This is a genomic window from Neorhizobium sp. USDA 3394, assembly GCF_056280385.1.
The window spans coordinates 1,523,173-1,633,080 of record NZ_JBWCDU010000001.1 but is presented as its reverse complement, the minus strand read 5'-3'; the positions used below and the strand labels follow the sequence as shown (position 1 = coordinate 1,633,080).

The window sequence follows — 109,908 nt, the reverse complement described above, 5'->3', positions numbered from 1 at the left end:
CCTGGCTCGCAAGCGACATGACGAGCAGAACTACCGCGACGCTGGAATGGGCTGCCCAGGTCAAAGCGGCCGCGAGCAGAAGGCTGAGGAGCGGCGTGGTCGAAATGGCTGAAAGAACCGCGGCGAAGGCCGGTGTATCGGCATATTCCCTCAGCACATCGAGCAGTTGATGCAGCGCGAGCAACATGAAGCCGAGCCCGATAAACACGCGACCGAGGTCATGGACCTGCGGATTTTGCGTACGGCGGAACATCAGGACGCCCAGCAATACGAGAGCCGGCGACGCGGCGGCCACGTCGAAGGACAGGACCTGCACGATGAGCGTGCTGCCGACATTGGCGCCCAGCATGACGGCAAGGGCCGGGACAAGATCGACCAGTCCGTCGGCCGCAAACCCCGATGCCATCAGCCCGGTCGCCGTACTGCTCTGAAGAATCGCCGTGACGCCCAATCCGGAAAAAAACGCCTTTATCCGATTGTTCAGCGCCCGGCCGAGAAAAGACCTGAGATTGGGGCCGAAAGCACGCTGGATGCCCGTCTGCACCATCCGCGTCCCCCAGAGAAGGAGAGCTATGTGTCCGGCAATGGTGACGATTGCAATAATGAAGGGCATCGCATTTCCGTGAATAATCAGCCGGGTGGAGAATCAAACTGGTGGCTCAGGATGTTAGCCAGCTAACATAGTTGCCGGGATCTGTTGCTTTTTCAAGGCTGAGGTCTGACCGGTAGGTATTGGGGGGCCACCATCCGGTCTTGTCCGGAAGACGGAAGATTTTTTTGAAACCGGACGAGAAGGTGTCGGATTGGCAAAATCCGGTTCGTCCTTAGAGTCGTCTATTCCACATCTTAAAAGGATCACGACCATGCCGAACACCATTCGCCTGCATCGCGTTCTCGCAACCAGCCCGGAAAAGGTCTATCGCGCGTTCATCGAGGCTGACGCGCTTGCCAAATGGCTTCCGCCCAACGGCTTCTTGTGCACTGTGCATCACCTGGAACCGAAAGTCGGCGGCAAGTTCAGAATGTCCTTCCGGAACTTCACGACCGGCAACAGCCATGCCTTCGGTGGGGAATTCGTTGAACTCGTCCCGGGGGAACTCGTGCGCTACACGGACAAATTCGATGATCCCAACCTGCCGGGCGAAATGGAAGTCACGGTGACGTTGAAAAAGGTTTCGGTCGGTACCGAGGTGAATATAACGCAGGCAGGGGTACCGGACGTCATCCCGCCTGAGGCCTGCTATCTCGGCTGGCAGGAATCGCTGCGGAACCTGGCAAGGGTCGTCGAGCCTGAGATCAACGAATAACGTATCCAGACGGTGCAGGCGACGGGAACGGATCGCGTTGCCGGCTTTCGCGATCCGGCAAGGGAAGCAGCTGCCTGCGTTTCGAACTCTGCCCCTCCGATCATCTAACCCCATGCAGCGCGCGGCGGCTTATGCGGCGGCCGTCAAGGCGGATGCGCAAAACTGGACAATGGGGTAAAGACCGGAGCCACGCCGCGGCCGTATTGTGTTACCATTCCGGCGGTTTCAAAGCGGAAAGTCGAATGCCCCTTCAGCGTGTCGGTTTTTATGTGCTTCTGGTCCTGGTGACCGTCGCGTTCGTCGCAGTCGTCCTGCCGTTTTATTCGGCGATATTCTGGGCAGTCGTCCTTGCTATCGTCTTCTTTCCTCTCCACGCCCGTATAGAGGCTTGGCTGGGCGGGCGCAGAAATATTGCCGCAGCGCTCTCCGTCCTGATCTGCCTCTGCGTCGTCATCATTCCGGGGCTGGTCGTCCTCAGCTCGCTCGTTCAGCAGGGCAACCTTCTCTATGTACGCATCGACAACGGCGAGATCGATGTCCGGAGGTTTTTCCAGGAACTGCAGGAGGGGCTGCCCGTATTCGTCCGCGGCTGGATCGAGCGGATCGAGCTGGAGGGCTTCGACACGCTTCGGGAACGCATCTCCACGGCGCTGATGCAGGGCGGCGGTTTCTTTGCCGGACGCGCCTTGAGCCTCGGCCAGAACACCGTGCAATTCTTCGTCACTTTCGGCGTGATGCTCTATCTGCTGTTCTTCATGTTCCGGGACGGGCAGGTGCTCGCCCGCACCATCCGAAAGGCACTGCCCCTCAGCGACGCGCATACCCGTCGCTTCGCCTCCAAATTCACGGCCGTCATCCACGCGACCGTTCGGGGCAATATCATCATCGCCATTATCCAGGGTTCGATCGGCGGCGTCGCATTCTGGGCGCTCGGGGTGGAGCCGGCCCTGCTGTGGGGCGTCCTGATGAGCGTCCTGTCGCTGCTGCCTGCGGTCGGTGCTGCATTGATCTGGATGCCCACGGCCGTTTACCTGGCGCTTGCCGGCTTTTGGGTGAAGGCCATCGTGCTGGTCGCGGTGGGCGCTCTTGTCATCGGTCTTGTCGATAATCTTCTGAGACCGCGCCTGGTCGGCAGGGAGACCAAGCTTCCCGACTATGTCGTCCTGATTTCCACCATCGGCGGCATTTCCCTGGTCGGCATCAACGGGTTCGTCATCGGACCGCTCGTCGCTGCCCTGTTCATTGCCGCATGGGGAATATTCGTCGAGGAGGAGGGTGTTGCTGATACCCGATGAGGGCAACGCCCGGCTTTGGCGGATGGCGAATGCATGCCGGACAGCTCCGAAATTGACCCCGACGGGGGCGATGGAGTAGGGAAAGCCGACGCGGCATCCCTGCACTGCAGGCCGGCAATGGTGCCGGGGCCGTCTGTTCGTTTGGTATATCGCAGCTCCGTTTGCCGGGCTGTACCCGGTCCAGACCCCGAAGCGGCTGATACGGGCGAAGGCAGACGTGAAAAAGACGGTGAAGAAAGTGACACAAGCGGCTCGAAAGGCTGGATATTTCAAGGCTCCGGTTTTCGCCGTCGCGCCGATGATCGACTGGACGGACAGGCATTGCCGTTTCCTGCACCGGCAGCTGTCGAAGTCCGCGCTGCTCTATACCGAGATGGTGGTGGCGGACGCGATCATTCATGGGCCGCGCGAGAGGCTCCTTTCCTTTTCGCCCGCCGAACATCCGGTTGCCTTGCAGTTGGGCGGTTCGGATCCGGCAAAGCTTGCCGAGGCGGTCAGGATCGCGGCCGATTACGGTTATGACGAGATTAACCTCAATGTCGGCTGCCCTTCGGACCGGGTGCAGTCGGGCACGTTCGGCGCCTGCCTGATGCGGGATCCGGCGCATGTGGCTGACCTCGTTTCGGCGATGAAGCGGGTGTCGAGCGTGCCGGTCACCGTGAAATGCCGGATCGGCGTCGACGACCAGGAGCCGACGGACGTGCTGCCGGATTTCCTCGCCCGGGTGATCGGCGCCGGCGCCGATGCGGTGTGGATCCATGCCCGCAAGGCCTGGCTGCAGGGGCTGTCGCCGAAGGAAAACCGCGAAATCCCGCCGCTCGACTACGACCTCGTCTATGCCATGAAGCGGGAAAACCCGGACGTATTCATGGGCATCAACGGCGGCATCGCCGACCTGGAGCAGGCGGCAAACCATCTCGCCCATATGGACGGGGTGATGCTCGGCCGCGCCGCCTATCACAATACCGGACTGCTGGCCGGGGTGGATGCGTTCTTGGCGGGTGCTAACCCTGCAGGTGTCGCTAACCCCGACATCGACTGGCTGGCGCTGCGCGATACGATGATGGATTACGCGGCGGAGTTGACGGCCCGGGGCGGGCGGCTGCATCACGTCACCCGGCATATGGTCGGGTTGTTCCAGGGTTTTGCCGGCGCAAGGCGGTTTCGCCAGATCCTTTCCACCGACGCCACCCGACCGGGTGCCGGACCGGAGGTCATCGCGGCCGCTTTCGCGGCGGTGGATATCGAGGGCGGCCCTCGGGTTCAACCCGAGGAAAAGAAGCTGGCGGGGTGAGGGCGGAGATTGTCGAGATCCCATCGGACACACTCCTCCCTTGGCGATCCTCGGTTTCTTTCGTCATCCTCGGGCGACCCTCGGGTTTAACCCGAGGGCGAGGATCGGACGGGGCGCTGAAAGTTGCCTCGTAAGGTAAGTAATAAGTGACACCTCTCAGCGCCCCGCCGAAAGCTGACCGACGGCTCAAAGCTGAGGCAGTTCAAGAGCGTCAACATCTGGTCTTGTAGCTACTCGACGATCTTCCAATAGGAATCTTTGCGGATCACCTGACCATTCCGAAACGTATAAAGATCGCAACCCTGGACTTCCGTCTTTGTCCCGTTGATCGACGTACCCATGAGGGTCCATCTCGATATCCCGGTTCCGGATGCTTCATCAACGAAGTGCTCAGCGTTGTTGTAGGTAACGTCAGGCAGGCCCTGAAAGCGCGACGCCAGAGCCTCTCGCACCTTGATCTTGCCTTCCAGGCGAGACCCCCATGGATCGCGCCCGCGTGGCATCTCCAATATGCAGTCTTCAGCGAAGTAGCTCATGATCAGATCGAGATCATGAGCGTTGAAGGCATCGCACAGATCCCTCAGCCGCCGAAGCAGGTCCATCACGGTCTCCATCAGTACGGAAAGCCAGTTCGCGATCCTACCATGTTTCCTCCCGTTCTGCAGGAGGTGCATTGCTGCGCTGGCAATTGTGAAGACCCAATTTGAAAAGATGCGACGGAACTGGTTCAGACACACCACCTCGATGCTGGCCCCAGCAGCATTTCGGACGAAGCGACTGTGCCTTGCCCAGATGCTTCGGCCAGAATTCGTGATGAACTTTGGCGGCTTCGTCTTCGAGGTTCGTCGGGCTCGGTGACCAATCGGACCGGCAGCTTTCAGGACATCGCAAGATCCGCTTGAATGACCATTACGGGCGAAAATCATTCACACCGGCGCCAGACTTCCGCCTAACGCCATCTCTGCCCAAAGCAGATGCCCCCTCAATCCCGCTTGATGCTCATCAACACATCCCACATGTCCGCCCCCGTCTCGAACGCAGCCGCGTTGGCCCTAAAGCCCTGGGCGGCGGTGAGGGCGTCGAGCATTTCGCTGGCCATGTCGACATTCGAGCTGTCGGGGAAGACGACGGAGGTGGAGGGGGTGACGGTTGTGGTGACGCCGCCGGGATCGGTCTGCGTCGAGACATGCGTGTCGAGGCGGTTGTAGCCGGGCGTACCGGCATTGGCGATGTTGTGCGCGGCGGTTGCGAGGCGTTTTGCCTGGGCTTGCATGCCCGAAACCGCAATGCTCATCACACTCGACAGACCCATCGCCACCGTCCCCGAAATCCCGATGGAACCGGTTTTACCGCAAGAGCTTCAAGGAAGACTGAACGGGAAGGGTAAGGGAAGCGTAGCGCGGCGTGGCACAGCTGTGCCGGAACGGGGCGCGGAGGCGATGCGTGGAGCTTCTCCCCCTGCGGGGGTCCGAAGGACGGGTTGAGACGAGTGGCTCAACCCAGGCAGGGTTGGGGAGGGGTCTTCACTTCACATCAAGACCCCTCCGGCCTGCCGGCCCCCCTCCCCACAAGGGGGAGGGTTAAGACTGCTGCACCGCCTCACTTCCCTTAGGCAATCGCTTTATCGCGAGGGAGATCGGAGGGCGGGATGACGATAGAGACGGCCTTACTCGGCCGCCTCCGCGTAAGCCTCCAGCGGGGGGCAGGTGCAGACGAGGTTGCGGTCGCCGTAGACGTTGTCGACGCGGTTGACCGGGGACCAGTATTTGTCGACGCGGAAGGCGCCCGGCGGATAGCAGGCCTGTTCGCGGGAATAGGGACGGTCCCATTCGCCGACCAGGTCTTCGACCGTGTGCGGGGCGTTCTTCAGCGGGTTGTTTTGCCTGTCCATGCGGCCTTCCTCGATAGCATGGGCTTCCTCGCGGATCGCCAGCATCGCATCGCAGAACCGGTCGAGCTCGGCCTTGGTCTCGCTTTCGGTCGGCTCGATCATCAGCGTGCCGGCGACCGGCCAGCTCATGGTCGGGGCGTGGAAACCGCAGTCGATCAGGCGTTTTGCGACGTCGTCGACGCTGACGCCGGCCGAGGCGTTGAGCGGGCGCGTGTCGATGATGCATTCATGCGCGACGCGGCCTGCCTCCGACTTGTAGAGCACGTCATAGGCGCCCTTCAGCCGTGCCGCGATATAGTTGGCGTTGAGGATCGCCACCTTGGTCGCCTGGGTGAGACCCTCGCCGCCCATCATCAGGCAGTAGGACCAGGAGATCGGCAGGATCGACGGCGAGCCGAAGGGGGCGGCCGAGACCGCGCCTTCGCGTCCATCCGTCGCCGGGTGGCCGGGGAGGTGCGGGGCGAGATGCGACTTGACGCCGATCGGGCCCATGCCGGGACCGCCGCCGCCATGCGGGATGCAGAAGGTCTTGTGGAGGTTGAGGTGGGAAACGTCGGAGCCGATGTCACCGGGGCGGGACAGGCCGACCATGGCGTTCATGTTGGCGCCGTCGAGATAGACCTGGCCGCCATGGGCGTGGGTGATCTCGCAAATCTCGCGCACCGTTTCCTCGAAGACGCCGTGGGTCGAGGGGTAGGTGATCATGCAGGCCGAGAGGTTTGCGGCATGCTGTTCGGCCTTGGCGCGGAAATCGTCGAGGTCGATGTCGCCGTTGTCGCGGACCTTCACGACGACCACTTTCATGCCGACCATCTGGGCAGACGCCGGGTTGGTGCCGTGCGCGGAGGTGGGGATGAGGCAGACGTCGCGGTGGGTGTCGCCCTTGGCGAGATGATAGTTGCGGATGGTGAGCAGGCCTGCATATTCGCCTTGCGCGCCGGAATTCGGCTGCATGGAGAAGGCGTCGTAACCGGTGATCTGGCAGAGTTTCTGCGACAGGTCGTCAATCATCTCCTTGTAGCCAAGCGCCTGGTCCGCGGGCACGAAGGGGTGGATGTCGGAAAATTCCGGCCAGGTGATCGGCAGCATTTCGGCCGTCGCATTGAGTTTCATGGTGCAGGAACCGAGCGGGATCATCGCCCGGTCGAGCGCCAGGTCCCGGTCCGAGAGTCGGCGGATATAGCGGGTCATCTCGCTTTCGGCGCGGTTCATGTGGAAGATCGGGTGGGTCATGTAGTCGGATTTGCGCAGGAGTGCGGTCGGCAGGCGCCACGTGGGCTCGAAATCCGAGACCTTGAAATTGCCGCCGAAGGCACGCCAGACGGCCTCAAGGGTGGCCGGCCTCGTGCGTTCGTCGAGCGACATGCCGATGCGGGTTTCGCCGACCTTCCTGAGGTTGACGCCCTCGGCGACGGCGGCGCGCATGATCAGGCCCTGCATGTGGCCGACTTCGACGGTGATCGTGTCGAAGAAGGTGTCAGGCTCAATCACGTAGCCCAGCTTTTCCAGGCCCTTGGCCATCAGCACGGCCTTGCGGTGGACCTGCTGGGCGATCGCCTTCAGGCCGTCCGGGCCGTGGAAGACGCCGTACATGGAGGCCATGACGGCAAGCAGCACCTGGGCGGTGCAGATGTTCGAGGTCGCCTTTTCGCGGCGGATATGCTGTTCGCGGGTCTGCAGCGACAGGCGATAGGCGCGGTTGCCGCGGCTGTCGACCGAGACGCCGACCAGGCGGCCGGGCATGGCGCGCTTGTGGGCATCCCTGACCGCCATATAGGCCGCATGCGGGCCGCCGTAACCGACCGGCACGCCGAAGCGCTGGGAGGAGCCGATGGCGATGTCGGCACCCATTTCGCCGGGGGATTTCAAGAGCGTCAGCGCCAAGGGGTCGGCGGCGACGGCAGCGACCGCGCCGGTCTGGTGCAGGCGGGAAATCAGACCGGTGAAATCGCGGACATGGCCGTTGGTGCCCGGATACTGGAAGATGGCGCCGAACACGTCGACGGGATCGAGATCGGTCATCGGGTCGCCGATGACGACGCTCCAGCCGAGCGGGGCGGCGCGGGTTTCGATGAGGGCAATGGTCTGCGGGTGGCAGGCGGCATCGACGAAGAAGGCTGTCGCCTTGGATTTCGCCTGGCGCTGGCAGAGCGCCATGGCTTCGGCGGCGGCGGTCGCCTCGTCGAGCAGCGAGGCGTTGGCAACGTCGAGGCCGGTCAGGTCGCAGATCATCGTCTGGAAATTGAGCAGCGCCTCGAGGCGGCCTTGCGAAATTTCCGGCTGGTAGGGCGTGTAGGCGGTATACCAGGCGGGGTTTTCAAGGATGTTGCGCTGGATGACCGGCGGCGTGATCGTGCCGTAATAACCCTGGCCGATCAGGGAGACGAGCGGCTTGTTGCGGTTGGCCGTGTCGCGCAGTTTGTCGAGCGCCTCGCGCTCGGTCAGCGCTGGACCCCAGGCAAGCGGCGCCGTCTGGCGGATCGAGGCGGGGACGGTGGCGTCGATCAGGGCGTCGAGGTTCTTGTAGCCGACGACCTTCAGCATCTCGGCCATTTCAGCCGGAGAGGGGCCGATATGGCGGCGGTTGGCGAAGTCGTAGGGCTGGTAGTCGGTGAAATGGAAATCGGTGCTGTCGGTGGTCATGCGATCAGGTCCTGGTAGGCGGCTTCGTCCATCAGCGCGTCGGCGTCGGCGGCGTTCTTGAGCTTCAGCTTGAAGAACCAGCCTGCTCCTTGAGGATCGGAATTGACGATCGAGGGGTCATCGACGATCGCCTGGTTGACCTCGGTCACTTCGCCATCCAGCGGACAATAGACGTCGGAGGCGGCCTTGACGCTTTCGACGGTCGCGGCATTGCCATCCTTGGTCAGTTCGGCGCCGACTTCCGGCAGTTCCACGAAAACGAGGTCGCCGAGCTGTTCGGCAGCGTGAGAGGTGATGCCGACGGTGGCAATACCGTCCTCGAGCTTCAGCCATTCGTGTTCGGCGGTGAATTTCAACATGGTTCTCTCCGGAGGATTATCGTTTGTAGGTGGGGGTGATGAAGGGAAGGGCGGCGACGGTGAGGGGCAGGTATTTGCCGCGCACCTCAGCAAAAATCTGGCAGCCGGGTTCGGCAAAGCGGGTCGGGACGTAGCCCATGGCGACGGGGCCTTCGACCGAGGGGCCGAAGGTGCCGGAGGTGACTTCGCCGAGCTCGGTCTGGCCTTCGGCATCCGCATAAAGCTTGGCATGGGCGCGGACGGGCGCCTTGCCTTCCGGCTTCAGGCCGATGCGGCGGCGGGAGGTGCCGTTCGCCAGTTCACCGAGGATGCGGTCGGCGCCCGGGAAACCACCGGCACGGGCGCCGCCCAGGCGGCGGGGTTTCTGGATCGCCCATTCCAGCGCTGCCTCGATCGGCGAGGTGGTTGTGTCGATGTCGTTGCCATAGAGGCAGAGGCCCGCTTCGAGGCGCAGCGAATCGCGGGCGCCGAGACCGATCGGCTGGCAGTGCAGGTCTTCGAGCAGCGCCTTGGCGATCTGTTCGGCCTGGTCTGCCGGCACCGAGATCTCGAACCCGTCCTCGCCGGAATAACCGGACCGGGAGACGATGCAGTCGACATCGTGCAGAGACGCGTCGCGGACGTCCATGAACGTCATGGAGGTGACATCCGGCCAGAGAGCAGCCAGGGCGCCCTCGGCGCGCGGACCCTGGAGGGCGATGAGCGCGCGGTCGTCGAGAAGTTCGACGTCGCAACCGGTCAGATGCGCCTGCATGTGGGCAAGGTCGGCCTCCTTGCACGACGCGTTGACGACGACGAAAAGGTGGTCGCCGCGGTTGGTGATCATCAGGTCGTCGAGAATGCCGCCATTGTCGTCGGTGAAGAAGCCGTAGCGCTGGCGGCCGGGCTTCAGGCCGAGGATATCGACCGGCACCAGGCTTTCGAGCGCGAGTGCTGCATCTTCATACGTTCCGGATTTCGCGCGGATGACGACCTGGCCCATATGGGAGACGTCGAACAGGCCGGCGGCGCTGCGGGTGTGCAGATGTTCCTTCAGCACGCCCGCCGGATATTGCACCGGCATGTCGTAACCCGCAAAGGGCACCATCCTGGCGCCGAGCGACAGATGGAGGGCGTGAAGCGGGGTGGTCTTGAGAACGGTTTGATCGTCCAAGGACGCCTCCAGGGTTGGCGCATTTCAAGCGCCGGCTCAGATTCAGGCGCAGTGACGCACCGGTTTATGAGCCCCCTCTGTCCTTGTCGCCTGAGATTGTTATCCCTTCGGCGAGCCCTCTTCGGGCTTCTCTCCAGAGTTCCTGTCGGTCGACTGCTGGTCCTTTTGCCTGAGAGTTTCCGGGGCGGTTGCTCCTTCGGCACCGCATTGAAGCGGCTTCTCCCAGCGAGTCTGGGCGGTATTATCGACCTCGATGACGGTTTGGCAAGCCCCTGATGTCGCTGGCACCAAGATTTTTGTCGCAGCGCAGCAAATGCGATTTGATCTAATGCAATGCGGGGCGACATGACTGAAAAAACCGCGGCAAAAAGGGCTTTTGCGCTTTGCCGCGATTTGGGTTATTCCGGCAGGCATTCGGACAGGCGAGACGATGACGGCACGGCTCAACACGGCGGCGAACTTAACGCGCGTTTTCTGCGCGATGCTGCTGCTTTTGCTGGGATTTGCCCATCAGCCGGTGCAGGCCTCAGCGCCGCTCGATTCCTACAGCGAAGATTATCGGCTCCCGGACGGCACGTTTGCCGACATCTGCTCGGAAGGCGACCACGGTCACCGGATGCCGGCGGCAAAACCGCTCTGCGAAGTCTGCCTGCTCTCCGCATCGGTCATCCTGCCCCCGCCGGACGAAGAGGCCTGGCTTGGCGGAGAGCATGCCTCGCTTGCCAATCCGCTCGGCCAGTTTCCCGAAGTGCTCGGCACGACCGCCGTTATCCAGCCGAAATCCCGCGCGCCCCCGATTTCCATCTGATCCGTCAACCTGCTCAGATCAATCGCGGTCGATCGGCACAGATCCCGTCACCGCATGGGGATATACCATGAAAACCTTCACCAAACTCGCCTTCCTCGGCATTTTCGCTGCGACCGGCATCGTCATTGCGGGCGCCACGGCCGCGCAAGATGCGCCCGCCAAGGTCGCCGACCTCGAAATCACCAGCGCCTTCACCAAGGCGATGCTGCCCGGCCAACCGGTTGGCGGCGGTTATCTCACCATCAGGAACACCGGCAAATCCGACGACATGCTGGTGTCGGTCTCGTCGCCGGCCTCGGGCACCGTGGAGTTGCACGAGATGGCGATGCAGGGCGAGGTGATGAAAATGCGCAAGCTCGATACCGGGATCGCCCTGCCGGCGGGCAAAACCGTCGAATTGACGCCCGGCGGACTGCATCTGATGTTCATCAAGGTCAAGGAACCCTTCAAGCAGGGCGGCAAGGTGCCGGTGACACTGACCTTCGAGAAGGCCGGCAAGGTTGATATCACACTGCCGGTCGAGGCGGCGGGGCCGGGCGGCCACGTACACAAGTGATTTCGATAGAGCCCGCTTCCCGGAGCGGGCTCTTCGTCTCTAGCGCAGCAGTTTGAGGCTGCCAGTCAGCGACTTTATCCATTTCGAAGGCCCGGCGAGGCCAAGGCCGTCAATCTCCTCTTCCGCGAGATCGCGATCGGGGAAAGCGATCTCGTAGTCGCGGTAATCGTGCAGGGACCTGGCGAAGGCTGGAAAAGGCACGATTGCGTGGTTCTGGAGCTGCTCCATGGCCTTCAGCATCAGTGATCTGATGATATCCGCCGGCGCCTGCAGGATCGGCACCGGCAGGGAAGAACTGATATCTATCGTGCGACCGCGGCGATCGGTCAGCCGGCGAGCCGCGAGCGCGGGCACGCGAGCGCCGAGGCCGATCGAGATGGCGCCAGCCGTGTTGGCAAGGAGGCCGAGCGGCAGGGTTGGGTTGACGATGATGGCGATGCGAGTGTCGTCGGTCATGGGCGATCAGGGTATCCATCAGTGGAAGAGGGTCTGCAGATTACTCGAGAGCGTCCGGTCGATCCTGCCTTTTACTTCTCGCTTCCAGCATTTCGAGGTAGGATCCGCCTCTTGAAATGGAGTTAGGGGTAGGATTTGATGGCAAACGACGTCGAGCCGGCGGATATACGAATTCTGGAAGCGTTGCAGGAGGACGGCCGGCTGACCAATCAGGCGCTCGCGGACAGGATCGGGCTTTCCACATCTCCGAGTTGGCGGCGCGTGCGGCATCTGGAGGAGACGGGCGTCATCCAAGGCTACAAGGCGGTGCTGGACCGAAAGGCGATCGGCCTCGGCGTGCTCGCCTTCATCCGAGTCAAGATCGACAGTCATAGCGAAGAAGAGGCGGAAGCGTTCGCTGCCGAGGTGATCGGGCTCGACGAGGTGGTCGCCTGCTACAGCATCGCGGGTGACGCGGATTTCCTGCTGCAGGTCGTCTCACCGGATCTCGACGCCTATGCGGATTTCGCCATGTCGACGTTGCGGCGGTTACCGCGCATCAAGGAAATGCAGACGACCTTCGTCCTCAAGGAAATCAAGGCCTTCGACGGTCTTCCACTGCGTTTTGCCGGCAAGCGGACCTAGCAGGCCGACGGGTTTCCGCCCAGGCGGTGCAACTGGCGGGGTTTTAGAAAATGCTTCGATACAACCTGATCGAGTTGTATCAATGAATCTTAACAGAAGTCCGCGATGAATAAGCCAAGACCTCTTATCAAAGGTTTCGGCAATGGAACTGCGACGTTCTCGGGTGATTGCGGCGGCCATTTTTCTCGGCCTGCTCGGCGCAGTCATTCCGATTGGCGCGATGGTTTATATTTCGTGGATCATCACGGTCGAGAAACAGCAGAACAATCTCGAACGGCTCGCCGAGCAGACGATCATGCGTGCGAGCAGGACGTTCGAGGATGCGCGGGCGGCACTCGATTCGCTCGCCTATCCGCGCCTGGTGCCTTGTTCGGACCAGCATATCGCCCGGATGCGGGTGATCGCTTTCAATACGCCTTCGGTCAAGGAAGTCGGTTACTTCGAGAACGGCCTGCTGAAATGCACCTCGTGGGGGATCGAGGAGCGCAAGGTCGACAGGCCGTGGATCGACTACATGACGCCGGACGGCGTGGAAGTGGCCACACGCGTGCAGCCGGCGGTCAGCATGGGCAATCCCATGATGGCGCTCCATTATGGCCCCTATAACGTGCTGGTCGATCCGGCCCGCTTTGTCGATATCCTGGTGGACGCCGACATCTCCCTGGCGCTCGCCAACCGGCAGGGCATGCTGATCAACGAACTCAACTCCCCGGAAAAGGACCTCGTCAACGCGCTGATCGACGAGCCGAAGAACGGCATGACATCCTCGGCGCTCTACGCGGTGGCGCACGATAAGGGGCTGATCGCGATCGCCATGGAGCCGCGCTCCAACCTGACCGGCAGGCTGCGGGAGGAACAGCTCCTGCTGTTGCCGGTCGGCGCCTTCGTCGCCATCTTCATCGTCGGCGTTGTGGTCTGGCTGTCCAAGAAAAGACTGTCGCCGCTCGGCGAGCTGGCGATCGCGGTGCGCAAGCGCGAATTCATCGTCCACTACCAGCCGATCATCGAGCTCAAGACCGGCATCTGCATCGGCGCCGAGGCACTGGTGCGCTGGCGGCGGCCGGATGGGTCGCTGGTGCGCCCGGACCTGTTCATTCCGCTCGCAGAGGAGAGCGGGCTCATTCTGCCGATCACCGACCAGGTCATCGAAGCGATTGTCGCCGATCTCGGAGGACTGCTCAGGGCTGAAGGTGCGCTGCATATCGCCGTCAACCTTTCCGCCGCCGATGTCAGCTCCGGGCGCATCCTCGATGTGCTCGACAAGAAACTCGCAAAGACCGGGATAGCGGCAGGGCAGATCTGGCTGGAGGCCACCGAACGCGGCTTCATCGACATCGAGGCGGCGCGGACGACATTGACAGAGGCCCGGCAAAGGGGCCACTCGGTGGCGATCGACGATTTCGGCACCGGATATTCCAGCCTGCAGTACCTGCAGGGGCTGCCCATGGATGCGCTGAAGATCGACAAGTCCTTCGTCGACACGATCGGCCGCAACAGCGCCACCAGCGCGGTCACCGGCCACATCATCGAAATGGCGAAGACGCTCGACCTGAAGATCGTCGCGGAAGGCGTGGAGACGGAGGAGCAGGCGGACTATCTGAGGGCCCACGACGTGGGTCTCGGCCAGGGCTGGCTGTTCTCGAAACCGCTGCCGGCCGCGGACTTCATCGATTACCACCGCAACGCAAAAGCCCGCTCGGAGAGCGGGCGGGAGAATATCCGATGCGTGGCGGCCTGAGGACCTGCCGAGTGACCTCAATCTTCCAGATCGCGATAGGCCGATTCGACCTGGCTGAACGTAACCTGCTGGCGTGGCTTCTGGTCGGCGGTGAGCATGTCGAGCGAAACGGTGGTGGCGGGGATCATGAATTCGGTATCGGTGGGGTCGCTAGCGTTTTCGGCGCGGCGCTGGTTGCGGTCCGCATCGGCCTTGATGTCCTTGACCTGATCCTTGGCCGAGATGCGCCGGCCGGGCTTCAGCGCCTCGATGGCGAGTGCGGCTGTGCTTGCCGATATGCTGACCAGTAGTGTCATCTCGCCTACCACCCTGTTTTCTCAGAATATGATAATTACGGCGGCCCTGATTTGTTCCCCTTTAAACAAAACGTCGGCATTTTATCGATTTGACGATTCTTGTTTCTGTTCTAGAGAAAGCTCCATGACCAACATGCTTCTCGTCGCCATCGGCGGGGCGATCGGCTCCGTCTGCCGCTATCTTGTCGGGCTCTGGGCGCTGCGCCTTTGGGGGCCGACCTTTCCCTGGGGGACGCTTGCGGTCAACGTCGCCGGCTCGTTCGCGATCGGCTTTCTCGCCGAACTCATCGTCCGGCGCTTCGATGCGTCGCCCGAGCTGCGGTTGCTGATCATTACCGGCTTTCTCGGCGGCTTCACGACGTTCTCGGCCTTTTCGCTGGATGTCGTGTCGCTCCTGGAGCGGGGCGCGACCATGGTGGGCGTCACCTATATCGTCGCGAGCGTCGCAATCTCGCTGGGCGCGGTTTTCGCCGGACTGGCGCTTGGGCGGGCAATGCTCTAAAGACCGGGCAAAGGGCCGCCGGTCCACACATAGATATGAAAGAGCTTTGATGGCAGGCATCGAGCATATCCGCGTCGAAGCGGACGAAGCGGGAATGCGTCTCGACCGCTGGTTCAAGATCCACTACCCGGGCCTCGGTTTCGGGCCGCTCCAGAAACTGCTGCGCTCCGGACAGGTTCGCGTCGACGGCGGACGGGTGAAATCCGACGCCCGCGTACAGCCGGGACAGACGGTGCGCATCCCGCCTCTGGACGTGGATGCCAAGAAGGCGGGGCCGATCGCCGGAAAGGATCTCAAGCATTCCAGCGATTTCGAACTTTTGTCGCGCATGGTGCTGCACGAGGACGAGAAGGTCATCGTGCTCAACAAGCCGGCGGGCTTGGCCGTCCAGGGCGGATCGGGCGTCGCGCGCCATATCGACCAGATGCTGGACAGCTGGGTGAGCCCGAAGGGGGAGAAACCGCGGCTCGTCCACCGGCTCGACCGCGACACATCGGGCGTGCTGGTGATCGCCCGCACCCGGGGCGCTGCGCAGAAGCTGACTGCCGCCTTCCGTGAACGGGATACCAAGAAGACCTATTGGGCGCTGGTCAAGGGCGTGCCGCGCAAGCACGAGGACAAGATCTCCACCTGGCTGGTGAAGGAACAGACGCCGGATGGCGACCGCATGCGGATCGCCAGGCATGGCGAGGAGGGGGCAGATCACGCGGTGTCCTATTACCGCGTCCTGGAAATGGCGGCGCAAACGCTCTGCTGGCTGGAGATGGAGCCCTATACCGGCCGCACCCACCAGCTGCGCGTCCATGCGCTGCATATCGGCCATCCGATCATCGGCGACCCGAAATATTTCGACGACGACCACAACTGGGATTTTCCGGGCGGCATCCAGAAGAAGCTGCATCTGCACGCGCGCCATATCGACATCCCGCATCCGAACGGCGGACGGCTGAAGGTCACGGCACCTTTGCCGCCGCATATGGTGCAGAGCTGGAACCTTCTCGGGTTCGACATGGAAAACGGGCGCAGGGACGACGACGAATGAAACTGGTTCTTTTCGATTGCGACGGCACGCTGGTCGACAGCGCGAGCCTGATCCACGAAACCATGCGCCGCACCTTCGCCCATTTCGACAAGCCGGAACCGAAGGTGGAAGACACCAAGGCGATCATCGGGCTGACGCTCGACATCGCGATCGCCCGCATGCAGGGCAAGCCGCATGCGGACGAGGAAGCCGTCGAGATGATGGCCTATTACAAGACGCTGTTTGCCGTCGTGCGCCAGGATCTCGGCTTCAAGGAGCCTTTGTTCGAAGGGATCCGCGACCTGATCTACACGATCGGTCCGCGCAAGGACCTGCTGATCGGCGCGGTTACCGGAAAATCACGACGCGGGCTGAATCTGGTCGTCGAGACGCACGGCTTCGACAAGTTTTTCATGGTGTCTCGCACCGCCGACGATTGTCCCTCGAAGCCGCATCCGGCGATGGTGACCGAATGCTGCGACGAGACCGGCATGAAACCTTCCGACACTCTTGTCATCGGTGATGCCATTTACGATATGCAGATGGCGAAGGCGGCCGGCGCCACGGCGATCGGCGTTGCCTGGGGTTATGCCTCGGTGGACGAGCTGAACAAGGCCGGCGCCGACGCGATCATCCATCATCCGAGTGAATTGCTGAGCCATATCGGCTGAGGTTTTATTTCCATGCGTGACATGTTTCCCGATCCCTCCGAAGCGCTGAGCCATCCCGACCCGACGCGGCGGGCGCAAATCCAGATGCACAAGCCGCTGCCGAAGCGCTTCTACAAGGAAGTATCGGTTGCCGAGGGCGAAGACGGCCATGCCATCCACCTCGATGGCCGGCCGGTCAGAACGCCTGCAAAGAACGGCCTCGTCGCCCCGACGGCACGGCTTGCCGAACTGATCCGCGACGAATGGGCCAATCAGGTGGACGTGATCGATCCAGGCACGATGCCGGTGACGCGGCTCGTCAACACCGCGATCGACGGCATCGCTACCGACCCGCAGGCGGTGTTCGAGGACATTCTCAGGTTCTCTTCGAGCGACCTGCTCTGCTACCGTGCCGAAGCGCCGGAAAACCTGGTGGCGCGCCAGAACGACCTTTGGGACCCGATCGTCGAGTGGGCCGCGAACGAACTCGGCGCCCGCTTCATCCTGGTCGAGGGCGTGATGCCGCAGGAGCAGCCGAAGGAGGCGACCGCCGCCTTTGCGGTGACGCTGAGGAGATACGACACGCCGATCGAACTCGCCGTGCTGCATACGGTGACGACGCTGACCGGTTCGGCGATCCTGGCGCTTGCCTTCGCGGAAGGTCGGCTCACCCCGGACGAGGCTTGGACGCTCGCCCATCTCGACGAGGACTGGACGAACGAACATTGGGGCGCGGACTCGGAAGCCGAGAACCGGCGCGCCAAGCGGCTAGAGGAAATGCGGGCGGCGGCGGAAACTTTTCTTGCCTTGAAGCCCTCGGCTTAATCGTTCTCTAACCGTGTTCGTTGGAACATCAGAAGGTGCCGTCTTGCGGGTTCCTTCATGTTCCGTCGTCTGTTTCGTTTCTGTCTCATCGCTTTGACGGCCCTGCCGCTGATGTCGTTCCGTCTGGAACAGGCAAACACGGCGCAGGAAAAGCTTTTCTATGACGTGCGCGGCGCCTTCGTGACCGCGCGGCCGGATGTGCCGAAGGGATTGGTAATCGCCACCGACATGCTGGTCGATGAGGCGATCCGCGCAACCGTCCGGTCGATCGCCCTGCCGCGGACGATCATCTCGGTGCGCATCGATGAGATGTCGCATCTGCCGATGCTGATCGGCGGCCGGCACGAGGCGAAGGTGACGGTGCAGGCCATCTCGGTGAATACCGGCGAACCGATCGCCAGGGGGACGTTCAAGACGTCGATCTTCCTTCTGGACGGGGATACCGCGGACCGGGACCTCGCCGAAAAGATCGCCGACCGCATCTCCAGTGAATTCCGCCTCGACGGCCAGCGCCGCCCGACCATGGCGACCGCGCTGTTTCCGTGAGGGTCAGCCCAACCGTTCCGCGTGCCAGCGCAGATGGTCGTCCATGAAGGTCGAGATGAAGTAGTAGGAATGGTCGTAGCGCTCGTGCATCCGCAGCGTCACGTCAATATCCGTTCCCCTGGCCGCCTCTTCGAACAACCAGGGGCGCAGGCCGTTTTCCAGAAAACCGTCGGCCTTGCCCTGGTCGATCAGGAATTCCGGGAAACGGGCGCCGTCTTCGACCAGTGCGCAGGCATCGTACTGCCGCCAGGCGGCGCGATCCGGCCCCAGATATTTCTCGAGGGCGGGGGATGACCAGTCGGCGGTCGAGGGCTCTACGATCGGCGCGAAGGCGGAGCAGCTCCTGAACCGTTCCGGGTTCTTCAGCGCGATCGTCATGGCGCCGTGGCCGCCCATCGAGTGGCCGAAAATGCCCTGGCGGTCCATGTCCATGCGAAAATGCTGGCTGACGAAATTCGGCAGTTCCTCGGTGATGTAAGTGTACATCCGGTAGTGCTCGGCCCACGGCTTTTCCGTGGCATCGAGATAGAAGCCGGCGCCCTTGCCCATCTGCCAGTTGGTGAGCTCGTCGGGCACGTCATTGCCGCGCGGGCTGGTGTCCGGGCAGACGATGATGAGGCCAAGTTCGGCCGCCATCCGCCGGTACTCGCCCTTTTCCATGACGTTCGCATGGGTGCAGGTGAGGCCCGAGAGATACCAGACAACCGGGCAGGGCTCCTTGATCGCCTGCGGGGGCACGAAGACGGCAAACGTCATCTCGCATTTGCAGGCTTCGGACGGGTGCATGAACACGCCCTGCATGCCGCCGAAGGCGGTGTTCTGGGAAAGGACCTTCATCGGTGCTCCTTGAATGGATATCAGTTGCCCATAGACACGACGGCGTTGACAGCCGCGGCGACAAGGACAGTGTTGAAAAAGAAGGACACGACCGCATGCAGGAGGTTGATGCGGCGCATTCCGGTCGAGGTGATCTGGACGTCCGACGTCTGGGCGGTCATGCCGATGACGAACGAGAAATAGAGAAAATCGTAGGCGCCGGGCTCGTCTGTTTCGGGAAAATCGAGACCGCCGCGCTTGGCGCTGTTCTCCTCCGCCTGTTCCCCCGGCCGCCAGAAGCGATGGGCATAATGCATGGCGAACATGGTGTGGATCGTCAGCCAGCCGAGCACGACCGATGCGAAGGCGAGGGAGACGGCGGCAAGGCTTGCAGGTTGCGAGCGGTTCAGCGCCTCGAACAGCGAAACGACGGCGGCGGCGACCGCAAGCAGGGTCACGCCCAAGATGACCGGGGCGGGCTCGTCGTCGTTCTGCCCTTTGTTTCTCAGCGTGGCGCCATCGAGCTTTGGAATGCGTACGGCCATCATGACGAGATAGATCAGGAAGAAGACAATCACCGCGATACCGGGGGCGAGTTCCGGCACGGAGAGGATCAGGAACGGCAGGCACGCCAGCGAGGCGATCGTGCCGGCGAAGAACGGTCCATGCCGGTGATGGTTCAATCTGTGCCAGGGGCTTGGCATCCGGGTTTTCCGATCGCTCACGAGGCTGATTTGGCGCGGCGGCAGAGCCTGTCCAGCGTTTCCAGGAATTTCGATCGGTCGCGTGGCGAAAAGGCGGCGTTATAGCCCTTGCTTTCGCCGGTCTCGCGCAGGTGCGCCCCGAGGTCGCGCATGGCGCTCGCCATGCCGATATTGGTCTCGTCGAAGACGCGGCCCGTGGGGCCGGTCACCAGCGCGCCGGCAGCAACACAACGCACGGCCAGCGGCACGTCGGCGGTGACCACGATGTCGGCGGGTCCGGCGCGTTCGGCGATCCAGTTGTCGGCGGCATCGAAACCGGCCGAGACGATAACGTTATGGACCATCGGATCGCGGGACGGGCGAAGCCCCGAATTGGCGACGAACGTCACTTCAAGGCCGTGGCGTTCCGCGACTTTCAGGATCTCCGGCTTGACCGGACAGGCATCGGCATCGACGTAGATCATGGGGGATACTCAGGCCCAATCCGGCGACCTCCCGCACAACGGGAGGCAGCGTAGCCCGCCCAGCGGGCTACGCGCACGATATGCTTCAGGCGACGCTGGTGGTCTGGTCGTCGACTGCTGCGCCGGGTACGTTTTTCTTGATCGATTCTATGGCCGAAACGGCGGAAGCCTTGGCCGAATAACCTTCGGAAGAGAACATGGACTGGCCGTTCGAAGCCTTGAAGCGAAAACGGTATTCCCCAGCTTTGTCCTGGTAGATTTCAAACTTGTACATCTTCTGCGTCCCTCACATTAACGGAGTTAAATCCTAGGTCTATTCGCAGTATCGGAGCGTGTTCCGCACGTTTTGGAACCGCGCTCAATAAATCACTACGCTGCGAATCGATTCGCCGCCATGCATCAGCTCGAAACCCTTGTTGATGTCCTCGAGCGGCATCGTGTGGGTGATCATCGGGTCGATCTCGATCTTGCCCTCCATGTACCAGTCCACGATCTTCGGCACGTCGGTGCGACCGCGGGCGCCGCCGAAGGCGGTGCCCATCCAGGTGCGGCCGGTGACGAGCTGGAACGGACGGGTGGAGATTTCCTGGCCGGCGCCGGCAACCCCGATGACGACCGACTTGCCCCAGCCGCGATGCGATGCTTCGAGCGCCTGGCGCATGACCTTGGTATTGCCGGTGCAGTCGAACGTGTAGTCGGCGCCGCCGATCTGGTCGGCGCCGCGCTTCGTCAGGTTGACGAGGTAAGGCACGATATCGCCGTCGACTTCCTTCGGGTTGACGAAATGGGTCATGCCGAAGCGTTCGCCCCAGGCCTTCTTGTCGTTGTTCAGGTCCACACCGATGATCATGTCGGCGCCGGCAAGCCGCAGGCCCTGGATGACGTTCAAGCCGATGCCGCCGAGGCCGAAGACGATGGCGGTAGCGCCGATCTCCACCTTGGCGGTGTTGATGACAGCGCCGATGCCGGTCGTCACGCCGCAGCCGATATAGCAGACCTTGTCGAAGGGGGCGTCCGGGTTGATCTTGGCGACCGCGATCTCCGGCAGGACGGTGTAGTTGGCGAAGGTCGAGCAGCCCATGTAATGGTGGATCTTGTCCTTGCCGATCGAGAAGCGCGAGGTGCCGTCCGGCATCAGGCCCTGGCCCTGGGTGGAGCGGATCGCGGTGCAGAGATTGGTCTTGCGCGACAGGCAGGACGGGCATTCGCGGCATTCCGGCGTATAGAGCGGAATGACGTGATCGCCCTTCTTGACCGAGGTAACGCCGGGGCCGACGTCTACGACGATGCCAGCACCCTCATGACCGAGGATCGCCGGGAAGAGGCCTTCCGGATCGGCGCCGGACAGGGTGAAATCATCGGTATGGCAGATGCCGGTCGCCTTCACCTCGATCAGCACTTCGCCGGCGCGGGGGCCTTCGAGCTGCACGGTCATGACTTCGAGCGGTTTGCCAGCCTGAACGGCGACGGCGGCGCGGACATCCATGATGTTCTCCCTTGAGGCTTTTTAGATTCGGCGCGACCTTGGCACAGGCGAGGGGGCCGGCTCAAGCCGGAACGAGCCGTTCGCGGTCGCATTTCGGTGAGCGGATCAGGGTCCGACCAGGGGCACGTGCGGCGAGGTCGTGCGTGGCGTCACGCCGGTCAGGCGCGGATCGTCGAGCACTTCGACCATCAGGGCGTAGGGCGTGAATCCCGACCGCTGGTAGAACTGCATGGCGGCCGGGTGGTCGAAGTGACAGGTATGCACCCAGAAACGGCGGATCGGATGCGCCCAGGCCTTCTCGATCGCCCAGTTCATCATGAAACGGCCGGCGCCCTTGCCGATGGCACCGCCGACGAGACCGAAATAGACGAGCTCGCATTCGCCCTCTTCCCGGAAATCGAGTTCCAGGAGGCCGATCCGGCGGCCGCCGTCGAGAAGGACGTAAATCTCGACCCGCGGATCATTCAGGACAGAGGCAAGTTCGTCGTCACTCATGACCAGCCGCGAGACCCACATCCAGTTCTCGCCGACTACGCGGAACAGCGCTCGATATTCGTCGATTGCAGGAGACTGCCAGCGTTCCAGGGTAAGCGTGTCCGGCGCCGTCGCGGTTTTCCTGCGCGGCTTCTCGAACATTTCGAGGCAGGTCACGACGGTGGCAATCTTGCCCGGAGGTACGGCGGAATAGCCGGACGGTAATGTGGGGTTTTCGCTTTTCATGTAACCTTTGGAGCCGCTTGGCCGGTTGATGTCAATGGGCGGAGACGTCGTTGGCAGATGATATCGAAAGGCGCGTGGTCAGCCGAAAAGGCGGTCGCAGGCGTATACGATACCGTAGGAATGGACGGCGACCGCGGCATAGAGACCGAGGCCCGCCATCAGCCGCTCGCCCGGATGCATGGGATCGAGACTTTCGCGCGGCTTGGCGGACGCAATGCCCATCAGGCTCATCAGCGTGAAGACGGCCAGTGCCGCGATCAGGGCTATCGACGAGAGCCCGATCCGGTAACCGACCCAGAGCATCAGAAGCGTGATTCCGAAACTGCCGGCCACGAGCAGGCTGCGCGTGGGGAAGATCTGCCTCAGCACCCGGCCGCCGTCGAACTGGGTCATAGGCAGGAGATTGAGGAGGTTGAAGGCCCCGAGGATCAGCAAGAAGACCAGAGCCGGCTCACGCAGGGACGAGGACAATAGGTGGGCCGTCGAAAGGTCGTGGACGGAAATCACCACCGGTACGAGGAAGGCGGACATGCCGGCCCCCATGAGCGCGCAGGTGGCGACTTCGAAGCGACTGTTGTAGGGCCGCCCGCCGATGGCGATGCCTCCGAGAAACGGCACGAAGATCATCCTGACCCGTTCATGCCCGAAGGCCCGATAGGCCGCCATGTGCCCCAGTTCATGCAGCACGATGACCAGCGTCAGGATTATGGAGATCGTCAGGCCCGCCGCAGTGAGCCCAAAGAAGGGCCAGAGCAGCAGCGTCGAGAGCAGCGCCAGGACTATCTGGATGACCGGATGTTCGATCAGGCCGCCCGTCTTCGGTCGGCCGTTTTTCAGCCAGGCGGTCAGCGACGAAAGCTCGCGGCGGATCATGAAATAGCGAAACAGGTAGACGGCGAGGCCACGATAGTCGTCTGTCTGGGCAAGGGTGATCGCGGAACCGCCGGGCACCGCCGACACGGCACGGTATTCCTCGAAATTGCGCCAGAAGGAAATATCGAGCGCGGTGTCGTCGACGACGCGTGCCCGGCTCTCGTAGCTGCGCTGCGTCCTGTCGACAGTTTCCTCCACCTTGAAGACCCGCCGGATCGGCGCGCCGTGGCGGTCGGGATGGCTGTAGGCGATCTCGATCCCGCCGCGGTTGTTTTCCGTCCCGGAGGAAAGGATCGAAGGGTTCCAGCTTGCCTCCTCGCCGCCGGGGTGAAAGGCGTGCCATAGACGTTCCGGAGCGATTTCGAGCGTCCGGCGCAGCGCGATGGTGCGGCGGCCGACAGGTGCAGCCATCAGCAGCCAGAGCAGGCCGAGATTGATCGTCAGCAGCAGGACGGCGGAAACAGTGGACGTCATATCGACCTCTAAGGCCTGTCGGCTCGCCATCGGCCGATCATCAGGGACACCATTAGGCCGATTGATTTTCCAGGCGGTTTAGCCAACCGCTAAAATGCGAACGAGCAGCCGCGCTACGCGTCGTTCCTCAGGCCGCCGCCTCTCGCGCCAGGCGATGACCGGCATCAGTCACCAGCCAGGGACCAGACCGCAGCACTTCCTTCGGCCTCTCATATACCGCCACCGCCGCGATGATCTCCCGCCAGGCGGGATGATGGGCTTCAGCATCGGCAAGTCGATCGATCTCGCGAAGGACCAGCGCTTCGACGGGCGACAGCATCAGCCGGCCACGTTCCGTCGCGCCCCGCAGCACCCGCCAGATATAGGTGAGGTCAAAGGCGGTAATGCCGGCAGAGGCGGGGCGGATGGCACGATAGGCGCCCCGCGCCCCGGGATCGAGGGCGAGGCGGATCTGGTCGAGCGCGAAGGCCGAGAGACTTTCCGGCACCTCCGACGCGAGTTCCATGACGTGCAGCAGCAGTTCGAGCTCCAGGGCCGAATTAACGGCGCCGTCGGCGGCGATCGTCCGCATCAGCCAGCCGGCATTCGCGTCGTCGATGCGTCCCAACGGCTCCGTGCCGTGCACGAGATATGCGCTCAGGCTCTCGACGAAATAGGTCGACCAATCAGAGCTTTGCTCGGGACAGGAATTATTCAGCGCAAACAAGACCAGCGCGTCTTCGGAGGAGCGAATGCCATCCGGGAACGCGTATTTGCGCAGCATCAAAATATCGTCGGCCACAATCCGACCCTTCCCGGCGATGACACATGCCGGAAAAGAAAAGCGGAACCCGCTCATCTTCTTTTCTCCGTTTCATCATGAAACTGAATGTGGGTGATAATTGAGATAAGTTGAGGGGCAGACAACAAGCGCGGTTAATCGACTGGAAACAACGCCGTCAGAGGCTCTCCACCTGCTTCGATTTGGAACGTTCCCGCCAGATGATGAACAGGCCGGAGGCGACGATGATGGCGATTCCCAGCCATTTGGAGGCTGTCGGGAAATCGCCGAACAGGGCGTAACCGAGCACAGTCGCAGAAATGATCTCGAAATACTGGAAAGGGGCAAGCAGCGACAGCGGCGCCAGCCGGAAGGCACGCACCACGAGAAGATGCATATAGCCGGAGATCGAGCCGAGCAGCATCAGCAGGACGAGGCCGAGCCAGGAGGCGGGGAGCGACGGCAGAAAATCCTCGGCGCCTGCACTATCCCCGATCACAAGGGCCGCGGCCATGAACAGCGTTCCTCCGACGCCCGCCATGGTCTGCATGACGAGCGGCGAATCGGCCTCGCCGATCGCGCGGTTGAGGAAGAGGTAGAGCGTGAAGAGAAAGGCGCAGGCGACCGGCAGCAGCGCCGTCCAGCCGAAGATCGCATAGCTCGGCTGGATGACGATCATGGCGCCGCCGAAACCGACGACGATCGCCAGCCACCGCCGCCAGCCCACCTTTTCGCGTAGAAAGATCGCCGACATCATGGTGAGCATGAAGGGTTCGACGAAATAGATGGCGAAGACATCGGCGAGCGGCATGTATTTGACCGCCGCGAAGAACATCAGGCTGGCCGCCGCATGCAGTCCGCCGCGCAGCAGGTTCATCCAGGGGCGTTTCGGCCGGAAGATGGCAGCACCGGTGAAGACGGCAAGCGGCAGGATGCAGACGAGCTGGAAAAAGAACCGGTAGAAGGTCACCTGGCCGGGCGACATCGCCTCGAAGGTCGCCATATATTTGGCGATGGCATCCATCACCGGCAGGATGACCATGCAGGTGGCCATGATGGCCATGCCCTTCAGCGGATTTTCAGGTGTGGAAGGGGGCATGCCGGGCACTTTCGAGGAACCGGGTTCTTCAACCACAGCGTTGTGCGATGTTCAAGCCGCGATCAGGCGGCGGCAGGGTCGGAGGCCGTGGCGCCGAAGATTTCCTCGAAGGCTTCGCGCAGACGCATGTCCACATCCGCCATCATCACCGGAAGGCCGAGATCGACGAGGCTGGTGACGCCATAGGCGCTGATGCCGCAGGGCACGATGCCGGTGAAATGCGAGAGGTCCGGATCGACATTGAGGGACAGTCCGTGGAAGCTCACCCAGCGCCGCAGGCGGATGCCGAGGGCGGCCACCTTGTCCTCCGCCATCGAGCCATCCGGCAGAAGAGGCTTTTCCGGCCGGCGCACCCAGACGCCGACGCGGTCCTCGCGCCGTTCGCCGCGCACGTTCATCATGTCGAGGGTGCGGATCACCAGTTCCTCGAGCGCTGCCACATAGGCGCGCACGTCCTGGCGCCGGCGTTTAAGGTCCAGCATCACGTAAGCCACCCGCTGGCCGGGTCCGTGATAGGTGTATTCGCCGCCGCGGCCTGTGGAAAACACCGGGAATCGGTCCGGCTCGATCAGGTCGGCGGCGTCGGCGCTGGTGCCGGCGGTATAAAGCGGCGGGTGTTCGAGCAGCCACACGAGCTCGTCGGCACGGCCATCGGCGATCGCCGCCACCTCACGCTCCATCTCGGCCACCGCTTCTTCATAAGGAACAAGGCCATCGGAGATTCGCCAGCGCACCGGCGGAGAGCCTGTTTGCGGCAGCATGGACAGATTGAGATCGGTGCGTGTGAGCATGGAAAATCTTCTGGCAAAAACAAAAGGGTGCGGCAAGAGGCCGATTTCGGCCCGGTTTATATAGGCATTCACACGTGGAATTTTTATCCTTCAAAAATCTGTCACGGCGCACTTGTGCACCCCAAATGCTTTTGCTACATGCAGCCCCGCCGGCGCAAGTCGGCATCTACCACGATGCGGTCGTGGCGGAATTGGTAGACGCGCAGCGTTGAGGTCGCTGTGTCGCAAGACGTGGAAGTTCGAGTCTTCTCGACCGCACCAAAACAGAAACCCGCTTCGGCGGGTTTTTTGTTGCCCGGATGAAAGGCATCCGAGAAGTTGGCGCCATCTGCCGCTCCGAAGTCAAAACATCGAGTCGTATGGCGCATTCCGGATGCGATCCTGAAATTCCTCGCCTATCTATTGGTTCGCTCCACGCTCGTATGTGCAAGGTAAGGACAAGACCATGGTCGAACTGAAAATCAAGACACGGCCAATCGGCGCGACCGCCGTCCTCGGACGCCTCGGTCACCCGCAGGTGACAAGCGAGACGGACGGACATGTGGAGGTGGTGACGGGCGCGTCCGAGCCGGGATTCAATCCGCTCGACCTGATGTTTTCATCGCTTGCCGCCTGCCTCGTGCTCAGCGGCCGGATCGCCGCGAGCAAGCTCGGCATTCTCGACAGGTTGTCCGAGGTGAGGGTGCATGTCACGGGCGAAAAGGCCCATGAAGGGCCCTCCAGAATCACCCGATTCATCGTGGATTTCCGCGTCGAAGGGGATTTCGACGACGAGCAGAGGCTGCAGATCGCCCATATGGCTGAGGAAATCTGCACCGTCAGCAATACGCTGAAAAGTTCGCCGGATATTTCTCTGACGATCGGTTAGTGGCCATCAGGCCCCTCAGTCGTCGTCAGGAATGTGGCTGTCGACGCCTTCGAGGCGCAGGTTGTTGACCAGTTCGCGGACGCCGGCGACGCGCTGGATCCGGCGGGCTATCTTGCGCGAGGTCGGCGCATCGTCGACGGCGCCTTCGAGCGTGACTGTGCCGTCCTCGACATGCACGTCGATCGACGCCATGTCGATCATATCGAGCTCCTCGATCGCGTCGGTCACCCGCTCTTCGAGATCGTCGGCCTCCTCGATCCCCTTCGTGCCGGGGCGAATGGTGTCGACCAGCCGCTCTTCCGATCCGTCGCTTTCAACGTTATCCACCTGATAGCCACGATTGCGGTCCGTATCGAAATTGGCCTTGGGATCGCCATAGGCGGCGTTGTCGACGGGGCGGGCGCCGGTTGCATCGTCATAGGGCCAGCCTTCGTCGATATTTCGGTCATCGTAATCGCGGAAATCTTCTTCGCGCGAAATATCGTCAGCTTTTTTCTTGCCCGGCACGAGCGCCTCCTGTCATTTCCAAATGGACCCGGCGCACCCCCAAGAAAAAGGGCCGGTGCGCCGGGTATTTCGCCTCAATGGGTCGTGGATGGACCATTCTTGCCCGTCAGGGTCAGATGGCTTTCGACATCATGTACGCCATCCACGGTTTCCGCGCTCAATACGGCCTTCCTGGCCGAGAACACGGTATCGACGGAACCCTCGAGGATAACCTTGGTTCCCTCGGCATGGGGTTCGATCATCGATGAATCGACGTCCGGCAGTGCGGCCAGACGCTCTGATACTTTTTGCTCAAGTTCGGCTGCGGTCTTGTCTGCTGTCGCATTCATGGTCGTAGCTCCTTGCTGGGCTTGCGACCTCACAACGGGCGAACGCTGATTTGGTTCGGTCCCGATTTTTTATTTTCCCTTGCCCCATTTGCGCAGCAGCCGATCCCGCTTCAGGCGGGACAGCCGCTTCAGCCAGAAGATGCCGTCGAGCTGGTCGACCTCGTGCTGCATGCAGATGGAATAGAAGCCCTCGGCTTCCTCTTCGTGGACGGCACCGTCGAGATCCTGATAGCGGAACCTGATGCTTTTCGGACGCTCGACCTCGTCGTTTGCGCCGGGCATGGAAACGCTGCCTTCCATATGCCGCATCAGCTCGTCCGAGGCGACCAGGATTTCCGGATTGGCGTAGAAGCGCGGACCGGTTTCCTTCCACAGTTCCAGTACCACGAGCCGGGTGAAGACGCCGATATGCGCAGCGGTGATGCCGGCGCCGGGCGCTGCCCGCATCGTATCGAGAAGATCATGGGCCAGCGCAGTCAGGCTCGCGTCGAAGACCGTGACCGGTTCGCAGGGTCTGGACAGGCCAGGATCCGGATATTTCAGGATGGTTCGGATGGCCACTTTTCGAACTCCTCTCGCCGCTTCTTAAGGTTCCGGTAGGCCGGGTTTAGTATCGTTCTGCAGCGCACTCTGGACCCGGAACGGCAATTGTTCTAGCAGGAAAACCGGTGGCATGAGCAATAGCGGCGGACGCGGCTATCCAGTTGTTGACAATATGTTTTTTGCCGCCATTCTCCTTTTGTCGAAGACCAGCAGCGAGGGCGGCAGATGAGCGATATCGGCGAAGATCACCGCCTGCGCACAAAAACCGACGATGCCGGTCACGACATCTATTCCGAGGACGGCTCGATCCGCGCCGACTTCCTGGCGATGGTCGGCGCAGCTATCGCCGATCGCGACACGCTTTTCTTGCGCAGCCATGTGGCGCGCCTGCACGAATCGGAACTCGGCGACCTGCTCGAAGCCATCATGCCCGACCAGCGCCACGCGCTTGTGCGGCTGCTCGACGACGATTTCGACCTGACTGCGCTGACAGAAGTCGACGAAAATATCCGCATGGAGATCGTCGACCAGATGTCGAACGCGCAGATCGCGGCGGCGATCGGCGAACTCGATTCGGACGACGCGGTCTACATTCTCGAAGACCTTGACCACGAGGACCGGGAAGAGATCCTGGCGCAGCTGCCGTTCACCGAGCGGGTGAGGCTGCGACGCGCGCTCGACTATCCGGAACAGTCGGCCGGCCGCCGCATGCAGACGGAATTCGTCGCCGTGCCGCCGTTCTGGACCGTCGGCCAGACGATCGACTACATGCGCGACGAGGAGGATCTGCCGGAGAGCTTCACCCAGATCTTCGTGATCGATCCGACCTTCAAGCTGCTCGGCGTGCTCGACCTCGACCGTATCCTGCGCGCCAAGCGGCAGGTGAAGATCGAGACGATCATGCGGGAGACGAACTACCCGATTCCTGCCGACATGGACCAGGAAGAAGCCGCCCAGCTGTTCGAGCAATACGACCTGCTCTCGGCCGCCGTCGTCGACGACAACGGCCGCCTTGTCGGGGTGCTCACCATCGACGACGTGGTCGACGTCATCCAGGAAGAGGCGGAAGAGGACATCATGCGCCTCTCCGGTGTCGGCGACGAGGAACTGTCCGACTCGGTCCGGGAAACCTCGCGGTCGCGGGTGCCGTGGCTGTTGGTCAATCTGTTCACCGCCTTCATTTCCGCCTCGGTGATCTCGCTGTTCGAGGCGACGATCGAACAGGTGGTGGCGCTGGCCATCCTGATGCCGATCGTTGCCGGCATGGGCGGCAATGCCGGCTCGCAGACGATGACGGTAACGGTACGGGCGCTCGCGACCCGCAATCTCGACATCCACAATGCCTGGCGCGTCGCGCGACGCGAGGCGGGCGTCGGCCTGATCAACGGCGTGGTGATCGGCTGTCTCGTCGGCATGGTGGCCGGCTTGTGGTTCCACGACGTCCATATCGGCGGGCTGATCGCCACCGCCATGCTGATCAACATGTTTGCGGCCGCCATGGCCGGCATCATGATCCCGCTGCTTCTCGACCGGGCCGGGGCCGACCCGGCGGTCTCGTCGGCAGTGTTCGTGACCGCGATTACCGACACGACCGGCTTCTTCTCGTTCCTCGGTCTGGCGACCTGGTGGTTCATGCTCCCCTGAGCCCAGAAAATTGACTGTTACGTAAAAGTCAATTAGTTTGGCTCACGAGTAGCAGGACATGATCGTGAACAAGTATTATAGCATTACGGAGCTGACGCGTGAATTCGGTGTATCGACCCGCACGCTGCGCTTCTACGAGGACGAGGGTCTTATCCACCCCGAACGCCGGGGTCGCACGCGGCTATTCCGGGCAACGGATCGGCGGCTGATCCAGGAAATCCTGCGCGGCCGCCGGATCGGCTTCACGATCGCCGAAATCCGCGAGATCATCCAGGTCTACAAGGAGCCGCCGGGCGAACTCGGGCAGCTCAAGCTGCTGATGACGCGCATCGACGAGAAGCGCAACGACCTGCGCCAGAAGCGCAAGGATATCGACGACACGCTGACGGAACTCGACAATGTCGAGGAAGCCTGCCTGACCCGGCTTGCCGAAATCGGCGTCGGCACCTGATCTTCAGTAACCGCTATTGCGCCTCGATCGAGCACTGTTCGGCGAGCGATTGCACCCGCTCGTCCTGCGGGGCGATGGTGCCGGATTGCAGCGGCGTCATCAGTGACTGGGCGATCAGCTTGTCGGCCGTGCAGCCGCAGAACTTCCGGCAAAGGCCGGCGTCGTTGCCCTGGCCCGTGCAGCCTGCCTCGCAGCTCCTGACATAGCCGACCCGCGGATCCGGCGGCGGGGCTGGATGCACCAGCGAGAAGAGATAGACGAGCGCGATCAGCACCGGCTGATGGACGAGATAGACGATCAGGCTGTGGCGGCCGGCTGTCGAGAGCAGGTTCGGCTGCGTCTGGACGGCGGCGAGCCTTGGCAGCCAGTTCCGCGCCAGCGCGACCCGCGCGACCGCCACCCCGGCCAGCAGGGCGGCGATCCAGGGAAACAGCGGCACATAGTCGTTCGAGCGGGGCGGGACTTCGGCAAAGCCGAGCCAGCTCAGGTAACGGGCGTCGAACAGGGCCGAATCCAGTGCGCCGGGCACAAGGCTGTAGTCGACGATCATTGCTGCAATGACCAGAACGACAATCGCGCCGGTCAGAAGCGGCGGCAAACGCAGGAAAGCCAGGCCGATCAGGCTCGACAGCGCGATATTGTGCAGGATGCCGAAATAGATCCATTCGCTCGGGAAGGCGATGAGCGTCGCGATGCTGATCGCGAGCGCAGCACCAGCCACCATGGCGAAACGCTTCCAGAAGGATTGCCAGCGGATCGCCGGGAAATGCGCGAGAACGAGGCTGACGCCCGCCAGGAACAGGAACGAACTGGCGATGGCGCGGGCATAGACCTTGAAGATGCCCTGGGTCGCCGTGCCGGGATCGACGTAACCGAAAAACTCGAGATCCCAGGTAAAGTGATAGGTCGCCATGGCAATGAGGGCGACGCCGCGCAGCGTATCGATCAACGGGATACGGGGTCTGCGCATGGTGGGATTTTCGGTTTCGGCAACGGTCACTGCTTGTCTTTCCGGATCAAATCTCAGGGCGTCCCGCGGTCCATGATCGCCAGCCGGGCCTCGGAAAAATACTGGCGGCGGGTGAGCACGACGATCACGACAACGGTCATCGCGATGAACATATAGGGCCCGATGAACCAACCGAGATAGCCGATCGACAAAAACAGCGCGCGCAGGCCGGAATTGAAGTGACCGGCCGCGATCGTGTTCATCCGCACCACCTGATCGGCCGCCCGTTCGGCAGCCGCCCGGTCGGCATGGGTGTCGTGCAGCATCGGCAGGGCGCCGAAGAGAATGGTGCAGTAATTGAACAGCCGGTAGGACCAGCCGAACTTGAAAAAGGAATAACCGAACAGGAAGGTGAGGCCGGCGACTTTCAGTTCAAAGGCGGTGCGGCCGCCATAAGCGACAAAGGGCAGGTCGCGGAAGACCGCTTCCACCTGTTCGGTGGCGCCCAGCAGCGCGAAACAGCCGCCGATCGCAAAGATCGACGTCGAGGCGAAGAAGGCGGTGCCGTTCTGCAGACCTGCCAGGATCTGGGTGTCGATCATCTTCAGGTCGCGGCGAAGCGAGTTGTAGATCCAGTCCTTCCGCCGTTCGGCCATCGCCCGGTTGAGGCTGGAGCGCGGAAACAGCCGCGAGCCAGAGCCAGCGGTCACCCAGGAATAAAGGGCCCAAAGCGCGGCAAACAGGGCAAGCGCAACATAATCAGCGTTCGTCATGGGCCTCACCGCAGGAATCGGTCTTGATCCGTCCCGTCATGCTTTGTTTCGGTTTCGGCGGCAAGCCTCCTGCATCGGCAAGGGAACTATTTGGGCTGGGCGGGCGTTGCGAACATGGCTCGTTTGGCCTTCCGCCATGTTTCCGCCATTTTTGGATTGCCGAGGCCGCCGGATTTTAATAGACCATTAGGCATGACGACCCGGAGCGGACGTTGATCAATGCGGCAAGAACCTGGAGACGACATGGAAGATACCGTTCAGAAGTCCTGCTGGGGCGTGACCTTCAAGGCGCTGGTAGGATTTGCAGGCGCTTTGGCCCTCGCGTATCTTTTCGGCGCTATCTGACCGTCTCAGCGAAATTCCGGAATTTCAGTTCTCGGCGTGGTATTCGTACCGCGCCGTTTCTATTTTAAGACCATGTCGCGGCCGGTTCACCGGATGTCGGGCAGCCGCCAAGGCACGGCGGCGCTCTGACATAGGCTTGGCCACCCTCGTATCACCCCATGGATTCTCATGTTTCTGTCCGTTTTCGACGTTTTCAAGATCGGCATCGGCCCGTCGAGTTCCCATACGATGGGACCGATGTCGGCCGCCAACCGCTTCCTGGATCTCATCCTGTCCAACGACTGGCCGCGGCCGACCGGCGCACATGTCGCGGCATTGAAGGTCAGCCTGCACGGATCCCTCGCGTTCACCGGCATCGGTCACGGGACGGGCAGGGCCGTGATACTCGGCCTGGTCGGCGAGGAGCCGCACTCCGTCGATCCCGACAGGATGGACGAAATCATCGGCCAAGTGGAGCGGACCGGCCGCGTCACGCCGCCCGGCCATCCGGCCTACGAATTCCAGCCGAAAACCGACCTGATCTTCGACAAGAAGCAGCCGTTGCCGGGCCATGCCAACGGCATGAGTTTTTCCGCCTTCGACCGCGACGGCCGGCTCCTCCTGAAGCGTATCTACTATTCGATCGGCGGCGGTTTCGTGGTGACCGATACCGAATTGGAGGCCATGCGGACGCCTAAGAAATCGGCCGGCGATGCGCGCATTCCCTATCCCTTCGCCTCCGCCAGGCAGATGCTCGACATGGCGCGCGGTTCAGGCCTGACGATCGCCCAGATGAAGCGCGCCAACGAAGAAACCAAAATGAGCGCCGCCGAACTCGATGCCGGTCTCGACCGGATCTGGGAGGCGATGTCGAGCTGTATCGACCGCGGCCTCAAGGTCGACGGGATAATGCCCGGCGGGCTGAAGGTGAAGCGCCGCGCGAAGTCGATCCACGACAAGCTGAACGAGGAATGGCGCAGCAACCGGCTGAACCCGCTGCTCGCCAACGACTGGCTGAGCGTCTACGCGATGGCCGTCAACGAGGAGAATGCCGGCGGCGGGCGTGTCGTTACCGCGCCGACCAATGGCGCGGCCGGGGTCATTCCGGCGACGGTGCGTTATTACCTGCATTTCCACGAGGACGCGACCCAGGCCGACGTCCATAACTTCCTGCTGACGGCGGCCGCAATCGGCGGCATCATCAAGCACAATGCCTCGATCTCGGGCGCCGAAGTCGGCTGTCAGGGCGAAGTGGGCTCGGCTGCGGCCATGGCTGCAGCGGGGCTTGCGGCCGTCATGGGCGGCTCGCCGGAGCAGATCGAAAACGCCGCCGAAATCGCGCTGGAACACCATCTCGGCATGACCTGCGATCCGATCGCCGGCCTCGTGCAGGTGCCCTGTATCGAGCGCAACGCGCTCGGCGCGGTTAAGGCGGTCACGGCCGCCTCGCTCGCCATCAAGGGCGACGGCACGCATTTCGTGCCGCTCGACGCTTGTATCGAGACGATGCGCCAGACCGGCAACGACATGAGCGAGAAATACAAGGAGACCTCCACGGGCGGCCTTGCGGTCAACGTCGTCGAGTGCTGAACCGTCCCCCTGTGGAGTGAACCGAGCAAACGCTTGACCTCACGCCCGGATGGGTCTTCAACCAGACCATGGCTCTACATCTCATCAAACTCTGCGTCGGCGCCGATTCGATCCAGGATCTCCAGGACTGGGTCGCCGAGCGGTCGCTCAATGCGATGGCTGCCGGCCTCGATCCGCACAGCATCCATACGACCCGCATGGCGCCGAAGCGCATGGAGGAGCTGCTCGACGACGGATCGCTCTACTGGGTGATCAAGGGGCAGGTGATGGCGCGGCAGAAGCTGCTCGACATCCGCACGGTGACCGGCGGCGACGGCATCCAGCGCTGCCAGCTGGTGCTCGGGCCGGAGGTCATCGAGACCGCGCCGCAGCCGAAGCGACCTTTCCAGGGATGGCGATATCTCAAAAACGAGGAAGCGCCGCGCGACCTCGGCAAACTGGGCGAGGACGTTGCGGCGCTTCCGGAAGATCTGCGGCGCGAACTCGCCGAGCTTGGACTTCTGTAGCTGCGGATCGCTCGATCAGCGAAGCCTGATACGAACTGGCGCACGACCGGCGCGGATGCCGATATGGAGGTGGACATTGGCTTCCGGCTGCGAATGCCGCCAGGCGCGGGCGCCGTGGCTGAGCAGCATAGCGACCAGATCGCGGGTCTTTTCCTTGGAGCGATTCAAGCCGAGACCGGCAAGCCGCATGGCCGCCTCGTGAAGCGGATTGAGGGCGACGCCCTTCGCTCTGGACTTTTGCGCCGGCTTGAAGGCCAGTTCCGCGCTGTTTTCATTCATTGCCATCGGAAACCCCGTCTACTCGTTACTTTCGAGATCCCTCCGCGCCGAAGGCCCGGCGCGGGTATTTCCTTGATCGCCGGCGGCGACGCTCACTGAAGCGACGCCCAGCAGCTGATACCCTTCTTCTTCAGCACGTTGCAGGCATCGATGGCCGTCTTCTGGTCATCGAAGCCGCCGAAGCGGGCACGGTAGATCTGTTCGCCATTGTTGCTGAAGGCGACAGTGAAGGGTTTGGCGGAACGCAATACCTTGCCGCCTTTATCCTGCGCATTCTGCAGGAGATCCTGAGCTTGTTTCTGGTTCGGCGAGGCGCCGATCTGAATGACCCAACCGTTCGACGCCATCGACGCCTCGGAGGAGGGCTTTGCGGGTGTCGCAGAGGCAGAGACCTTGGTGGAAGCGGTCGTCACGTCATCGACGGCCGGGCGGCCGGTCCGGTGCGCGACGGCCACCTCGGTCTTGGCCGGCATATATTCCGGAGCCGGCGTCGGTACGGCGGAGACGCCGGCCATTGCCGAGTTCATCGCCTGGGTGATGACTTTCTTCTGTTCCGGTTCTGCGGCATAGGCCGATGCGGCGGGCGCCATGGCCGCGGCCTGCTGCTCGGCATAACGGGCGCCCGGCAGCGGACCGCTCGGCGGCAGGTCGAGGGCAGCCATCCGGCGTGCGTCGGACTGGGACGCGGCAACCGGCGAAGCGGACCTGACCGGCACGGAGGGAGCGGGCGCAACCGGCGCGGCCGGGGCCGCCTGTGCGATCAGGTTGCTGTTGCCGCCGCGAGATGCCTCCGGCAGATATTCCGCGACCAGCTTGCGCATCGTTGCGTCACGGGCAGCACTGGAGCGGCCACCGAGCACGACGGCAACGATCGAACGTCCGTCGAGTTGGGCCGAGGTTGCGAGATTGCTGCCGGCAGCGCGAGTGTAGCCGGTCTTGATGCCGTCTACGCCCTTGACGTTGCCAACCAGGCGATTGTGGTTGCCGATCGTCTGCTTGCCGAAATTGAAGCTGCGGATCGCGAAGTAGCCGTAATACTGCGGGAAGTGCTGGCGCAGGGCCATGCCGAGACGCGCCTGATCGCGTGCCGTCGTCATCTGCGCGGTATTCGGCAGGCCGTTGGCGTTGCGATAGGTGGTGCGGGTCATGCCGAGCGCGCGCGCCTTGCCGGTCATCAATGACGCAAAGCGCTCTTCGGAGCCGCCGATGAATTCACCGAGAGCGGTGGCAATGTCGTTGGCGGAGCGGGTGACGAGTGCGCGGATGGCCTGATCGACCGAGACCGAGCCGCCGGCGCGAACGCCGAGCTTGGAGGGCGGCTCGGATGCGGCATGAGCGGAGACCGGCACCTGAGTGTCGAGGCTGATCCGGCCGGCTTCAAGCGCTTCGAAGGTCAGGTAGAGGGTCATCATCTTGGTGAGCGACGCGGGATAACGCAGACCATCCGGATCCTCGGAATAGAGAACCTTGCCGGTCTTGGCATCGACGACGATGCCGGCATATTTCGGACCTGCGGCAGCGGGCGTCGAAAACATCGAAATCGCCACAGCCAATGTGAAGAGAAACCCGAGGAAACGTCCCGGAACCGTCGCATCACCCTTCGAAGGGAATGCAGAGAACATTTTTTTCGACACTGCCGCACTCATCGCTTGCATCACATTAGTCACATCCGGACGCGCCCCCGCCACGACCGTTACCCTTCAATCTAGGGGATTAGCGTTACCAAGAGGTTTATGATGAACAGCAGCTTGCTTAGATATGCTGCATTTTAGACATCAACTTGGGGCTTGGACCCGACCGTCCGTAGCGGCTTATTTCGCCAACCGGTTTTGGACAAAGAGGCGAACTGCGGCATCAATATGTTGCCAGTCCTTCAAAAGCGCGCTGGAGAAGCGATAGAGCACCGTCAGGTCCTGTCCGATGTGGATATCCCGCTGGCAGTCGCCGCTGGTTGCCCTGTCGCCGGCAGCCGGCAGCACGCAGCGCACCACGTAGTCCGGTGCGCTGGCGACCCGCCCGGTCAGGACGATTTCACTGCCGTAGCCCGAATCGGCCCGCAACCGGTGAAGCGTCAATCCGAAGGCCGCTTGCTGCGGCGCGCCGTCGAACAGTTTGGAGTATATCGGCTCCAGCCGGCCGGACATGTCGCGAGACATGGTGCTCTGGGATAATTGCAGGAAAATCAATGAGGACGACTGGCCGACGTCATCGAAGCGCGACCGCAGGCCGGCACTGTAACCTTCGAGTTCCGGCCATGTGAGATAGAGGTCGACGCGCTCGGCAATACCGGCCCGGCGCTGGTCGCGGAAGCGAATCGCGTTGGCCGGAAGCTTGAGCTTGTCCTGGCCGATCCGGATGAGGAATTCTTCGGTACTGTCGGTATGGCCGGCAAGCGCGATACGCTGGCCGAACCAATGGCCACTGATGCTGATCGCCGCCGTCAACAGAGCAAGGACGGCGATGACGACAGTCAGGCGATAAACGAAGCGATTGGAGAGGAGCGGTGCTTCTTCTGCAGCCGAGAGGTTCCGGGCCGGACCTGCCATGACGTGCGCTCCATGTTCTCATTAGAGAGGGGATTCGCCAGCGCCGGAACGGGACAGGAATACGGGAAGAGGCAAGGCGATTTGGCCGCAGTCTGGATCGTTATGATTAACGCTTCGTAAAGCAAATCCAAACCGGGACAGCCCGGCAATCGCCTTGCAAGATTCAGCCCTGCACATTGACCGCGACTCGGGTCGCCGCGGTCCCCAGCCGATAGGAGGTGGATTACTGGCCGACCGAGCCGACGGCGGTGGCGCGACCGTCCTGCAGCTTGACCCAGCGGGCGGGATCGTCGTTCGCCTGGCGCTTCAGGAAGGTGTATTCGGTATCGGACCAGACCATGACCTTGTTGCGCATGTTGTCGAGCACGAAGTCGCCGCGATCGGTGCGGACCGTCAGGACCGCGTGACCTTCGCCATTCGGCTGCAGGACGACGGTAATCAGCAGGTCGGACGGCGAAAAGCCCTTGGCAATCAGCATTTTCCGCTTGAGAAGCACGAAGTCTTCGCAATCGCCGACGGTGCGGGGATAGGCCCAGCGCTCTTCGACACCGTAGATCTCCTGGTCGGTCATCGGCGTGATCGAGGAATTGACCGTGTAGTTGACGTCCAGAAGCGTGCGCCACTTGTCTTCGGTCAGCGCCAGCGGGCCGGCGTCCTTGTAGGTCGCGGCGCATTCGCTGACATAGGTCTTGCAGAATTCATAATGGCCGAGCGGCGGATTGGCCTGGCCGAGAACACGCACGCCGCCGGCCGGCATGCCGAACGAATTTCCGGCGGTAAAGATTGCGATGGCGGCGGTGATGGCGGCGAGGCCCAGTCCCTTGCTGTACTTCATTTTTATGTCTCCCCGTTGTGGGAAGAACACTGCCAGACAGGGTTTGATCGACCGGAAAATCTCGCAGTAAAATCAATATCTTATTTGAATTCAATTCGTCTAAAACATGGTTCAAATGCATCTCGAACTTTCATAAAATTCGAGGCAAATTTGCCGCTGTTTTTCATAAAACATGTTCTATCGGCGACCGCCTGCATTGCGGCTTTCCCGCTATCCAGCTGTAATTCCAGCACTTCTTAGGGACGGCAGGAGCAGCCGCCGGAGCGCCAGGAAAGCGGAGAGGGCGGCGGTTGGTTGTGTTCAAGCAGGAGAGGAAAGGGCAGAGTCAGGGTGCACCACGGTCGAATCGGGCTCGCCGAGGTCGATTCCCGACCTCAAAAAAAGTGCCGAAAGGAGACATTTTTTTGAAAGAAAGCCCGTTTCGGCACAACCCGCCGGCGTTTCCGGCCTGTCCAGCAACGAAACAGGACGGCTGGCGGAGGCTGACAAACAAAAAAGCGCCCCGAACGGGACGCTTGGCAGATCGCGGAGATAAGAACGCTTTTAGAGGAATTCGGTCAGCGTTTCGCGCGACTGGATCGAATTGAACTCGATCGCCACGCCTTCCATGAAGTGGCGCACGACACGGCCGCGCATGTTGCCGAGCCGGACCGGCGTGCCGAGGGCCGGGCGGATCTCGATATCGATCGCGGCGCCCGACAGCGAAAGGTCCACGATCCGGCAGGCATAACGCCGGCCGTCGTCGAGCGTGATCTCCGTGCGGGTCACACGCGGCGCCAGGCGATCGTGGCGGCGATCTTCCGGCAGGCCGAGTTCATGCTTGTTGGCGATCCAGGTCAGCTGTGCGGCCAGCTTCTCGCGCTTGCGGTCCGTCGCGTTGATCGACATCACGAAGCCGGTTTCCGACAGGCTGACGACCATGCCTTCCAGCCGGCCGATATGATCGAGATAGGCGATCACGCGTTCGCCGACGAGGGGACGACCAACGCAGGCAAAGCTGACGTCGCCCGGCGACATGTCCACGACGTTGCAGGGGAATTCCTCATGCGTCGCCAGCATCAGCCGTCCTGGAATGTTGACGGACACGCGCTGGAAGGAACGCTGTGCGGGAACACTGGGTGTCGATGAAGTATGAGCCGGCTGAAATGAATACATTTGAGAGAGCTTTTTCTCTTCTAAGTCTATCGTCACGAGTATTAACGCGCCGCGGTTAACAGAAGGTTTTGGAGCGCCGAGCGGCTGCCATCTGCCGCGACCGGCATTCGCTCTCATGAGGGAGGCCGGTCGGACGGAAGCCGACCTGCCATGCCGTGGAAACTCCCGCGATCGCCTGTCACCGGCACGCCGAAATGCGAACCGCTGCCGGTCAGGAACGTCCAGTTCTCGAGCGTCAGGAAAGCGGCCGGCGTTGCCGTTACGGGATAGGGAGAGAGCCGGGGCAGGAGGGCACCGAAGATCCGGTCGCTCGCCGCCGTCTCCACGGATCGAATTGGCAGAAGCAACATCTCATAGGCATGGCGGATGTGGCCATTCGAGGCGAGAACGTCCAGAAGCGCGGGCTGTTGCGAATGAATGACGTTATGGGCGATTTCCACCGGCTGCCGGTGGTCGGTCTCCGGCCAGAGATTCGCAAAGGCCTGGCCTCGGAATTCACGGTCGAACAGTTCGCAGATGCGGGTACCGGCCAGGCGGAATGCCAGCGTGCCGGCAGGGTCCAGGGCGGCCATGAAAAGATGGGGAAGAAGATGACGCAGGGCGGCCGGATCAATCTCGGTCTTGAGGGGAACTGCCCCGTCGTGCTTGAGATTGATCCAGTAGTCGAAGATCGCCCGGCTGGCCTGGTTGCGCATTCATCTTACCTGTTACATTTCGAGACAGATCGCGCTTCATGCGCGGCTGGTCCTTCTCGACCAGCGAAAACCGTGCCACCGCAAAGGCAGCGTGGTTAACGATCCATGACCTGCCGATTCCCTGGCGTGACTGTGATCCCGGTGCGCTTTCATTTGAACGGCCGCTCCTATATGGCTGTCGACCATTCCGCCGGGAAACGAGAAGACAGAAGGGGCTGGCATGAACGACGGGCCGGATATGGCAAACGAACAGCCCGAGGCGGATGACGGCGCCGAGCGCTCGCAGCCGATTTTCAATCTTCCGCGGAGCCTTGTCGTGACGCTGGCTCTGCTTGCGGTCATCTACATCGTGCGGGATTACGTGCTGGACGATGATACGCGCGCCTATATGGTCGTGAACCTGGCATTCACGCCGTTGCGTTACGTCTATCCGCTCGGCGAGCAGGGCTTTGCATGGGCGTGGACGCCGGTCACCTACTCGCTTCTTCACGGCGGCATCGAACACATCCTCTTCAACGCGCTTTGGCTGATGGCCTTCGGGGCGCCGGTGGTGCGACGGATCGGCACCCTGCGCTACGTGATCTTCTGGATCTTCTCGGCGGTGGCTGCCGCCTTCTTCCATGCCGCGCTCAACTGGGGCAACGAGACGCTGCTGATCGGTGCGTCCGGCGTCGTCTCGGCACTGATGGGGGCGGCCTGCCGTTTCGCCTTCCCGGAACGCCGGGGTTATGACCGAACCCACGGCCATCTCTATCCGCGACAGTCGATCCTCGGCTCCTTCCGCAACCGCACGGTGGTGATCTTCACTGCCATGTGGTTCGCCGGCAACCTGCTGATCGCCTTCGGGGTGACGCTGTTCGGCGCGGATATGGGACCGATCGCCTGGGATGCGCATATCGGCGGCTTCCTGTTCGGCTTCCTGCTGTTCGGTCTTTTCGATCCCTTGCCACGCCGCGTCATGCCGCTCGCGCGTCCTTGATCTCTTTCCCGCCTCGCTCTACACTTCAGCATACGTGCAGGGACGGTTCCTCCACCCGGGCGCTTTGCTTTTCGGGAACGGACGATGTCCAAGCCGAACTGGTTGCGAGGAGAGAGCCATGGCAATAATCGTCAAGAACATGCTGGATGCAAAGGGGCGTGACGTGGTGACCGTCGGTCCCGACAAAACGCTGCTCGAAGTCGCAGGAATCCTCAACGACAAGAAGATCGGCGCCGTCGTGGTGACCGGCATGGAAGGCCGCATCGCCGGCATCTTCACGGAACGCGATCTGGTGCGCGCCGTCGCCGGCAAGGGCGCCGCGGTGCTCGATCAACCGGTCAAGTCGGCAATGACCACGTCGGTGCAGCGTTGCAAGGACGAAACGACCGTCGATGAACTGATGGGAATGATGAGCTCCGGCCGGTTCCGCCACGTGCCTGTCGAGCAGGACGGAAAGCTCGCCGGCATCATCTCGATCGGCGACGTGGTGAAGTCCCGCATCCGCGAGATCGAACTGGAGGCCGAACAGATCAAGGCCTATATCGCCGGCTGATTTTGGGCCGAGCCTCGCCGAAAGGCGAGGCTCTACATGACTGGCGAGGCCAGCCGCCGCTCAGCGAGCGAAGACTTCCTGCATCCGCTTCAGCGCCGAAATCTGCGCCATGGTCTCGGTATAGCCGCGGTCGATCGCTTCGCCGGCGCGGTGGAACTCGGACAGTCCGATATCGGCAAGCCGCGGATGCAGCGCAAGATCCGGCGGATCGCCGGCAAGCCGCGCCCGCGAGATGCGTTCCTGGATGATATTGAAAGCCTGCACCATGGTGCCGGTCAGACCGACCCGGACGTCCTCGGGTTTCTTGCGGCCGTCATCGATCGGCTGGACGCTGGCATTGTGCTTGACGACAGCCGACCGTCCGAAAATCTCGTAGTTCAGGTTGACGGCGACCACGAGCGGCTGCTCATAGGCGCGGCACACCGAAGTCGGCACCGGATTGACGAGTGCGCCATCGACGAGCGTGCGGTTGTTGCATTTCACCGGTTCGAAAATGCCCGGCAGGGCGTAGGAAGCGCGAAGCCCGGTGATCAGCGAGCCGCTGGAGATCCACACCTCGTGGCCGGTGTGAAGTTCGGTCGCAACCGAAACGAACGGACGGTCGAGTTCCTCGATCGACAGGCCTTCGAGGTGTTCCTGCATCCGCTTGGTCAACCGCATGCCACCGAGAAGGCCGCCGCCGCCGATCGTCAGATCGAGCAGGCCGGCGATCCGGCGCATGGTCAGCGACCGGGCGAAGGTTTCGAGTTCGTCGAGCTTACCGGCAAGATAACATCCTCCGACCAGGGCGCCGATCGAGGTGCCGGCAATCATGCCGACCTCGATCCCGGCCTCGTCAAGCGCTCTCAGCACGCCGATATGCGCCCAGCCGCGCGCGGCACCGCCGCCGAGGGCGAGGGCAAGCTTTGCTTTTTTGGGGGATTCGAGGGTAGGAGGAGGGGTAGGTTCGAGGATTTTCGTTTCGCCGCCTTCGGCAGGTGCCGCAAGCGGATCGTGACGGTTCCAACTCCAGTTCAGCATCGACAAAGACCCTCCACAGCTGAACAAACCCCGGTCTGTCGATTAACGCACCGACAGGTTTCAAAATCGTTTATTCAGTCGAGACATGCCAAAAAACGGGGCAGATGCCTAAATGGTTCCTTGATCCGAATAGACGACGCCTGGGTCAAAATGACGCTGATCGTCGGTGATTTCAAGAACCGCCCGACCATCACTTTGGGTGACAACCCGATAGAAACAGGAGCGGCGTCCCGTGTGGCATGTGGCGTCGTGTCCCGCGACCGAGACCTTGAGCCAGACGGCGTCCTGGTCGCAGTCGGTGCGCAGTTCGTGAACGGTCTGGAGATTGCCGGAGGATTCGCCCTTCTTCCAGATCTTGGCACGCGAGCGGCTGTAATAGTGGGCGACGCCGGTCTCGACGGTCAGTGCCAGCGCCTGCGCATCCATATGCGCGACCATCAGCAACTCGCCGTCGCGAACATCGGTGACGACTGCGGTGACGAGACCGTTCTGATCGAAGCGGGGCGTGAAGGCGCCAGCGCCTTCGAGTTCCGTCTTGTCGGCGGAAGGCTGGTCGAAAGAAAGCGACATCGGGAAACTCCGCCCGGAAACCGCGCCTTAGCGGTTGCGGGCCAGCGTGAAGAAACGGGCCTGTTCGGCGGCGTTGGCCTTGAACTCGCCGGTAAACGTCGTTGTCATCGTATGCGAGCCCTGCTTCTGCACGCCGCGCATTTCCATGCACAGGTGCTCGGCCTCGATCATGATGGCGACGCCGCGCGGCTTTAAAGTTTCCTCGATCGCATTGGCGATCTGCGCCGTCAGGTTCTCCTGGGTCTGCAGCCGACGGCCGAAGATCTCGACGACGCGGGCGATCTTCGAGAGCCCGAGGACGCGGCCGTTCGGCAGGTAGGCAACATGCGCCTTGCCAATGATCGGCAGCATGTGGTGTTCGCAATGGGAGAAGAAAGGGATGTCGCGCACCAGAACGATGTCGTCATAACCCGAGACTTCCTCGAAAGTGCGGCCGAGCACGTCCTCCGGCGACTGTTCGTAACCGGCAAACAGTTCGCGATAGGCGGCGGCGACGCGCTTCGGGGTGTCGAGAAGGCCTTCGCGAGCCGGATCGTCACCTGCCCAGCGCAAAAGGACGCGCACGGCTTCTTCGGCTTCCTGCTGCGACGGGCGTACCTGCTTCTCTTTAGAAGCCGGGAAATTCTTCACAATGGCATCCATCTATCGTCTCCTGATGCGGTTCAAGGCCGCATCCGACTGGCGTTACTCACGGACTGACCAGCCGCTGAGCACCTGCGGCTGATTTTTGGGCAATCCGGCGATATCTGACCTTCGACGAACATTTTTACAAGATATCCTGTTCCGTTTTCGGTAGGATTTCGTGAAAACATCCTTTCTTGATGATCTCGCCCGGACATCACATATAATGGCAGGAACCCTTTTATGGTAGCCCGCCGGACGAGACGCAGTGTTCAACGCGCGACGGTGGTTTCAAAAGCGAGCCTTGATGGACGACATCTATAACAGCAAGATCCTCGAATTTGCCGCCAACATCACCCATGCGGGCGTGTTGCCCGATGCGGATGCGAGTTCCGAAAAACATTCGAAACTGTGCGGCTCGAAGGTCCGCGTGCATTTGAAGATGGACGGCGACCGGGTTACGGACTTCGCCCATGAGGTCCGCGCCTGCGCACTCGGCCAGGCCTCGTCCTCGATCATGGCGCGGCATGTGATCGGCGCAACGACTGCCGAGATCCGCAAGGCGCGCCAGGACATGCTCGCCATGCTGAAGGAAGGCGGCGAGGGGCCGGACGGCCGGTTCGAGGAGATGCGTTACCTGAAGCCGGTCAAGGACTACAGGGCCCGCCATGCCTCGACCATGCTGACCTTCGAAGCGGTCGTCGATGCGATCGACCAGATTGAGGCGAAGGAGCGGTCCGAAGCGGCCACTGTCTGATCCGATGTGCGGTGCTCCCGACTGCCAGCATTCCGAACCTCAACCGAAAACAGGCCGCTCGCGCAACTGGTCCGGTCCTTTCACCAAAACGCCAGGCCGGCTGTTCGGCATGGGGCTCATCCGCCTCTACCAGCTGACACTGTCCGGCTTCATCGGCAATTCCTGCCGGCATATCCCGACCTGTTCGGAATATGGATACGAGGCGGTCGCTCGGCATGGACTATGGCCAGGCGGCTGGATGACCCTGTTTCGGGTGGCGCGCTGCGGGCCGGGCGGCACAAGCGGTCTCGACCCGGTGCCGGAAGCGCTGGAAGGGCGGCAGCATTGGTGGACGCCATGGAGATACTGGCGCCGTCATGTCAAACCGGCATCGCCTTGAGGAACTGATGATCACCTATGTCGCGCTGCTTCACAGCATCGTTCTCGGCGGCGGCAAGCGGGTCGTGATGGCCGACCTTCGCGCCATGGCGGAGGATCTCGGCTACCGGAACTGCCGGACCCTAGTTTCGACCGGCAACCTCGTCTTCGAAACGGGCAGGTCGTCGATCGGCGATCTCGAGCAGAAACTGGAGACCGCGTTCGAGAAGCGGTTCGGCAAACATATCGATATCATCGCAAGAACCGGCGACGGTTGGCTGAAGCTCGCGGCCAGCAATCCCTTTCCATCGGGAGAGGGTTCCGAGGTCGGCGTGCGGGTGATGCGCAAGCCGCTCGACGAGAGCGTCCTCGACCTGCTCGCACGCCATCGCGGCGAGGAGAAGATTTCGATCGTCGACGGCGACCTCTGGGTGGATTTCGGCGGCAAGGCGAGCGAGACGCGGCTGCTGTCGGCGATGACCACCAGGAAGCTCGGCATCGGCACGATCCGCAACGCCAACACGGTCGCCGGGCTTGCCGAAATGATCGGCTGAGCGGCCGCTCGCCTTTACTAAAACGCGAAAAACATTTAACAGCCACGCCGGCTGCGCCCCAACGGCGACCGCCATTTATTCCAACACCACCCGCATTCGTTGGCGGGACTGGACAGGAGAAAGACATGTCCCAATCCGTTTCCCTTACATTTCCCGATGGCTCCGTCCGCGTTTTCGACGCCGGCACGACCGGCCGTGACGTTGCCGAGAGCATTTCCAAGTCGCTCGCCAAGAAGGCCGTCGCCGTCACCATCAACGGCACGCTGCAGGACCTTGCCGATCCCGTCACCGACGGTTCGATCGCGATCGTCACCCGCACCGATCCGCAGGCGCTGGAGATGATCCGGCACGACGCAGCACACGTGATGGCGGAGGCCGTTCAGGAACTGTGGCCCGGCACGCAGGTCACCATCGGCCCGGTGATCGAAAACGGCTTCTATTACGATTTTGCCAAGAACGAGCCCTTCACCCCCGACGACCTGCCGAAGATCGAAGCGCGGATGAAGGAGATCATCCAGCGCAACAAGCCGTTCACCAAGCAGGTCTGGTCGCGCGACAAGGCAAGGGAGGTTTTTGCCGCGAAGCGCGAAAACTACAAGGTCGAGCTCATCGATGCGATCCCGGCGGACCAGGATCTCAAGATCTATTATCAGGGCGACTGGTTCGACCTTTGCCGCGGCCCGCATATGGCCTCCACAGGCCAGATCGGTACCGCTTTCAAGCTGATGAAGGTGGCCGGAGCCTATTGGCGCGGCGACTCGAACAACGCCATGCTGACCCGCATCTACGGCACGGCCTGGGCGACGCAGGAAGAACTCGACCAGTACCTGCACGTGCTGGCCGAGGCGGAAAAGCGCGACCACCGCAGGCTCGGCCGCGAAATGGATCTTTTCCATTTCCAGGAGGAAGGTCCAGGCGTCGTGTTCTGGCACGGCAAGGGCTGGCGCATGTTCCAGACGCTGACCGCCTATATGCGTCGCCGGCTTGCCGGCACCTATGAAGAGGTCAACGCGCCGCAGGTGCTCGATGCCTCGCTCTGGGAAACTTCGGGCCATTGGGGCTGGTATCAGGAGAACATGTTCGCGGTGAAGTCTGCCTATGCCTTCACACATCCGGAAGACAAGGAAGCGGACAACCGTATCTTTGCGCTGAAGCCGATGAACTGCCCGGGTCACGTGCAGATCTTCAAGCATGGTCTGAAGTCTTATCGCGAACTTCCTATTCGGCTTGCAGAATTCGGCCTCGTGCACCGCTACGAAGCATCCGGCGCGCTGCACGGGCTGATGCGCGTTCGCGGCTTCACCCAGGACGACGCGCACGTCTTCTGCACCGACGAGCAGATGGCGGCCGAATGCCTGCGGATCAACGACCTGATCCTGTCGGTCTACGAGGACTTCGGTTTCAAGGAAGTCGTGGTCAAGCTCTCGACCCGGCCGGACAAGCGCGTCGGCACCGACGCGCTCTGGGATCGTGCCGAATCGGTCATGCTGGACGTGCTGAAGACGATCGAGGCGCAGTCGGAAGGCCGCATCAAGACCGGCATCCTGCCGGGCGAGGGCGCGTTCTACGGTCCGAAGTTCGAATATACGCTCAAGGACGCGATCGGCCGCGAATGGCAGTGCGGCACGACGCAGGTGGACTTCAACCTGCCGGAACGGTTCGGCGCCTTCTATATCGACCAGAACTCGGAAAAGACCCAGCCGGTGATGATCCATCGCGCCATCTGCGGTTCGATGGAGCGTTTCCTCGGCATCCTGATCGAGAACTTTGCCGGCCACATGCCGCTCTGGTTCGCGCCGATGCAGGTAGTGGTGGCGACGATCACTTCGGATGCGGACGATTACGGCCGCGAGGTCGCGGAAGCGCTTCGCGATGCGGGCATGGTCGTCGAGACCGATTTCCGCAACGAGAAGATCAACTACAAGATCCGCGAACACTCGGTCACCAAGGTGCCGGTCATCATCGTCTGCGGCAAGAAGGAAGCCGAGGAGCGTTCGGTCAACATCCGCCGCCTCGGCTCGCAGGCCCAGACCTCGATGACGCTGGACGAGGCGATCGCCTCGCTCAGCCTCGAGGCGACGCCGCCAGACGTGCTGCGCCGTCTCGAAGCCAGGAAGGCCGCGAAGGCGGCGGCCTGACCGAAGTCATGACGGCGCCTGTGAGTGCAGGCGCCGTCAAAAGCAATAGGCAGCGATAAGATGGGATGGTTTCGTCAGACCGGCTGAGGTTCGGAGACAACTGCGGAAACCCTGCTAGTTCCGGTCGTTGGCGACAGCGCCGGCGACCTGGGGCGTATCGCGCATCAGCACTTCGACCTCGGTGTTGCGGCCGGCTTTGACGGTGAACGAGCGCTGATAGATTTTGGTCTTGTTGCGGGCGACAGCAAGATATTCGCCCTCTGACAGCACCATTGTCGAGAAAGCGCTGACGCTTTCGTTGACGATGTCGCCGGCAGCGGTCAGTACCGACCAGGCCGTATCGGCAATCGCTTCCCCGCCCGGTTGGGAAACCAGCTTCAGGGTGATCTGGGCGGCACGGTGCTGCAGCACCGCCTGGGTCAACTTGCCGGCCTCCACCTGGATATCGGCCCGCACCACAGCATTCACGTCGCCATATTCCGAGACGACATGATAGGTGCCGGCATTCAGCCGCACGACCGTGTTCGGCTTGACGTCCGACATCACCAGCGCCCGATCGCCGTTGTCGCGCACTTCGGCGGAATAGACCGAAAAGCTCAGCTCCTTGGGCGGGATGCGCTGATCGGTACCGGCAACCGCATTCAGCACGAAACCGCCGGCATCGAGCACCAGCGTCTGTTTCGGCACGGTGCCATTTTCAGGGATTTTCAGTTTCTTGGTAACGCCGGCGCGGCCGAAGGCGCAATTGACGAAATAGTCGCCGGGGGGGAGCTGGAACGAGGCGGAGCCGCCTTCGGAACTGGCCACCAGTGGCAATTTTCCGTCTTCGCCGGCGATCGGGCTGAAGACGCGCCAAGTCAGGCCTTCCTGCATGGGCTGGCCGTCGGACGTCAGCTTGGCGTCGAACTGCACGTCCCTCGATAGGGCACCGAGCGGCCCGCCCGGCAGGGCCGAGAAGGCGTTGAGCTTGGGCATTTTCGCCGTGCTGTCCAGCGCGCGAAAATTCTTGAAGGCGTCTTCCTGGGCGAATGCGCTGAAAGCTGAGCCGAGAGCCATCGCTCCGGCGAGGAACCAGCGTGCCGAGAGGGAAGTGCCTGCCATCTGTCGTACCGGTTGACTCTTGTTTTCCGAGACGTCACTTGAAGACCAATGACAAGGCAATTTCAAGACCTTCCCACCGCGCCAGATCCAAATGGAAGCTTTGACCATGCAAAATGATATTAAACTCATCGATTTCCTGCGCGACAGGCATTCCACGCCGGTAGCCCAGATGAAGGAACCGGCCCCGTCGCAGGAAGAACTTGAGGCGATTCTCACCTTCGCAACCCGCATTCCGGATCATGGCAAGCTCGCCCCCTGGCGCGTGGTCGTCTATCGTGGCGAGGTGCGCAGGACGCTCGGCGAGCAGTTTCTTGCCCTGTCGCTCAAGAAGACGCCAGACATGACCGACGTCGCCCGGCAGGCGGAACTGACGCGCTTCACCCGCGCGCCGCTGGTCGTCGCCGTCGTCAGCACCGCGGCACCGCATCCGAAAATCCCCGAATGGGAACAGGTGCTTTCGGCCGGCGCCGTCTGCTTCAACATGCTGATGGCTGCGAGCGCGCATGGTTATGTCGCCAACTGGCGTACCGAATGGGTCGCCTATGACGACGAGGCACTGGCGCTCCTCGGCATGAGGCCGGGCGAAAAGGTCGCCGGTTTCATCCATATCGGTTCGAGCGATTTCCCGACGCCGGACCGCCCGCGGCCGGAACTGTCGCAGATCGTCACCTACGCCGGCGAATAGGGTTTTCGATGTTCTACACGACCGACACCAACCAGCATGGGCTGAAGCACGATCCGTTCAAGGCGATCGTCGCGCCGCGACCAATCGGCTGGATCGGCACGAAGGGGAGGGACGGTTCGATGAACCTCTCTCCCTATTCCTTCTTCAACGCCATATCCGACAGCCCCAAATTGGTGATGTTTTCCTCCAGCGGCCGGAAGCACAGCCTGAAGAACGCCGAGGAAACCGGTGTCTTCACTGCAAGCCTCGCAAGCCGTCACCTAGCCGAACAGATGAACGCCTCCTCGGAGCCGGTGCCCTACGGCGTCAGCGAATTCGAGGTGGCGGGACTGACCGCCAAGATGGCGGAACTCATCGATGCGCCTTACGTCGCGGAGGCCTATACGGTGCTGGAATGCCGCGTCACGCAGGTGATCCAGCCGATCGGATTGGACGGCGAGCCGGCGGAAGCCTACATGGTTTTCGGCCAGGTGGTCGGCATCCATATCAGCGAGGAGATCCTGCGGGGCGGGCGGATCGACATGGGGCTCGCCCGGCCGATCGCGCGCATGGGTTATCGCGATTACGCCGACGGCGGCGCGGACGTGTTCGAAATGACCCGGCCAACGGGCGCCGAGCCTAAACGCTGAAAATCCGATTGATGATCGGAATTTGATCGAGGCTGCGGCAGAGCTTGCCGGAGAAGCCGTTCGCTCTTGCTCTTTCGCAGTCGGACAGAAGGCCGGCCGCATCCCCCGCGGGCGAGACGGCGTCGATGGCCGCTATGCCTGTGGCGGCGGCGGTGAGTGCGATGGTTCCAGCCGCAAGACGCGCGGTATCGGAAGAGTGATCGTAGCTGCCTTCCCAGCCGAGGGCCACCAGACGATTGCTGCAGCGTTCGAAGCTGGGGGCGGCGAGGATGCCGGCCGCATCGGCGAGCGCGACGATCTGCGTCTCGCCCGGCGCCAGCCCTGCACGGATCTCCGCGACGCGCAAAGCCATGTCGAGCCTCTGGACGTCGGCCCCGTTGCGGGCCCCCCGGAGCACGACCGAGGCGGCGCCATGTCTGACGGCGAGATCAATGGTCTCCTCCGTGCGTGCCGCAGGGAAACCCGGCAGGAGAAACGACAGGTCCGCGGCCGGCGCCAAGTCGGCCCATGCCCGGCAGAATTCACCAACCGCATTCCGCGAATCAAGGGCATCCCCGAGGTCGAGCACGGTCACGTCCGCACCGGCCGAATGGACCGTTTCGGCGTTCGCAGAGGGTTCAACGACAAGCCAGGACCGTATTTTCAAGGACTTCGCCATGGTTAAGGAACGTGGTGAACCAATCTTAAACTTTTTGGCACTAGCGTGACTGATCAAGCCAGCCAGATCCGAACTGGCATGTGTAGTCGAGGCCGAGTGTGATCGTACAGGCATTTCTTCGTTGGGCAGAAACGGCAAGAACGGCTGAGAGGGCGAAGGCGGCCAATGCTCTCGGCCGGGCCTATCTCCGCTCGCCCATGGGCGGCGAGCAGCATCGCGCCGCGGCCCTTGCCATGACCTACCTGCTCGACGACCCGTCACCGCACGTGCGCCTGGCGCTCGCGGAGGCTCTGGCGGACTCCCCCAATGCGCCGCGGGCCGTCATCGTGTGCCTTGCCGAAGACCAGCCGGAGATCGCCTGCACGGTCATCGCCTGTTCGCCCGTACTGACCGAAAACGACCTCGTCGATCTTGCCGGGCGCAGCGACGGCCTCACCCGGGGAATGATCGCCGCAAGGCCGAATCTTTCGCGCGGGGTTGCCGCCGCGATCGCCGAGATTGGCGACGAATGCGAAGTCACCATCCTTCTCGAAAACGAGACCGCCTCGATCACCCGGGTTTCGCTCAGGCGGATCGCCGAGCGGTTCGGGCATTGCTGCGAAATCCGCAACCTTCTGCTGGAGCGCGACGCGCTGCCCGCGGACGCCCGCCATATGCTCGTGAACCACATTACCGCAGCGCTCGCCGGCTCCGGACTGGTGCGGACCAGCATGGCGCCGGCGCGGATCGAGCACATGACCCGCGAGGCAGGAGAGGCTGCGGCCGTCGCCATCGCCGGCACCGTGTTGCAGGACGAAATCCCCGGCCTGGTCGAACATTTGCGCACCGCCGGACGGCTGACGCCCGCCTTTCTCATCCATGCGCTCTGCAGCGGCAAGGTCGATTTTTTTGCGGGCGCGATGGTTTCGCTTTCCGGGCTCGACGACCGTCGCGTAAGGGCGATCCTTGCGACCGGCCGTATGCATGCGGTGCGGGCGCTCTTCGAAGCCTCGGGCCTCGGACGGGATATCGCCGCCGTCTTCGTCGAAGCGGTTTTCCTCTGGCGCAAGGCGGCGTCGACCGGCACGCTCGACAATATCGCCGGCCTGCTGCTCGAAAAGTTCCAGCGGTCGGACATGCAGCTTTCGCCGGTCTCCGACCTCCTCGACATGATCGAGAAGCTGCATCGTCTGGAAGTCCGGCTCAGCGCGCGGTCCTACGCGAACGGAGTGTCGCTGGCGGCGTAAGCCCATTCAGCGCTGGAATTTCTTGGCGACCCAGGAATAGCCGTTCTCGACCAGCCGCACCGGACTGGTCATCAGCGTCTTCACGCCTTCGGTCGTCGGCAGCACGGTCTTGACCCGCTGTATGGCGCGGCCCGCAAGCGTTTCCTTCTCCTGCTGCGTCACCGGTTCCTGGTCGATCACGGGCGCTGGTTGCGCGGATGGCGCGGGCTGCGGCGTCTCGGGCCGCGACTGCGGGATTGGCGCTTTGGCGATCTCGGTGGTTTCCGGCTTCTGGCAGACGGCGATGAGCATCGGATAGGGCTGGTTGGCATAACCGGACAACTGCTGCTCCGACACCGCGTTGCAGAGTTCGATGCTGGGCCAACGATTTTCGGCAGTGGCAATATAGTGGCAGTCCGTTCCGGCGTCGTTGCAGCCGAGAATGGTCATGACAATCAGTGCGGAATTCATGTCGTCCCCTGGAATGTGGTGGATGATTTAGATCGGACAATCTTGACCCGACCAAGGCAGGTTTCGCACACATGCCGCATCCGCTAAGCCCTGCTCGTACCAAAGCTCCCGGAGGCAGAAATGACCGTCACGATAGCGATCGAACCGCCGCGCCAGGCGGGCGTGCTGAAGCTTCTTGAACTCTCCGACGCCTATGTGGCCTCGCTTTATCCCGCCGAGAGCAATCATATGGTGGACGTCGCGACACTCGAGGGTCCCGGCGTTTCCTTCTTCGTGGCGCGCGACGGAGACACGATTTTGGGCTGCGGCGCATTGGTCGAGGCGGGCGACGGTACCGGTGAGATCAAACGGATGTTCGTCGACGAGATGGCGCGGGGGCTGAAACTCGGCAAGCGACTGATGGATGCGATCCTGGAACGCGGCCGCGAGCTTCACCTCTCGGCGATCCGGCTGGAGACTGGCATCCATCAACCGCAGGCGATCGGGCTTTATCGCGCCTACGGCTTTTCAGAAATCGGGCCGTTTTCGAACTACCGGCCCGATCCGCTGAGCGTCTTCATGGAGAAGAGACTTTCCTGACCACCGGAAGATCGGGAGGAAGGTCCGGAGATGTCGCCGGCCCCTTGGCCAAATCGGCCGATTCGATCTCGGTCACATCGGCCATCTTCACTTCCCGGATCCATTCGCGCCAGATCGAGACGAGCAGCGCCATCAGGACCGGGCCGATGAACAGGCCGAGGAAGCCCATGGTGCTGACGCCGCCGACGAGGCCGAAGAAGGTCGGCAGGAACGGAAGCTTGATCGGGCCGCCGACCAGGCGGGGGCGAAGCGTCTTGTCGACGATGAAGAGTTCGACCGTACCCCAGACGAAAAGAGCGCCACCGGCGACATAGGCGCCGTTGGCGACCAGGTAGAACGAGATCAGCGAGAAAGACAGCGGTGCCCCCCCGGGGATCAGCGCCATCAGGCCGGTCAATACGCCGAGCGTGACGGGCGAGGGGACGCCGGCGATCCAGTAGGCTATGCCGAGGACGATGCCTTCGCCGATCGCAATCAGTGTCTGACCGGTCACGGTGGAGCTGATCGTCCTCGGGACGACACGCGAGATCCGCTCCCACCGGGTCGGCAGGATACGCTCGCCGAGAAGGTCGATCTGCTCGCTGAAGGAGCCGCCGTCGCGATAGACGAAGAACAGCGCGATCAGCATGAAGAGCAGCGTCAGCACCAGATGGAAGGCGCCGTCGCCTGCCGCCACGATGGCGCGGTAGATATTGCCGATATTAGCGCCCGAGACGATCTGGATGAGTTCGCCGACAGCGCCAGGCGAGCCTACATGCTGGACCCACTGGATGCCGAGCCATTCCCCGACCCAGGGAAGGCCGGTGATCCATGCGGGAGGCGGCGCTCCGAAACGGTTCACTTCGGCGGCCCACATGATCCACTGGCGCACTTCGCCGATCGTATAGGAGATGGCGATGCCGATCGGCACGATCAGGAAGGTCAGGATGAAGATGATGGCGAGCGAGGCACCGATGGTCGTGTTGCCGCCGATCCGGCGCAGCAGTTCCCGATAAAGGGGCCAGCTTGCAAAGCCGATGACAAGGGCGGCAAGAACCGGAACCAGGAATCCGTGGAAGAAATAGATGCCGGCAGCGGCGACAAGCACGAGAAGCCAGCGAGCAGCGGAGATCGGCGGGATGAGCGCGACCCTGCTCGGTGCGACTGGCCCAAGCCAGCGCGGCTCTTTCGGGCCCTTGCGATCGTTATTTCCGCTCACCGAATTTCCTTTTTTCATTTTCACCATCATATGGCTTATGAGGTTCACGGGTACAAGACTAATGCGTCATCCATTAAAAGGAAGCTTACTCCTTGCCCTAGACGGCAGATGCGATAGAAATATGAAATCACCTTCCGGCAGAGCCGGAAGTATGCTGCAAACCTTCTTGATGAAGTTTTCCTAACCTCAAGGATGCCGAAGCGTCTGCTGTCCCCATTGTATTGGTCGGACTGTCTTCAGGGACTTGTAATATGCCTCACAGGGATGCGGTCGACCTTAGCAATTGCGACCGAGAGCCGATCCATATCCCAGGCAGCATTCAACCGCATGGATGCCTCATCGCTTGCGACGCCGCCGGCGCGGAAATCGTACAACATTCCGCCAATGTGGCGGACATGCTTTCGATCACGGGAAACATCAACGGCCGGCGACTGGAGGAGATCGTTGGCGGGGAGGCGGCGCACACATTGCGCAATGCGCTCGCCACGTCAGACAACCCGGCGAGGCCGGCGCTTCGGCATGGCCTCAGGTTTGCCTCGGGAGCCGCTTTCGACGTCGCGATCCATCGTTTCGAATCAAAGGTGATCCTGGAGTTCGAGCCGGCATCGACCGATTCCGACCAGCCGCTCGAAGTGGCGCGCATGCTGATCAGCCGCATCCGCAACGTCGCCAGCCTCGACCGGCTGATCGAAAGCTCGGCGCGACTGATCTATGCCATGCTCGGCTACGACCGGGTGATGATCTACCGTTTCGAGGAGGACGGCGCCGGAAAAGTCGTCAGCGAATACAAGAGGCGCGACCTCGAAAGCTTCAAGGGCCAGTATTTCCCGGCAGGCGACATCCCGAAACAGGCCCGCGCGCTTTACGTCAAGAACACCGTCCGGGTGATTTCCGACGCCAGCAACCCGCGCATCGCGATCGTGCCGGAAACCGACGAGACAGGCGAGGCGCTCGATCTGTCCTTCGCGCACCTGCGCAGCGTTTCGCCCGTCCATTGCGAATATCTGCGCAACATGGGCGTCGCCGCTTCGATGTCGATCTCGGTCGTGGTGGACGACGAACTCTGGGGCCTGATCGCCTGCCACCATTATTCTCCGAAAGTGCTCTCGATGCCGCAACGGGTGGCGGCGGAAACCTTCGGTGAGTTTTTCTCGCTGCATCTGAGCGCATTGAAACAGCGGCAGCTCATGGAGACCGCGGGGCAGGCGCGACGGTCGCTCGACCGCTTCCTGCAGGCCGCCTCCCATCACGCCGACATCACCGGCCTGCTGCGCAGTTCGCTTGGAGAATTCAGCCAGATGCTGACCTGCGACGGCGTCGGCCTGTTGCTCGACGGCGTATGGACAGGCGACGGAGCCGTGCCGCCGCAGGACCTGATAGCAGAGCTTGCCGAACTGGTCGGCGGTGTCGCGGGCGGCAGGATCTGGTCCAGTTTCCAGCTCTCGGTGGATCTGCCGGAGTTGCGCATTTCTCCGGACACGATCTGCGGCGTGCTGGCCATTCCGCTTTCGCAGAGACCGCGCGACTACCTGTTCTTCTTCCGCCGGGAAATGGTGCAGACGCTCGAATGGGCGGGCAACCCTGAAAAATCCTACGCGACCGGGCCGCTCGGAGACCGACTGACGCCCCGCAAGAGTTTCGCCATCTGGAAGGAGATGGTGCATCAGCAGGCCCAGCCCTGGACCGATGCGGACCGCGAGATCGCCGATGCGATCCGCGCCGTGCTTGTCGAGGTTGTCCTCCATCACAACGAACTGCTGGCCGACGAACGCGGCAAGGCGGACGTGCGCCAGCGGATGCTGAACGAGGAGCTCAACCACCGGGTCAAGAACATTCTTGCGGTGATCAAGGCGCTGGTCGGACATTCGGTCGATGCCGAGGTCAGCCTCAAGGATTATGTCGGCTCGCTGAAGGGACGCATCCAGGCGCTTGCCTTCGCCCATGACCAGGTCGTGCGCGGCGGCGACGGCGGCGTGCTGTCGGATCTTCTGGAAGCGGAGCTGAAGCCCTATAGGGAGGGAACCCGCAGCGTCACGCTCAAGGGCCCGCGCATATGGCTCGACAGCCGCGCCTTTTCGGTGATGGCGCTGGTATTGCACGAGATGTCGACCAATGCGGCCAAATACGGTTCGCTCTCCGTCAACGGCGGACGGCTGGACGTCGAGTGGCGACGGCTGCCAAACTACGATTGCGAACTCGTCTGGACCGAAAATGGCGGGCCGCCGGTAAAACTGCCGTCACGAGCCGGTTTCGGCAGCGTCCTTATCACCCGCAGCGTGCCTTATGAGCTGGAGGGAGAGGCGAAGATCGAGTATCCGCCCGAAGGGGTGACGGCGCGCTTCCTGGTGCCGTCGAAACACATCCACGGCGATGAGGAGCTGGCGGAGGTCGAAGCCGAGGAGAGCGACAGCGCCGTTGGCCACGACATGGCTATGCCGCGGCTGCAGGACCTCGAATTCCTGTTGGTGGAGGACCAGATGCTGATCGCCGCGGACGTGGAAGTAATGCTTGCCGAGCATGGCATCGACAAGGTGACGACGACGCCCTCTGTCGCCGACGCGTTCCGCAAGCTCAAGGAGTTCAGGTTCGACGTCGCAATCCTCGACGTCAATCTCGGCTCCGGTACATCGCTGCCGATCGCCGAGGAGCTGATCCGCCGTGACATTCCGTTCGTTTTCGCGACCGGCTACAGCGACAAGTCGATCATCCCGGCAAGCTTTTCGGCGCCTGTCGTCCTCAAGCCTTATGAGGCGACCGCATTGATCGGCGCCGTTACCAAGGTGCTCGGCGAACGAAACCCACTTTCATGAATCAAACCGGAAGTATCCGAGCCGGAAGTCCGGCTCAGATATCGAGGTTTTCGGCAAACGCCGCGCGTTCCTGGATGAAGCGGAAGCGGGCATCCGCCTTGGTGCCCATCAAATTGTCGACGGCTTCCCGCGTGCCTTCGAAATCCACGTCGTCGATCGAGATGCGCAGCAGTGTGCGATGGGCGGGATCCATCGTGGTTTCCTTGAGCTGTGCCGCCATCATTTCGCCGAGGCCTTTGAAGCGGCCGATCTCGACCTTCTTACCCTTAAACACCGTTTCCATCAGCTCCGCCCGGTGGGCGTCGTCGCGGGCGTACACGGTCTTGCCGCCCTGGCGCAGGACGTAGAGCGGCGGCACGGCCAGATAGAGATGGTTGCCGCGGATGAGTTCCGGCATTTCCTGATAGAAGAAGGTGATCAGCAGCGAGGCAATATGGGCGCCGTCGACGTCCGCATCGGTCATGATGATGATGCGCTCGTAACGGAGGTCTTCCTCGCGGTATTTCGTCCGGGTGCCGCAGCCGAGCGCCTGGATGAGATCGGCGATCTGCTGGTTGGCGGACAGCTTTTCGCGGCTGGCGCTGCCGACGTTGAGGATTTTTCCACGCAAGGGCAGGATGGCCTGGTTGGCGCGGTTGCGGCCCTGCTTGGCGGAGCCACCTGCCGAGTCACCTTCGACGATGAAGAGTTCCGCACCCTCCGCGGTGTTCTGCGAGCAGTCGGCGAGCTTGCCGGGCAGGCGCAGCTTGCGCACCGCCGTCTTGCGGTTGACTTCCTTTTCCTTGCGGCGGCGCATGCGCTCTTCGGAGCGTTCGATCACCCATTCGAGAAGCTTTGCAGCCTCGGCGGGATTGCCCGCGAGGTAATGGTCAAAGGGATCGCGCAGGATGTTTTCGACGATGCGCTGGGCTTCGACGGTCGCGAGCTTGTCCTTGGTCTGGCCGACGAATTCCGGCTCGCGGATGAAGACCGACAGCATGCCGACCGCCGAGATCATCACGTCATCGGTGGTGATGTCCTTCGCACGCTTGTTCTGGGTCAGGTCCGCATAGTTCTTGAGGCCCTTGGTGAGCGCGATGCGCAGGCCCGCCTCATGGGTGCCGCCTTCAGGCGTCGGGATGGTGTTGCAATAGGAATGCAGTTCCGGATCGCCGCCATACCATGTGATCGCCCATTCCATCGCGCCGTGGCCGCCGGTCTTTTCGGTGCGGCCGGCGAAGATTTCGCGGGTGACCGTGAAATCCTTGCCGAGCGTGGCGGAGAGATAATCCTTCAAGCCGCCCGGGAAGTGGAAGACCGCCTTTTCCGGGATGTCGCCGCCGGGGGCCACCATGCCCGGATCGCAGCTCCAGCGGATTTCGACGCCGCCGAACAGATAGGCCTTGGAGCGCGCCATGCGGAAGATGCGGCCGGCATCGAATTTCGCGTGGTCGCCGAAAATCTGCGGGTCGGGATGGAAGCGCACCCTGGTGCCACGGCGATTGTGGACGTCGCCCAGTTCCTCCAGGCCGCCTTGCGGCACGCCGCGCGAAAAGCGCTGGCGGTAGAGTTTGCGATTGCGGGCGACTTCCACCTCGAGAAGATCGGACAGCGCGTTGACGACGGAAACCCCGACGCCGTGGAGACCGCCTGAGGTCTCGTAGGCCTTGCCGTCGAACTTACCGCCCGCATGCAGCTTGGTCATGATGACTTCGAGCGTCGACTTGCCGGGCACCTGGGGGTGATTCTCGACGGGGATGCCGCGGCCGTTGTCGGTGACGGTCAGGAAACCCTCGGCATCGAGATGGACGTCGATGAAGTCCGCATGGCCGGCAACCGCTTCGTCCATCGAATTGTCGATGACTTCGGCGAAGAGGTGGTGCATCGCCTTTTCGTCGGTGCCGCCGATATACATGCCGGGGCGCATGCGGACCGGCTCCAGGCCCTCGAGCACGCGGATCGAGGAGGCGCCGTAGTCGTCGCCGGACAATGTCGTCGGTGCTGGGCGCGGTGTCGAAGGTTCCGCCTTGAGGGCGGGCGCGGGTTCAACGGCGACCGCCTTGGCTGTCACCGGCAAATCGGCAAAAAGGTCGTTATTGTCATCCATTGGCTGCGTCGGTACTACCTGTCGGGGTGCGGAAGAGGAAGCCATACCCATCTCGTGCTGTTTCGAATCACTCGCGATTCTGCCAGAAACCCGGCTTTTTCGCGATGCCGCATGGAAACGGTCGTTTTTCACCAATGCTGCGCCGACCGGGCCATGGCAAGCTTGCGAGGCTGAAGGAACCGGATGAAACAAAGCATGTCCACAGTTCATTTCGTTTTCGGCACGGTTATTGCTCTTCTGTCAACTCTTGTCACTGTGCGGGCAGAAGCGCAGGAAGGGCCGATAAAGCCTTTCAAGGATGAGCTTTTTTCCCAGATGACGGTGCAGAAGTCCCTGGACGGCGGCGCCTACGAGGTGATCGACTACCAGGAAATGCGCGATATCAACGGCCGCGATCGCGAGCCGGAACGGCGCGTCAAGGACGAGTACGTTTCCCTGGGCGTCAGGCGCTATCAGCAGAACGAGACGCTGGACCTTTCCGGGCGGCGGCTCGATGTCACCAGGGTGGGACAGGCGGACGGCGCCGCCTTCACGGTGATCTTCATCCACGGTCGCGGCGGCGACCGCCGGCTCGGCGTCAACGACTATACGTTCGGCGGCAATTTCAACCGGCTGAAAAACCTCACTGTCGGCAATGGCGGCACCTATTATTCGCCGAGCGTCACCTCGTTCGACGACAAGGGGGTAGCCGATATCGCGGCGCTGATCCGCTATGCGTTCGACCGGTCTTCCGGGCGGCCGGTCATCCTCGCCTGCGCTTCGATGGGCGGGTTCATATGCCAGGGCATCAGCCGCGACGAACAGGCCGTCCGGCATCTGAAGGGCATGGCGCAACTCGGCGGGCCGCCCGACCCGGATCTGGCGAAATCGCCCCTGGCAAAGCACCGGTTGCCAATCTATTTCGCGCATGGCGGCAGCGACAGCGTCTACAAGTCGCAGGATCAGGAAGCGGTCTATCGCAAGCTGAAGGCAGCGCGCTACCCAACCCGGTTCACGCTGTTTGCGACGGGCAGCCACGGCACGCCGATCCGGATGGTCGATTGGAGGAAGGTCCTGAATTTTCTGCTGACCAGCCCCTGAAAGGCCGTTCGTTAACCAAGGTCCTGAACCAAAACCTGTCTTTTGCATACCAATTCGCGCAGGATATGTCTAAAACCAGTTTCCCGAATAGACGGAGGCCTCGGTTTTGCTCGTCGGAACCGAACGGAGAGGAAATATTTGCCGATGACGCCTGATGTGCGCCCGCTCGTTGCCGGAAACTGGAAGATGAACGGCACCCGCGAGTCCCTGACCGAAATCAAGACGATTGCCGATGGCGTGATGGGATCGTTGTCGGAAAAGGTCGATACGCTGATCTGCCCGCCGGCGACGCTGCTCTATGTCGCAACCGCCCTGGCGACCGACAGCCCGCTGGAGATCGGCGGCCAGGATTGCCACCAGAACCTCAGCGGCGCCCATACCGGCGATATTTCCGCGGAGATGATCGCCGACTGTTTCGGCACCTATGTGATCGTCGGACATTCCGAACGCCGCGCCGACCATGCCGAAACCGATCATCTTGTCCGCGCCAAGGCGGAAGCAGCCTATGCGGCCGGCCTGACCGCGATCGTCTGCATCGGCGAAACCGGTGACGAACGCGACGCCTACCAGACCCTCGACATCCTGAAACGCCAGATTTTCAGCTCGCTGCCCCTGTCGGCAAACGCCGCCAACACCGTCGTCGCTTATGAACCGATCTGGGCGATCGGCACCGGATTGACACCGACCGTCAAGGATATCGAAATCGCCCATGCATTCATGCGGGCAGAACTCGCCCAGCGGTTCGGCGACGAGGGCAGGGTGATGCGCATCCTCTATGGCGGTTCGGTCAAGCCGGGCAATGCCAGGGAGCTGATGGGTGTCGAGAATGTCGATGGCGCACTGATCGGCGGCGCGAGCTTGAAAGCCGAGGACTTTCTCGCCATCTATCGGGTCTATGAGGGACTGACGGCCTAAAGCTTTTTGATAAGGGCTTGGAATGCACGCGAGCCTCATGTAAAGAGCCGCCAATCTTCTTCTATTGCCTCGTCGAGGGGCAGGGATTTTTAATTCATGCAGACCGTTCTGATCGTTATTCATCTCATGATCGTGCTGGCGCTCGTCGGCGTGGTGCTGATCCAGCGCTCCGAAGGCGGCGGGCTCGGCATCGGCGGCGGCTCCGGCTTCATGTCGGCGCGCGGCACCGCCAATGCGCTGACCCGCACCACCGCCATCCTCGCGACGCTGTTCTTCATCACCTCGCTGGCACTTGGCATCCTCGCCCGGTACGAATCCCGTCCGAGCGACATCCTGAACCGCATCCCGCAGAGCCAGCAGGGCACCGGCGGCGGCATTCTCGATCAGCTCGGCCCGGCACCTGCGCCCGCTCCGGCAGGCAACGGCGTTCCCTCTGGTTCCGGCGCATCCGCTCCGGCCCAGGCAACGCCTGCGACCGGTGCAACCCCGGCTCCTGCAGCCCCCGCGACCGGTTCGGCGCCTGCCGCTCCGGCTGCACCGACGGGTGTTCCGACCGGTCAATAAGGCGCGGTCGATGTTTCAAGCTCCGGCAGGCCAAAAGCCTGCCGGTTTTATTTTGTGAAGATTCCACAGCCGTTTTTATAAAGCAGACGATTTGGGCTGGCGGAATCACCAATGAAAAGGTATCCGGTGAATCCCATGGCGCGATATGTATTCATAACTGGCGGCGTGGTTTCTTCCCTCGGAAAAGGAATTGCGGCCGCGGCACTCGGAGCTTTGTTACAAGCACGAGGTTACCGGGTTCGGCTGAGGAAGCTCGATCCTTATCTCAACGTCGACCCGGGCACGATGAGCCCGACGCAGCACGGCGAGGTTTTTGTCACCGACGACGGGGCGGAAACCGACCTCGATCTCGGTCACTACGAACGCTTCACGGGGCGTTCGGCGACCAAGACCGACAACATCACCACGGGTCGCATCTACAAGAACATCATCGACAAGGAACGCCGCGGCGACTATCTCGGCGCGACCGTCCAGGTGATCCCGCACGTCACCAACGAGATCAAGGATTTCGTCACCGAGGGCAATGACGACTACGATTTCGTCATCTGCGAGATCGGCGGTACTGTGGGCGACATCGAGGCGATGCCGTTCATGGAAGCGATCCGCCAGCTCGGCAACGACCTGCCGCGCGGCACCGCGATTTACGTCCACCTGACGCTGATGCCGTTCATTCCGGCGGCCGGCGAACTCAAGACCAAGCCGACCCAGCATTCCGTCAAGGAACTGCAGGCAATGGGGATCGCACCGGATATTCTGCTGGTGCGCGCCGACCGCGAAATTCCCGAGGCCGAACGCCGCAAGCTTTCGCTGTTCTGCAACGTGCGGGCTTCCGCCGTTATCCAGGCGCTCGACGTCGCCAATATCTACGACGTGCCGATGGCCTATCACAAGGAAGGCCTCGACAACGAGGTCCTGGCCGCCTTCGGCATCGAGCCGGCTCCGAAGCCGCGTCTGGAAGCCTGGGAAGAGGTCTGCAACCGCATCCGCACGCCGGAAGGCGAAGTGACGATCGCAATCGTCGGCAAATATACGGGCCTCAAGGACGCCTACAAGTCACTGATCGAGGCACTGCACCACGGCGGTATCGCCAACCACGTCAAGGTCAATCTCGAGTGGATCGAATCGGAGATCTTCGAGAAGGAGGATCCGGCGCCGTGGCTCGAGAAGGTTCACGGTATCCTGGTACCTGGCGGTTTCGGCGAGCGCGGCTCGCAGGGCAAGATCAATGCGGCCCGTTTCGCGCGCGAACGCAAGGTGCCGTATTTCGGCATCTGCTTCGGCATGCAGATGGCCGTCATCGAGGCTGCCCGCAATCTCGCCGGCATCGAGAAGGCGTCTTCCACCGAATTCGGCCCCTCCAAGGAGCCGGTGGTCGGCCTGATGACCGAATGGGTGAAGGGCAACGAGCTCGAAATCCGCTCGGCGGCCGGCGACCTCGGCGGCACGATGCGGCTTGGCGCCTACAAGGCGGCGCTCAAGAAGGACACCAAGATCGCCGAGATCTACGGTTCGACCGATATTTCCGAGCGTCACCGTCACCGTTACGAGGTGAATATCGACTACAAGGACCGGCTGGAAAACTGCGGCCTGGTCTTCTCGGGCATGTCGCCGGACGGCGTATTGCCGGAGACGATCGAATATCCCGACCATCCGTGGTTCATCGGCGTCCAGTACCATCCGGAGCTGAAGAGCCGGCCGCTCGATCCGCATCCGCTGTTTGCGAGCTTCGTCGAAGCGGCGCTGGAACAAAGCCGCCTCGTTTGAAGAAATCCGAAAAGGCAGGATCCCGCATCCTGCCTTTTTGCCATCAGCCGCAGACATCCTCCTTTTCGCTCTGGCGGCAGTGCTGCGACATCCCCTATGCTCACCGGAAATGCTCTTTTCATTTCAGCGGTGCGGTATGGCCATTTTCGACAGATTTTCTCTCAATGGACGCGTAGCGCTCGTCACCGGCAGCGGCCGGGGGCTTGGCCTGCAGATGGCAAAGGCTCTGGCAGAGGCCGGCGCGCATGTCGTGCTCAGCGGCCGCTCCGGCGGCATGCTGGAACAGGCCGTGACTTCCATCGCCGGCGCGGGCGGCAAGGCGAGCGCGGCCGCCTTCGACGTCGCGGATCTTGATGCCGGGCGCGAGGCGATCGCGAAACTCCACGCAGACCATGGCCGGCTGGATATCCTGATCAACAATGTCGGTGCCCGCGACCGGCGTCCGTTTGCCGCGTTCAGCGATGCCGAAATCCTGAACCTGATCCAGACCGACCTGCTCTCGGCAATCGCGCTGTCCCGCAATGCCGCTGAGATCATGAAGGCTCAGGGCCATGGCCGTCTTATCTCGGTCACGTCGATCATCGGCAATATGGCCCGTTCGGGCGATGCCATCTATCCCGTCGCCAAACAGGGCCTGACGGGCCTGGTGCGAAGCCTTGCGTCCGAATACGGCCCGTTCGGCGTCACCAGCAATGCGATTGCGCCTGGCATGTTCGCCACCGAGACCAATGCGGGGATTTCCGCGGACCCCGACATGATCGCATTCATGCGCCAGCGCGTGCCGCTGCAGCGGTGGGGCCGGCCCGAGGAGATCGCCGGCGCCGCGCTGTTCCTGGCAAGCGACGCCGGCTCTTTCGTCAACGGCCATGTGCTGACCGTCGACGGCGGCATGTCCATCCAGATGTGATCGCCAGTCACGCCGCCTGGGGCAGGGGGCCGACATAGACCGAGCGGGGCCGGATCAGTCGGCCTTCCAGCGCCTGCTCGCGTGCATGGGCGATCCAGCCGACCGTGCGGCCGATCGCAAAGACGCCGGTGAAGGCTTCTCGTGGGAATTTCAGCGCGTCGAGCAAAAGGGCGGTGTAGAATTCCACGTTGACGTCGAGCGGCCGATCGGGCTTGCGCTCCTTGAGGATGGCAAGCGCTGCCAGCTCGACGGCTTCGGCGAGGCGGATACGGTCGAGATCCACCTGACCAGTGTCGACCAACGGTTTCAGTGCACCCTTCAACGCATCGGCGCGGGGATCGCGGACGCGGTAGATACGGTGGCCGAACCCCATCAGCCGTTCCCGGCGATCGAGCGCCTGACCGAGCCAGGCCCTGGCATTGTCCTCGCTGCCGATCGCATCCAGCATGTCGAGCACCGGTCCCGGCGCACCGCCATGCAACGGCCCCTTGAGCGCGCTGATGGCAGCCAACACCGATGACGTGAGGCCGGCGCCGGTCGAGGCGACGACGCGCGAGGCGAAGGTCGAGGCGTTGAGACCGTGATCCGCGATCGTCACCAGATAGGCGTCGAGCGCGGCGATCTGTTCACGCGTCGGCAGTCTGGCATTCAGCATGGCGAGGATATCGGCGGACTGGGAAAGCGACGGGCTGGGCGCCACCGGCGTCTCTCCCTTCTGGAGCCTCAGCACGGCCGGCAGGAAGACGGCGGGAGCGGCGAGCAGCCGAAGCGTCGTTTCGAAATCCTCGCTGTCCGGCAGCCGCGCGATCAGGGCGCGCATGGCATCGACTGGCGGCAGGTTCAAAAGCGCGGCATCTGCCGCGGACACATGCGCAAAAACGTCGGCGCGGGCCTGGCCGAGGCGGGCCTTGAGATCGGCCGCGGTGACGGGATGTTGCAGAAAGCCATCCAGCAGCAATGCGGCAGCGTCTTCATAGGTCGCGCGCTCGACAAGCAGGTCGAGAGATACGCCGCGAATGACGAGGCGTCCAGCTTCACCGTCCACGTCCGAAAGCCGGGTCTCGGCGGCGATGACATCTTCAAGTCCGTTGTTTTTCATGAGTGTTTCTCCTTTACGAGCCTGATGATCCGACCTACTCTTATTGACGTCAATCTTGATGCAATCGATCAATATGAACATGCTCTGGATCACCGCCGAAGAAGCGCTCTCCCGCCTCGGGACCAAACCGCAGACGCTTTACGCCAATGTCAGCCGCGGCCGTATCCGCGCCAAGCCGGATCCTGCCGATCCGCGCCGCAGCCTCTATCAGGCCGACGACGTCAGGCGCCTCTCGGAACGGCATGCGGGGCGGCGACAATCGGCGGCGGTGGCAGCGGACGCGATCCGCTGGGGCGATCCGGTCCTGCCGACGACAATCTCGACGATTGCCAACGAGCGGCTTTTCTATCGCGGGCGCGATGCCGTCGAATTGTACGAACATGCGACGCTGGAAGAGGTCGCATCGCTTCTCTGGGATACCGAAGACGTTCAGGTCACGGCGGGCAGGGCAGGACAGAGCGGCTCCAGCCGCATGGCTACCGCCTTTGCCGGCCTCGCGGCCCGCGTGATGAGCGACCTGCCGGCGCTGCGGCGGAAACCCTTCATCCTGCGCGCCGAAGCGGCGGACGTGCTCTCGACCGTCGCCATGGCGCTTGCGCCTTGGCCGGAACCGCGGCCCTTGCATGAGCGGCTGGCACTCGGCTGGCAGCGTCCCGAGGCGGCCCAGGCGATCCGCAGGGCACTGGTGCTGGCGGCCGAACATGAACTCAACGTTTCCGCCTTTGCGGCGCGCGTGACGGCGTCGTCGGGCGCGGCACTCTCCGCTGCGGCGCTTTCCGGTCTTGCCACGCTCACAGGTCCGCGGCATGGCGGCGCCTGGACCAGCGTCCCGGTGCTCGCGGAAAAGGCGGCGTCGGTTGGCGTGCGCGAGGCGATCCGTAGCATGCTGTCCTCGGAAGGCGCGGTCAGGCCCTTCGGCCACAGGCTCTATCCGCATGGCGATCCACGGGCGCGGGCGTTGATGGCGAGTTTCGAAGCCCCGCCGCTCTATGTCTCGCTTGCCGAAGCGGGGGAGGAACTGCTCGGCGAGCCGATCAACATCGATTTCGCACTGGCATCGCTTGCCGCGACTTTCGAGCTTCCCGAAGACGCACCGCTTGTCATCTTCGCGCTTTCGCGCACCACGGGCTGGCTGGCGCATGCCATGGAGCAGGTCGAGAGCGGGCACCTGATCCGCCCACGGGCGCGTTATGCCGGCCCCGGTAGCGAATCCGGTGCATAGTGTCCTTTAAAGAACGGCGGCCTCCAAGGTTGACATGACACCACCACAATAACTCCTTTATCCTGCAAGGGAATCACGGGTGAGCATGGACGATGTTGGGTAGCGATTTCAGCTTGAGTTTGAGCCTGTTCGTGGCACAGGGGCGCGAACGCGACACGGCCGAGTTCTACAAGAACGTCTTCGGCGCCACGGAAACGAACTCGTATGAAATGTTGCGGCTGACGATGATCGAGCTGCAACTCGGACCGATCGGCATCGTCGTCTGCGGATCCGATCCGGAAAGGGAAGCCGCTCCTTCCTATCAAGGACCTTACCATCCGAAAAACGACGGCGCCGTCAGCACGATCTTTCAACTGACGGTGCCGGATGTCGAAAGCGTTGTCGATGCGGCGTTCGAATTCGGCGGCATGATGCGCGACCGGATCCAGACGGACATGAACGGCCGGCAGGTGGCCTCGATCTTCGATCCCGCGGGCCATGTCTGGGTATTGATCGAACGCGGACAGGACGAGGAATAGTTTCGTCCTAGCCGCTCGGACTCGATCAGCGGATGTCGCGATAGGCAGAAAGTGCCCGGTCGCGGGCAAAAGCGTGATCGACGATCGGCTTCGGATAGGTCTTTCCGAGCTCTATGCCCGCCTTTTCCAGGACATGCTCTGGCGCTTCGAAAGGCTTGTGGACGTATTTGCGATCCAGCCTTGCCAATTCCGGTACATGTTCCCGGACATAATCGCCATCCGGATCGAATTTCTCGCCCTGCAGGACGGGGTTGAAGATCCGGAAGAACGGCGAGGCGTCGGCGCCGGAGCCTGCGACCCATTGCCAGTTGGCGGAATTGTTGGCCGGATCCGCATCGACCAGCGTGTCACGAAACCATCTTTCGCCGCGGCGCCAGTCGATCATCAGGTCCTTGATCAGGAAGGACGCGGTAATCATGCGAACGCGGTTATGCATGAAGCCTGTGCGCCAGAGTTGGCGCATGCCTGCATCGACGATGGGATAGCCCGTCAGGCCCGCCGTCCAGGCGCTGAACTCCCAGGCGTCGTATTCCCATTTGAAGCCGTCGAACCTGTCGTCCCAGTTCCTGTCGTGAAGTTCGGGGAATTCAGCCAGCAGATTGTAGCAGAAGTCCCGCCAGGCGAGTTCGCGGCGGAAATGGGCAACATCCTCAGAAGCCTTGGGGGGCAGGCCCCGGACGGCGTGCCAGATGCGGGCGGCCGAGACCTCGCCATGCGCCAGGTGCGGTGAGAGCAGGGAGGTGGCATCGACTGACGGCAGATCCCGGCCGCGCCTGTAGTCGTGCAGTTCGCGATCGACGACGTCGGCAAGTTTTTCCTGCGCGCCCGCTTCGCCCGGCGCCCAGATTTTTCCGAAATCCGCAGCCCAATCCGGTTTCTTCGGTAACAGAGCCCAGTGATCGAGGTTCTCGGAAGGTGGAAAATGCTCGGGCGAGGGGATTTTCGTCGGCGCGTCCATGGGTTCGTGCGGTTCGCCCACCTTCTGTAGCGCGTTCCAAAATGGCGTAAACACCCTGAAGGCGCCGCCGGCACCGGTGCGGATGGATTTCGGCTCGCGCAGGAGCTGGCCATGGAAGGCGCGGATAGCGATATCGCGCTTTTTCAATTCAATGGCGATGCCCCGGTCGAACAGCGTCCGCTCATAGGCGCGGTTGACGAAGACGGTTGTTGCATTGGTCTTGCGGGCGAGATCGGCGAGCACGTCCTCGGCCTTGCCGGAGGCAAGGATGAGGTCACTGTTCAGAGACTTCAGCGATGCCTTGAGTGCTGCGAGCGAGTGATGCAGCCACCAGGCTTGCGCGGCACCGAGCGGTCCGATGTTCAGGTGTGCCGGCTCGCGGATATAGACCGGGATGACCGGGATGACCGGGCCGCCGGCCTCGATCGCAGCGTGCAGTGCCGGGTTGTCGTCTAGGCGCAGATCCTTGCGGAACCAGAGGATGGCGGGGGCCGGCTTTTCAAGAGACACGGTCTTCTCCGTTCAGGGCATTGCTGCCCCAAGGTACGGATTTCGCAGCGGATCGGATCACCGTCAGGGGCGGATCAGCAGGATCGGGCAGGGGGCACCGGCCGGCAGTTCCGGAGCATGCGCGGGGCGGATGATGAGGCCGTCGGAATGGGCGAAGATCTTCATCATCGAGGAGTCCTGCTTCCCGAACGCCTCGGCGACCAGATTGCCGTCGCGGTCCCGCGTCAGCCTGGCGCGCAGATAATCCTGGCGCTGGTCGTTGGCGCCAAGCCTGTGTGCCGTGATGCCCTGCACCTCCCGACGCCTTTCCGGCAGGTGCGCGAGCTTGCGGATCAGGGGTTCGAGGAAGAGCAGGCTGGTGACAAGGCTTGCGACCGGATTGCCCGGCAGGCCGAGGACGTGCATATCGCCGAGCGCGCCGACCATCAGCGGCTTGCCGGGCCGCATGGCGATGCGCCAGAAATCCAGTTCCATGCCGGCGGCTTTCAGCGTCGACTGCACCAGGTCGTGATCGCCGACCGAGGCGCCGCCGAGGGTCACCAATACGTCGGCCTTGGCCGCGCGGGCCTTGTCGATGGCTGCTGTGATATCCTCGGGCCGGTCGCGGACGATGCCGAGATCGAGGACCTCGCCGCCATTGTCTCGCACCAGGGCCGAAACGCCGAACGTGTTGGAGGCGATGATCTGCGCCGTTCCGGGTGTGGCGCCGGGCGGAACAAGCTCGTCGCCGGTTGCGAGGACTGCCACGCGCGGACGACGGTAGACGGGGAGCGCGCCATGGTTCATGGCGGCGGCGACCGTCAGATGCGAGAAGTCGAGCACCGTGCCAGACGGCAAGACCGCTTCGCCCTCGGCGAAATCCTGGCCGCGGGGGCGGACATGCCGGCCCTTCACGACTTCGAACTTAGTGCGAATCCGGTCGCCTTCGAGCTTTTCGGCATCTTCCTGGATGAGGATGGAATCGGCGCCTTCCGGTACCGGGGCACCGGTGAAGATGCGGACGGACTCGCCCTTGTTCAGCGTGCCTTCGAAGGCGTGGCCGGCGGCTGCGGTGCCGATCACGGTCAGTTCGGCCCCGATCGCCGGTGCGTCGGAAGCCTTGAGCGCATAGCCATCCATGGCAGACGCGTCGAAGGGAGGCTGGGTGAGGCGGGCAACGAGGTCCGCCGCAAGGACCCGGCCGTCTGCGTCACCGAGAGCGATGGTGTCCACCGCTTCGATTGGGGTCGCATGGGCGAGCAGCCGGTTCTTCGCTTCGGAAACGGGCAGCAGCGCCATGTCTCAATCCTCCGCGCGGTAGGTTCCGGATTTGCCGCCGGTCTTTTCGAGAAGGCGGATGCCGCCGATCTCCATGGCCCGGTCGACCGCCTTGGCCATGTCGTAGATCGTCAGGCAGGCCACCGAGGCGGCCGTCAGCGCTTCCATCTCGACGCCGGTCTTGCCGGTCAGCTTGGCGGTTGCGGTCACCCGAAGACCCGGAAGCTGCTCGTCCTCGGTGATATCCACGACCACTTTGGTGAGCATCAGCGGATGGCAGAGCGGGATGAGATCCGAGGTCTTCTTGGCGGCCATGATGCCGGCGAGCCGCGCCGTGCCGATCACGTCGCCCTTTTTGGCATTGCCCTCGCGGATCAGCGCGAGCGTCTCCGGCAACATGCGGACGTAACCTTGCGCGGTCGCCGAACGGGTGGTTTCGGCCTTGTCGCCGACATCGACCATATGCGCCTCGCCGGAGGCACCGATATGGGTGAGGCCCGCCATTACTCCGCCGCCTGGGCAGCAGCCTCGCCGGTCAGGAGAAGCCGGGTTGCGGCGGCTACGTCGTCCTTGCGCATCAGGCTTTCGCCGACGAGGAAGGTGTTGATGCCGACCTTTTTCAGGCGCTGGCAGTCCTCGTGGGTGAAAATGCCGCTTTCGCCGACGAGCAGACGGTCGGCCGGCACCATCGGGGCCAGCCGCTCGCTCGTTTCAAGGCTGAGCTCGAAGGTACGCAGATTGCGGTTGTTGATGCCGATCAGGGCTGAGGGGAGCTTTAGCGCCCGCTCGGTCTCTTCCTCGTCATGGACCTCGATCAGCGCATCCATGCCGAGTTCAGCCGTGACGTCGTAAAGCTCGCGCGCCTCGTCGTCGGAAAGCGAAGCCATGATCAGCAGGATGCAATCGGCGCCCCAGGCGCGGGCCTCATGGATCTGGTAGGTCTCGAACATGAAATCCTTGCGCAGCGCCGGCAACGAGCAGGCGTTGCGGGCAGCGGTGAGGAATTCCGGCGCGCCCTGGAAGCTCGGCGCATCGGTGAGAACCGAAAGGCAAGTGGCGCCACCGGCTTCGTAGGCGGCGGCAAGCGACGGCGGATCAAAGTCCGGGCGGATCAGGCCCTTGGACGGGCTTGCCTTCTTGATCTCGGCGATCAGCCCGAAGGCACCGGCATCCTGCCTGGCCTTCAGTGCGCGATGAAAACCGCGCGGGGAGGGCTGGTCTGCGGCGCGGGCCTTCAGGTCGGCAAGCGGCACGCTCGCCTTGGCAGCGGCTATTTCCTCGCGCTTGTAGGCTTCGATCTTCTTGAGGATATCCGTCATGGCCTCAATCCTTTTCGTTCGAGACGGCAACCAGACGGTCGAGAGCTGCCGCCGCTTCGCCGCCATCCAGCGAACGGGTGGCAAGCCTCATCCCGTCGGCGATCGTCTCCGCCTTGCCGGCGACGACCAGCCCGGCAGCCGCATTGCAGAGCGAAATATCGCGATAGGCATTCTTGGCACCGCCGAGCACCGCGCGCAATGCGGCCGCGTTGTGCACGCCATCACCGCCCTTGAGTTCGTCGAGCGTTGCAGGCTGCACGCCGAAATCCGTCGGGGTCAGCTCGAAGGAGCGAATCTTGCCATCCTCCAGCGCGGTCACCTGGGTAACACCCGTGGTGGTGATCTCGTCCATGCCGCCGCCGTGGACGACCCAGACCGTCTCCGAACCGAGATCGCGCAGGACTTCGGCGATCGGGCCAATCCATTTCGGCGCAAAGACGCCGAGAAGTTGGCGTTTGGCGCCGGCCGGGTTGGAAAGCGGGCCGAGCAGATTGAAGATCGTACGCGTGCCGAGCTCGACGCGGCTCGGACCCACATGGCGCATGGCCGCATGGTGCATGGAGGCGAACATGAAGCCGATGCTGGCCTGCGTGATACAGCGGGAGATCTGCTCGGGGCCGATCTCCAGGTTGACGCCCAGAACGCCAAGCGTATCGGCCGTGCCGGATTTCGAGCTCAGCGCCCGGTTCCCGTGCTTGGCGACAGGGACGCCGCAGCCGGCCACGATCAGGGAGGCGAGGGTGGAGATGTTATAGGTGCCGAGACCATCGCCGCCCGTGCCGACGATGTCGATGGCGTCGGCCGGGCCGGAGACGGGCAACATCTTCGACCGCATGGTTTCGACCGCGCCGGTGATCTCGGCAACCGTCTCGCCGCGTACGCGCAGCGCCATCAGGAAGCCGCCGATCTGAGACGGCGTCGCCTCGCCGGACATCAGGATCTCGAAAGCGCCGCGCGCCTCTTCGTGACTGAGGCTCTCGCCATTGGCAACCTTGGCAAGCAGGGGTTTCAGCTCAGGCATGGTCGGCCGTCCCTCTGGTTTACTGGAGCATGGCCTGGTCGACCACGCTCTGGTTGACGGACACGCCGTAGCTGGTCTTCAGACTGTTGACCATCTGATCGAGCATGTCGTCGCCGGCCGCGTTCGCCATCTGCTGCAGCTGCTGGTCGCCGGAAACAGCGTCCGTCGTCGCCTGGTCTACGGCGGTAACCTTCATCAGAAGGCGGCTTTCACCGTCGGAACCGATCGCGGTGGCTGTCGTATTGACCGGGCCGGAAAAGGCCGCCGAAATCGCCTCGTTGCCGAAAATCGCATCCTCGGCGCCGCGGCGCAGGCCCTGCTTGTTTTCGACCGCTACGCCAAGTTCGGTGGCGATGGCGGCAAGCGTCTCGCCCTTGTCGAGGCGGCCCTTCAGTTCGGTCGCGCGGGCGGTGAGCGCCTGGCGCTGCTGTTCTGCGGTCCAGTCGGCAACGGCCTTTTCGCGCACATCGGCGAGCGGGCGGTCGCGCTCGGGCACGATGTTGCGCACCTCGAACCAGACATAACCGTCATTGCCGAGGTTGACCGGAATGGTGTCGGCGCCCGGCTCGGTACGGAAAACATCGCCGAGCAGCGCGGTGGAAGCCGGCAGTTCGGTGATGCGCTGCTCCTTCTCGTCGCGGCCGGAGGCATCGGATGTCACGGTGACGGCCTTGAGGTTGAGCGCCTTGGCAGTGTCCTCGAGCGGGGTGCCGCCGCTGCGCATGTCCTCGAAACGGTCGTGAACGCTCAGCACTTCCTGCGACGCGGAAGAGACGGCAAGCCGCTTGCGGATATCTTCCTTGACCTCGTCGAACGAACGCGTCGTCTCCGGGCGGATATTGGTGACGCGCAGGATGACCGGGCCGAAAGTGCCGTCGATGACCGGCGTCGTCCCGCCGCTGGCAGCGACCTTGAATGCCGGATCGGCAAAGGCCGGATCGGGCACGTTGTCCCTGGTGAAATCGCCGAGCAGAACGTCCGTCGCGGTCTTGCCCTGATCCTTGATGATCTGGTCGAAGGTGGCGGTACCGTCCTTCAGCTGCGTTGCGGCGGCCTGCGCCATTTCCTTGTTGGGGAAGGGGAGCTGCTCGATCGTGCGCGTTTCGTGGGTCTTGAAGCTGTCCTTGCGCTTGTCATATTCGGCGCGCGCCGCTTCGTCGGTGATCGAAGATGCGTCGGCGATATCGCCCGGCTGCAGCTTCACATAGGTGAAGGTGCGGTATTCGGGTGCGCGGTAACGGGTCTTCACGCCCTCGAACCATGCCGCGAGTACATCGTTTGCCGGCGCCTTCACCGGATCGATATTGGCGTTGGACAGCAGGACGTAGTCGATCGAGCGGGTTTCGTCGCGATAGCTCTTCAAGGCATCGACCAGCACTTTCGGCGGCTGGAAGCCGTCCGAAACCGCCTCGACGATCTGGCTGCGGACCGCGACCTTGCTGCGCTCCTTGATGTAATCGTCTTCGCGAATGCCAGCATTGCGCAGGCGCGAGGTGAAGAGGTTGCGATCGAACTGGCCATTGACGCCCTTGAAGGCCGGGTCTTCGGCGATCAGGTTGGCGAGACGGTCTTCCGACAGGCCAAGGTTCATGTCGTCAGAAAGCTGATCGAGCGCGGCCCCGGCTGCGAGCTGGGTGAAGACCTCGTTCTGGATGCCGAAGGCGCGGGCCTGCTCGGCCGTCAGCTGTGTCCCGAACTGGCGGCTGAGATTGGCGATCTGCCGCTGATAGGCGAGGCGGAATTCCTCGCTCGAAATCTGCTGGTCCCCGACGGTCATCACCGTGTTGCCGCCGGTCGTCACCAGCGACTGAGAAGCACCCCAGACGGCAAACGAGGCAACCAGAAGCAGGAGAAGCGACTTGGCAACCCAGGAGCGGGCGGCGTTTCTGAGGGAATCAAGCATCGATCAACTTACCTTGCGAACAGTCCTACCGCCCGGAAAAGGCGGATTGAAGGACTGTCTCTAAATCAAACCGAGATAGAAATGAAGGCGTGCCGACGGAAAAGCGAAAACGATCCGGACAATGCCGACCAAGCGGCCTCTCCGCAACTATCCTTACCCTTGCGGGCGGTCTACTTGGTGAAGATGAAGAAGGCTCCGAGCGCGATGAAACCGAAGCCGACGATCTGCTTCCAGTGAATCGGTTCGCCGAGATAAAGCACGGAGAAAATGACGAAGACCGAGAGCGTGATGATCTCCTGAATGGTCTTCAGCTGCGCTGCATTGAAGTAACCGTAGCCGATACGGTTTGCCGGCACCTGGGCGCAATATTCGAAGAAAGCGATGCCCCAGCTTACCATGATGACGAGATAAAGCGGCTTGCTCTCGAATTTCAGATGCCCGTACCAGGCAAACGTCATGAAGACGTTCGACAGAATCAGAAGGCCGATGGTGAGGAAGGGCGTGGCGCTTGCGAACATGATGGGAGAATCCGTGAGGGCTGCTAATGCCGTACGGCAATCATGTTCGCACGCAAAAGACAAGCATGTTCCAGCCCCCGAGCAGCGCGGACGATCTAGTGAAACGTTTCCGGACGGACTTCGTCCTCGAGAATGCGGAAGGCTTCGTAGAGCGCCTCGACCAAAATATCGGTCAGCTTGTCCGCGTCGTTGTCCTGAAGAAACAGCGCGAGCGACTGTTCGGACGGCTGGTGGCCATTGGCTTCGTTCGACATATCATTGTCCTCAATCTAAACCGGAATCATTCCGGGTGAGGCTGACGTTAGGGACGCTTGCTTGCGCCGAGCTTGACGAAGAGACCAACGGTCGAAAGCCTCAACGAGAGAGGGAACGGGCATCCGTCGCCGACGTTCCCGTGTGAATTCATGCTGAACCGCGACTTGCGGGGCTGCCCAAGCTAACCGGCGTGTCTCATCTGAGCGAGCAGTTTTTTGCGAAAGACTTCGGCTGGCGTTCGATAGCCAAGACATTTGCGCGGTGTCGCATTGAGCCGATTGCAGATCTCGATCAGATCGGCGTCTGTGACCGACAGTGGATCGACCTCTCTCGAAAGCCATTTCCTTACCCTGCCGTTGGTGTTCTCGACCGTGCCCTTCTGCCAGGGTGATTGTGGATCGCAGAACCACGTTTGGGTGCCGATGCTGGCCTGGAGATACGGCCAGTCGGTGAACTCCGTGCCGCGGTCGAAGGTGATCGAACGGCGGGCAAGATGGGGTAGGGCCTTGAGGGCGTGTATGAGGCCGTCCATAACAGGCCGGGACTGCCGATCATTGTTGCGCAGAAAGATCGCAAAGCGGCTGACCCGCTCGACAAGCGACGTCACATTGGCCTTTCCGAACTTCTTGCGGAACTGGATCAGATCGCATTCCCAATGGCCGAACTGCTTGCGATCGGCAACGACGCCTGGGCGGCGCAGGATGTTCAAGTCCGGGCTAAACCTTTGGCCGTGCTTGCGTCTGGCGTGTCGTGGTCTGCGCCTGGCACGATGCTCCGGCAAATGCCGCCACAGCTTGATGGCATGGCCGTCGGCCGAATAGGCGAACTTGTAGATCGTCTCATGGCTCACCGAGATCGGATGACGTTCCAGCCGCATTCGGCCGGCGATCTGCTGCGGTGACCAGCCGTGAACGATCCGCTCGATCACCGATTGTCGAACGTGTGAGAAGCATGCAAGCTTCCGCAGCTTCGCACGACGTTCGCAAGCCATCTCATGCGCCGTCACGCAATAATAGTCGCTGAGATCAGGTATCTGCTTGTCGACGAACATATTGCGTCTAACTTCACGAAAGATCGTCGAACGATGTCGTCCGAGCTTCTCGGCGATGACCGCGACACTGAGGCCAGCCGTCCTCCAGCGAGCAATCTTACGGCGTTCGTCCAATCCAATCTGGGAGTAGGTGCGGTTCATTGCATCTTCCTTGCGAGTGATAACCCATTGGCATCATTCGCAAGTCGCACTTCATCCTTGAACCCACCCCGAATTGATACAAATATCGCATAAGATAGATTATGGAACCAACCGATATATCCAAAAGCCCTGGAAACCAAGGATTTGCGGCCATTCCGTCGACCCGGCAAGAGATCAGAGATCGAAGGCAACCTCGAACGCGAGACCGTCATAGGCCGGTTCGACATGCTGCGGCGTTTCGGCCATCACCGTGTCGTAGTCGAGCGGAAGATGCATATGCGTCAGGATCGCGCGTTTCGGCGCAAATTTCGCAATCCATTCGAGCGCCTGTTCGAGCGACAAATGGCTCGGATGGTATCTGTACTGCAGCGTATCGATGATCAGCACGTCGAGCCCGCCGAGCCTCGAGACGCTCTCAGGCGGAAAATCGCTGACATCGCTGCAATAGGCCACGTCGCCGATCCTGAAACCCAGCGAATGGATGTCGCCATGGACCTGCAGATGCGGCAGGAAACCGATCGGTCCGCCCGGCCCGTCCACGACGATCGGCTCGTCCATCGTCTCGATCAGGAACGGCCGGACGATCGGCGGATAGTTGCCGCCGGGCGGCGTTTCCAGGCAATAACCGAACCCCTGGCGGATCCGGCCCATGGTGACCGGGTCGGCGTAGATCGGGATGCGATGGTGCTGCAGGATGAAATAACCGCGCAGGTCGTCGATGCCATGCAGATGGTCAGCGTGCGCATGGGTATAGAGAACCGCATCGACCCGCTGGACCTTGGCCGCGATCATCTGTTCGCGAAAGTCCGGACCGGTATCGATGACGACAACGGTGCTGCCGCCATCGGGCGCGATCTGCTCGACCATGAAGGCGGCACGCGTGCGGCGGTTCCTCGGGTTACTCGGATCGCAGGCGCCCCAGTCGCCATTCAGCCGCGGCACGCCCGGCGACGACGAGCAGCCCAGAATGGTGAAGCGCCGCCGATACCTCGCCACAGGTCAAAGCCTCGGCATCTTGGAAAAGACGCGGAACGCGTTCTCCGTGGTGATCCGGGCCATCTCGTCGTAGGTGACGCCCATGCATTCGGCCAGCACCTCGGCCGTGTTGACCACATAGGACGGCTCGTTGCGCTTGCCGCGCCAGCGTTTTGGCGCAAGATACGGCGCGTCGGTCTCGACCAGCAGCCGGTCGAGCGGCACGGCTCTGGCAATCGTCCTCAGGTCTTCCGACTTAGGAAATGTCAGGATTCCTGAGAAAGAGACATATCCGCCGAGCTCGACGCCGATGCGGGCAAGGTCAGCGCCGGACGAGAAACAGTGCAGGATGAAAGGGAAGGCCCCCTTCCCGCTTTCCGCCGTCAGTATCTCGGCCATGTCCTCGTCGGCGCTGCGGCTATGGATGATGAGCGGCAACCCGGTCTCGCGGGCGGCCGCGATATGGCGGATCAGCCCGGTCTTCTGGTCGGCCGGCGTCTGCGTGTCGTAGAAATAGTCGAGCCCGGCCTCACCGATCGCGACGATCTTCTCATGCGCATTGGCGAGCCGCACCAGGTCTTCGGTCTGGATGTCCAGTTCCTCGCCGGCATTGTTCGGATGCGTGCCGACCGAGCAGAAGACGGACGGATATTGCTCGGTGATGGCCAGCAGTCCGTCCAGTTTTCGAACCCGTGTCGAGATCGTCACCATCTGGCCGACGCCGGCCTCGTGGGCGCGCGACACGATCGCGTCACGCTCCTCGGCGAAATCGGCAAAATCCAGGTGACAATGGGTATCGATCAGCATGGATAAGGCCTTATGCGCTCGCTTCCGGAGCCACATAACGCGGGAAAACCGGCGTCGGGGCTTCGAGCGGCGTGCCGGGCTTCAGGCGACCGGCTTCGCCAAGCGCCGCAAAATCCCGTTTCTCGGCCGGAGAAGCCACGAGGTCGAGCAGCTTGGCAGACGAGTCCGGCATGAACGGCTGCAACAGGATGGCGATCTGGCGTACGACTTCCGCCGTCACGTAGAGCACCGTGCCCATGCGGGCCGGATCCGTCTTCTTCAGCACCCACGGCGCCTGCGCCGCGAAATAGCGGTCCGTCTCGGAAACGATACCGATGATGGCCGCAAGAGCGCGGTTGATGAGCTGCTTGTCCATTTCCTCGCGGCAGACGGCGATCAGCCCGTCGGCAGCCGCAAGCAGTTCCTTGTCGGCATCGGTGAGTTCGCCCGGTTCCGGAACATGGCCGTCGCAATTCTTGACGATCATCGACAGCGAGCGGCTGGCAAGGTTGCCGATGCCATTGGCCAGATCCGCATTGACGCGGGTCGCGATCAGCTGGTCGTTGCAATTGCCGTCCTGGCCGAAGGAAATCTCGCGGCAGAGGTAATAGCGCACGTAATCAAGCCCGAACTTCTCCAGAAGCTCGAACGGATCGACGACATTGCCGACCGACTTCGACATTTTCTCGCCGGCGTTGAGCACGAAGCCGTGTGCGAAGACGCGCTTCGGCAGCGGCAGCTTGGCAGACATCAGGAAGGCCGGCCAGTAGACCGCGTGGAAGCGGATGATGTCCTTGCCGATGATATGCACGTCCGCCGGCCAGTATTTGGCGCGCGGGCCGTTCGGGTCTTCCATATAGCCGGTGGCGGTGATGTAGTTGGTCAGCGCGTCGACCCAGACATACATGACATGCGCCGGATCGTTCGGTACCTGGATACCCCAATCGAACGTGGTGCGCGACACCGACAGGTCCCGCAGGCCGGATTTCACGAAGGAGATCACCTCGTTGCGGCGCTCGTTGGGGCCGATGAAATCCGGGTTTTCCTCGTAATGCTTCAGCAGCCTGTCGCCATATTCGGAGAGCTTGAAGAAGTAGCTGGACTCCTCAACCCACTCCACCGGCGTTCCCTGCGGCCCGTAGCGGACGCCATCGCGGACCGACGTTTCGTCCTCGGCATAGAACGCTTCGTCGCGCACCGAATACCAGCCGGCATAGGTATCCTTGTAGATGTCGCCATTGTCGGCCATCCGGTTCCAGATATTCTTGGAGGCCTCGTGGTGGCGCGGCTCGGTGGTGCGGATGAAATCGTCGTTGGACGCATTCAGCAGCTTGCCCATCGCCAGGAACTCACCGGAGTTGCGTTCGGCAAGGGCCTCCGGCGCGATGCCTTCGGCGCGCGCCGTCTGCTGCATCTTCTGGCCATGCTCGTCCGTGCCGGTCAGGAAGAAAACATCCTTGCCGTCCAGGCGCTGGAAGCGCGCCATGGCATCCGTCGCGATCAACTCGTAGGCATGACCGATATGCGGCTTGCCGTTCGGGTAGGAAATCGCGGTGGTGATGTAATAGGGCGTCTTGTCGGACATCAGGGGCACTCGGACACTTGGATTTGGATCATGCCGCTCTTAGCGCATGTTTCGCGGATGCGAAACACAAAGTTCCTTATGAGGTTCCCGCCCCTGCCCTCGGTTCAGCGCCGCGCAGCATCGAGGATCGACAGGATCGTCTGCTTGCGGTCCAGATTATAGGCCTGGGCGATGGTGATCTTCTCGGTCATGTCGCTGACGAGTTTCGCCTGCCTGTCGGCCGTCGGAAGATCGCCCGCAAGGGCCGCGTTGCGCGCTTTGTCGATCAGGTGATCGCTCAAGTGCTCTAGGAAAAAGCCGAAGATCACTTCGCTGTCCTTGCCGGACAGCACGTCCGCCAGCCGGTGCATCGCCTTGCGGGCCGTCGGACCGTCGGCCGCGATCACCTCGTCGAAGGCGGAAATGATCTCTGTGCCGCCGTAGTTCAGGAGTTTCAGCGCCTGGGAAACGCTGCCCTTGGACATGCCGAGCACCATCTCTTGCGTCTTGCCGCCGTCGAGCGGCATGCCAAGGCCTGCAAGCGCCTTCGAAAGGTCCTGGTCACCGAGTGGAGACAGCCGCAGCGACTGGCACCGTGAACGGATCGTCGGCAGCAGTTTTCCGGGCGCGTGGGAGAGGACCAGGAAGAGTGCCCGCCGGGGCGGCTCCTCGAGGATTTTCAGGATGGCGTTTGCCGCATTGCGGTTGAGGTCGTCGGCCGGATCGATGATGACGATCCGCCAATTGCCGGTGCCGGAAGTCTGCGAGAAGAAATGCCCGGCCCTGCGCACCTCGTCGACCGTGATCGCGGTTTTCGTCTTGCCGGTCTTTTCGTCCACCGGGCGCGCCAGATGCAGCAGGTTGTGCGAGGCGCCGGAAGCGATCTGCCGGCTGACGGATGAATTGAGGTCGGGATCGGCGAGGCGGTCCGGCGCAGTCGCCGGATCCGGATGCGACAGAACATGATTGGCGAAACGGAAGGCGAGCGTCGCCTTTCCGATGCCTTCCGGACCCTCGATCAGGATCGCGTGATGGCCCTTGCCCGACTGGTAGCTGCGGGCAAGAAATTCCTCGGCGGCCTGATGTCCATAGAGATGCGGATTGCGCGCCGGCGGCACGGCGCCTTCCAGAATGCCGGCGGTTTCCTCGCTCATCCGACGGATTCCGCGCTGCTCTTCTGGGTAAAGCTCAGTTCTCGCACCAGCGGCTCGACGATCGCGAAAATCTCCTCGGCGATCTCGTCTTCCGAGCGCTCGGCGTCGACCACGTGGCAGCGTTCCGGTTCCGCCTCGGCGATTTCGAGATAGGCCTCTCGGCGTTTTTCGTGGGTTTCGATCTCTTCGCGCTCAAAACGATCGGGCGCGCTGTCGGCGCCGCGCTTGCGGGCGCGTTTCAGCCCCACTTCGGCGGGCAGGTCGAGGATCAGCGTGCAATCCGGCACGACACCGTTGATCGCCACCCGCTGCAGCGCCTCGATGTAATCGGGCTCCAGATTGCCGGTGACACCCTGGTAGACTCGCGAGGAATCGATGAACCGGTCGCATAACACGATGGCGCCGCTTTCGAGCGCCGGCCGGATCACTTCCTCCACATGGTCGTTGCGGGCCGCGGCAAACAGGATCGCCTCCATCCGCACGCCGAACTCTTCCGCAGCCCCCGAGAGCAGAACATGGCGCACGGCCTCCGCCCCCGGCGAGCCGCCAGGCTCGCGGGTCATCAGCACATCATGGCCGCGGCGGCGCAGCTGATCCGCCAGCCGGCGAATCTGGGTGGACTTGCCAGCTCCCTCGCCGCCTTCGAAAGTTACGAACAATCCGAAATGTTCTGCCACGCGTCTTTCCGCACTCATTTTATGCTTCATCTTATAACGCATATGGGTGCGTTGCGAAACATCGTGTTGTCAAAGCCAGAAGAACATCAGTTCCAGCAGCGCGTCCGTCGCCTGGCTGACGAGGCTGCCCGTTCCGACCGATTTCGCGGTCACCAGCGGCACTTCCCGCACCACCCGGTCGCCTGCGGAAATCCTGAGCACGCCCACATCCTGGCCTTCGGTCACCGGAGCCCTGAGCGGCCAGCGATAGACGATTCGGCCTGAGAGCCGGTCGGGATTGTTGGCCGGCAGATAGATATCGACCGGCTCCCGGGCGACGAGATCCACATGGCTCGACGTGCCGCCATAGACACTCGCCTGGCCGATCACCTCGCCCTGCTTGAACAGGACCTTGGTCTCGAACGAGGAAAGCCCCCATTCGAGCACTCGCCTCGCCTCCTCCAGCCGCTCCTTGTCGCTCGCGAGCCCACCCATGGCAAGGAAAAGCCGAGTGCCGTTGCGTGCCACAGACGCCACCAGCGCATAACCCGAACCTTCGGCAAAACCGGCCCCAAGCCCGTCGACACCGATATTGAGCGAGAAAAGCGGGTTCTTGTTGCGCTGGAAGATCTTGTTCCAGGTGAAATCCGGCTGCGCATAGATCGGATAGAATTCCGGATATTCGCGAAAGATATGACGAGAGAGTTCGACGAGATCGCGGGCGGTCGTGCGGCTCTCCGTATCCGGCAGGCCGGTGGAATTGCCGAAGACGGAACGGCCGAGCCCGAGATCCTTGGCGCGCGCAGTCATTCGGGCTGCAAATTCGGCTTCGGAACGGGAGATGCCTTCCGCCAGCACGATGCAGGCATCATTGCCGTTCTGGACGACGACGCCCCTGATGAGGTCGTCGACACGGATCTGGGATTTCAGCGCCGCGAACATGGTCGTGGTGCCCGAGGGCGCGCCGCCGGTGCGCCAGGCAAACTCAGAGACGGGAAAGATGGTCTCGCGGCTGATCTCGCCCCGCTTCAGCGCACTGAAAACGAGTTCCATGGTCATCAGCTTGGCGAGCGAGGCCGGCGGGAAGCCCTGGTTTTCGCCTGAGGCGAGCAGCACCGTGCCGGTCTTTGCCTCGACCATGTAAACCTGCTTCGCCTTGGTCACGAAGGCGGGCGGCGGTTCCTGCGCGTTGGCGGCTCCCGAGAGCGCGCCCGTTTGCAGGAATACTTGCAGCAATACCAGGCAAAGCAGAATCAACAGGCGCCGCATGATCACCCCACGAACGGTCTCACCTATGCGTAGCAGTGGCGATTGCACCCCGCAATCGCCCATGAATTAGCGCACGGGCTTTTGAGCGGCCTTGGGACCTTCCAGCACCATGTTACCGAACACGACCTGCGGAGTTTTTGCCTGCGGCGTGGATGAATAGGCGGCTTCCAGGCCCCGCCCCTGCGGTGGCCGCGCCTGAGCTTCGACGGGATAGGATGAAGCAACCTGCCGGTTCTGCGCGGGGGCACCCCCGGCAACCGGCCGCTCGACCGGATGCGGACCGACCTGCGGCAATGTCGAGAAATTCTCGAAGGCCTCGAAGGCCTGGGGCGCGGAAGCGGCCGGCGCCAGGCCGCTCGGGGTTCGGCCTGAAAGCGCGATCGGACGCGGCATGGCCGAGCCGTAGCTCTGAAGCTGGTCGCCCAGCGTCTGGTTCGACGCGACCATCACGCCGGTTGCGATCTGGCCTTCCGGCCGGATCGACGGCAGGCGGTCGCCCTTGCGGATGTAGGATGCCATCAGGAACGGCATGTCCTTCCCATCCATGCGGGCGCGGCCGACATATTGCACGTTGACGCGAGCCGTGCCGATCCGCTTCATGTCGAGCATCTCGGCGGTCTTGTCGGAAACGTCGATGATGCGGCCTGGATGATAAGGGCCGCGGTCGTTGACCCGGACGATGACGGAGGTGCCGTTGTCGATATTGGTCACGCGCGCATAGCTCGGCAGCGGAAAGGTCGGATGCGCGGCCGACAGGTGGTCGCTGTCATAGACTTCGCCATTGGCGGTCAAGCGGCCATGGAAGGCCGAACCGTACCAGGAGGCAAGGCCGCTTCTGTTGTAATTGGGATCTTCTTTGGGAACATAGGTCTGGCCTTTCACCTCATAAGGTTGCCCGACCATGAAGCGCCCGCCCCCCTTCGGCACGGGCCGGCCGTCGCCGACCACGCGCGGGCTCGCCTTGACCCCATATTCCTTTTCGGAAAAATACTCTTTGCTTCTGGGCTTATTAGGCTTCGGTGCCTCGGTCGTGGCACAGGACGCCATCCCCGCGCACACCATCGTCATCCCGAGCCATTTCGCACCCAGCGAAAGCTTGCCGCCACTCACACCCAAACTCATCCGTCCCATGCCGCCTTCACTGCAACAGACTGCAACCGGCCCTCGCGACCGCACAGCCTTCCACAGCCATTGAACCAGTCCGGGACATACCCCTATGCCGCCGGACACAATGGAAGCGAACTTTTGCTAGCATCGCGGCAAAAATGCGAATGAAAACGGGGGGAAAGATAAAATTCTATTTGATATGGTTAATCATTCACTAACAACGGCCGCCACGGGCCAAGCTTAGCTCCACCGGAGTCCAGATACTGCACAGTCAAAGTTCCGGATCATCATGCCATCGTGTCTGGAAAGACAGGTGACCGGTAAATACCGCCTGCCCATATTCGTTACGCACCTCGATGGAGATCGACCCCTTCCCCCGGCCCGGGAACTCCTCGCGGGCGATGTCCGCCAATATCCGGCTGACCTCGCGGCTGATCTCCTCGCGGGTCGATATTTCCTGACCGTCATTGTCACGCACAGGCCCGTCGCCATTGATCAAATCGAAGAAATATCGCGCCATGCCTTGCTCACTGCTTTGAGTATTTATCGACCGAATTTCCTTTGGCGGCATTTGTTCCCGCCCGATGTCAGCGTTTCGGAGGGATCTATATAGCTTGCTCATCCGTTCTTGCCTTGGATACTGATAGCCGCAGAGGAAAACCGTGATCGACTCCTTGCTTCTCAACCTGGAACAGCATGACCTTCTCACCGATGAAGAGCGCGACATCCTCAGGCGTATCACGGGTCGTGAAAGACGTTTCTTGGCGGGAGAAGACTTGGTGGTCGAGGGGTCGCGGCCCGGCTACAGCAGCCTGCTCGTGGACGGCTTCGCGGCCCGTTACAAGCTCACGGCAGAAGGCACCCGGCAGATCACCGCGATCCACGTCGCCGGCGACTTCGTCGACCTGCACGCCTTCCTGCTGAAAACCATGGATCACGGCGTCGTTGCGCTTTCTCCATGCCATGTCAGCCTTTGCGACCATGCCGACCTGAAGCAGGTGACGGAACAACAGCCGCACCTGACCCGGATGTTGTGGCTCGATACGCTGATCCACGGCTCGATCCATCGCGCCTGGATCGTCGCCATGGGGCGGCGCTCCAAGACCTCCCATCTCGCCCATATTCTTTGCGAGCTCTACGTCCGGCTGGGAGTGGTCCGCCGCACCAACGGCTGGACGTTTCATCTTCCGCTCTCGCAGGGTGAGATGGCTGATGTGCTTGGATTGTCGCTCGTTCACATGAACCGCGTCATCCAAACGCTCAGGCGAGAACGCCTGATCTCCTGGTCCAACCAGACGATCACCACTCTCGACTGGGAACGGTTGCAGGAGGTGGCCGAGTTCGACCCCACCTATCTCAGCCTGTCCGTGGAGCCGCGGTGACGACGCGTAAGGGGAAAATCATGGCGCGGTATCATGATACGCCAACAATGGCGGAAGACCGGTCACCTGCTGAACCTGATGTATGGCAAGCCTCTACCCAACCGGCCTTCTGCGATCACCCCACCACCCCAGACACATAGGCGGGGTCAAACTTCGCGCAATGCTAGTTGAGCCTCGACACGCTGCGGAAGTTCGTCATAATCCCGTCAGTTATTCCGGGGGATTTTATGAAGTACTTTTTACTTGCTGTTTCAGCGTTTGCCTTGACTGCCTGCCAGACCCAAACGCCAGACGAATGGAAGATACATAGATCAATCAGAAATTCAGCTGAACGTAGCTGTCACGACAAGCAGGGGACGGACCTCTATTCGAAATGCGTTGAAGACGGGGTACAAGCAGGAACCAAATTCGTGAAAAGCATCCTGCCTCGCTATCGCGAGCCAGCGAGGCGTTGATTGCCGGGCGCAATTGTTGCTCAAAGAGAACCCCGCTGACTAGGCGGGGTTTTGAATTGCGGCCGACCGATTGGGGTGTTGAGGCATCCGGACGGCGCCGCAGCCACACGCCCGGTGGCCGCTCCATGGCTTATCTGCATGCTCTTCGCACACCCAGCCTGTAGCCCCGCCATCGCCACGTGTTTCCATGCCCACATTTTCGCACCTCGATGCCCGCATTTATGCCCGCAAACATGTGGGCATTGGTGCGAATGGATGCGAAAGCATGCACATAACTGGCACGCAAATGGCCGATGTTACAAGGGGCAAAGCGAGGCTATGCGAGCATATGCGAGGCAGGGCTGGCGGGCCGTGCCCGACGAAGATGAGCACTACGTCTGCGCTATAGCGCTCTAGTGCCGCTTTTGATCACGGCTTGGGGCCGAGCATCGATTCTCGACTGCAGCAAGGATGGTCGCACAGCATAGGCTATTGCTGCGCGCCCACGATTGCTTCGGTCAGCCGGGTTCCCATTCTGACGCGCTTCGGGGCGATCTGATCACACGGAAAAACCGTCGTACTCAGTGATGAGCGCGACGACGAAATCCATCACAGCGCGGACGGAAGGCGTCTTGCGCAAATCGCGATGGACGAGAAGCCAGATGTCCCGGGAGAACGACGGAATGTCTTCCCCAATCCGCACGAGGTCCGGGTCGGCGTCTCCTAAAAAGTTGGGCAGTCCGGCGACGCCGGCGCCCGCCCGCGCCGCAATGTGATGCCCGCTGATGTCGTTCAACTCACACGCGACCGGCCGTGCGCCAGCAATGCCGAGCAACCATTTCTGCTGCGGCATGTCGGCAAAGCTCTCGTCGTATGCGATAAATTGCCATCGATCCGGCACATCGCGATGCGCATAGTCGCGGCGCGCGTAGAGGCCGAATGGCATCACCCCAAGTTTTCGCGCGAAACTGCCGGTCTCCTCGGGGCGCACCAGCCGGAGAGCCACATCCGCCTCCCGGCGGCTGAGCGATACCTGCTGCGCCTGCGCGGCGAGAGAAAGACGAATATCCGGATAGCGGGACCGGAAGTGCGCGAGATGCGGTGCCAGCAGATGCGCCGCCAGCACCGGCGGAGCGGTGAGCGTGACCTTGCCAATGAGAGGCGTATGCGCAGCCCGCGCAATCCGGGCAACGCCATCCGCTGAACTTTCCATCGCGAGGGCCTGATCGAAGACTTGGCTGCCAATCGCCGTCAAGCGACAGGATCGCGGCAGGCGGTCGATCAACGCCACATCCAGTTCGGCTTCAAGCGCGGCCAGCCGACGGCTGACCGTGGCGTGGTCCACCTTCAAGGCGCGAGCCGCACCGGACAGGGTGCCACTGCGCGCCACTGCCAGGAAATGACGAAGATTTTCCCAATCGGCCATCTGTGCGATTTCTCAAGGTTCACTGGCATATATACTGAATTTTCGCACAGAAATCCTCGGCGTAATTTCGAGACAGATTATTTTCTTAAGGTTGTCTCGATGTCTGTCTCTTTTCCCCTACACCCACGCATTACGCTTGCCGCCGCTGCGCTTGGCTTCGTGGTCGTCCTTCTCGACGTCAGCGTCGTCAACGTCGCACTTGATGCCTTGCGCACGAGCTTCTCAACCGACGTCGCAGGCCTCCAATGGGTCGTCAATGCCTACACGCTCGTCTTCGCCGCCCTGCTGCTCATGGCCGGAGCACTGGGCGACCGCTTTGGCGCGCGGGCCATCTTCATCACCGGCTTCGTTCTCTTCACATTCGCATCGCTTGGGTGCGGGCTGGCGCCGACGCTTGCGACGCTGGTCACGGCGCGCCTCGCGCAAGGCGTCGGCGCCGCGCTGCTGGTCCCGAACTCGTTGTCGTTGCTCCAGCAGGCTTTTCCCGACAAGGAACAGCGGAACCGCGCGGTCGGCTGGTGGGGGGCCGCAGGCGGCATTGCGCTGGCGACCGGCCCGGTAGTCGGCGGCTTTCTGGTGACGCATTTCGGCTGGCGCAGCGTCTTCCTGATCAATATTCCGGTCGGGCTCGTCGGTCTGGCCCTGATCCTGCGCTATTCTGCGCCAAGTCCCAGGAACGAGGGCCGCTCGCTCGATCTGCCTGGTCAGGCCGCCGCCATCATTGCACTCGCATCGCTGGCAACAGCGCTGACGGATGCGGCGCAACTTGGCTGGACGCATCCACGGATTCTCGTGACCCTTATCGTAGCCATCCTCGCCGCAACAGGCTTCCTCCTGATCGAAGCGCGCAGCCGCGCGCCGATGCTGCCGCTGGCATTCTTTTCCAGTTCTGCCTTCTCGATTGCCTCGATCACCGGCGTCGTCGTCAACTTCGCCTACTATGGCCTGATCTTCGTCTTCAGCTTGTTCTTCCAATTGGAGCAGCATCTTTCGCCGCAGGAAACCGGCATGGCCTTTCTGCCGATGACCGTCGTCCTGATGGTCATGAACATCATCGCAGGCCGGTTGATCACACGCCTGGGCGCGCGCCGGCTCATGGTGTTCGGCCTTCTTCTGGCAGCGACCGGATATCTTCTGCTGATCCCGGTCAGTGTCGGCGGCTCCTATTGGCAGCTGGCCATGCCCATGCTGATGGCGGCGAGCGGCATCGCGCTGATGGTGCCGACGATGACGAATGTGACCCTCTCCTCGGTCGATCCATCACGGGCGGGCATCGCGTCGGGGGTTCTCAACACGGCGCGGCAAGTGGGCGGCATGCTCGGCGTCGCCACGTGCGGCTATTTCGTGCGGGATACAGCGACGGCCCCGTTTATGCACGGCATGCATCTCTCACTTATCGTCGCTGTGGTGCTGCTGTGTTTCGGCGCTGCGCTTTCGTTCTTCTGCCTCGACCGGGAGGTCTGAAACGAACGACAGCATTGCTCATGAATCGGCGGCAGTGACCGCCGATAAGCGCCGGGCGCTCATTGACTTTGTAGCGCGAAACCGAAGTTTAGAGGACGGTCTGTTACCTATGTCTCCGGGTCGGACACAGCAGGGCTGGCGGAAGAGGTGGGATTCGAACCCACGGTACGGTTTCCCGCACGCCGGTTTTCAAGACCGGTTCCTTAAACCACTCGGACACTCTTCCATCTGACTGATAAGGTTGAGAAATCCACTCCTGCGAAATTCTCGAAAGCGGCAATTGCTGCCGATTTGCTACCCAATCACTCAATGGCTGGCTTTTTAGCAGCTTTGACCGCAGCGTCAACTTGCTCCGCAGCATGCCCGAGAACTGGGGCGGCTCGCGCGGCTATGGCGAGACGGTCCTCGAATACGATGAGGACGGTGACGAACGAGGCAGCGGCCTATGACACCAGAAGGGTGGCGGAATCTGCTTCGCGTTCAATGCGTTCTTGCAGCGCATCAGCGACGGCCTTCAGGAATTCCTTGCGGCGGTGGTCTAATGTCACCTCAGCATCAAGCTTCAAGGGCCCGCGAATCTTTTCCATGAACCCGGAGTGATCGAAGCGATCGGACGCCACGTTCACTTCGACCTCATCCATGAAATGAGCAAGAAGAGGCGCCAGGTCGATGGCAGGATCCTTCTGATATTGGATTGCCATCTGCTGAGCGAGTTTGCGCATCTGTATGTATGGGCCGAATTCGGCAGTCATCCAAGTCTCCTGTGATCTGACGTGAAGGCTTTAGATAGGTACGCCCTCCTCTCGCGACGAGCTACCCGAAACGTTAGCACGATCGGAAAAGCGACAGCACGATAAGGTATCAGGCCAAACCGTTGCCTTCGGCAAAGCCCTTCAGCCTCTCGCCCGAAAGCCGGTAGCGTATCCACTCGGTCATCGGCTCGGCGCCGATCGCCTCGTAGACCCGGATCGCCGGTTCGTTCCAGTCGAGCACGCTCCATTCGAACCGGCCGCAACTGTTCTCGACGGCGATCTGCGCAAGCCGTTTCAGCATCGCCTTGCCGGCGCCGAGCCCGCGCGCTGCCGGCGTCACATACAGGTCTTCGAGATAAAGCCCATTTCTCGCCTGCCAGGTCGAATAGCTGAAGAACCAGATCGCCATGCCGACAGGTACACCATCCTCTTCGCAGACCAGCGCCCGGGTCACGGACGTCTCGCCGAAAATGGAGCTTTCGACCGTCTCGACGGTGGCCACGACCTCGTGCTCGGCCTTTTCGTAGATCGCCAGTTCGCGGATGAAACCGAGCAGCGCCGCAGCGTCCCCGCGGACGGCCTCACGTATGGTCAACGCCATCGAAAACCCTTTGAGTTGAATGGGCTGAAGCTATGTCTTGAAGCTGATTTCGGTGTCAAGGGATGTGCCGTGGCCCTCATTCGGCCGCGGTCTTGATTTCGATCACCTCGACCTCGTAGGAATACCCGTCAAGCATGCCATATGCCTGCTCGATATTCTCGATCTCGGTCTCTGCCCTGCCGATCGCGTCGTCGATCGCTTGACACCGGGATTTCAGCATGCGGCCCAGCACGTCCGTTTCGGGCTTGCGACCGATGCGGTCGATATGGTTGCGGATGCGGGCGCGGTGGCGCTCCATCTCCAGAATATGGAAGCGGGCATTGACGATCTTGTCGGTCAGTTTGCGCCTTATGGCGGCGACGGGATCGAAGCTTCCCGGCTCGCGCTCGTCGAGAATGATCTCGTTGACCAGCGTTTCGAGAATCACCAGCCCCTGCAGATCTTTCGTGTCGGCGAGTTCCGGGTCGTAACCCGTATCGTCGTAGACTTTTCGGCGTACCGGATCGGAGAGCAATTCATAGGACACGGTCAGTTTTCCGAATGCATCGACGTCGCCGCCGGCATCCGGATGAACCGTTTTCGCGCGTTTGCGATAGGCAGACTTGATGGCTACGCCATCCGCCTCGCGCGAAACACCAAGCATCTCATAAGGGTCGATCACAGTGTCACCTGTTTTCGGCAAATCCGGTTTCATTGTCTAACGGCTAAGGCCAGCGGTCTCAACCCCTCACCGACTCTTGTGGCCAATTATGGGCAGGGTCATGCCCCTGCCTGTCTTTCCCACAGACTAGTTCTCTTGATCTATCCGCCGTGGCCCAGCGATGCCGCGCGGCCAGGTCAGGCGTCTGCCTTCGGCGACCGGTGCCATCAGGAAGCTGACCAGCACGCAGGGCAGAAGCACGAGGAAGGTCGCAACCAGGCTTATATGTTCGGCGATGAAGCCGAGCAGCGGAGGGACGCCGATCGTCGACAGCATCAGCGTCAGGGACAGCGCCGCAAGGTTTTCCGACGGCTTGCCCTTGCCGAGTGCGATCGTCGTCGAGACAGCCAGCGGAAAAGCAAGCGCCACGCCACAGCCGATCAGGAAAAGTGCCGCACCCGCAAGCGTCAGGTCCGGCGTCGCTACCAGAAGCGCAATCCCGGCTGCAACCGAAACGGCCGAGGCACGCACCAGAACCCTCGGGCCAAAACTATCCCGCAGCATGTCGCCTAAGAGCCGGGTCAACCCCATGCCGATGGTGAAGGCGGCGTAGAGCACGCCGGCAATCGCCGGATCGGCCTGCAACTGTTCGCGCAGGAAAAAAATGCCCCAGTCGTAAATCGCGCCCTCGACGATGCAAAGGCCGAACACCATGACGCAGATCAACAGTATCGTCCGCTCTGGAAGCACGTAAACCGAACCCTTGCGGTCGGGCGGCGTCTGGGATGCCTGTTCCTTCGACGTAATGCAGAAGACCAGCAGGCAGGCGACGATGACGAAACCGGCAGCGAGCGTCTGCTGAACGAAGGGCGTCACCGCCTTCTCGGCCAGGAAGCCGGAACACAAGGATCCAACCAGCAGGCCGACAGACCAGAAACCATGGCTGCGCGACAGCACCTTCCGGCCGGTGCGCTGCTCGATGCCGGCGGAAATCATGTTGGCGGCAACATCGAAAATCGTGCGGAAAAAACCGAACAAAAAGAAGCAGATCACAAACCCGGCGACCGGAAGGGCCGTGAGCGCCGGGCTGAGCAGGGCGCAGATCGGCAAGGTCACGAGCGCCGTCAGCCGCGGGGTCAGACGGTCGTTGATGCGGCCAGCCAGCGGCAGGGCGAGAAATGTGCCGACAGGAGCACTCAGCAGGGCCAGACCGAGCTCGGCCTTGTCGATCCCCATCGAGCCCTGAATGGCCGGCAAACGGGTAAACAGCGAAATGAACAGGATCGCATTGCTGAAATAGAGCAGAGCAGGCGGTAAAAGGCTTTTCATCGAAATGGCATGTCCGGGGCGAATCAAACTCCCCCCGGATTTCTGACAGCGTCCTTATTCCTCGACAAGCGGCGATACCGGGACCCTGCCCTGCGCCACCAGCGGGCGAAACATCACGAAAATGTGCGGATAACGGCCACCTCCACTTTGAGGCGTCATCATTCTGTAATCATTCGGATTCGTTTGCCTTGAAGAAAGGCGTTGCACGAAAAATTTGCATGCGCCATCTTCTCCTTGCGCGCAAAGGCGCTAGCCTTCTGGTGCTCGCCCCTGGAGAAAACCCGATGCTGGTTCGATATCTTGCAGTCGTTCTGAGTTTCGCTCTCTGTTCCTTTACCGCCGTCAAAGCCGAGGACCCCGTCGCCAACGCCCAGGCGGTGATTTCCAGCCAGATCGCCGCACTCATGAAGGATGACGCGGAAAAGGCCTATTCCTTCGCCTCGCCCGGGATTCGCAGCCTCTATCCGAACAAGGACCGGTTCCTGGACATGGTGCGGAAAACCTATGAACCCGTCTATCACGCAGGCAACTATGCCTTCGGCCGCTCGAAGATGATCGGCGGCGGCGAAGTGGTGCTGCAGGAAGTGATGATCAGCGCCAAGGAAGGCAAGGATTGGACGGCGATCTACGAGATGCGGCTGATGGACGACGGGTCCTACAAGGTCAACGGTGTGCGGATGATCCGCAACACCGCCAGCCAGGGCATCTGACAGCCTCTAGTCAAACCGGATCGATATCGCCCTTCGCCCACATTTCCTGGGTCTCGGCGTAGAAATCGGCGAACCGGCCTTCGGCGATCGCCTGGCGGATGCCCTTCATCAGATCCTGATAATAGTTCAGGTTGTTCCAAGAGAGCAGCATGCCGCCGAGAGCTTCGTCGGCGCGGACGAGATGGTGTAGGTAGGCGCGGGAATAGTCACGCGCGGCCGGGCAGCTCGATTCTTCATCCAGAGGCCGCATATCCTCCGCATGGCGGGCATTGCGGATATTGACCTTGCCGCGGCGGGTGAAGGCAAGCCCATGGCGGCCCGAACGGGTCGGCATGACGCAGTCGAACATGTCGATGCCGCGCGCGACCGATTTCAGCATGTCGTCCGGCGTGCCGACGCCCATCAGGTAACGCGGCTTTTCGAACGGCAGGACCGGAAGCGTCGTCTCCAGCATTTTCAGCATGACGTCCTGCGGCTCGCCGACCGCAAGCCCACCGACCGCATACCCCTTGAGATCGAGCTGTTTCAGGCCTTCAGCGGAACGGATACGAAGCTCCGGCTGGTCGCCGCCCTGGACGATGCCGAACATCGCCTTGCCGGGCTGATCGCCGAACGCGACGCGGCAGCGCTCGGCCCAGCGCAGGGAGAGTTCCATCGCCCGCTCGATCTCCTTCGGTTCGGCCGGCAGCGCCACGCATTCGTCGAGCTGCATCTGGATGTCGGAGCCGAGCAGGCCCTGGATCTCGATCGAGCGCTCCGGCGACATGTGGTGCAGGCTGCCGTCCACATGGCTCTTGAAGGTGACGCCCTTTTCGTCGAGCTTTCGCAAGCCCGAAAGCGACATGACCTGGAAGCCGCCGCTATCGGTGAGGATCGGATGTTTCCAGCGGATCAGTTCATGCAGGCCGCCCAGCCGGGCGACGCGCTCCGCGCCGGGGCGGAGCATCAGGTGGTAGGTATTGCCGAGAATGATATCCGCGCCGGTATCGCGTACCTGATCGAGATACATGGCCTTGACCGTGCCGACCGTGCCGACCGGCATGAAGGCGGGCGTGCGGATCGTGCCCCGCGGCATGGTGATTTCGCCCAGCCGGGCGCCGCCATCGGTGGCCTTGAGATTGAACTGGAAGGTCTCGGTCATCGGTTGTCCCGGAAAAGAAGGCTGGAATCGCCATAGGAATAGAAGCGGTAGCCGGTTTCGATCGCATGGGCGTAGGCCGCGCGCATCGTCTCCAGCCCGCAGAAGGCCGAGACCAGCATGAACAGCGTCGATCGCGGCAAATGGAAATTGGTCATCAGCATATCGACCGCCTTGAACCGGTAACCGGGCGTGATGAAGATGCCGGTCGCGCCGCTCCAGGGGTTTATCGTGCCGTCGTCGGCAGTGGCGCTCTCGATCAGACGCAGCGATGTGGTTCCGACGCAGACGATTCGCCCGCCGGCGTGCTTCACCGCATTGAGCCGCGCCGCGGTCTCGGCGCTGACATGGCCGATCTCCTGGTGCATCTTGTGCTCGGCCGTGTCGTCCGCCTTGACCGGCAGGAAAGTCCCTGCCCCGACATGCAGCGTCACGAAATGCCGTTCGACACCGGCGGCTTCGAGGCTCGAGAAAAGCTCCGACGTGAAATGCAGGCCGGCGGTCGGAGCCGCGACGGCACCCTCCTCGCGGGCGTAGATGGTCTGATAGTCCTTTTGGTCCTGCGCATCTTCCGGGCGCTTGGCCGCGATATAAGGCGGCAGCGGAATGTGCCCGACCGACATGATCGCCTCATCGAGCGCCGGACCCGAAAGGTCGAAGCGCAGGGTGACTTCGCCGCCCTCGCCCTTGTCTTCGACGGTTGCCGCGAGCGAACCGATCAGGCAGGCATTCCCACCATGGCCGAATTCGATCCGGTCGCCGATCTTGATGCGTTTTCCAGGCTTGGCGAAGGCCTTCCAGCGATCGGGTGCGACGCGCATGTGCAGCGTCGCGGAAACCTGCTGGCCGCCTGCTCCTTCGCGGTGGCGGATGCCTTCGAGCTGCGCCGGTATGACCTTGGTGTCGTTGAAGACCAGCGCGTCACCCGGCTTCAGGAAACCCGGCAGGTCCGACACGCGGTGATCGGCAAGCACCGGCTCGCCTTCCGGCCTGACGACGAGCAGCCGGGCGCTGTCACGCGGGCTCGCGGGCCTCAGCGCTATATTTTCTTCCGGGAGATCGAAGTCGAAGAGATCGACGCGCATTGATTTTCCAAAAAGCGAAGCCCGCCCCGCCAGCAGACGGAGCGGGCCATTCATTCTGTCGAGATCAGACGTCGGCGGCGACGCGCACCGAAACGATCGAATCCGGATCCTTGACCGGCTCGCCCTTCTTGATCTGGTCGATGAAGTCCATGCCTTCGATGACCTGGCCCCACACGGTGTACTGCTTGTTCAGCCAGGGCGCGTCGGTGAAGCAGATGAAGAACTGCGAGTTGGCGGAGTTCGGGCTCTGCGAACGGGCCATGGAGCAGGTTCCGCGCACATGCGGAACGGCGGAGAATTCGGCCTTGAGGTCCGGCTTCTCGGAACCGCCCATGCCGGCGCGGGCCGGGTTGAAGTCCGCACCACCCTGCTTGCCGAACTTCACGTCGCCGGTCTGGGCCATGAAATCGGGAATGACGCGGTGGAAAACGACGCCGTCATAAGCCTTCTCGCGGGCAAGCTCCTTGATGCGGGCGACATGGCCCGGCGCCAGGTCGGGCAGAAGCGAGATGACGACCTTGCCCTTGGTGGTTTCCATGATGAGGGTGTTTTCCGGATCCTTGATCTCGGCCATATGCTTTCTCCTTAATTCGGCACCCGATTGTCGTCTGCGACAGGGGCGCCCTTCGTTAAATTCCTGCGGCCTACTTCTTGCCGACGGTGACCTTGATCATCTTGTCGGGATCTGTGACTTCGCCATTGCCACCCTGGCCGCGCTTGATCTTGTCGACCAGTTCCATGCCGGACACGACCTTGCCGACGGCGGTGTACTGGCCGTCGAGGCTCGGATATTTGGTGAACATGATGAAGAATTGCGAGTTTGCGGAATTCGGGTCCTGAGACCGCGCCATGCCGACGATACCGCGTTCGAACGGTACCTTCGAAAATTCCGCCGGGATATCCGGCATTTCCGAGCCGCCCATGCCGGCACGGGCCGGGTTGAAGCTCTTGCCCCCCTGCTTGCCGAACTGCACGTCGCCCGTCTGCGCCATGAAGCCGTTGATGACGCGATGGAAGACGACATTGTCGTATTCGCCCTTGGCGGCGAGCGCCTTGATCTGCGCCACATGTTTCGGGGCGACTTCCGGCATCAGCTGGATCACCACCGGGCCATCCTTCAGCTGGATGGTGAGGAAATCATCCGGGCCGGCAAGAGCCGGCAGGACCATGGATGCGAGGGCGACAGCGCCGGCGACGGCAAGACGAAGCAGTTTCATGGAAAGATCTCCGGGGTTCGGAAACGATCAGCGTTTCAGCTTGTTGTTCAGGGCCTTCAGGACCGCGGCAGGCACGAAGGCGCTGACGTCGCCGCCCATCGCCGCGATCTGCCGGACCAATGTGGCCGTAATGGGCCGCGACGCGGTGCCCGCGGGCAGGAAGACAGTCTGGATATCCGGCGCCATCTGCCGGTTCATGCCTGCCATCTGCATTTCGTAGTCGAGATCGGTGCCGTCCCGCAGGCCGCGGATCAACAGGCTTGCGCCGTTGGCGCGCGCGGCATCAACCACCAGCTTGTCGAAGGAAACGACGGAAACGTGGCCGGCCCTGCCCGGCAGCGCTTCGGCAAGCGAGGCGCTGATGAGTTCCGCCCGTTCCTCGAAGGTGAACATCGGCACCTTGCCCGGATGAATGCCGATCGCGACGATCACCTTGTCCGCGACATTCAGCGCCTGGACGAGCACGTCCAGATGGCCATGGGTCATCGGATCGAAAGAACCGGGATAAAAAGCGGTGGTCATGCCGAGGTCCGGACCTGTTTCAGCGAAATTCCACGCCTTTTGTCATGGAAGCCGCCCAACCGCAAGCATCTCCCAATTATGAACGAAAGATGAATTGTCCGTTCAAGGGCGTTTCAGCGGCGCTGTGGTCTTATGACGATCGTGGCGGGCCAAAGACCCGTGCGTATCTCGGGAGAAACGACGACAAATGCTGGCTTTGATGGTGTTGGGAGCCGTGGTTCTCGCTTTTGCATTGGAGGCCTTCGTAGTCGCCTTCGGACCGGAATAAGCCTGAAAAAGACTCTGAATTCTGAACGCCAGATGAACAGAGCATTCAAGGACGCTTCAGAGCCACACGGTTAAGTAACTCTCAAAATGCGGTGGAACCTGTTTGCGCGATGCGCGTTCAGGCTAACAAGAAGGACAGATGGCGATGATCGCGAGAAGGAAAACGATCATGCTGGACAAGATCACCATGATCAACCTGGTCTGGACGGCCATGATTGCGGTGATGCTGACGGCAACGGTAACCCTTTATCAAGATAAATCCCAATTGGCAGATCTGAATTATCCGCAGGTAACGGGCCGTTATAGCGATCTCTCGTACTACTGAGGCGGATACACGGACGAGAAAGGAACCCCATGTTCGTGACGTTGACAGTACTTGCAGGTTTGATCAGCATCATGTTCGTGGCTTCCGTGGCCTCAACGATTTCCGAACTCCGGCGCGAACGCGCCGACATGAAGGATTTCAGGGATTTCTCGCGCCGCCACAGCGTGTTCTGACCGATTGCCCGATTTGACGATTTGACGGTAGCGAACCGCGTTCCCGCAGACTTTCCCGTCGCAAGCGGTTCAAACAAAAGCCGGAGGATTTCATCCTCCGGCTTTTTATTTTGCCAGGCTTTTGATTGAGGTGCGGCTTATTCCGCCGCACCCTCGTCCGTCGGGTCAGCTTCCGGGGCGGCTGCGCCCAGATCACCGGTCTCGCTGGTGATTTCCTCCGGCAGGCCGTTGCCGTTTTCCTCTTCGCCTTCCGGCTCGCTGATACGCTCGACCGAGACAACCTTTTCGTCCTTGGCAGTCGAGAAGATCGTGACGCCCTTCGTGGCGCGGCTGGCGATGCGGATGCCGTTGACCGGCACGCGGATCAGCACGCCGCCGTCGGAGACGAGCATGATCTGGTCGTTGTCCTCGATCGGGAAGGCGGCGACGAGTTCGCCGATCTCCGCTGTCTTGGACGTATCGGTGGCGCGGATGCCCTTGCCGCCGCGGCCCGAGGTGCGGAAGTCGTAGGAAGACGACCGCTTGCCGAAGCCCTTTTCGGAAACCGTCAGCACGAACTGCTCGCGGGCCTTAAGTTCCTCGTAACGGTCGTCGGAGAGCTGTCCCTCCTCGGTGACTTCCTCACCTACAAGAGCGATATCCTCCTCGTCGACGCCGGCGGCGCGACGTTCGGCCGCCGAACGCTTGAGATAGGCCGCGCGCTCCCAGGGCTCTGCGTCCACATGGCCGACAATGGTCATGGAGATGATCCGGTCGCTGTCGCCGAGCGTGATTCCGCGTACGCCGATCGAATTGCGGCCGGCAAAGACGCGCACGTCACCGACGGGGAAGCGAATGCACTGGCCGAGCGCGGTGGTCAGCAGCACGTCGTCCTGATCGGTGCAGGTCTCGACGGAGAGGATTTCGTCGCCCTCTTCCTCCAGCTTCATCGCGATCTTGCCGTTGCGGTTGACCTGGACGAAGTCCGACAGCTTGTTGCGGCGAACGGTGCCGCGGGTCGTCGAGAACATCACGTCCAGGTTTTCCCAGGTCGTTTCGTCCTCGGGCAGCGGCATGATCGTGGTGATGCGTTCGCCCGGCTCCAGCGGCAGCATGTTGATCAGCGCCTTGCCGCGGGACTGCGGCGTGCCGATCGGCAGGCGCCAGACCTTTTCCTTATAGACGATGCCGCGCGAGGAGAAGAACAGAACCGGCGTGTGGGTGTTGGCCACGAACAGGCGCGTGACGAAATCCTCGTCGCGCGTCGCCATGCCGGAACGGCCCTTGCCGCCGCGACGCTGGGCGCGATAGGTGCCGAGCGTGACGCGCTTGATGTAACCGAGATGCGAAACGGTGACGACCATGTCCTCGCGGGCGATGAGATCCTCATCGTCCATTTCCAGGCCGGCATCGAGAATCTGCGTGCGGCGCGGCGTGCCGAATTCGTCGCGCACGGCAGCGAGCTCTTCCTTGACGATCGTCTGGATGCGCAGGCGCGACGACAGGATGTCGAGATAGTCGCTGATTTCGGCGCCGATCTTGTTGAGTTCGTCGCCGATTTCGTCACGGCCAAGTGCCGTCAGGCGGGCGAGACGGAGCTCGAGGATGGCGCGCGCCTGTTCCTCGGAGAGATTGTAGGTGCCGTCTTCATTGATCCTGTGGCGCGGATCGTCGATAAGGCGGATCAGCGCATCGACGTCCTGAGCCGGCCAACGACGGGTCATCAACTGCTCGCGCGCCGTCTGCGGATCCGGCGCGCGGCGGATCAGGAGAATGATCTCGTCGATATTGGCGACCGCGATCGCCAGGCCCACCAGGACGTGGGCGCGTTCGCGAGCCTTGCGCAGCAGGTATTTCGTGCGCCGGCTAACCACTTCCTCGCGGAAGGACACGAAGGCGCGCAGCATGTCGAGCAGCGCGAGCTGTTCCGGCTTGCCGCCGTTCAGCGCCACCATGTTGCAGCCGAAGGAGGTCTGCAGCGGTGTGTAGCGATAGAGCTGGTTAAGGATCACGTCGGCATTGGCATCGCGCTTCAGCTCGACGACGACCCGGTAGCCCTGGCGGTCGGATTCGTCGCGCAGGTCGGAAATACCCTCGATACGCTTTTCGCGCACCAGTTCGCCGATCTTCTCGACCATGGTCGCCTTGTTCACCTGGAAGGGAACTTCGGTGATGATGATCTGCTCGCGATCGCCACGCATCGGCTCGATTGCCGCGACGCCGCGCATGATGACCGAGCCGCGACCGGTCTCGTAGGCGGAACGGATACCGGCCCGCCCGAGGATCAATGCGCCTGTCGGAAAGTCCGGACCGGGAATGATCTCCATCATTTCCGGCAGTTCGATCGCCGGGTTGTCGATCAGGGCGATGCAGCCGTTAATCACTTCCACCAGATTGTGCGGCGGGATGTTGGTCGCCATGCCGACGGCGATGCCGCCTGCGCCGTTGACCAGAAGGTTCGGGAATTTCGCCGGCACCACGACAGGCTCGGACAGCGTGCCGTCGTAGTTGTCGCGGAAATCGACCGTTTCCTTGTCGAGGTCGTCGAGCAGCGCATGTGCCGCTTTCTCGAGGCGGCACTCGGTGTAACGCTCGGCCGCCGGCGGGTCGCCGTCGATCGAACCGAAATTGCCCTGACCATCGATCAGCGGCAGGCGGAGCGACCAGTCCTGCGCCATGCGCGCCAGCGCGTCATAGATCGCCGAGTTGCCGTGGGGATGGAATTTACCCATCACGTCCCCGGTGACACGGGCGCATTTGACGTATTTCTTGTTCCAGTCGATGCCGAGTTCCGACATGCCGTAGAGGATTCGCCGGTGGACCGGCTTCAATCCGTCGCGGACGTCAGGAAGGGCGCGGCTGACGATGACGCTCATGGCGTAATCGAGGTACGACCGCTGCATCTCTTCCATGATGGAAATGGGTTCGATGCCTGGAGGCAGCTTTCCGCCGCCGGGTGTGCTTTGCTCAGTCAAATCGGATCACGATCTCTGTTCGGAATCAGTTTCTTTTTTATAGCGGAAAGCGGTTCCGAGCGCCAATTTCCACAATGGTTTTGAACAGCTTTTGCGGCTTTAACACGGCTTTTGAACGAGGTCGAAACATGCCGCGACGCTTATGGGGTGGGCTTTCTTTCGCTGCCGGCCTGTCCTAACAATCTTCGCATGCGACTGCAAGGATTGCAGCCTGACAGGGAGACGATATGGCGACCCCCGATATGCTGGTCAATGCCCTGACCACGATGCTCGTGACACTCGATCCGCCGGGGCTCGCGCCGGTCTTTCTGGGCCTGACCGTCGGCATGACCGCCGTCCAGCGCCGCCAGGTCGCCTTCCGCGGATCGCTGATCGCCTTCGGCATCCTCGCCGTCTTCGCCCTGTTCGGTTCGAGCGTGCTCGGGATGCTCGGGATATCGATCGGTGCCTTCCGTATTGCCGGCGGCCTGCTGCTCTTCTGGATCTCCTTCGAAATGGTGTTCGAAAAACGCCAGGAGCGGAAGGAGAAGACATCCCAGGCCGCGATCACTATCGACCACATCCACAATATCGCGGTGTTTCCGCTGGCGCTGCCGCTGATTGCCGGACCGGGCGCGATCTCGGCCACCGTCCTGCTTTCCGGCACCCTGCCCGGCGTCCTCGACCGCGCGCTTTTCATCGGCGTCATCGCGCTGATCATGCTGCTCGTCTACGCAACGCTTCTGGTCGCCGAACGGCTCGACCGTTTTCTCGGCGTCACCGGAAGGGCGATCCTCACCCGCCTGCTAGGCGTGATCCTCGCGGCGCTCTCCGTTCAGTTCGTGGTCGACGGGGTGCGCTCGGCCTTCAATCTCTAAGGCTCGCGGTCTTCGGGTGAGATCCAGCCTTGGGCAAGACCGCACGACAGAGTGGAATTTTCTGCTAAAACGCGATTCATCTCACCTCAATCGAAGGTCTTCATGATGCGCCGCCTGTTGCGCCGGCTCCTGCCGGAAGCCACTCCCGTCAGCCCCAGGGAAAGACTGCGCGCAGCACTTGGCGCGCTCTTGGGGATACTGGTGACGGGGTTGCTGGGAAGTCTGGCTTTGAAGGCGGATGCTACGCTTCCGGCGCTGGTCGCCCCCATGGGAGCTTCGGCCGTATTGCTGTTTGCAGTGCCTTCCAGCCCGCTTGCCCAGCCCTGGTCGATCCTTGGCGGCAATATCGTCGCCGCCCTTGTCGGGGTGACTGCCGCGCTTTCGATACCCGACCCCTTCCTGGCCTCTGCGGTGGCAATCGGCGTTGCCATCGCCGCGATGATGACCCTTCGATGCCTGCATCCCCCGAGCGGGGCGATCGCCCTGACCGCGGTCTTGGGCGGACCGGTTATCCACGAACTCGGATATGGTTTCGTGATCTGGCCTGTCGCCGGCAATTCGCTGGCCCTGCTGCTGCTCGCGCTCGCCTTCAACAATCTGACGGGCCGCCGATACCCGCACGCGGCCAAGCCGACGGCAGCCGATCACCGCACGACCGATCCGGCCTCGATCCAGCGCATCGGCTTTACCTCCGCCGACCTCGACGATGTCCTGAAAGAATACGACGAGTTCCTGGATATCGACCGCGACGACCTCGAAACGATCCTGCGGCGGACGGAACTGCGCTCCTATCGCCGGCGCGCCGGCCATCTCGATTGCGCCAGCATCATGTCACGCGATGTGGTGGCGGTGGCACCCGACAATTCGCTCAAGGAGGCACACGACCTGATGCGTGCCCACCATTTCAAGGCGTTGCCGGTCACCAACGACAGGGCGGAAGTGGTTGGCATCGTCACCCAGACCGATTTCCTCGACAAGGCGAACTGGACGAGAGGCAGGCCGAGGATCGGATTTGCACAGCGCCTGCGCCTCGTCCTGTCGGGTGCCAGCGCGCCGAACGACACGGTCAAGGACATCATGACAGCGCCGGTCAAAACGGTTCGCCCGAACACGCCGATCGCAGACGCGATTGTCATCTTCGCCGAAGAGGGCCTGCACTACCTGCCGGTAACCCGGGAGAACAACAAACTGGTCGGCATTCTATCGCAATCGGACGTCCTGGTCGCGATGCTCGCCGACAAGGCGGCCGCCTGATCGACAATTCAGGCAGCTGCCGTTTTATAAATAGATGCCGGGCGACCGATCAGAACGGTAATAGGGAATGAAACTGTAAACTGAGAGAGAGAATAGCAGCAATATCAGGTTCCTACAGGAATAGTCATCACGTCGTTCCGCTAAAATGTAAATATATGATCGGATTCCAGGCCAAAAACGCGCCTGTAGTTTACAAAACGGCTGAGACCGGGCGTGAGGCTGTGCATACAGCCTATTCCTGACCTGCGCCCTGCTACTTGGTAGGGTTGAAGTAGAGGGGCACGATCAAATGCCGGACCTGGAAGTCCCGTCCCGTGTTGATGTGGGTATGGACCGATCGCCGGAACAGTCCTTGTGTTATGGCGCCGTCGAACCTGACATCCTTCCGTGCGACAGCGAGCCTTGACTGGTATTCTGAAAGGACGAGATCCGCCCTAGCCCCGAAGCAGTAGATAATCAACTCCCCGGCATCCTGACCCGCAAGGCCTGTGCTATATCTACGGTCGAGCTGCTCGAACCCTGCTAGCAGCCAGTCGTAGTCCTTGTGCTTCTTTGCCTCGGCGATCCAAAGGAAATCGTCTCGGGCCTCGACGACGATATCGCAGTGGCCGCCGTACTGCGTGTCGTGCGCGGCCTGGAAGCCCATCGCCTTCATCGACGTGACGATCTCGACAGTCAGGGTGTCCTCGCCCATCGTCTGCCGGACATGACTTGTCTTCACGAACTCCTGAGCCACCCAATCCACTGCCCGCTCGACCAGTGTCAGGCGCTGTTCATGTGCAGTCGCCATTATCATGTCGAGCATTATCTGAGCAGGTGTCGAGTGGCTTAGCGAGGCCTTGATGAACGCGATAGAATCCTTGAGATCAGGCATCTGTAAGCTCACGTTGCAGCTCTTCGGTCGGCGCGAAGAACGGTATGACACGGGATTCGAAATCTCGAACTAACGCTCCGGTTTCCGGATGTCTCAGCACGCCGGTCCGTCGCGCCTCCGTGAAGTCCTCGAGCGACAGCTCATACTCGGCATCGTCCTCGTCGACGAGCATGGCATGCACCTTCAACACCGGGGTCCTGGATCCAGTCAGCAGGTTCACAGCAGCAAGGACATCCGTGTCGATAGCTTCCCTGCCCGCCGCCTCGGAGAGCGTCGTGAAGGTGAGGAACTGAAGTTGATCGAGCGGCCTGGATGCTAGGAAGTCGATGATATCAAGGCACACCGAGCCAACCGGGAGTTGGCCCCAGTTACTTCGATATACCTCCCTGATCTCCTCAAGACTCACGTCCGGCTCAATCGCCACAACGGTGTCGTAGAGACCGTAGTGCCTCAAGCCTTCATGGCTCTCGATACCCGTGTAGCGTAGCGAAGCATCTTCATATCGGCGGAACGCGAAGACGGCTTCGTTCATCCGCTCGGTATTGAACACCTTCAATCTCACTAGGAGGTGGAAATCGGCGACGGTCAAACCAGTCACAGTCCGGAAAAGGTCCGGTTCGATCTTGGTGATAACATCCTGAAGTGTGTTTTCGCGGAAGTCCGTGAGATACATGAAGGCCGGGATCCGGGTGGCGAATTTTATGAGCTTTTCCTGCACGAGCTTACGTTTGGATTTATATTCCTTTTCCTCGTCGCTTAGCTCTTTCTTCTCTTTTGCGGTAAGCTCGCCTTCCTTCGCCTTGTTCCTGAGCTCCTTGACCCTGTCGCTCTTGTTGATGATCGTTTCGATTATGTTGTCGCCAAGCGCCCGCCAGCCCTCGATACGCTCGACGGCTGCCATCGCATCGGGATCATTGAGAACGCGGGCGAGTGTAGCGTTGTCCACGTTCACCAGCAGCGCCGATTCCCACTTGCGGGCAAGCAACGTCGCCGAAGTTCCTGCCATCGCAATGTCCAGAATGCCGCCAGCGTCGATCTGCGTCATGTTCGCGCCGTCATAGGCCAGCACTGGCAGGAATGAGACAAGCTCCCGCACCGCATTTTCCGGATTCGGTTCGCCAGGAGAAAGGCCGATGCCATATTCCGACAACTGCCGCAGCGCGCGTGTCGGCGCGAAGTCGAACACGAAGCAAACGGGCTTGAGGATTTCTTCCTCATTCGGGTTATCGCCGTTGGGATTCTTGATCGACCAGGGAGATTGTACCCGGAACGCCGCCTGAAAATAAGTCTCCGGGGACTTCAAATTGCGCAGCATTAGGATCGAGGACCACTGCGCCACCGTTACGCCGGTGGTCAACTTGCCGCAGGAAAGTGTGATGGTCTTCGTGTCGAAACCGCTGCCGACGGCCCGCCGGACGGGCGGCAAGGCTTCGAGTCCGATCCCAGCGGATGTTCCCGCCGCGACGATCACCCTGTAATCGTGCCAGAAGGCATTCTGCCGCTCCGCCAGCAGGTTCGCCATCGCGTGGCAGGCGGCGACGTTGGGCAGAAACCAGAATGAATGTTGCAGGTAGGGAAGCAGCCGCACGTCCGAATACGGGAATGGCGGCCGCGTGCCAGATTTCAGGCTCTCCACCGCTTGGGACGCATGACCGCCGCGGATGATATCGAGCCATTTCTGCACATCTGTTTTATGCTTGAATGTCGCCGTCTGACCTGGGCCGGTGGCGGAAAAGAACGCGTTGAGGTCAAATTCATCGAACTCCCCGGCGCTGGCGATTGCAAGCAACTCGTCGGGCATCTGGTAGGTTAAAAGCCGCATTTGCGGGAGCGCGCCATAGGGGTTGCGCTTTCCCGGATTCTTCTCAGCAAAGTCGGCCTTAGCGCGCTGTTCATTCGTGTAGGTCCAGTTGAATATCTGTTCCTCAATAAACTCGCCTGTCGCCAGCGCCTTGAAGGGCGTGCCAGAGAGATAGAGATAGGCGCGCGTAGTGATAGGCAGGAATTCGACCTCACTCTCCGAAAGCACGCCGAGGTCTTCGTTCACCTCATCCAGAGCAGAGGCGTATTCGAGACCGGTTTCCTGTTTAGCGACCGCCGCATCCTCGCCCTCAAACAACTCCCTGGCGGTGTCGCGCCACGCGCCGAAATGGTATTCATCGAACGCCACAATGTCCCAATCGATCGTGTGAATCCATTCATTCCGCGGCTTGATGTTACCCGCCTTGTCGCGTCCGAGAAGGTCCTGGAATGAGCCGAAATAAACCAGCGGCGTCGCTGCCGGTACTGCGCGCGGGTCACCAGCCGCGTTCCGTGACATGTATTGCCAACCGTCGAAATCGGCATGCGATTCGAGGTCGGTCTGCCAAGCATCCTCGACGGCAGGCTTGAAGGTTAGCACCAGCACCCTCTTTACACCGAGTTTCTTGGCAAGCTGGTAGGTGGTGAATGTCTTGCCGAAACGCATCTTCGCGTTCCAGAGGAAGCGCGGAACGGCGTCCGCGTCCTGCTGCCAGCGGGATTGATAGTAGGCATAGGTCTGTTCCACCGCCGCCTTCTGTTCATCGCGCGGCGGAAAGGTTTCGTGGTGCGTCCCTGTGAATTGCTGACCCGCCCGTAGTTCGGTCAGCACGGTTTTCACATCTGCGACAGTGCACCGAACCCACTCCAGCATCGGGTTGTGGAAACCCTTGCGCTTGAGCGCCTGTCGTATGGCATGATCGGAGATGATGCCGCCATCGTCGCGCTCGGCGGCTTCATCGAGTTCGATGGTATAGTTGGCGATCGCGGCGGTCTTGAGTTGTTCGGCTACGCGCTGCCTAACGTCGCGTGTGGTCTGGCCGACCTTGAGCAATCCAGCGTGCGCCGCGTCGGCGATGGCATAAGCATAGATGCGCGGACGCGCGTCCGGTTTGGGAGTAAGGATTTCTTCAATGGTAGGCTTATTCATCGCCCGAGCCCATCGGACGGATCATCTGTGCGATGAAGGCGATCTCATTATCGGTGATGCCATATCTCTCGTAAAGGGCGGCGTCGGTCCATTTCAGGTTCCATTGTTGGACGGGAACCCAGCGATACATTCCCCGGAAAACGTGCTGCGCTGGCTTGCGGAGCGAGATAAGGAACCTCGCCAGTCTCGTTCGCAGATAGGACTCAACGCTCTCCGCTTCATCCTTTGACATCAAAGGACCGGCGACAAGATAAGTTTGGGTGCATACAGATCCCGGTTCGCCGATGATTGATGGGCCTAGAACAATGTCCACGCCGCTTCTCTCGCGCTCACGGCCTGAACCAGCGACAGGGAGAAACAATTTCCAAACGTCAATCAACTGAGTGTTTTTGGTGATCGCCTCGCGCTCCATCGCCCCATGGACCCGTTTCGTCGCGATGTTAGCGTACAATTTTACCTGCTTATCGTTTGGGATCGTATCCCGAATGTAGCTCGTGAAATTCGTAGCCAATCCGAAAGGCGTATCTCCGCTGACAAGTTCCTCGAAGGGCCGCTCCCCGGCCGCCAGCACCTTGTGCAGGATATCGACGGCTCGCTTGTCACGAACAAATACATCGAACTCGTCCAATTCTCGTGGATGCGGCCCAATCGTCATGCCATTTCGATGATAGGTGCTTTCACACGGCCCAGGATTGTCACGGTTCCATAGGAAGTAGCAAATGCCGCCACCGATGCCGACAGTAGGGAAAGCATCCTTCGCGTTTTCGTAGTCGACAAGGGTGCGGATACGTTGGTCGCCGAGAAACTCGGCGCGGAACTCGCCGAGTCCACGACCGCCGGCCATCCAACGGGAAGGTATAACCATGCAAAGGTACTTCGGCTCCAAATTCACGGCCTGCTGAACAAACATCTGGTAGATGGGGGAGTCATTGCTTCCGCCGCCGCCACCCGTCATTTGATACGGCGGGTTCCCGATGATAACGTCGAATTGCATTTTACCTCCAAAAACCTCGCCGATGCGGCCTTTGATGTCATCGGTGTGAATGAACGCGTAGGCGTGAGTCTCAAATCCATCTCCGCGATCAAGGGCCTCCTTACTGGCCCCACAAAACACGCACCGGCCGTTATCCCAGCTATGCTCGGTGCGCTCGAACCAGATATTGCCCTCATCGCAGGTAAAACTTTTGGCGACCGAATGTCCGCCGTTGGCGTGTTTGGAGCAATAGAGGCTGCGCCGCGCGAGCAAGCTGGTTAACATCGTGATGCCGATGCCGAATACCTGCCTGGTCAGGATATGATCAACCCTCGTTTGCAGTTCGGGGATTTCCTCCGCCAGCCCAACGATCAGCCGCGTGGCGATTTCCCGCAGGAACACGCCGGACTTAGTGAACGGGTCAAGGAAGCGAATCGAACTATCGGCCCATATATTCGCGCCACCGTTGTTCGCCGCCCATGCCTCGGCTAACGTGTCGAGCATCTGCTTGGCGAACTCTGGCGGAGTGAACACTTCGTCGTTGGAAAGGTTGGCGATGCAGGTCAGGACATCGGGGTTGCGCCCCCGCAGCGTAAACCCTGCCTGTTCGGTCATGCGGCTTCCCCCGAACTATCTCCGCCCGCCAGATCGCGCACTGTCGAGGGAGGATATACTCTGGCTGGCGTGAATATTTCGTGCTTGCCGAGATGAGCAAACAACGAGTCTTCAGCGCTGAAACTTGCCATACCTGTCAGTACATCAAGCCGGAAATCCCGTCGCTGGAACTTGCCCTTGCCGAGATAGCCCCACTCCACCACGCGGATCGGTGCGCCTTCCGTATCGCGCATGGTCATGGCGTCGCCATGAACGAGATTGTGCGACAAGACGAAGGAGGCTGCGTGGTAGAGCTCGTCCGCCTCGTCCAGCTTCAGGTAGTCGGCGAACACTTCCAGCATATTCGCGCGGCATTCAGCGATGTTGTCTGCCAAAAGCTCAATCCCGTAGGCGCACATCAACGCAAGCAGGGCATAGTGACGCTTCTCGAATTCGGACTTGCCGAACTTTAGCTCCACAGCGGCGAGTTTGCGTTGCAGGATGGGAACGAGAAAATTACCGCTGCCGCAGGCGGGTTCCAGAAAGCGAGAGTCGATGCGCTCGGTCTCGCCCTTGACGAGATCGAGCATAGTTTCAACCAGCCAGGGCGGCGTGAACACCTCTCCATGATCGGCAACGCGCTTTCTGGACTTGATAAGACTCATTACGATATCCCCAATAGAGGCATCCTTGTAGAAAAATTATCGGCTCGCGGCTATCGATTACGCGGCCTACCTCTACCACATCGTGGAAATATCTGCGGAGCAACTCCGGGCGCCACGTCTGCATCATGTGGGCGGCGTTAGTGGATACCTTTCTCCGACTGACGTACAGGGTTTACTTGAACTCCCGCATCATCTCGCCTGCAGTTGGGATTTCCGGTGTCGCCGACGCTCCGACGCCGAGCAGCCACAGGAGGTTGCCCGACCTCTTCCTAAGACGTCACACAAAGTCGTCGAGCGCGACCAGAGCGTACGGATCTTTGTTGTCCATCCGTGCATATTAGTAACCGCTGTTCCGTCCCCACGTTGTCGTCGCCGCGCTGATCTGTGATCGCATAGGCCCATAGCGGTGAACCGAAAGAAAACGCGCTCTTCGCCGGTCATGACACGGGAGCGGAGAATTGGGCGACCATCGCATCGCTCGTCGAGACCTGTAAGCTCAACGCCGTCGATCCATTTGGCTATCTGACCAGCACACTAACCGCCCTCGTTAACGGCCAAAAGCAGAGCCAAATCGCGCATCTCCTGCCTTGGAATTACCACGTGGGCTAGACGGTCGGGCCGAAGTTGTTATCCGGTGGCGAGGCAAAGCTTGCCTCCGTTTTACTTTTTTCCAGAGTGAGTCCGAGACAATGCGAAGCGTAGGAACCTCTTGAATGATATGTTGCTCTGGCGAGTTGAGCCGAGACACCCGGCGTTCGCTTACTGGGTTCTTTCTGTATATGAGCCTGTTGAACACCAGGCGACCGATGTACATCTGATTATTCAGAATTCCGCTACCTCTTCGCCGATGTCCCCGGATCGCCGTTCCTCTCCAAGCCAGCCCGCGAGGGCCAGGTATACCCTGCCCATTGAGGATTTCTGCAATGGCGTCGGGACTTAGGCCCTTCACGTATTGCTCGAATATCCACACGATCACAGCCGCCTCGGCAGCAATGATCTCCCTCAGGCCACGGATCGGTTCGCCGTCCGCTCCAATCATCTTTTTGATCGAGTAGCCGTAGCAAATGCCGCCGGGAACTCGGCCCGTCTTCGCTACGGTCTTCATGCCTTCCCTCGTTCGATATCGAACCTGCTCCAGCATCTCGCTATTCAGGACCGCCCTCAGGCCAAGTTCCATGGCTGACACCTGAGAGCCGCCATGCACGGTCCAAAGTTCGATGTCATGGAACTGGAGCAGCTTCAACACTTTAGCGCTGTGTTCCAGGTCTCGCGAGAGCCGGTCAAGCGTAAGGCAGAGTAGGACATCGTAGGCTCCCTCTCGCGCACCTGTCAGCGCAGCCTGAAGGCCTGGCCGTGTTTCGAAACTAGCGCCGCTAATGCCAGCATCAACATATGTCCCGCTCAGCTTCCAACCGCGCTCCACAACAAACGAAGTCCCCAGATCAAGCTGGGTTTCTATCGAAGCTGGATTTTGTTGATCTGTTGAATACCGCGCGTAAATGACCACTCTCTTGCACATCTTGGCCTCCCGATAACAATGGAAGGCCAAGGTATCACGACGCAGATGTGCTGGGGTGTTATCGACCTCTGCGGTCTTCAAAAAGTTGGGGCAAGGTGTGAACGGGGCTGCGCTTACGCATATTATCAACCAACTTGCGTACGTAGGCCATCAGATAGGACGCCGGTCGGGTCG

The 109,908-nt window shown here is 61.7% G+C and carries 113 protein-coding genes, 2 tRNA genes, 2 pseudogenes and 2 riboswitches (1 of these 119 only partly in view); of the genes and pseudogenes, 44 read left to right on the top strand and 73 right to left on the bottom strand.

The window, feature by feature from the left end:
- Positions 1-613, bottom strand: partial view of a Na/Pi cotransporter family protein gene (locus ACZ9EJ_RS07725; RefSeq protein WP_046640263.1) — the 5' portion only. The gene continues 1,067 nt to the left of window position 1, outside the view; 613 of the gene's 1,680 nt are visible here — the first part of the coding sequence; its start codon is at positions 611-613; the stop codon falls past the left edge of the window.
- A 250-nt stretch (positions 614-863) separates the two neighbouring features.
- On the opposite strand from ACZ9EJ_RS07725, the gene ACZ9EJ_RS07720 reads away from it, so the two are divergent.
- From ACZ9EJ_RS07720 to dusA, 3 genes are all read left to right on the top strand, one after another.
- The gene (locus ACZ9EJ_RS07720; RefSeq protein ID WP_046626350.1) at positions 864-1,307 is read left to right on the top strand and encodes an SRPBCC family protein; all 444 of its coding nucleotides are present in this window, start codon (positions 864-866) and stop codon (positions 1,305-1,307) included.
- Between the two features lie 242 nt (positions 1,308-1,549).
- Positions 1,550-2,602 (top strand): AI-2E family transporter, encoded by a 1,053-nt coding sequence (locus ACZ9EJ_RS07715; protein WP_046640262.1) that lies wholly within the window; start codon positions 1,550-1,552, stop codon positions 2,600-2,602.
- A gap of 229 nt (positions 2,603-2,831) precedes the next feature.
- Positions 2,832-3,896, top strand: a complete 1,065-nt coding sequence (dusA, locus tag ACZ9EJ_RS07710; protein WP_080955726.1) for a tRNA dihydrouridine(20/20a) synthase DusA — start codon at positions 2,832-2,834, stop codon at positions 3,894-3,896.
- Between the two features lie 230 nt (positions 3,897-4,126).
- Here the strand turns inward: dusA and ACZ9EJ_RS07705 are convergent, their stop codons facing one another.
- The 6 genes and pseudogenes from ACZ9EJ_RS07705 to gcvT all read right to left on the bottom strand — a co-directional run bounded on the left by ACZ9EJ_RS07705 (position 4,127) and on the right by gcvT (position 9,942).
- Complete coding sequence (locus tag ACZ9EJ_RS07705) at positions 4,127-4,498, bottom strand: nuclear transport factor 2 family protein (RefSeq protein ID WP_046640367.1); 372 nt, start codon at positions 4,496-4,498, stop codon at positions 4,127-4,129.
- Between the two features lie 178 nt (positions 4,499-4,676).
- Positions 4,677-4,745, bottom strand: a pseudogene (locus ACZ9EJ_RS07700) (nucleoside deaminase); the annotation flags it as partial.
- A gap of 133 nt (positions 4,746-4,878) precedes the next feature.
- The gene (locus tag ACZ9EJ_RS07695; protein WP_046640261.1) at positions 4,879-5,208 is read right to left on the bottom strand and encodes a flagellar basal body protein; all 330 of its coding nucleotides are present in this window, start codon (positions 5,206-5,208) and stop codon (positions 4,879-4,881) included.
- 354 nt (positions 5,209-5,562) lie between these two features.
- Positions 5,563-8,430 (bottom strand): aminomethyl-transferring glycine dehydrogenase, encoded by a 2,868-nt coding sequence (gene gcvP, locus ACZ9EJ_RS07690; RefSeq protein WP_046640260.1) that lies wholly within the window; start codon positions 8,428-8,430, stop codon positions 5,563-5,565.
- Complete coding sequence (gene gcvH / locus ACZ9EJ_RS07685) at positions 8,427-8,789, bottom strand: glycine cleavage system protein GcvH (RefSeq protein WP_046640259.1); 363 nt, start codon at positions 8,787-8,789, stop codon at positions 8,427-8,429. The genes gcvP and gcvH overlap by 4 nt, the downstream gene beginning before the upstream one ends.
- 16 nt (positions 8,790-8,805) lie before the next feature.
- On the bottom strand, positions 8,806-9,942 hold the full coding sequence (gene gcvT, locus ACZ9EJ_RS07680) for a glycine cleavage system aminomethyltransferase GcvT (RefSeq protein ID WP_046640258.1): 1,137 nt from the start codon (positions 9,940-9,942) through the stop codon (positions 8,806-8,808).
- Between the two features lie 67 nt (positions 9,943-10,009).
- Positions 10,010-10,089: riboswitch (glycine riboswitch) on the bottom strand.
- A riboswitch (glycine riboswitch) is annotated at positions 10,090-10,177 on the bottom strand. It abuts the riboswitch before it with no gap.
- 195 nt (positions 10,178-10,372) lie between these two features.
- On the opposite strand from gcvT, the gene ACZ9EJ_RS07675 reads away from it, so the two are divergent.
- The gene (locus tag ACZ9EJ_RS07675; RefSeq protein WP_046626801.1) at positions 10,373-10,750 is read left to right on the top strand and encodes a hypothetical protein; all 378 of its coding nucleotides are present in this window, start codon (positions 10,373-10,375) and stop codon (positions 10,748-10,750) included.
- Between the two features lie 67 nt (positions 10,751-10,817).
- On the top strand, positions 10,818-11,306 hold the full coding sequence (locus tag ACZ9EJ_RS07670; protein ID WP_046626342.1) for a copper chaperone PCu(A)C: 489 nt from the start codon (positions 10,818-10,820) through the stop codon (positions 11,304-11,306).
- A gap of 39 nt (positions 11,307-11,345) precedes the next feature.
- Here the strand turns inward: ACZ9EJ_RS07670 and ACZ9EJ_RS07665 are convergent, their stop codons facing one another.
- Entirely contained in the window at positions 11,346-11,762 is a 417-nt protein-coding gene (locus ACZ9EJ_RS07665) for a DUF2000 domain-containing protein (RefSeq protein ID WP_046640257.1), read from the bottom strand.
- A gap of 138 nt (positions 11,763-11,900) precedes the next feature.
- On the opposite strand from ACZ9EJ_RS07665, the gene ACZ9EJ_RS07660 reads away from it, so the two are divergent.
- The gene (locus tag ACZ9EJ_RS07660) at positions 11,901-12,386 is read left to right on the top strand and encodes an Lrp/AsnC family transcriptional regulator (protein ID WP_046640256.1); all 486 of its coding nucleotides are present in this window, start codon (positions 11,901-11,903) and stop codon (positions 12,384-12,386) included.
- Positions 12,387-12,528: 142 nt separating this feature from the next.
- Positions 12,529-14,124, top strand: coding sequence for an EAL domain-containing protein (locus tag ACZ9EJ_RS07655; protein WP_046640255.1), 1,596 nt, complete (start codon positions 12,529-12,531; stop codon positions 14,122-14,124).
- 17 nt (positions 14,125-14,141) lie between these two features.
- On the opposite strand, the gene ACZ9EJ_RS07650 is transcribed toward ACZ9EJ_RS07655, so the two are convergent.
- Positions 14,142-14,420, bottom strand: coding sequence for a hypothetical protein (locus ACZ9EJ_RS07650; RefSeq protein WP_052764581.1), 279 nt, complete (start codon positions 14,418-14,420; stop codon positions 14,142-14,144).
- 124 nt (positions 14,421-14,544) lie between these two features.
- Between ACZ9EJ_RS07650 and crcB the strand changes: the two genes are divergently transcribed.
- The 5 genes from crcB to ACZ9EJ_RS07625 are packed head-to-tail and all read left to right on the top strand — an operon-like array spanning position 14,545 to position 17,964.
- Complete coding sequence (crcB, locus tag ACZ9EJ_RS07645) at positions 14,545-14,922, top strand: fluoride efflux transporter CrcB (RefSeq protein WP_046640254.1); 378 nt, start codon at positions 14,545-14,547, stop codon at positions 14,920-14,922.
- A gap of 49 nt (positions 14,923-14,971) precedes the next feature.
- Positions 14,972-15,964 carry an RluA family pseudouridine synthase gene (locus ACZ9EJ_RS07640; protein WP_046626333.1) on the top strand — a complete coding sequence of 331 codons (993 nt, stop codon included), beginning with the start codon at positions 14,972-14,974 and terminating at the stop codon, positions 15,962-15,964.
- A complete protein-coding gene (locus ACZ9EJ_RS07635) occupies positions 15,961-16,614 on the top strand; it encodes an HAD-IA family hydrolase (protein ID WP_046640253.1) in 654 nt (217 codons plus the stop codon). The genes ACZ9EJ_RS07640 and ACZ9EJ_RS07635 overlap by 4 nt, the downstream gene beginning before the upstream one ends.
- A 12-nt stretch (positions 16,615-16,626) precedes the next feature.
- Positions 16,627-17,418, top strand: a complete 792-nt coding sequence (locus ACZ9EJ_RS07630; protein ID WP_046640252.1) for an ATP12 family chaperone protein — start codon at positions 16,627-16,629, stop codon at positions 17,416-17,418.
- Positions 17,419-17,475: 57 nt separating this feature from the next.
- Positions 17,476-17,964, top strand: coding sequence for a hypothetical protein (locus ACZ9EJ_RS07625; RefSeq protein WP_046626326.1), 489 nt, complete (start codon positions 17,476-17,478; stop codon positions 17,962-17,964).
- 3 nt (positions 17,965-17,967) lie between these two features.
- Here the strand turns inward: ACZ9EJ_RS07625 and fghA are convergent, their stop codons facing one another.
- The 10 genes from fghA to lipB form a co-directional block, all read right to left on the bottom strand.
- On the bottom strand, positions 17,968-18,801 hold the full coding sequence (gene fghA, locus ACZ9EJ_RS07620) for an S-formylglutathione hydrolase (protein ID WP_046640251.1): 834 nt from the start codon (positions 18,799-18,801) through the stop codon (positions 17,968-17,970).
- Between the two features lie 20 nt (positions 18,802-18,821).
- Positions 18,822-19,484, bottom strand: coding sequence for a DUF1345 domain-containing protein (locus ACZ9EJ_RS07615; RefSeq protein ID WP_052764580.1), 663 nt, complete (start codon positions 19,482-19,484; stop codon positions 18,822-18,824).
- Positions 19,485-19,501: 17 nt separating this feature from the next.
- Complete coding sequence (locus tag ACZ9EJ_RS07610) at positions 19,502-19,948, bottom strand: YaiI/YqxD family protein (RefSeq protein ID WP_046640250.1); 447 nt, start codon at positions 19,946-19,948, stop codon at positions 19,502-19,504.
- 85 nt (positions 19,949-20,033) lie between these two features.
- Positions 20,034-20,222 (bottom strand): YegP family protein, encoded by a 189-nt coding sequence (locus ACZ9EJ_RS07605; protein ID WP_046640249.1) that lies wholly within the window; start codon positions 20,220-20,222, stop codon positions 20,034-20,036.
- A gap of 84 nt (positions 20,223-20,306) precedes the next feature.
- On the bottom strand, positions 20,307-21,434 hold the full coding sequence (locus ACZ9EJ_RS07600; protein ID WP_046626304.1) for an S-(hydroxymethyl)glutathione dehydrogenase/class III alcohol dehydrogenase: 1,128 nt from the start codon (positions 21,432-21,434) through the stop codon (positions 20,307-20,309).
- A gap of 105 nt (positions 21,435-21,539) precedes the next feature.
- Positions 21,540-22,154, bottom strand: coding sequence for a GNAT family N-acetyltransferase (locus ACZ9EJ_RS07595; RefSeq protein WP_046640248.1), 615 nt, complete (start codon positions 22,152-22,154; stop codon positions 21,540-21,542).
- A gap of 78 nt (positions 22,155-22,232) precedes the next feature.
- On the bottom strand, positions 22,233-23,501 hold the full coding sequence (locus ACZ9EJ_RS07590) for a zinc metalloprotease (RefSeq protein WP_046640364.1): 1,269 nt from the start codon (positions 23,499-23,501) through the stop codon (positions 22,233-22,235).
- Positions 23,502-23,628: 127 nt separating this feature from the next.
- Positions 23,629-24,339 (bottom strand): hypothetical protein, encoded by a 711-nt coding sequence (locus ACZ9EJ_RS07585; protein WP_046626299.1) that lies wholly within the window; start codon positions 24,337-24,339, stop codon positions 23,629-23,631.
- A gap of 100 nt (positions 24,340-24,439) precedes the next feature.
- Positions 24,440-25,360 (bottom strand): DMT family transporter, encoded by a 921-nt coding sequence (locus tag ACZ9EJ_RS07580; protein ID WP_046626298.1) that lies wholly within the window; start codon positions 25,358-25,360, stop codon positions 24,440-24,442.
- A gap of 62 nt (positions 25,361-25,422) precedes the next feature.
- On the bottom strand, positions 25,423-26,151 hold the full coding sequence (gene lipB, locus ACZ9EJ_RS07575) for a lipoyl(octanoyl) transferase LipB (protein WP_046640363.1): 729 nt from the start codon (positions 26,149-26,151) through the stop codon (positions 25,423-25,425).
- A 176-nt stretch (positions 26,152-26,327) separates the two neighbouring features.
- On the opposite strand from lipB, the gene ACZ9EJ_RS07570 reads away from it, so the two are divergent.
- Both ACZ9EJ_RS07570 and ACZ9EJ_RS07565 read left to right on the top strand, forming a co-directional pair.
- Positions 26,328-26,412 (top strand) — tRNA-Leu (locus ACZ9EJ_RS07570).
- 184 nt (positions 26,413-26,596) lie between these two features.
- Positions 26,597-27,019, top strand: a complete 423-nt coding sequence (locus tag ACZ9EJ_RS07565; RefSeq protein WP_046640247.1) for an OsmC family protein — start codon at positions 26,597-26,599, stop codon at positions 27,017-27,019.
- Between the two features lie 15 nt (positions 27,020-27,034).
- On the opposite strand, the gene ACZ9EJ_RS07560 is transcribed toward ACZ9EJ_RS07565, so the two are convergent.
- From ACZ9EJ_RS07560 to ACZ9EJ_RS07550, 3 genes are all read right to left on the bottom strand, one after another.
- On the bottom strand, positions 27,035-27,526 hold the full coding sequence (locus tag ACZ9EJ_RS07560) for a BON domain-containing protein (protein WP_046626294.1): 492 nt from the start codon (positions 27,524-27,526) through the stop codon (positions 27,035-27,037).
- Between the two features lie 74 nt (positions 27,527-27,600).
- Positions 27,601-27,855: a BON domain-containing protein gene (locus ACZ9EJ_RS07555; RefSeq protein ID WP_052753956.1), complete on the bottom strand. Its 255-nt coding sequence runs from the start codon at positions 27,853-27,855 to the stop codon at positions 27,601-27,603.
- Positions 27,856-27,924: 69 nt separating this feature from the next.
- Complete coding sequence (locus tag ACZ9EJ_RS07550) at positions 27,925-28,416, bottom strand: peptide deformylase (RefSeq protein ID WP_046640246.1); 492 nt, start codon at positions 28,414-28,416, stop codon at positions 27,925-27,927.
- A gap of 207 nt (positions 28,417-28,623) precedes the next feature.
- Between ACZ9EJ_RS07550 and mgtE the strand changes: the two genes are divergently transcribed.
- Both mgtE and ACZ9EJ_RS07540 read left to right on the top strand, forming a co-directional pair.
- The gene (gene mgtE, locus ACZ9EJ_RS07545) at positions 28,624-30,042 is read left to right on the top strand and encodes a magnesium transporter (RefSeq protein ID WP_046640245.1); all 1,419 of its coding nucleotides are present in this window, start codon (positions 28,624-28,626) and stop codon (positions 30,040-30,042) included.
- 58 nt (positions 30,043-30,100) lie between these two features.
- A complete protein-coding gene (locus ACZ9EJ_RS07540) occupies positions 30,101-30,493 on the top strand; it encodes a MerR family transcriptional regulator (protein ID WP_046626288.1) in 393 nt (130 codons plus the stop codon).
- Positions 30,494-30,506: 13 nt separating this feature from the next.
- Here ACZ9EJ_RS07540 and ACZ9EJ_RS07535 read toward each other — a convergent pair whose 3' ends face one another.
- Both ACZ9EJ_RS07535 and ACZ9EJ_RS07530 read right to left on the bottom strand, forming a co-directional pair.
- Positions 30,507-31,493, bottom strand: coding sequence for an acetyltransferase domain-containing protein (locus ACZ9EJ_RS07535; protein ID WP_251089633.1), 987 nt, complete (start codon positions 31,491-31,493; stop codon positions 30,507-30,509).
- Positions 31,494-31,516: 23 nt separating this feature from the next.
- The gene (locus tag ACZ9EJ_RS07530; protein ID WP_046640244.1) at positions 31,517-32,215 is read right to left on the bottom strand and encodes a DUF599 domain-containing protein; all 699 of its coding nucleotides are present in this window, start codon (positions 32,213-32,215) and stop codon (positions 31,517-31,519) included.
- Positions 32,216-32,728: 513 nt separating this feature from the next.
- On the opposite strand from ACZ9EJ_RS07530, the gene ACZ9EJ_RS07525 reads away from it, so the two are divergent.
- Together ACZ9EJ_RS07525 and ACZ9EJ_RS07520 are read left to right on the top strand one after the other, a co-directional pair.
- Complete coding sequence (locus ACZ9EJ_RS07525; protein WP_046640243.1) at positions 32,729-34,129, top strand: L-serine ammonia-lyase; 1,401 nt, start codon at positions 32,729-32,731, stop codon at positions 34,127-34,129.
- 68 nt (positions 34,130-34,197) lie between these two features.
- Positions 34,198-34,635, top strand: coding sequence for a DUF1489 family protein (locus ACZ9EJ_RS07520; RefSeq protein ID WP_046640242.1), 438 nt, complete (start codon positions 34,198-34,200; stop codon positions 34,633-34,635).
- Between the two features lie 15 nt (positions 34,636-34,650).
- On the opposite strand, the gene ACZ9EJ_RS07515 is transcribed toward ACZ9EJ_RS07520, so the two are convergent.
- From ACZ9EJ_RS07515 to ACZ9EJ_RS07490, 6 genes are all read right to left on the bottom strand, one after another.
- Positions 34,651-34,920: a hypothetical protein gene (locus tag ACZ9EJ_RS07515; RefSeq protein ID WP_046640241.1), complete on the bottom strand. Its 270-nt coding sequence runs from the start codon at positions 34,918-34,920 to the stop codon at positions 34,651-34,653.
- A gap of 86 nt (positions 34,921-35,006) precedes the next feature.
- Positions 35,007-36,569 carry a D-alanyl-D-alanine carboxypeptidase gene (locus ACZ9EJ_RS07510; RefSeq protein ID WP_046640240.1) on the bottom strand — a complete coding sequence of 521 codons (1,563 nt, stop codon included), beginning with the start codon at positions 36,567-36,569 and terminating at the stop codon, positions 35,007-35,009.
- A gap of 156 nt (positions 36,570-36,725) precedes the next feature.
- Positions 36,726-37,460, bottom strand: coding sequence for a hypothetical protein (locus tag ACZ9EJ_RS07505; protein WP_046640239.1), 735 nt, complete (start codon positions 37,458-37,460; stop codon positions 36,726-36,728).
- A gap of 223 nt (positions 37,461-37,683) precedes the next feature.
- Complete coding sequence (locus tag ACZ9EJ_RS07500; RefSeq protein ID WP_370649756.1) at positions 37,684-38,325, bottom strand: transglutaminase-like cysteine peptidase; 642 nt, start codon at positions 38,323-38,325, stop codon at positions 37,684-37,686.
- Between the two features lie 513 nt (positions 38,326-38,838).
- The gene (locus ACZ9EJ_RS07495; RefSeq protein WP_046626268.1) at positions 38,839-39,450 is read right to left on the bottom strand and encodes a PilZ domain-containing protein; all 612 of its coding nucleotides are present in this window, start codon (positions 39,448-39,450) and stop codon (positions 38,839-38,841) included.
- Positions 39,451-39,563: 113 nt separating this feature from the next.
- Positions 39,564-40,145: a PAS domain-containing protein gene (locus ACZ9EJ_RS07490; protein ID WP_046640237.1), complete on the bottom strand. Its 582-nt coding sequence runs from the start codon at positions 40,143-40,145 to the stop codon at positions 39,564-39,566.
- A gap of 220 nt (positions 40,146-40,365) precedes the next feature.
- On the opposite strand from ACZ9EJ_RS07490, the gene ACZ9EJ_RS07485 reads away from it, so the two are divergent.
- A complete protein-coding gene (locus ACZ9EJ_RS07485) occupies positions 40,366-41,124 on the top strand; it encodes a rhomboid family intramembrane serine protease (RefSeq protein WP_052764579.1) in 759 nt (252 codons plus the stop codon).
- A gap of 118 nt (positions 41,125-41,242) precedes the next feature.
- Positions 41,243-41,677 (top strand): CBS domain-containing protein, encoded by a 435-nt coding sequence (locus tag ACZ9EJ_RS07480; protein WP_046626261.1) that lies wholly within the window; start codon positions 41,243-41,245, stop codon positions 41,675-41,677.
- Between the two features lie 60 nt (positions 41,678-41,737).
- On the opposite strand, the gene ACZ9EJ_RS07475 is transcribed toward ACZ9EJ_RS07480, so the two are convergent.
- The 3 genes from ACZ9EJ_RS07475 to folE form a co-directional block, all read right to left on the bottom strand.
- Entirely contained in the window at positions 41,738-42,697 is a 960-nt protein-coding gene (locus ACZ9EJ_RS07475; protein WP_046626260.1) for a patatin-like phospholipase family protein, read from the bottom strand.
- Between the two features lie 108 nt (positions 42,698-42,805).
- On the bottom strand, positions 42,806-43,267 hold the full coding sequence (hisI, locus tag ACZ9EJ_RS07470; RefSeq protein ID WP_046640236.1) for a phosphoribosyl-AMP cyclohydrolase: 462 nt from the start codon (positions 43,265-43,267) through the stop codon (positions 42,806-42,808).
- Between the two features lie 27 nt (positions 43,268-43,294).
- Positions 43,295-43,909 (bottom strand): GTP cyclohydrolase I FolE, encoded by a 615-nt coding sequence (folE, locus tag ACZ9EJ_RS07465; protein ID WP_007760073.1) that lies wholly within the window; start codon positions 43,907-43,909, stop codon positions 43,295-43,297.
- Between the two features lie 286 nt (positions 43,910-44,195).
- Between folE and ACZ9EJ_RS07460 the strand changes: the two genes are divergently transcribed.
- From ACZ9EJ_RS07460 to thrS, 4 genes are all read left to right on the top strand, one after another.
- Positions 44,196-44,645, top strand: coding sequence for an iron-sulfur cluster assembly scaffold protein (locus ACZ9EJ_RS07460; protein ID WP_046626256.1), 450 nt, complete (start codon positions 44,196-44,198; stop codon positions 44,643-44,645).
- 4 nt (positions 44,646-44,649) lie between these two features.
- Positions 44,650-45,024 (top strand): membrane protein insertion efficiency factor YidD, encoded by a 375-nt coding sequence (gene yidD / locus ACZ9EJ_RS07455; protein WP_046640235.1) that lies wholly within the window; start codon positions 44,650-44,652, stop codon positions 45,022-45,024.
- Positions 45,025-45,031: 7 nt separating this feature from the next.
- Positions 45,032-45,556, top strand: a complete 525-nt coding sequence (locus ACZ9EJ_RS07450) for a DUF1697 domain-containing protein (RefSeq protein WP_046640234.1) — start codon at positions 45,032-45,034, stop codon at positions 45,554-45,556.
- A gap of 125 nt (positions 45,557-45,681) precedes the next feature.
- The gene (gene thrS, locus ACZ9EJ_RS07445) at positions 45,682-47,694 is read left to right on the top strand and encodes a threonine--tRNA ligase (RefSeq protein ID WP_046640233.1); all 2,013 of its coding nucleotides are present in this window, start codon (positions 45,682-45,684) and stop codon (positions 47,692-47,694) included.
- A 114-nt stretch (positions 47,695-47,808) separates the two neighbouring features.
- On the opposite strand, the gene ACZ9EJ_RS07440 is transcribed toward thrS, so the two are convergent.
- A complete protein-coding gene (locus ACZ9EJ_RS07440) occupies positions 47,809-48,795 on the bottom strand; it encodes a hypothetical protein (RefSeq protein WP_251089629.1) in 987 nt (328 codons plus the stop codon).
- Positions 48,796-48,901: 106 nt separating this feature from the next.
- Here ACZ9EJ_RS07440 and ACZ9EJ_RS07435 point away from each other — a divergent pair, with 106 nt between their 5' ends.
- Positions 48,902-49,480: a nitroreductase family protein gene (locus ACZ9EJ_RS07435; RefSeq protein ID WP_046640360.1), complete on the top strand. Its 579-nt coding sequence runs from the start codon at positions 48,902-48,904 to the stop codon at positions 49,478-49,480.
- An 8-nt stretch (positions 49,481-49,488) separates the two neighbouring features.
- Entirely contained in the window at positions 49,489-50,109 is a 621-nt protein-coding gene (locus ACZ9EJ_RS07430) for a flavin reductase family protein (protein WP_046640232.1), read from the top strand.
- On the opposite strand, the gene ACZ9EJ_RS07425 is transcribed toward ACZ9EJ_RS07430, so the two are convergent.
- Positions 50,099-50,755, bottom strand: coding sequence for an aldolase/citrate lyase family protein (locus ACZ9EJ_RS07425; protein WP_255737172.1), 657 nt, complete (start codon positions 50,753-50,755; stop codon positions 50,099-50,101). The two genes, ACZ9EJ_RS07430 and ACZ9EJ_RS07425, sit on opposite strands and share 11 nt — an antisense overlap.
- Positions 50,756-50,865: 110 nt before the next feature.
- Between ACZ9EJ_RS07425 and ACZ9EJ_RS07420 the strand changes: the two genes are divergently transcribed.
- The gene (locus ACZ9EJ_RS07420; protein WP_046640230.1) at positions 50,866-51,993 is read left to right on the top strand and encodes a DUF2336 domain-containing protein; all 1,128 of its coding nucleotides are present in this window, start codon (positions 50,866-50,868) and stop codon (positions 51,991-51,993) included.
- Positions 51,994-51,999: 6 nt separating this feature from the next.
- Here ACZ9EJ_RS07420 and ACZ9EJ_RS07415 read toward each other — a convergent pair whose 3' ends face one another.
- A complete protein-coding gene (locus ACZ9EJ_RS07415) occupies positions 52,000-52,443 on the bottom strand; it encodes a hypothetical protein (RefSeq protein WP_046640229.1) in 444 nt (147 codons plus the stop codon).
- 120 nt (positions 52,444-52,563) lie between these two features.
- Here ACZ9EJ_RS07415 and ACZ9EJ_RS07410 point away from each other — a divergent pair, with 120 nt between their 5' ends.
- Positions 52,564-53,022 carry a GNAT family N-acetyltransferase gene (locus ACZ9EJ_RS07410; protein ID WP_046640228.1) on the top strand — a complete coding sequence of 153 codons (459 nt, stop codon included), beginning with the start codon at positions 52,564-52,566 and terminating at the stop codon, positions 53,020-53,022.
- On the opposite strand, the gene ACZ9EJ_RS07405 is transcribed toward ACZ9EJ_RS07410, so the two are convergent.
- On the bottom strand, positions 53,000-54,238 hold the full coding sequence (locus ACZ9EJ_RS07405) for an AI-2E family transporter (protein WP_080953979.1): 1,239 nt from the start codon (positions 54,236-54,238) through the stop codon (positions 53,000-53,002). The two genes, ACZ9EJ_RS07410 and ACZ9EJ_RS07405, sit on opposite strands and share 23 nt — an antisense overlap.
- A 233-nt stretch (positions 54,239-54,471) precedes the next feature.
- On the opposite strand from ACZ9EJ_RS07405, the gene ACZ9EJ_RS07400 reads away from it, so the two are divergent.
- Positions 54,472-57,030, top strand: a complete 2,559-nt coding sequence (locus tag ACZ9EJ_RS07400; protein ID WP_046640227.1) for an HWE histidine kinase domain-containing protein — start codon at positions 54,472-54,474, stop codon at positions 57,028-57,030.
- A gap of 34 nt (positions 57,031-57,064) precedes the next feature.
- Here the strand turns inward: ACZ9EJ_RS07400 and parE are convergent, their stop codons facing one another.
- Positions 57,065-59,116 (bottom strand): DNA topoisomerase IV subunit B, encoded by a 2,052-nt coding sequence (gene parE / locus ACZ9EJ_RS07395; RefSeq protein WP_046640226.1) that lies wholly within the window; start codon positions 59,114-59,116, stop codon positions 57,065-57,067.
- A 195-nt stretch (positions 59,117-59,311) separates the two neighbouring features.
- On the opposite strand from parE, the gene ACZ9EJ_RS07390 reads away from it, so the two are divergent.
- From ACZ9EJ_RS07390 to ACZ9EJ_RS07370, 5 genes are all read left to right on the top strand, one after another.
- A complete protein-coding gene (locus ACZ9EJ_RS07390) occupies positions 59,312-60,196 on the top strand; it encodes an alpha/beta hydrolase family protein (protein ID WP_046640225.1) in 885 nt (294 codons plus the stop codon).
- A gap of 144 nt (positions 60,197-60,340) precedes the next feature.
- Positions 60,341-61,111 (top strand): triose-phosphate isomerase, encoded by a 771-nt coding sequence (gene tpiA, locus ACZ9EJ_RS07385; RefSeq protein WP_046640224.1) that lies wholly within the window; start codon positions 60,341-60,343, stop codon positions 61,109-61,111.
- A 96-nt stretch (positions 61,112-61,207) separates the two neighbouring features.
- Positions 61,208-61,675: a preprotein translocase subunit SecG gene (gene secG / locus ACZ9EJ_RS07380; protein WP_046640223.1), complete on the top strand. Its 468-nt coding sequence runs from the start codon at positions 61,208-61,210 to the stop codon at positions 61,673-61,675.
- A 135-nt stretch (positions 61,676-61,810) separates the two neighbouring features.
- Positions 61,811-63,439, top strand: coding sequence for a CTP synthase (locus ACZ9EJ_RS07375; protein WP_037088535.1), 1,629 nt, complete (start codon positions 61,811-61,813; stop codon positions 63,437-63,439).
- A 136-nt stretch (positions 63,440-63,575) separates the two neighbouring features.
- The gene (locus ACZ9EJ_RS07370) at positions 63,576-64,346 is read left to right on the top strand and encodes an SDR family oxidoreductase (protein ID WP_046640222.1); all 771 of its coding nucleotides are present in this window, start codon (positions 63,576-63,578) and stop codon (positions 64,344-64,346) included.
- A 7-nt stretch (positions 64,347-64,353) separates the two neighbouring features.
- On the opposite strand, the gene ACZ9EJ_RS07365 is transcribed toward ACZ9EJ_RS07370, so the two are convergent.
- On the bottom strand, positions 64,354-65,445 hold the full coding sequence (locus ACZ9EJ_RS07365) for a citrate synthase/methylcitrate synthase (protein WP_046640221.1): 1,092 nt from the start codon (positions 65,443-65,445) through the stop codon (positions 64,354-64,356).
- 79 nt (positions 65,446-65,524) lie between these two features.
- On the opposite strand from ACZ9EJ_RS07365, the gene ACZ9EJ_RS07360 reads away from it, so the two are divergent.
- Together ACZ9EJ_RS07360 and ACZ9EJ_RS07355 are read left to right on the top strand one after the other, a co-directional pair.
- Positions 65,525-66,667, top strand: coding sequence for a citrate synthase (locus ACZ9EJ_RS07360; protein WP_046640359.1), 1,143 nt, complete (start codon positions 65,525-65,527; stop codon positions 66,665-66,667).
- A gap of 113 nt (positions 66,668-66,780) precedes the next feature.
- A complete protein-coding gene (locus ACZ9EJ_RS07355; RefSeq protein WP_251089628.1) occupies positions 66,781-67,185 on the top strand; it encodes a VOC family protein in 405 nt (134 codons plus the stop codon).
- A gap of 25 nt (positions 67,186-67,210) precedes the next feature.
- Here the strand turns inward: ACZ9EJ_RS07355 and ACZ9EJ_RS07350 are convergent, their stop codons facing one another.
- The 17 genes from ACZ9EJ_RS07350 to ACZ9EJ_RS07270 all read right to left on the bottom strand — a co-directional run bounded on the left by ACZ9EJ_RS07350 (position 67,211) and on the right by ACZ9EJ_RS07270 (position 84,251).
- Positions 67,211-68,653: a cryptochrome/photolyase family protein gene (locus tag ACZ9EJ_RS07350; protein WP_046640220.1), complete on the bottom strand. Its 1,443-nt coding sequence runs from the start codon at positions 68,651-68,653 to the stop codon at positions 67,211-67,213.
- Positions 68,654-68,716: 63 nt separating this feature from the next.
- Entirely contained in the window at positions 68,717-69,931 is a 1,215-nt protein-coding gene (locus ACZ9EJ_RS07345) for a molybdopterin molybdotransferase MoeA (RefSeq protein ID WP_046640219.1), read from the bottom strand.
- 3 nt (positions 69,932-69,934) lie between these two features.
- A complete protein-coding gene (moaC, locus tag ACZ9EJ_RS07340; RefSeq protein ID WP_046640218.1) occupies positions 69,935-70,414 on the bottom strand; it encodes a cyclic pyranopterin monophosphate synthase MoaC in 480 nt (159 codons plus the stop codon).
- On the bottom strand, positions 70,414-71,229 hold the full coding sequence (trpC, locus tag ACZ9EJ_RS07335) for an indole-3-glycerol phosphate synthase TrpC (RefSeq protein WP_046640217.1): 816 nt from the start codon (positions 71,227-71,229) through the stop codon (positions 70,414-70,416). The genes moaC and trpC overlap by 1 nt, the downstream gene beginning before the upstream one ends.
- 4 nt (positions 71,230-71,233) lie before the next feature.
- Complete coding sequence (trpD, locus tag ACZ9EJ_RS07330) at positions 71,234-72,250, bottom strand: anthranilate phosphoribosyltransferase (RefSeq protein ID WP_046626208.1); 1,017 nt, start codon at positions 72,248-72,250, stop codon at positions 71,234-71,236.
- Positions 72,251-72,269: 19 nt separating this feature from the next.
- Complete coding sequence (locus tag ACZ9EJ_RS07325) at positions 72,270-74,153, bottom strand: peptidylprolyl isomerase (RefSeq protein WP_046640216.1); 1,884 nt, start codon at positions 74,151-74,153, stop codon at positions 72,270-72,272.
- A 170-nt stretch (positions 74,154-74,323) separates the two neighbouring features.
- On the bottom strand, positions 74,324-74,671 hold the full coding sequence (locus ACZ9EJ_RS07320) for a DMT family protein (protein ID WP_037082394.1): 348 nt from the start codon (positions 74,669-74,671) through the stop codon (positions 74,324-74,326).
- A gap of 95 nt (positions 74,672-74,766) precedes the next feature.
- Positions 74,767-74,925, bottom strand: a complete 159-nt coding sequence (locus ACZ9EJ_RS07315) for a hypothetical protein (RefSeq protein WP_167336300.1) — start codon at positions 74,923-74,925, stop codon at positions 74,767-74,769.
- 182 nt (positions 74,926-75,107) lie between these two features.
- A complete protein-coding gene (locus tag ACZ9EJ_RS07310; RefSeq protein ID WP_046626977.1) occupies positions 75,108-76,118 on the bottom strand; it encodes an IS30 family transposase in 1,011 nt (336 codons plus the stop codon).
- A gap of 174 nt (positions 76,119-76,292) precedes the next feature.
- Entirely contained in the window at positions 76,293-77,114 is an 822-nt protein-coding gene (locus ACZ9EJ_RS07305; RefSeq protein WP_046642386.1) for an MBL fold metallo-hydrolase, read from the bottom strand.
- 3 nt (positions 77,115-77,117) lie between these two features.
- Positions 77,118-77,900 (bottom strand): TatD family hydrolase, encoded by a 783-nt coding sequence (locus ACZ9EJ_RS07300; RefSeq protein WP_046642385.1) that lies wholly within the window; start codon positions 77,898-77,900, stop codon positions 77,118-77,120.
- 10 nt (positions 77,901-77,910) lie between these two features.
- Positions 77,911-79,464: a methionine--tRNA ligase gene (gene metG, locus ACZ9EJ_RS07295; RefSeq protein WP_046642384.1), complete on the bottom strand. Its 1,554-nt coding sequence runs from the start codon at positions 79,462-79,464 to the stop codon at positions 77,911-77,913.
- Between the two features lie 104 nt (positions 79,465-79,568).
- The gene (locus ACZ9EJ_RS07290) at positions 79,569-80,597 is read right to left on the bottom strand and encodes a DNA polymerase III subunit delta' (protein WP_046642383.1); all 1,029 of its coding nucleotides are present in this window, start codon (positions 80,595-80,597) and stop codon (positions 79,569-79,571) included.
- Positions 80,594-81,292 carry a dTMP kinase gene (gene tmk / locus ACZ9EJ_RS07285; RefSeq protein WP_285229874.1) on the bottom strand — a complete coding sequence of 233 codons (699 nt, stop codon included), beginning with the start codon at positions 81,290-81,292 and terminating at the stop codon, positions 80,594-80,596. Before tmk ends, ACZ9EJ_RS07290 begins: the two co-directional genes overlap by 4 nt.
- Before the next feature lie 51 nt (positions 81,293-81,343).
- Entirely contained in the window at positions 81,344-82,522 is a 1,179-nt protein-coding gene (locus ACZ9EJ_RS07280; protein WP_052764715.1) for a D-alanyl-D-alanine carboxypeptidase family protein, read from the bottom strand.
- 66 nt (positions 82,523-82,588) lie between these two features.
- Entirely contained in the window at positions 82,589-83,644 is a 1,056-nt protein-coding gene (locus tag ACZ9EJ_RS07275) for a septal ring lytic transglycosylase RlpA family protein (RefSeq protein WP_046642382.1), read from the bottom strand.
- Positions 83,645-83,900: 256 nt separating this feature from the next.
- Positions 83,901-84,251: a DUF6894 family protein gene (locus tag ACZ9EJ_RS07270; RefSeq protein WP_370651213.1), complete on the bottom strand. Its 351-nt coding sequence runs from the start codon at positions 84,249-84,251 to the stop codon at positions 83,901-83,903.
- A gap of 40 nt (positions 84,252-84,291) precedes the next feature.
- On the opposite strand from ACZ9EJ_RS07270, the gene ACZ9EJ_RS07265 reads away from it, so the two are divergent.
- Complete coding sequence (locus tag ACZ9EJ_RS07265; protein WP_046642381.1) at positions 84,292-85,011, top strand: Crp/Fnr family transcriptional regulator; 720 nt, start codon at positions 84,292-84,294, stop codon at positions 85,009-85,011.
- 993 nt (positions 85,012-86,004) lie between these two features.
- Here ACZ9EJ_RS07265 and ACZ9EJ_RS07260 read toward each other — a convergent pair.
- Positions 86,005-86,871 (bottom strand): LysR family transcriptional regulator, encoded by an 867-nt coding sequence (locus ACZ9EJ_RS07260; RefSeq protein ID WP_046642380.1) that lies wholly within the window; start codon positions 86,869-86,871, stop codon positions 86,005-86,007.
- Between ACZ9EJ_RS07260 and ACZ9EJ_RS07255 the strand changes: the two genes are divergently transcribed.
- Positions 86,845-88,335, top strand: coding sequence for an MFS transporter (locus ACZ9EJ_RS07255; protein WP_251089877.1), 1,491 nt, complete (start codon positions 86,845-86,847; stop codon positions 88,333-88,335). The two genes, ACZ9EJ_RS07260 and ACZ9EJ_RS07255, sit on opposite strands and share 27 nt — an antisense overlap.
- A 136-nt stretch (positions 88,336-88,471) precedes the next feature.
- Here ACZ9EJ_RS07255 and ACZ9EJ_RS07250 read toward each other — a convergent pair.
- The 5 genes from ACZ9EJ_RS07250 to ACZ9EJ_RS07230 all read right to left on the bottom strand — a co-directional run bounded on the left by ACZ9EJ_RS07250 (position 88,472) and on the right by ACZ9EJ_RS07230 (position 91,657).
- Positions 88,472-88,561, bottom strand: a tRNA-Ser gene (locus ACZ9EJ_RS07250).
- A gap of 217 nt (positions 88,562-88,778) precedes the next feature.
- Complete coding sequence (locus ACZ9EJ_RS07245) at positions 88,779-89,087, bottom strand: hypothetical protein (protein WP_046642379.1); 309 nt, start codon at positions 89,085-89,087, stop codon at positions 88,779-88,781.
- Between the two features lie 109 nt (positions 89,088-89,196).
- Positions 89,197-89,688 (bottom strand): GNAT family N-acetyltransferase, encoded by a 492-nt coding sequence (locus ACZ9EJ_RS07240; protein ID WP_046642378.1) that lies wholly within the window; start codon positions 89,686-89,688, stop codon positions 89,197-89,199.
- A 76-nt stretch (positions 89,689-89,764) separates the two neighbouring features.
- Entirely contained in the window at positions 89,765-90,349 is a 585-nt protein-coding gene (locus ACZ9EJ_RS07235) for a J domain-containing protein (RefSeq protein WP_046642390.1), read from the bottom strand.
- A gap of 126 nt (positions 90,350-90,475) precedes the next feature.
- On the bottom strand, positions 90,476-91,657 hold the full coding sequence (locus ACZ9EJ_RS07230; protein ID WP_251089876.1) for an MFS transporter: 1,182 nt from the start codon (positions 91,655-91,657) through the stop codon (positions 90,476-90,478).
- Between the two features lie 284 nt (positions 91,658-91,941).
- Between ACZ9EJ_RS07230 and ACZ9EJ_RS07225 the strand changes: the two genes are divergently transcribed.
- The gene (locus ACZ9EJ_RS07225; RefSeq protein WP_046626176.1) at positions 91,942-92,367 is read left to right on the top strand and encodes a DUF4864 domain-containing protein; all 426 of its coding nucleotides are present in this window, start codon (positions 91,942-91,944) and stop codon (positions 92,365-92,367) included.
- 10 nt (positions 92,368-92,377) lie between these two features.
- Here ACZ9EJ_RS07225 and tgt read toward each other — a convergent pair whose 3' ends face one another.
- The 5 genes from tgt to coaD all read right to left on the bottom strand — a co-directional run bounded on the left by tgt (position 92,378) and on the right by coaD (position 96,329).
- Complete coding sequence (tgt, locus tag ACZ9EJ_RS07220) at positions 92,378-93,508, bottom strand: tRNA guanosine(34) transglycosylase Tgt (protein WP_038586869.1); 1,131 nt, start codon at positions 93,506-93,508, stop codon at positions 92,378-92,380.
- Positions 93,505-94,590 (bottom strand): tRNA preQ1(34) S-adenosylmethionine ribosyltransferase-isomerase QueA, encoded by a 1,086-nt coding sequence (gene queA / locus ACZ9EJ_RS07215; protein ID WP_046642376.1) that lies wholly within the window; start codon positions 94,588-94,590, stop codon positions 93,505-93,507. The genes tgt and queA overlap by 4 nt, the downstream gene beginning before the upstream one ends.
- 64 nt (positions 94,591-94,654) lie before the next feature.
- Positions 94,655-95,164, bottom strand: coding sequence for a peptidylprolyl isomerase (locus tag ACZ9EJ_RS07210; protein ID WP_037087028.1), 510 nt, complete (start codon positions 95,162-95,164; stop codon positions 94,655-94,657).
- A 70-nt stretch (positions 95,165-95,234) separates the two neighbouring features.
- Positions 95,235-95,807 carry a peptidylprolyl isomerase gene (locus ACZ9EJ_RS07205; RefSeq protein WP_046626168.1) on the bottom strand — a complete coding sequence of 191 codons (573 nt, stop codon included), beginning with the start codon at positions 95,805-95,807 and terminating at the stop codon, positions 95,235-95,237.
- A 27-nt stretch (positions 95,808-95,834) separates the two neighbouring features.
- On the bottom strand, positions 95,835-96,329 hold the full coding sequence (coaD, locus tag ACZ9EJ_RS07200) for a pantetheine-phosphate adenylyltransferase (RefSeq protein WP_046626166.1): 495 nt from the start codon (positions 96,327-96,329) through the stop codon (positions 95,835-95,837).
- 436 nt (positions 96,330-96,765) lie between these two features.
- Here coaD and ACZ9EJ_RS07195 point away from each other — a divergent pair, with 436 nt between their 5' ends.
- Together ACZ9EJ_RS07195 and ACZ9EJ_RS07190 are read left to right on the top strand one after the other, a co-directional pair.
- Entirely contained in the window at positions 96,766-96,921 is a 156-nt protein-coding gene (locus tag ACZ9EJ_RS07195) for a hypothetical protein (protein WP_155414821.1), read from the top strand.
- A gap of 35 nt (positions 96,922-96,956) precedes the next feature.
- Complete coding sequence (locus ACZ9EJ_RS07190; protein WP_250813592.1) at positions 96,957-97,094, top strand: hypothetical protein; 138 nt, start codon at positions 96,957-96,959, stop codon at positions 97,092-97,094.
- Between the two features lie 137 nt (positions 97,095-97,231).
- On the opposite strand, the gene gyrA is transcribed toward ACZ9EJ_RS07190, so the two are convergent.
- The gene (gyrA, locus tag ACZ9EJ_RS07185) at positions 97,232-100,048 is read right to left on the bottom strand and encodes a DNA gyrase subunit A (RefSeq protein WP_046642375.1); all 2,817 of its coding nucleotides are present in this window, start codon (positions 100,046-100,048) and stop codon (positions 97,232-97,234) included.
- A gap of 227 nt (positions 100,049-100,275) precedes the next feature.
- Between gyrA and ACZ9EJ_RS07180 the strand changes: the two genes are divergently transcribed.
- The gene (locus ACZ9EJ_RS07180) at positions 100,276-100,905 is read left to right on the top strand and encodes a MarC family protein (protein ID WP_046642374.1); all 630 of its coding nucleotides are present in this window, start codon (positions 100,276-100,278) and stop codon (positions 100,903-100,905) included.
- Between the two features lie 105 nt (positions 100,906-101,010).
- Positions 101,011-102,159, top strand: coding sequence for an HPP family protein (locus ACZ9EJ_RS07175; protein WP_046642388.1), 1,149 nt, complete (start codon positions 101,011-101,013; stop codon positions 102,157-102,159).
- A gap of 253 nt (positions 102,160-102,412) precedes the next feature.
- On the opposite strand, the gene ACZ9EJ_RS07170 is transcribed toward ACZ9EJ_RS07175, so the two are convergent.
- The 4 genes from ACZ9EJ_RS07170 to ACZ9EJ_RS07155 are packed head-to-tail and all read right to left on the bottom strand — an operon-like array spanning position 102,413 to position 108,215.
- Complete coding sequence (locus tag ACZ9EJ_RS07170; protein WP_046642373.1) at positions 102,413-103,033, bottom strand: hypothetical protein; 621 nt, start codon at positions 103,031-103,033, stop codon at positions 102,413-102,415.
- Positions 103,026-105,983 carry a restriction endonuclease gene (locus tag ACZ9EJ_RS07165; RefSeq protein ID WP_476098889.1) on the bottom strand — a complete coding sequence of 986 codons (2,958 nt, stop codon included), beginning with the start codon at positions 105,981-105,983 and terminating at the stop codon, positions 103,026-103,028. Before ACZ9EJ_RS07165 ends, ACZ9EJ_RS07170 begins: the two co-directional genes overlap by 8 nt.
- A complete protein-coding gene (locus ACZ9EJ_RS07160; protein ID WP_476098887.1) occupies positions 105,976-107,571 on the bottom strand; it encodes an Eco57I restriction-modification methylase domain-containing protein in 1,596 nt (531 codons plus the stop codon). Before ACZ9EJ_RS07160 ends, ACZ9EJ_RS07165 begins: the two co-directional genes overlap by 8 nt.
- Positions 107,568-108,215 (bottom strand): DNA methyltransferase, encoded by a 648-nt coding sequence (locus tag ACZ9EJ_RS07155; protein WP_046639279.1) that lies wholly within the window; start codon positions 108,213-108,215, stop codon positions 107,568-107,570. The genes ACZ9EJ_RS07160 and ACZ9EJ_RS07155 overlap by 4 nt, the downstream gene beginning before the upstream one ends.
- Before the next feature lie 394 nt (positions 108,216-108,609).
- Here ACZ9EJ_RS07155 and ACZ9EJ_RS07150 point away from each other — a divergent pair.
- A pseudogene (locus ACZ9EJ_RS07150) lies at positions 108,610-108,824 on the top strand (transposase domain-containing protein); the annotation flags it as partial.
- On the opposite strand, the gene ACZ9EJ_RS07145 reads toward ACZ9EJ_RS07150, so the two are convergent.
- A complete protein-coding gene (locus ACZ9EJ_RS07145) occupies positions 108,763-109,734 on the bottom strand; it encodes a recombinase family protein (RefSeq protein ID WP_080955664.1) in 972 nt (323 codons plus the stop codon). The pseudogene ACZ9EJ_RS07150 and the gene ACZ9EJ_RS07145 overlap by 62 nt on opposite strands.
- Between the last annotated feature and the right edge of the window lie 174 nt (positions 109,735-109,908).

Excerpts from the sequence above, each read along its gene's own strand:
- ACZ9EJ_RS07720 (WP_046626350.1), top strand. The coding sequence starts at position 864 with ATGCCGAACACCATTCGCCTGCATCGCGTTCTCGCAACCAGCCCGGAA.
- ACZ9EJ_RS07715 (WP_046640262.1), top strand. The coding sequence starts at position 1,550 with ATGCCCCTTCAGCGTGTCGGTTTTTATGTGCTTCTGGTCCTGGTGACC.
- ACZ9EJ_RS07705 (WP_046640367.1), bottom strand. The coding sequence starts at position 4,498 with ATGGACCTGCTTCGGCGGCTGAGGGATCTGTGCGATGCCTTCAACGCT.
- ACZ9EJ_RS07695 (WP_046640261.1), bottom strand. The coding sequence starts at position 5,208 with ATGGGTCTGTCGAGTGTGATGAGCATTGCGGTTTCGGGCATGCAAGCC.
- gcvP (WP_046640260.1), bottom strand. The coding sequence starts at position 8,430 with ATGACCACCGACAGCACCGATTTCCATTTCACCGACTACCAGCCCTAC.
- gcvH (WP_046640259.1), bottom strand. The coding sequence starts at position 8,789 with ATGTTGAAATTCACCGCCGAACACGAATGGCTGAAGCTCGAGGACGGT.
- ACZ9EJ_RS07675 (WP_046626801.1), top strand. The coding sequence starts at position 10,373 with ATGACGGCACGGCTCAACACGGCGGCGAACTTAACGCGCGTTTTCTGC.
- ACZ9EJ_RS07670 (WP_046626342.1), top strand. The coding sequence starts at position 10,818 with ATGAAAACCTTCACCAAACTCGCCTTCCTCGGCATTTTCGCTGCGACC.
- ACZ9EJ_RS07665 (WP_046640257.1), bottom strand. The coding sequence starts at position 11,762 with ATGACCGACGACACTCGCATCGCCATCATCGTCAACCCAACCCTGCCG.
- ACZ9EJ_RS07660 (WP_046640256.1), top strand. The coding sequence starts at position 11,901 with ATGGCAAACGACGTCGAGCCGGCGGATATACGAATTCTGGAAGCGTTG.
- ACZ9EJ_RS07655 (WP_046640255.1), top strand. The coding sequence starts at position 12,529 with ATGGAACTGCGACGTTCTCGGGTGATTGCGGCGGCCATTTTTCTCGGC.
- ACZ9EJ_RS07650 (WP_052764581.1), bottom strand. The coding sequence starts at position 14,420 with ATGACACTACTGGTCAGCATATCGGCAAGCACAGCCGCACTCGCCATC.
- crcB (WP_046640254.1), top strand. The coding sequence starts at position 14,545 with ATGACCAACATGCTTCTCGTCGCCATCGGCGGGGCGATCGGCTCCGTC.
- ACZ9EJ_RS07640 (WP_046626333.1), top strand. The coding sequence starts at position 14,972 with ATGGCAGGCATCGAGCATATCCGCGTCGAAGCGGACGAAGCGGGAATG.
- ACZ9EJ_RS07635 (WP_046640253.1), top strand. The coding sequence starts at position 15,961 with ATGAAACTGGTTCTTTTCGATTGCGACGGCACGCTGGTCGACAGCGCG.
- ACZ9EJ_RS07630 (WP_046640252.1), top strand. The coding sequence starts at position 16,627 with ATGCGTGACATGTTTCCCGATCCCTCCGAAGCGCTGAGCCATCCCGAC.
- ACZ9EJ_RS07625 (WP_046626326.1), top strand. The coding sequence starts at position 17,476 with ATGTTCCGTCGTCTGTTTCGTTTCTGTCTCATCGCTTTGACGGCCCTG.
- fghA (WP_046640251.1), bottom strand. The coding sequence starts at position 18,801 with ATGAAGGTCCTTTCCCAGAACACCGCCTTCGGCGGCATGCAGGGCGTG.
- ACZ9EJ_RS07615 (WP_052764580.1), bottom strand. The coding sequence starts at position 19,484 with ATGCCAAGCCCCTGGCACAGATTGAACCATCACCGGCATGGACCGTTC.
- ACZ9EJ_RS07610 (WP_046640250.1), bottom strand. The coding sequence starts at position 19,948 with ATGATCTACGTCGATGCCGATGCCTGTCCGGTCAAGCCGGAGATCCTG.
- ACZ9EJ_RS07605 (WP_046640249.1), bottom strand. The coding sequence starts at position 20,222 with ATGTACAAGTTTGAAATCTACCAGGACAAAGCTGGGGAATACCGTTTT.
- ACZ9EJ_RS07600 (WP_046626304.1), bottom strand. The coding sequence starts at position 21,434 with ATGGATGTCCGCGCCGCCGTCGCCGTTCAGGCTGGCAAACCGCTCGAA.
- ACZ9EJ_RS07595 (WP_046640248.1), bottom strand. The coding sequence starts at position 22,154 with ATGAAAAGCGAAAACCCCACATTACCGTCCGGCTATTCCGCCGTACCT.
- ACZ9EJ_RS07590 (WP_046640364.1), bottom strand. The coding sequence starts at position 23,501 with ATGACGTCCACTGTTTCCGCCGTCCTGCTGCTGACGATCAATCTCGGC.
- ACZ9EJ_RS07585 (WP_046626299.1), bottom strand. The coding sequence starts at position 24,339 with ATGAGCGGGTTCCGCTTTTCTTTTCCGGCATGTGTCATCGCCGGGAAG.
- ACZ9EJ_RS07580 (WP_046626298.1), bottom strand. The coding sequence starts at position 25,360 with ATGCCCCCTTCCACACCTGAAAATCCGCTGAAGGGCATGGCCATCATG.
- lipB (WP_046640363.1), bottom strand. The coding sequence starts at position 26,151 with ATGCTCACACGCACCGATCTCAATCTGTCCATGCTGCCGCAAACAGGC.
- ACZ9EJ_RS07565 (WP_046640247.1), top strand. The coding sequence starts at position 26,597 with ATGGTCGAACTGAAAATCAAGACACGGCCAATCGGCGCGACCGCCGTC.
- ACZ9EJ_RS07555 (WP_052753956.1), bottom strand. The coding sequence starts at position 27,855 with ATGAATGCGACAGCAGACAAGACCGCAGCCGAACTTGAGCAAAAAGTA.
- mgtE (WP_046640245.1), top strand. The coding sequence starts at position 28,624 with ATGAGCGATATCGGCGAAGATCACCGCCTGCGCACAAAAACCGACGAT.
- ACZ9EJ_RS07540 (WP_046626288.1), top strand. The coding sequence starts at position 30,101 with ATGATCGTGAACAAGTATTATAGCATTACGGAGCTGACGCGTGAATTC.
- ACZ9EJ_RS07530 (WP_046640244.1), bottom strand. The coding sequence starts at position 32,215 with ATGACGAACGCTGATTATGTTGCGCTTGCCCTGTTTGCCGCGCTTTGG.
- ACZ9EJ_RS07525 (WP_046640243.1), top strand. The coding sequence starts at position 32,729 with ATGTTTCTGTCCGTTTTCGACGTTTTCAAGATCGGCATCGGCCCGTCG.
- ACZ9EJ_RS07520 (WP_046640242.1), top strand. The coding sequence starts at position 34,198 with ATGGCTCTACATCTCATCAAACTCTGCGTCGGCGCCGATTCGATCCAG.
- ACZ9EJ_RS07515 (WP_046640241.1), bottom strand. The coding sequence starts at position 34,920 with ATGGCAATGAATGAAAACAGCGCGGAACTGGCCTTCAAGCCGGCGCAA.
- ACZ9EJ_RS07510 (WP_046640240.1), bottom strand. The coding sequence starts at position 36,569 with ATGCAAGCGATGAGTGCGGCAGTGTCGAAAAAAATGTTCTCTGCATTC.
- ACZ9EJ_RS07505 (WP_046640239.1), bottom strand. The coding sequence starts at position 37,460 with ATGGCAGGTCCGGCCCGGAACCTCTCGGCTGCAGAAGAAGCACCGCTC.
- ACZ9EJ_RS07495 (WP_046626268.1), bottom strand. The coding sequence starts at position 39,450 with ATGTATTCATTTCAGCCGGCTCATACTTCATCGACACCCAGTGTTCCC.
- ACZ9EJ_RS07490 (WP_046640237.1), bottom strand. The coding sequence starts at position 40,145 with ATGCGCAACCAGGCCAGCCGGGCGATCTTCGACTACTGGATCAATCTC.
- ACZ9EJ_RS07485 (WP_052764579.1), top strand. The coding sequence starts at position 40,366 with ATGAACGACGGGCCGGATATGGCAAACGAACAGCCCGAGGCGGATGAC.
- ACZ9EJ_RS07480 (WP_046626261.1), top strand. The coding sequence starts at position 41,243 with ATGGCAATAATCGTCAAGAACATGCTGGATGCAAAGGGGCGTGACGTG.
- ACZ9EJ_RS07475 (WP_046626260.1), bottom strand. The coding sequence starts at position 42,697 with ATGCTGAACTGGAGTTGGAACCGTCACGATCCGCTTGCGGCACCTGCC.
- hisI (WP_046640236.1), bottom strand. The coding sequence starts at position 43,267 with ATGTCGCTTTCTTTCGACCAGCCTTCCGCCGACAAGACGGAACTCGAA.
- folE (WP_007760073.1), bottom strand. The coding sequence starts at position 43,909 with ATGGATGCCATTGTGAAGAATTTCCCGGCTTCTAAAGAGAAGCAGGTA.
- ACZ9EJ_RS07460 (WP_046626256.1), top strand. The coding sequence starts at position 44,196 with ATGGACGACATCTATAACAGCAAGATCCTCGAATTTGCCGCCAACATC.
- yidD (WP_046640235.1), top strand. The coding sequence starts at position 44,650 with ATGTGCGGTGCTCCCGACTGCCAGCATTCCGAACCTCAACCGAAAACA.
- ACZ9EJ_RS07450 (WP_046640234.1), top strand. The coding sequence starts at position 45,032 with ATGATCACCTATGTCGCGCTGCTTCACAGCATCGTTCTCGGCGGCGGC.
- thrS (WP_046640233.1), top strand. The coding sequence starts at position 45,682 with ATGTCCCAATCCGTTTCCCTTACATTTCCCGATGGCTCCGTCCGCGTT.
- ACZ9EJ_RS07440 (WP_251089629.1), bottom strand. The coding sequence starts at position 48,795 with ATGGCAGGCACTTCCCTCTCGGCACGCTGGTTCCTCGCCGGAGCGATG.
- ACZ9EJ_RS07435 (WP_046640360.1), top strand. The coding sequence starts at position 48,902 with ATGCAAAATGATATTAAACTCATCGATTTCCTGCGCGACAGGCATTCC.
- ACZ9EJ_RS07430 (WP_046640232.1), top strand. The coding sequence starts at position 49,489 with ATGTTCTACACGACCGACACCAACCAGCATGGGCTGAAGCACGATCCG.
- ACZ9EJ_RS07415 (WP_046640229.1), bottom strand. The coding sequence starts at position 52,443 with ATGAATTCCGCACTGATTGTCATGACCATTCTCGGCTGCAACGACGCC.
- ACZ9EJ_RS07410 (WP_046640228.1), top strand. The coding sequence starts at position 52,564 with ATGACCGTCACGATAGCGATCGAACCGCCGCGCCAGGCGGGCGTGCTG.
- ACZ9EJ_RS07405 (WP_080953979.1), bottom strand. The coding sequence starts at position 54,238 with ATGAAAAAAGGAAATTCGGTGAGCGGAAATAACGATCGCAAGGGCCCG.
- ACZ9EJ_RS07400 (WP_046640227.1), top strand. The coding sequence starts at position 54,472 with ATGCCTCACAGGGATGCGGTCGACCTTAGCAATTGCGACCGAGAGCCG.
- parE (WP_046640226.1), bottom strand. The coding sequence starts at position 59,116 with ATGGATGACAATAACGACCTTTTTGCCGATTTGCCGGTGACAGCCAAG.
- ACZ9EJ_RS07390 (WP_046640225.1), top strand. The coding sequence starts at position 59,312 with ATGTCCACAGTTCATTTCGTTTTCGGCACGGTTATTGCTCTTCTGTCA.
- tpiA (WP_046640224.1), top strand. The coding sequence starts at position 60,341 with ATGACGCCTGATGTGCGCCCGCTCGTTGCCGGAAACTGGAAGATGAAC.
- secG (WP_046640223.1), top strand. The coding sequence starts at position 61,208 with ATGCAGACCGTTCTGATCGTTATTCATCTCATGATCGTGCTGGCGCTC.
- ACZ9EJ_RS07375 (WP_037088535.1), top strand. The coding sequence starts at position 61,811 with ATGGCGCGATATGTATTCATAACTGGCGGCGTGGTTTCTTCCCTCGGA.
- ACZ9EJ_RS07370 (WP_046640222.1), top strand. The coding sequence starts at position 63,576 with ATGGCCATTTTCGACAGATTTTCTCTCAATGGACGCGTAGCGCTCGTC.
- ACZ9EJ_RS07365 (WP_046640221.1), bottom strand. The coding sequence starts at position 65,445 with ATGAAAAACAACGGACTTGAAGATGTCATCGCCGCCGAGACCCGGCTT.
- ACZ9EJ_RS07360 (WP_046640359.1), top strand. The coding sequence starts at position 65,525 with ATGCTCTGGATCACCGCCGAAGAAGCGCTCTCCCGCCTCGGGACCAAA.
- ACZ9EJ_RS07345 (WP_046640219.1), bottom strand. The coding sequence starts at position 69,931 with ATGGCGCTGCTGCCCGTTTCCGAAGCGAAGAACCGGCTGCTCGCCCAT.
- moaC (WP_046640218.1), bottom strand. The coding sequence starts at position 70,414 with ATGGCGGGCCTCACCCATATCGGTGCCTCCGGCGAGGCGCATATGGTC.
- trpC (WP_046640217.1), bottom strand. The coding sequence starts at position 71,229 with ATGACGGATATCCTCAAGAAGATCGAAGCCTACAAGCGCGAGGAAATA.
- trpD (WP_046626208.1), bottom strand. The coding sequence starts at position 72,250 with ATGCCTGAGCTGAAACCCCTGCTTGCCAAGGTTGCCAATGGCGAGAGC.
- ACZ9EJ_RS07325 (WP_046640216.1), bottom strand. The coding sequence starts at position 74,153 with ATGCTTGATTCCCTCAGAAACGCCGCCCGCTCCTGGGTTGCCAAGTCG.
- ACZ9EJ_RS07320 (WP_037082394.1), bottom strand. The coding sequence starts at position 74,671 with ATGTTCGCAAGCGCCACGCCCTTCCTCACCATCGGCCTTCTGATTCTG.
- ACZ9EJ_RS07315 (WP_167336300.1), bottom strand. The coding sequence starts at position 74,925 with ATGTCGAACGAAGCCAATGGCCACCAGCCGTCCGAACAGTCGCTCGCG.
- ACZ9EJ_RS07310 (WP_046626977.1), bottom strand. The coding sequence starts at position 76,118 with ATGAACCGCACCTACTCCCAGATTGGATTGGACGAACGCCGTAAGATT.
- ACZ9EJ_RS07300 (WP_046642385.1), bottom strand. The coding sequence starts at position 77,900 with ATGCTGATCGATACCCATTGTCACCTGGATTTTGCCGATTTCGCCGAG.
- metG (WP_046642384.1), bottom strand. The coding sequence starts at position 79,464 with ATGTCCGACAAGACGCCCTATTACATCACCACCGCGATTTCCTACCCG.
- ACZ9EJ_RS07290 (WP_046642383.1), bottom strand. The coding sequence starts at position 80,597 with ATGAGCGAGGAAACCGCCGGCATTCTGGAAGGCGCCGTGCCGCCGGCG.
- tmk (WP_285229874.1), bottom strand. The coding sequence starts at position 81,292 with ATGAGTGCGGAAAGACGCGTGGCAGAACATTTCGGATTGTTCGTAACT.
- ACZ9EJ_RS07280 (WP_052764715.1), bottom strand. The coding sequence starts at position 82,522 with ATGCGGCGCCTGTTGATTCTGCTTTGCCTGGTATTGCTGCAAGTATTC.
- ACZ9EJ_RS07275 (WP_046642382.1), bottom strand. The coding sequence starts at position 83,644 with ATGAGTTTGGGTGTGAGTGGCGGCAAGCTTTCGCTGGGTGCGAAATGG.
- ACZ9EJ_RS07270 (WP_370651213.1), bottom strand. The coding sequence starts at position 84,251 with ATGAGCAAGCTATATAGATCCCTCCGAAACGCTGACATCGGGCGGGAA.
- ACZ9EJ_RS07255 (WP_251089877.1), top strand. The coding sequence starts at position 86,845 with ATGACGAAGATTTTCCCAATCGGCCATCTGTGCGATTTCTCAAGGTTC.
- ACZ9EJ_RS07260 (WP_046642380.1), bottom strand. The coding sequence starts at position 86,871 with ATGGCCGATTGGGAAAATCTTCGTCATTTCCTGGCAGTGGCGCGCAGT.
- ACZ9EJ_RS07245 (WP_046642379.1), bottom strand. The coding sequence starts at position 89,087 with ATGACTGCCGAATTCGGCCCATACATACAGATGCGCAAACTCGCTCAG.
- ACZ9EJ_RS07240 (WP_046642378.1), bottom strand. The coding sequence starts at position 89,688 with ATGGCGTTGACCATACGTGAGGCCGTCCGCGGGGACGCTGCGGCGCTG.
- ACZ9EJ_RS07230 (WP_251089876.1), bottom strand. The coding sequence starts at position 91,657 with ATGAAAAGCCTTTTACCGCCTGCTCTGCTCTATTTCAGCAATGCGATC.
- ACZ9EJ_RS07225 (WP_046626176.1), top strand. The coding sequence starts at position 91,942 with ATGCTGGTTCGATATCTTGCAGTCGTTCTGAGTTTCGCTCTCTGTTCC.
- tgt (WP_038586869.1), bottom strand. The coding sequence starts at position 93,508 with ATGACCGAGACCTTCCAGTTCAATCTCAAGGCCACCGATGGCGGCGCC.
- queA (WP_046642376.1), bottom strand. The coding sequence starts at position 94,590 with ATGCGCGTCGATCTCTTCGACTTCGATCTCCCGGAAGAAAATATAGCG.
- ACZ9EJ_RS07210 (WP_037087028.1), bottom strand. The coding sequence starts at position 95,164 with ATGGCCGAGATCAAGGATCCGGAAAACACCCTCATCATGGAAACCACC.
- ACZ9EJ_RS07205 (WP_046626168.1), bottom strand. The coding sequence starts at position 95,807 with ATGAAACTGCTTCGTCTTGCCGTCGCCGGCGCTGTCGCCCTCGCATCC.
- coaD (WP_046626166.1), bottom strand. The coding sequence starts at position 96,329 with ATGACCACCGCTTTTTATCCCGGTTCTTTCGATCCGATGACCCATGGC.
- ACZ9EJ_RS07195 (WP_155414821.1), top strand. The coding sequence starts at position 96,766 with ATGCTGGACAAGATCACCATGATCAACCTGGTCTGGACGGCCATGATT.
- ACZ9EJ_RS07180 (WP_046642374.1), top strand. The coding sequence starts at position 100,276 with ATGGCGACCCCCGATATGCTGGTCAATGCCCTGACCACGATGCTCGTG.
- ACZ9EJ_RS07175 (WP_046642388.1), top strand. The coding sequence starts at position 101,011 with ATGCGCCGCCTGTTGCGCCGGCTCCTGCCGGAAGCCACTCCCGTCAGC.
- ACZ9EJ_RS07170 (WP_046642373.1), bottom strand. The coding sequence starts at position 103,033 with ATGCCTGATCTCAAGGATTCTATCGCGTTCATCAAGGCCTCGCTAAGC.
- ACZ9EJ_RS07165 (WP_476098889.1), bottom strand. The coding sequence starts at position 105,983 with ATGAATAAGCCTACCATTGAAGAAATCCTTACTCCCAAACCGGACGCG.
- ACZ9EJ_RS07160 (WP_476098887.1), bottom strand. The coding sequence starts at position 107,571 with ATGACCGAACAGGCAGGGTTTACGCTGCGGGGGCGCAACCCCGATGTC.
- ACZ9EJ_RS07155 (WP_046639279.1), bottom strand. The coding sequence starts at position 108,215 with ATGAGTCTTATCAAGTCCAGAAAGCGCGTTGCCGATCATGGAGAGGTG.
- ACZ9EJ_RS07145 (WP_080955664.1), bottom strand. The coding sequence starts at position 109,734 with ATGTGCAAGAGAGTGGTCATTTACGCGCGGTATTCAACAGATCAACAA.